Source organism: Streptomyces sp. SAI-135 (genome assembly GCF_029893805.1).
GTDB lineage: Bacteria > Actinomycetota > Actinomycetes > Streptomycetales > Streptomycetaceae > Streptomyces.
This window is the reverse complement of sequence record NZ_JARXYP010000002.1, coordinates 8,445,575-8,558,479: the sequence shown is the minus strand read 5'-3', so window position 1 is coordinate 8,558,479 and position 112,905 is coordinate 8,445,575. Positions and strand designations below refer to the sequence as shown.

The window sequence follows — 112,905 nt, the reverse complement described above, 5'->3', positions numbered from 1 at the left end:
CCTCAGCCGCGGCAGCCCGCGTGGACTCCGTCGACTCCGCCCAGTCCACCGTGGCGGCGGCGACGGGGCAGCCACCGGCGAAGCCGGCGCTCTCGTACTCGTCGGTCCACTGGCGCACCATCGCCGCGAACAGCCCGCTCGGTGTCGGTTCGGGCAGGGCCGCGAGGAAACGGGCCACCCGGTTGCCCGCGTATCGGCCCGCCCACCCCACCGCCTCGTTGACCAGTTGCTCCTTGCCGCCGGGGAAGTAGTGCTGAAGGGAACCGCGCGGCGCACCGGCGTGGGCGGCGACCTCGCGCATGCCGGTCGCGGCGACGCCGTCACGTCGGATGAGCTGGGCCGCGCTGAAGACCATCCGCTCCCGAGGGCCCCTCTCGGACACCGCCATCGCCGACCTCCAGGTGTGCTTCTGTGCGGCATTCACTCTATGACCGCCGTCATAGAGTCGCCTACTATGACCGCTGTCATAGTGCGCGCGACAGCTCGCTGAGAGCCGGACAGGCGGTGCCTTGTGTACGTGGGATTCATCGGCCTCGGAACCATGGGGCAGCCCATGGCCCTCAACCTCGCCCGGGCCGGAACACGCCTGGTGGTGTGGAACCGCACTCCCGGCCGCTGCGAGCCCCTGCGGGCCGCCGGAGCCGAGGTGGCCGCGAGCCCCGCTCAGGTCCTTGAGCGGGCGGGGACCGTCTTCCTCATGCTGGCCGACGAGGCCGCCGTGGACGCCGTGCTGGGGCGCGGCACCCCGGACTTCCCCGCCCTCGTGGCCGGACGCACCGTCGTCCACATGGGCACGACCTCGGCCGAGTACTCGGCCGGGCTGGAGGATGCCGTCCGGGCGGCGGGCGGACGGTACGTCGAGGCGCCCGTCTCCGGCTCCCGCATTCCCGCCGAGCAGGGTGAGCTGGTGGGGATGACGGCGGGCGAGGACGATGCCGTCGCAGCGGTACGTCCCCTGCTGGCCACGATGTGCCGGGAGACGTTCGACTGCGGCCCGGTGCCCGGCGCGCTGCTGATGAAGTTCTCGGTGAACCTGTTCCTGATCACCCTCGTCACCGGGCTGGCCGAGGCGTTCCACTTCGCCGACCGCCACGGGCTCGACCAGCGCCTGCTGCGGGACGTCCTGGACGCGGGCCCGATGGCCAGTGCCGTCTCCCGGGTGAAGGGGCCCAAACTGCTGGCCCGTGACTTCAGCGTCCAGGCCGCCGCGACCAACGTCCTGGAGAACAACCGTCTCATCGCCGAGGCCGCCCGCAAGGCCGGCCTGTCCACTCCACTCCTCGACGCCTGCCACGCCCTGTACGGCGAGGCCGTCGTACAGGGCCACGGCGAGGAGGACATGGTGGCCGTCCTGCACGCCCTGGAGACCCGGACCGACGGCGCGGAGGCATCCGTCCAAGGGCGAGAGGAACCCGCGGGGCGACCGTGAGCGGCGCGGTCGCCAAGGCCCCGTCCGTCAGGTCAGGTCAGTCCGCTGAGGCCCCGGCGAGACCCTGCACCTGGCCCATTACGGCACCAGAGGCGCCCACTACTGCCGTACGCCTCCACCGCGGCACGACCCCCGGAGCCCTGAGCCAGGTCCACGGTCGGCACGACCGCGGCTGGGCATCGGCCGTACATGTGCAGCCCGGGAGCGAACCCACCCACGACTCACACCCGGCAACCCCAGCCTGAACGACCGACCGGGATCCGCCCCCGCCCCCGGAACACCCACCGAGACCCGACCCCCATCCGGGCGACTCGAAAACCCCGATGTGGGAACCGGTAGTGGAGTCCTGACGCACGAAGGGGGCCGGGGAGAGCGCGACGCTCCGGCGCCCTCCCCGGAGGAGAGGCCACGATGGCGCGTGAACACGACTCACAGCAGGCCGTCCCGAACACGCCGGAGATGCGCCCCGACGGTGACGGCGTCACGCGCCGCCGGCCGTTGCGCAGGCAGCACATCGCGGAGACGGTCGAGGTCGCGGTGCCCGTACGGACGGCGTACGACCAGTGGACGCAGTTCAAGACCTTCCCCCGCTTCTCCAGCGTGGTGCACGGCGTGGAGCAGGTCAGGCCCAGCGTGACCGCCTGGACCATCGGCTACGGGCCGCTGCGCCGGCGTTTCGCTGTGGAGATAGTGGAGCAGGACCCCGACGCCTACCTGGCCTGGCGCGGTCTTGAGCAGCGCCCTTCCCATCAGGGCGAGGTCGAGTTCAGGCCGACGGAGTCCGGCGGCACGGCCATCACCGTCCGGATGCTCCTGGAGCCGCGCGGAGCCACGAAACGCCTCACCGGCTCTTCCAAGGTCACCCAGGTGACCGCCCGGCTGGTGCGTCGCGAACTCCAGAACTTCAAGGTGTTCATCGAGGGGCTGGGACAGGCGGGCGGCGCCTGGCGCGGCACCATCCGCAACGGCCGAGTTCAGCACGACCACCCGGAACCGCCGAGGAGCCGAGTGGCCCAGTGGCCGGTCGGCTGACCCGCGGACCGTACGCGCAGTCACACAGCGGCGAGCCAGTCGCGGCAAGAGAAAGGCGATGCCATGCAGAACCCGCCCGGCGAGGAGCCGGAGACCACCCTCTCCGTGACACCGCCGAAGAAGTGGGCGGCCGGTGTCCCCGCGGTCGTGCACGCGCTGGAGTACTCCCTGGAGCAGACGTCCCCGCGCAAGGCCGGCGTGGACCTGCTGGCCATGAACCAGGTCGGCGGGATCGACTGTCCCGGCTGTGCCTGGGCGGACCCGGCACCGGGGCAGCGCCATCGCAACGAGTACTGCGAGAACGGCGCCAAGCACATCAACGACGAGGCCACGAAGCGCCGTATCACCGCCGACTTCTTCCGTGAGCACAGCGTCTCGGACCTCGCCGCCCGCTCCGACATGTGGCTCAACCAGCAGGGCAGGCTCACCGAGCCGATGATCAAACGGCCGGGCTCGGACCACTACGAACCCATCGGCTGGAACGAAGCCCTGGGCGTGCTCGCCGACGAGCTCACCTCGCTCTCCTCCCCCGACGAGGCCGTCTTCTACACCTCGGGCCGGGCCAGCAACGAGGCCGCCTTCGTCCTCCAGCTCTTCGCCCGCGCCTTCGGCACCAACAACCTGCCCGACTGCAGCAACATGTGCCACGAGTCCAGCGGCTTCGCCCTGAGCGAGACGCTCGGCACCGGCAAGGGCACCGTCAGCCTCGACGACCTCCACCACGCCGACCTGATCTTCCTGGTCGGGCAGAACCCCGGTACCAACCATCCGCGCCAGCTGACCGCCCTGGAGGAGGCCAAGCGCAACGGTGCCCGCATCGTGGCGGTCAACCCGCTGCCCGAGGCGGGGCTGCGGCGCTTCAAGAATCCACAGAAGCCGCGCGGGGTCGTCGGACGCGGCACCCAGATCGCCGACCGCTTCCTGCACATCAAGCCGGGCGGCGACCTCGCCCTGTTCCAGGCCCTCAACCGTCTGCTGCTGGAGGCCGAGGACGCCCGGCCCGGCACCGTCCTGGACCACGACTTCATCGACGCGCACACCGCCGGCTTCGAGGAGTTCGCCCAGCACGCCCGCTCCGTCGACTGGGACGACGTGCGCACGGCGACCGGACTGACCCGTGAGGAGATCGAGAAGGTCCGCGACGAGGTCCTGCGCAGCGAACGCGTCGTCGTCTGCTGGGCGATGGGCATCACCCAGCACAAGCACGGCGTGCCCACCATCCGGGAGATCGTCAACTTCATGATGCTGCGCGGCAACCTGGGGCGGGCGGGCACCGGCGTCTGCCCGGTGCGCGGCCACAGCAACGTCCAGGGCGACCGCACGATGGGTATCTGGGAGCAGATGCCGGACTCGTTCCTCGACGCGCTCCAGAAGGAGTTCGGCTTCGACCCGCCGCGCCCGCACGGGCTCGACTCGGTGAACTCGATCAAGGCGATGCGTGAGGGCCGCGTCAAGGTGTTCCTCGCCCTGGCCGGCAACTTCGTGCGCGCGGCTCCCGACAGCGAGGTGACCGAGGAGGCGATGCGTTCGTGCCGGCTGACCGCCCACATCTCCACCAAGCTGAACCGGTCGCACACCGTGTGCGGTGACACGGCGCTGATCCTGCCGACGCTCGGCCGTACCGAACGTGATGTCCAGGCCGACGGCGAGCAGTTCGTCACCGTGGAGAACTCCATGAGCGAGGTGCACACCTCCCGGGGCCGTCTCGAACCGGCTTCGCACCTGCTGCTGAGCGAAGTCGCGATCCTGTGCCGGCTCGCCCGCCGCACCCTCGCCGGCAAGCCGGACATTCCCTGGGACCGGTTCGAGGGGGACTACAACACGATCCGCGACCACATCTCCCGCATCGTGCCGGGATTCCACGACTTCAACGCGCGGGTGACACGCCCCGGCGGCTTCCAGCTGCCCAACCCCGTCAACGAGGGCGTGTTCAACACCAAGGCCGGCAAGGCGCTGTTCACCCGCAACGAGCGGGTCGTCCCGCAGGCGCCCGAGGGCCATCTGCTGCTGCAGACCCTGCGCTCGCACGACCAGTGGAACACCATTCCCTACACGCTCAACGACCGCTACCGCGGCATCCACGGCAGCCGCCACGTCGTGCTCGTCAACCCGGCCGACCTCACCGGACTCGGCCTCGCCCAGGGCGACCGCGTCGACCTGGTGAGTGTGTGGGGGGACGGCACCGAGCGCCGCGCCCCGGGCTTCGAGGTGGTCCCCTACCCCACCGCGCAGGGCTCGGCCGCTGCCTACTACCCCGAGACCAACGTGCTGGTGCCGCTGGACAGCGTCGCCGACATCAGCAACCAGCCCACGTCGAAGGGCATCGTCGTACGCCTGGAACCGGTGTCGGACCGGACGGCCCCCACCTCGGTCTGAGCGCCGGGACCCACGTGTCCGGCGGACGGACGGCCCGAGCGGCGGCCTGATCGCCTGTGCCGCGATGGTGTCACCGGCCGCGGCGTGACGCCGGCCTCCGCTGTGACACCGGTCTGGTCGGCACTGTCGGTGCCGGCGGCGGCTCCTCCCGTCACCGTGTCCGACCTCGCCGCGCGCGGGCCGGCCGAGGCGTGGGCGACCGGGTACGAGCAGGCCGCCGACGGCCGCGCCCGATGCTGTACCGCTGGGACGGCATGGCGTGGAGCCGGGACACCACCTTCCCGGGCGCGGGTGAGCCGGGCCGGCTGGGCAAGGTGCCCGATTTCGGCTCGGTCAGCTCTCGCTGGCGGCCTCCCCGTCGGGTGAGCTTGCCTGGGTCGCTGTAGCCCGCTCGCAGAAGTGGGGCCCGCCCGGCAGCACTCCTCCGCTCGTCCCCGGACCGGACTTCCTCGCCTGGAACGGGCAGTCGCTCGTCGAGCACGGCGAACCGCCGGTGGCCGGCGAGGGCCACTCCCGAACGCTGCGGCTCGCACCGGTCCCGGGCAGGGGGCGGTGTGGTCGGTCGGCCGGGCCGACGGCCCCTAGGGCACCTTCGGGCCGCGCATTCTCCGCTTCGGCTGAGCGGCGCAAAAACAAATCACATTCCCCGACCCGCTCCGCGCATGCGCGGCTTCCCCCGATCGAGAGACATACGGCACACCCCAGGCACAACTCGCCGCGACGGGGTAACCGAGTTCAGGTAAGGGCGTCAGACGCACTGTTGCCGTTTGACAACAAAAGCCGGGAAGCAACACAGTAACCGTGTCGGACGTACGGGGAAGGACCTGGAATGCTCCGGTGGGCGGAGAGGACTCCGTGTGCTGGTCACCCGTGTCGAAAGGTGACGAGGACGCCGACGGTGCGATCGGCGGTTCAGGCGGTCCTGCTGTCGGAACCCGCCGCGTCGTCGTGCGTCTGCGCCGCCGCGGCGGCACAGAACGCCTCCAGCCCCTCCAGCAGCGCGACCCGCTTGGCGGCGGGCATGTCCGCCAGCACGGTCCGCAACTCCCTCTCCCTGCGCGCGCGCAGGTCGACGAGGAAGGCGCGACCCCGCCCACTGAGGTGCAGCCGAACCTCCCGCCTGTTCTCCTCGCTCACCACCCGCTCGACGAACCCTGCCGCCACCAGCCGGTCGCACAGCCGACTGGTGGACGGCGGGGTCGAGGCGAGGAACTCGGCGAGCGTGCGCAGGTTGATGCCGTCGTGGTGCTCGAGGATGTGCAGGACCCTGAGCTGCGACGCGGAGGTGGGCGCGGTCGAGGCCCGGCCCCACACGACCTCCAGCAGCTCGACGGCCGTGGTGGTCACGCGTGCGACCTCATCAGGCTCGGAGCGGCGGCGGAAGGCAGTCACGATCACACTCTCGCAGGCACTGGGGTGCCTGTCAGCGTACTAGGCGCGTGCGCCGACCACACAGGACCGGGACGGTCGAAGCGAGCCCGCCTCGTGAGTGACCCCGTACGTCGTCCCGCGAAGGACAGGTGTTTTTCCAGCATGAAGAGATTTCTGGCCGTTGAACGCGCACTGCGCACAGCGGCCCCACACGAGTTGCTCGACGCCATCCGCGCCGTACTGATCGAGCAGTACGGCGCGGAGGACGTCGAGCTGTTCATGGCCGACTACAGCCTGAGCGTGCTCCAGCCGGTGTCGGTGCTGCCGCACACGCTGGAGCCGGTGTCGGTGCACAACAGTCCGGCGGGCCGGGCCTTCGGCTCGCAGAAGCCGTACCGGGAGCAGGGGCGCGACGGGCGCACGCGTCTGCATCTGCCGGTCAGTGTGCGCGGCGACCGGCTCGGTGTGCTGTCCGTGGCCCTGTCCGACGAGGCCGCGCGGCGGTGGGAGTCCGAACTGACCGATGTCGCCGACGTGCTGGGGCACGAGGTGGTCGTGGCGGAGCGCGACACCGACGTGTACCTCCAGGCGCGGCGCAAGGACCGGCTGACGTTGGCCGCGGAGATGCAGTGGCAGCTGCTGCCCGGCCGCGCCTGCGCCCGCCCCGAGTACGAGCTGGGGGCCCAGCTGGAGCCGGCCTACGCGATCTTCGGCGACAACTTCGACTGGTCCGCCACCGCGGACCATCTGATGCTGTACGTCACCAACGGCATGGGCGAGGGCATAGAGGCCTCCCTGCTGACGAACCTGGCCATCAACGCGCTGCGCAACGCCCGGCGCGCCGGGCTGTCCATCGCCGACCAGGCGGCCCTGGCCGACCAGGCCGTCTACGCCCACTACCGGGGACGCTGCTATCTGTCCGTCCTGATGTTCGACTTCGACCTGGCCACCGGCCGGGCGACCGTCGTCGATGCCGGCTCGCCGCAGTTGCTGCGGCTGCGCGACGGCTCCGTGGAGCGCGTCGCCTTCGACGCCCAGCTCCCGTTGGGCATGTTCGAGGAGACGGACTACATCGCGCAGGACTTCCACGTCGAGCCCGGTGACCGGCTCGTCTTCGTCAGCGACGGAGTCCACACGGTGGCCTCCCCCAAGGGTGAGGCATACGGGGAGGGCGCTCTGGCCCGGGCCATCCACGCCACCCGGCTGCTGCCCGCGGCCGAGGTGCCGCGTGCCGTCCTGCGGGAGCTGACCGGCCATCGCGGCGAGGCAATGCCGGACGACGACGCGCTGGTCGTGTGTCTGGACTGGCACGGCAGGCCGCGGTTCGACTGACGGGTGTCCGCCCGTTTCGGTGGGGGCATGTTGTTCCCCGGACGGGCTCACGTTAACGTTTGCCATGCGGCAATAATTGCCACATGGCCCTGACCGCCCGGTGGGCCGGAACGGCCTCGCAGGCAGGGAGACGATGCAGGTGGCGCAGCACGACACAGCCCTTGAGACGGCGAAGGAGCTGGGCGCCTTTCTGGAGCGACGCCGTGAGCAGATCGCTCAACGCTGGGCGGATGCCGCCCTGTTCCGTACGGTCTTCACCGTCTCCCGGGACGAGGCGGTCGAGGCGTGCAAGGCCGTGGTGGACGCCCTGGCCGACGTGGCCCGTTCCGGGCGGCTGGAGGACGTCGACGCTCCGGGCTTCGACACCGTGCGCGACCAGCTCGGCCGGATGGCCGCGGCCCGCGCCCGGGCCGGGTTCACCCCCGTACAGATCGCCGGCGAGGTCGCCGGGCTGCGCGAGCCTGCGGCCGCCCTGCTGCTGGCCGATTTCCAGGACACCGCCGACGAGGCGCGGGCCAACGCGTGCGCACAGGCGCTGGCGGTTCTGACCGCCACCCTCCGCCTGGTGATCATGGAGACGACCGTGAGCGCGGGCGAGGAGCTCATCGCCCGCCAGCGCCAACAGCTGCTGGAGGTGGCCACCCCGGTCATCAAGCTGTGGGACGGCATCGTCGCCGTGCCGCTGATCGGCACCCTGGACAGCGCCCGCAGCCAGGTCGTGATGGAGAGCCTCCTCGAAGCCATCGTGGACCAGCGGGCCGCGTACGCCATCCTCGACATCACCGGCGTCCCGACCGTCGACTCGCTCGTGGCCCAGCACCTGATGAAGACGGTCGCCGCGGCCCGGCTGATGGGCGCGGAGTGCATCGTCTCGGGCATCCGGCCCGCCATCGCGCAGACCATCGTCCACCTCGGCATCGATCTGGGGTCGATCATCACGCGGGCCGGGCTCGCCGACGCCCTGGCCTACGCGCTCGCCCAGCAGGGCATCGTCGTCTCCCCACGCCCGGTGACGGGGGCGGTCCCGCGGTGACCGACTCCCCCGCCATGCATCCCGGCCCGGTACCGGTGCTGGCGCTGGGAGACGTCCTGCTGGTCACCCTCCAGGGCGAGCTGCACGACGGGGCGGCCGAACAGCTCCAGCACGACATCTCCGAGCGCATCGCGTCCAGTGCGACGCCGGTGAACGGTGTCGTGATCGACATCTCCGGGGTGGAGATCGTCGACTCCTTCCTCGGCCGCGTCCTGGCCGAGATCGCCGCGAGCTCGCGCCTGCTGGCCGCGCGGACCGTGCTGGCCGGCATGCGTCCGGCCGTGGCCATCACCCTCGTCGAGATGGGTCTGACCCTGCCCGGCCTGGGGACGGCCCTGAACGTCGAGAAAGCCTTGTCCCTGCTGGGCCCCGCCGCCGCGGCAGCTCCGACCGCACACCCGGAAGAGGGTGCATGATGCATGCCCCCATCGCCTCGACCACGCGCCTGCCCATCGGCTCGGACGCGGACCTGGCCTGGGTCCGACAGCAAGTGCGCCAGACCGCGGCTGCCCTCGGCTTCAACCTGGTCCAGCAGACGAAGCTGGTGACCGCGGCCAGCGAACTGGCCCGCAACGCCCTCGTCCACGGTGGTGGCGGCCACATGGAGATGACGGTGCTGGCCGAAGGCGCCCACCACGGGCTGCGGCTGTCCTTCGTCGACGCGGGCCCCGGGATCCGGGACGTCGAACTCGCCATGACCGACGGGTACACCACCGGCAACGGGCTCGGCATGGGCCTGAGCGGAGCCAAGCGGCTCGTCAAGGAGTTCGCTCTCGACACCCGCCCCGGCGAGGGCACGACCGTCACCGTCACCGACTGGGTCTCCGGCCTGCCCGCGCCCCGCACAGGTGCCCCTTGAGCAGGGTGTGGGACATCCCCGTCCAGGACAGCACCCGCGTCCGGGACGTACGGGTCGCCGCCGAAGCCGCCTGCGCCCGGGCGGCGCTGGACGCCCATGCCACGGCGGTCGCGGCGCTGGTGGCCACCGAGTTGGCCACCAACCTCGTCAAGCACGCCGGCGGCGGCCGTGTCCTCATCAACCTGACCGCCCTCTCCGACACGCTCGCCGAGGACGTGCCCTGCGTGCAGATCGCCTCACTCGACCACGGTCCGGGCATCGACAACGTCCCTGCGGCCATGCGGGACGGCCACACCACCGCCTCTTCCTCACTCGGTGCGGGCCTGGGCACCTGCCGGCGCGTCTCCAGCGAGTTCGACCTGCACAGCAGACCGGGTCGGGGCACCGTCGCGGTGGCACGCATCACCCCGGCGCGCTCGCCCGGGGGCCCGCACCCGCGGGAGGTCCGCCCCCGTACCGGCACCCGCGCCGGGGGGATCACCACCTCCCTCGGCCATGCCGAGCACTCCGGCGACGCCTTCAGCCGTGTGCGCTCCGGTCCACGGCTCACCCTGATGCTGGTGGACGGTCTCGGCCACGGGGACAAGGCGGCCGACGCGTCCACGGCCGCCGTGGAGGAGCTGCGCAGGTGCGCGGATCTGCCGCCGGCCGAGATCCTCAGGCGGCTGCACACCGCACTGCGGGCCACGCGAGGCGCGGCGGTCGGTGTCGCACAGCTCGACGAGGACACCGGCCGGCTCTCGTTCGCCGGGGTCGGCAACATCGGCGCCAGACTGCGCGCCGACGGCGCATGGCATCCCCTCATCTCCCACCCTGGCATCGTCGGAGCCCACTTCCCCGCCGGCGTGCCCCTGCGCGAGAGCATCTGGACGCCGGACAGCCTGCTCGTCCTGCACAGCGACGGGCTCCCCAGCCGCTGGGTACCCCCCGGCGACCCCCGACTCGGCGCCCACGACCCGGCCGTGGTGGCCGCGGTCGTCCTCAGAGACGCCGGGAGCGCCGCCCGGCCCCTGCGCGACGACGCCAGTGTGGCCGTACTGGCTCCTGACCCCCGGACGGACCCGCATGACCGTATCCCCTGACGTCTGGAAGATCGCGTCGGTCGCCGACGCCGCCCGGGCCCGGGCCGCCGTCGGCCGCCTCGCCGCGGACGGCGGGGCGCCGACGCTGGAACGGGCCCGCTTCCTGACGGCGCTGACCGCGGGCCTGCGCCGCTGTGCCGACGAGGCCGGTGAGTGGGAACTCCGGCTCCATGTCCGCCAGTCCGCCCCCGGGCAGCCCGCCCTGCTGGAGGTGTCGCTGAGCCCGGCCGGTGACGGCGAGCCGGGCCCGCGGGACGAGACCACGGCCCTCACCTGCGCCCTGCCGCACCACCCGGCCCGCAGGAGCCGGCGGACCGCCTCCTCGTTGCCGCAGGCCCTGCTGCGCGCCGACGAGGACACCGCGGCGGTGCTGAGGCTGCTCGACGAACAGGAGAGCCTGGTCCGGCTGCACCGGGAGGAACTGCACCACACCAACCAGGGCGTCCTGGCGCTGCACGCCGACCTGGAGGCAGCGGCCCGCGCCCAGCGCGAGCTCCTGGAGGCCGAGCGGGCCGCACGCACCGCGGCGGAGCGGGCCCGGCGCCTGCTGACCTTCCTCGGTGACGCCAGCGCCGCCATCACCTCCTCCCTCAACCACACGGCCATCCTGCGCCGCCTCTCCGACATGCTGGTCCCGGAGTACGCGGAACAGCTCGACGTCTGGCTGTTCGACGAGGAGGAGTACGAGGAACCCGACGACGAGCGCGCACACCGCGTGCGGGAGCACTCGGCGGCCGCCGTGGCCGCCGCCCGCACGGGGCGCCCCCAGCACGCCGCCGCCCACCCCGGCGCCCTTCCCGGCGTCGACGACCTGCCGCCCTCCGCCCTGTCCCCCGGGCGGCCGCTGCTGGCCATCCCCCTCGTCGCCCAGCGTCTGCTCGGTGTCCTCACCCTCACCGCCCCCGGCCCCCGCTTCGACGAGGACACCTCCGTGATGCTGGTCGAGCTCGCCCGCCGTGTCGGCGTCGCGCTTGACCACGCCCACCGCTACCAGCAGTCCCGCAACACCGCCGAAGCCCTTCAGCGCGCCCAGCTCACCGACCTGCCCACCCTGCCGGGAGTGCTGCTGGCCGCGCGCTACCTCCCCGCCACCTGGGGCATGAACATCGGCGGCGACTGGTACGACGCCTTCCTCCAGCCCGACGGCAGCCTGCTGGCCGTCATAGGGGATGTCACCGGCCACGGGCTGCACGCCGCCGTCGTCATGGGCCAGTTGCGCACCGCCCTGCGCGCCTACGCCGTCGAGAACGCCACCCCCGGCGAGATCCTCACCCGACTGCACCGCATGCTCGGCCACCTCCAGCCGGAGCTGTACGCCACCGCGCTGATCGCCCGCTTCCGGCCCGGCGAACCGGAAGTGGTCTGGGCCTCGGCCGGCCACCCGCCCGCCGTCGTGCGCGCCGCCGACGGCACCGTACGGGTTTTGGACGCCAAGCCCGGGGTGATGCTGGGCATCCCGCTGCCCTACGTCTACACGGACCAGCGGGCCGACCTGCCCGCCGGTTCCTCGCTGGTGCTCTACACCGACGGGCTGGTCGAACGCCGGGGACAGGGCATCGACCCCGGTATCGGACGGCTCGGCCGCGCCCTGGAGTCGCTCGGCACCCCGGAGCTGGAGCAGGACCTGGACGCCGCCGCGGACGCCCTGCTCAAGCCCCTGCTGTACGACTCCGAACGGGACGACGACGTCTGCCTGCTGCTGTGTCACACCGTGGCCCCGACGGCACAGGAGCGGCCCCGGAAGACGAACCGGTCCCGCTCCGTCCCCCAGGGGTCTGACAGCCCACCTGCTCGCGGTAGCGTGAAGGACACAAGGCGAGAGGGTGGATTTCGTGAAAGCCTCTGAACCACAGCCGTCCGCGGAGGCCCAGCTCCGCGCGGCCCCACCGCACGCACTGGTCGCCACCGCCCGCCGTCTGCTCGCCGAACGGGTGGGCGCCCAGGAGGTGAGCCTGCTTCTCGCCGACTACGGTCTGGCCGTCCTGCAGCCGGTGACCCACCTTCCGCAGACCGGCCCCGCGGTCTCCGCGCACGAGGGGCCCGCGGGCAGCGCCTTCCTCACCCAGAAACCGGTGCTCGAAGTCCTCGACGTCCCGGCGGGCCAACTCGCGCACCTGCCCATCACCGTGCGCGGCGACCGGCTCGGCGTCCTGTCGGTGCGCCTGCCCGCGGGTGCCGTCGACCCGCACACCGTGCTCCAGCTCGGCGACTTCGCCACGGCACTGGGACACGAGGTCGCCACCGCCGGCCGCGACACCGACCTCTACCTCCAGGCCCGCCGCACACGTCGCCTCACCCTCGCCGCCGAGATGCAGTGGCAGCTGTTGCCCGGCCGGGGCTGCGCCCGCGAGGAGTACGTCATCGGCGCCCACCTCGAACCCGCCTACTCCATCGGCGGCGACACCTTCGACTGGTCCACCGGCGCCGACCACCTCTTCCTCACCGTCACCGACGGCATGGGACACGGCATCGACGCCTCCCTGCTCGCCGGGCTCACCACCGGCGCCCTGCGCAACGCCCGCCGCGCCGGCATAGGCCTCGCCGACCAGGCGTGCCTCGCCGACCAGGCCGTCTACGCCCAGTACGGCGGCAAGTCGTACGCGTCCACCCTGCTGCTGCGTTTCGAGCTGGCCACGGGGCTCGTGCACGCCGTCGACGCGGGCTCGCCCCAACTGTTCCAGCAGCGCGACGGCCGCACCGAGCGGATCGAGCTGGAGGCGCAGCTGCCGCTCGGCATGTTCGAGGAGACCCACTACACGGAGCAGTCGTTCCAGGTCGAGCCCGGTGACCGTCTCATCGTGGTCAGCAGCGGTGTGCACGGCACGCGCTCCGCGTCGGGCGACCTGTTCGGCGAGCGGGTCCTGCGCCAGGTCCTGGGCGCCACCCGTTCCGCGGCGCCGCACGAGACGGCACGCGCGGTCGTCGCCGGGCTGATCGAGCACTACGGCAGCAAGGAACTGATGTCCGACGCCGCCGTGGTCTGCCTCGACTGGCACGGCCGCCAGGGCTGACCGTCCGGTCAGCGCGCGGGGTCGTCGGTCTCCTTGCCGGAGTCGTCCTGAGCGGTCAGGAAGGCCCGCAGCCCCCCGCGCAACGCCGCCCGTTCGCCGGGTTCCATGGCCGCGAGAACCGCGGCGAGCGCCTGTGACCGCCGCGCGGCCACTTCCTCCAGCACGTGACGACCGCGTCCCGTGAGCACGAGCTGCACCTCGCGTCGCCGGTGCGGGTGCAGCAGACGCTCCAGCAGACCGGCCGCCTCCAGCCGGTCGCACAGCCGGCTGGCCGTCGGCGGCCCTATCTCCATGCTCTCCGCCAGGGTGGTGAGATTCAGTCCTGGTTCCGACTCCAGGATCCGCAGGGCTCTGAGCTGGTGCGGCGACAGCCTCAGGCTCGCTCCCTGGGCGGCCACCGACCACAGGTTCGCGAGACCGTCCACGGCGTCGGCGACCTCCAGCGCGACGGAGAGTGGGTCGTCACCCGGTCCGCTCGACTGGTCGTCCCCCGAGCCACTGAGACGAGTCACACACCCATCGCTTTCAGTAATCGCTTGGCCATACAGATACCGACCTCATTCAAACGCGGTACCCGATGACGCGTCGACCAAGCACCTGGCCCGCTCCGGAGGACGGCAAAAGGAAAAGGCAAGGAGATAACTCTCCCTGCCTCTCCTCAAGTTATAGCGCGACAGGGGGCTTGCGGCAAGCCCCCCGTCACCCCGCAGAATCATCGGCCGAGGCCACAACCTGCGGAAATGGGGAAACGACGTGTTGTTGTCGACGTATGGTGCGCAGCGCCCCGAAGGGCGGAGCGACCGACCGACTCGTCGAGGGGAAGGCAACCGCGGATGACGACGTGCTCGACCAATGGTTCGACAGACCTGCACATTCGATCGGGCACCGCAGTGCAGCACGGCGCGGCCGCCTCGGAGGTGGCGCGATGACCGGGCAGTACGTACTGGATCTTCAGGAGATCGACGAGAGCCGTCGCGCCCTCGTCGGCGGCAAGGGCGCGCACCTGGGCAGCCTGTCCCGGATCGGGGGGATCCGGGTGCCCACGGGCTTCTGTGTGACGACGGACGCCTACCGGCGGGTCGTGGCGCAGTCGCCGTCGCTCGACGCGCAGCTGGACCAGCTGTCCCGGGTGGACCCGGACGACCAGGAGGCGATCCGCACGCTCAGCGCGCGGATCCGCCGGACCGTCGAGGACATCGCCGTACCGGACGATCTCGCCGAGGCGATCACCCGGGCGCTCGGCCGGTCGGGTGAGGAGGTCCCGTACGCCGTCCGGTCCAGCGCGACGGCCGAGGACCTGCCCACGGCCTCCTTCGCGGGCCAGCAGGACACGTACCTGAACGTCAGGGGCCCCGCGGCCGTCCTGCGGCACGTGAGCCGGTGCTGGGCGTCGCTGTTCACCGAGCGGGCCGTGACCTACCGGCGGCGCAACGGCATCGACGACCGTACGGTCCTCATGGCCGTCGTCGTGCAGCGGATGGTCTTCCCGCACGCCTCCGGCATCCTGTTCACGGCCGACCCCGTGACCGGCAACCGGACGGTCGCCACCGTGGACGCCGGCTTCGGCCTCGGCGAGGCCCTGGTGTCCGGCCTGGTCAACCCGGACGTCTTCAAGGTGCGGCACGGCGAGGTCGTCGCCAGGACGATCTCCGCCAAGGAGCGTGAGGTGCGCGCCCTGCCCACCGGTGGCACGCAGGAAGTGCGGGTCGACTCGCCGCGCCAGGAGCAGCCGGCGCTGACGGACGCGCAGGCGGTCCGGCTCGTGGAGCTGGGGCGACGGATCGAAGCGCACTTCGGCCGGCCGCAGGACATCGAATGGTGCCTGGTCGACGACGACTTCCACATCGTGCAGAGCCGGCCGATCACGACACTGTTCCCGGTCCCCGAGAGCGGTGACCAGGAGAACCACGTCTACGTCTCCGTCGGACACCAGCAGATGATGACCGACCCCATGAAGCCCCTGGGCGTGTCGATGTGGCAGCTGACGGCCATGGCGCGGATGCACGAGGCCGGCGGGAGGCTGTTCGTCGACGTCACCGGGCGCCTGGCCGCGCCCGCGAGCCGTACCGCTCTGCTGGACCTCATGGGGCGGGGCGACCCGCTGGTCAGGGACGCGCTGGAGACCGTCCTCGAACGTGACGACTTCGTCCCCACGCTCCCGGACGCGCCGCCCGCCGGACCGCGCCCCGGCGCGGCCCCCGAGCCGGTCGCCACCGACCCGGCCGTCGTGACCGGGCTGATCGAGCGCAGCCAGGCGTCCCTCGCCGCCCTGCGGCGCGACGCCCTGACGAAGACCGGCCCTGAGGTGTTCGACTTCCTGTCGGTGGCCTTCGAGGAGCACAAACGCGTCCTCACGGATCCGCTGAACTTCCAGGCGATCATGGCGGGCATGGAGGCCACCTGGTGGCTCAACGACCACCTGGAGGAGTGGCTCGGCGAGAAGAACGCGGCCGACACGCTGACCCTGTCGGCCCCCGGAAACGTCACGTCGGAGATGGGGCTCGCCCTGCTCGACGTCGCGGATGTCGTCCGCCCGCATCCGGAGGTGGTCGCCTTCCTGGAGGGTGTCGAGGACGACGGCTTCCTCGACGAGCTGGCGAAGCTCCCGGGCGGGGCCGAGGCACGCGACGCCATCGACGCCTACCTCGACCGGTACGGCATGCGCTGCGTCGGTGAGATCGACATCACGAGGCCGCGCTGGCGCGAGCGCCCGAGCACGCTCGTCCCCGTGATCCTCGACAACGTCAGGAACTTCGGACCGGGCGCGGCCCGACGGCGTTTCGAGCGGGGGCGCCAGGCGGCGCTGGAGAAGGAACGGGAGGTGCTGTCGCGCCTGCGGGACCTGCCGGACGGGGAGCGCAAGGCCGAGGAGACCAAGGGCATGATCGACCGGGTCCGCACCTTCATCGGATACCGGGAGTACCCGAAGTACGACATCATCAGCCGCTACTTCGTCTACAAGCAGGCCCTGATGGCGGAGGCCGACCGCCTCGTGGAGGCGGGTGTGTTGGCCGACCGGGAGGACGTCTTCTACCTCACCTTCGAGGAGTTCCACGACGTCGTGCGCTCCGGGCAGGTCGACGAACGGCTCGTCCGGCAGCGCAAGGACGCGTTCCGCTCGTACCAGGCACTCACCCCCGCCCCGGGTCCTCACCTCGGACGGCGAGGCCCTCTCAGGGGCGTACCGGCGCGACGACGTCCCGGCCGGCGCCCTGATCGGCCTGCCGGTCTCCACCGGGACCGTCGAAGGGCGCGCCCGCGTCATCCTCGACATGGCGGAGGCCGACCTGGAGGCGGGCGACATCCTGGTCACGACCTTCACGGACCCCAGCTGGTCACCGCTGTTCGTCGGCATCGCGGGCCTGGTCACGGAGGTGGGCGGCCAGATGACCCATGGCGCGGTGATCGCCCGGGAGTACGGCCTGCCGGCCGTCGTGGGCGTGGCGCAGGCCACCCGGCGGATCCGGGACGGACAGCGGATCCGCGTGCACGGAACCGACGGCTACGTCGAGATCCTGTCCTGAGAGTCCGGGGCGGAGCCGGACCCCGGCTCCGCCCCGGCACACCCGGGGCCCGGCTCAGGGACGCGTCGCGGTCTCGCTGTCCGGGTGGATGGTGAAGATCTGGTCCAGTCCGACGATGCGCAGGACCCGCAGGGTGTTCGGCGGTACGGCCGCCAGGGCCACGTCCGCCTCGACGGCCTGTGCGTTGCCGCGCGCGGCGATCAGGGCCGTGATGCCACTGGAGTCGCAGAACTCCAGCCCACTCATGTCCAGGACCAGGCACTGGCCCTTCCGGAGGGACAGGCTGGCGAGCACCGAGCGCAGTTCGGAGACGTTGGCGTAGTCGAGTTCCCCGGCCATCTCCAGAACGGGACCGGTCGCGGTGTCTCGAGTAGTGATCTTCAGCGGGCTCATCGTTCGTTTCTCGTCCGGGGGTCGGAGGCGGGGACACCGATGGCGAGCAGGGCGGTGTCGTCGTCGAGACCGTCACCGAAGCTGTCCAGCAGCCCGGTCAGGGCCTGGACGACGGCATGCGGTGGTCTTCCCGCGTAGTCGGTGACGAAAGCGAGCAACGCCTCGTCGCCGTAGAGACCGGTGCGGTCCTTGCCGGTGCGGGCTTCGGTGAGGCCGTCCGTGTACAGGAGGAGCGTGTCGCCGGGGCCGAGCACGGTCTTGGCGTCGGTGAAGGGCGCGGAGGGCAGGATGCCGACGAGGAGGCCGCCCGGAGTGGGCAGGAAGTCGGCGGTGCCGTCCGCGCGCAGGACGATGGCCGGGGGATGGCCGCCCGCCGCGAGGTGGACAGACAGCTGCCCGGTCGCGGGGTCGGGTTCGAGGGTGCCGTAGACCGCGGTGCAGTAGCGCGGGTCGCCGCCGGCCGCGTAGCGCTCGTGGAGCACCGTGTTGAGGATGGTGAGGGCGGAGACGGGGTCGGGGTCGTGCAGGGCGGCGGCGCGCAGGGTGTAGCGGGTCAGCGAGGTGAGGGCGGCGGCCTGGGGTCCCTTGCCGCACACGTCCCCGAGGAAGAACCCGAAGCGTCTGCCGTCGAGGGCGAAGACGTCGTAGAAGTCGCCGCCCAGCCGGTCCGGTGAGGCGGTGTGGTAGTGGGTGGCCGTCTGTACGCCGGGGACCGGCGGCAGGGTGTCCGGGAGCAGTGACTGCTGGAGCACGGCGAGCGCCTCCTGCAGCCGGGCGCGGTCGGCCTCCGCCTGGCGGCGTGCCTCCTCGGCCGCCTCCCGGCGACGCAGGAGTTCCTCCTCGTAGGCGCGCCGGTCCCGGGCGTCGAAGACGGTGGTGCGGATCAGCAGGGGCTGGCCGGTGGTGCCGTGTTTGATGACGGACGACGCCAGCACGGGCATCCGGCCACCGCCGGTCCGCTTCATGTCCAGGGCTATCCCGCTGATCTCGCCCTGCATCCGCAGCAGCGGCGCCATGTGCGTCTCGTGATACAGCCTGCCGCCGACGGTCAGCAGGTCGGTGAACCGCATCCGGCCCACCACGGCCTCCCGTTCCAGACCGAGCCAGCCCAGCAGGGTGCCGTTGATCTTCGCGACGGTGCCGTCCATCAGCGTGGAGAGATAGCCGCAAGGGGCGTTGTCGTACAGGTCCTCGGCTCCGTCCTCCAGCAGTGCTGCGAACGCCGCGTCCGCGGCCTGGTCGCTGTCCGGGTCGGCGTCGGCGTCCTGCGGGTCGGGCTGCTGACCGGCTCGGGACATCATCACAGGCTCGCGAGGAAGTCGACGATCGCCCCGTTGGTGGCCTCGGGCGCGGACAGGTGCGGGCAGTGGCCGGTCGCGTCGAGTGTGACCAGGGTCGAGCCGGAGATCGCCCGGTGGACGAAGGCCCCGACCTCCCGGGGGGCGATCGCGTCCTGGGTGCACTCCAGCACCAGTGTCGGCACGCTCACGTTCTTCAGGTCGTCCCTGGAATCCGACAGGAACGTGGTCCGGGCGAAGACGCGTGCCATGTCCGGGTCGGTGGCGCAGAAGCTGTTCCTGAGCTCGTCGCCCAGTTCGGGCCGGTCCGCGTTGCCCATGATCACCGGGGCCATCGCCGCCGACCAGCCGAGATAGTTCGCCTCGAGCGACGCCAGCAGTTCGTCGATGTCCTCGGCGCTGAACCCGCCCCGGTAGTCCCCGTCGTCGATGTACCGGGGGGACGGGGCGACCATCACCAGGGCGCCGATGCGCTCGGGAGCCCTGGCGGCCGCCAGCACGCCGATCATCGCGCTGACCGAGTGGCCCACGAACACCGCGTCGCGCAGGTCGAGCGCCTCACACACCTCGACCACGTCGAGGGCGTACCCGTCCAGGGTGGAGTACCGGTCCTCCGAGAACGCGGACGCGTCCGAGCGGCCGGATCCGACGTAGTCGAACAGCACCACGCGGTAGTCGTCGACCAGGGCGGGCACGGTCAGCCGCCACATGTTCTGGTCGCAGCCGAAGCCGTGCGCAAGCAGCACAGTGGGCCCCTCGGCGTTGCCGGTGACGGTCACGTGGTTCCTGCCCGCGATGTCCATACCGACAGTCTCTCAAGCCCCGCACCTGCGCCGTGACGCCGGGCCCATGGGCCGCTCAGTGCAGGTCGAGGACCTCGGTCAGGGGTCGTCGAGGCGTGACCGTGCCGGGTGGGCCGTAGCCGAGGCGCAGCACCATGTGCACATGTCCCATGTCGGAAGCCGGGTCCCGGGCCAGCTCGCGCAGGTCGGGACGTTCCAGGGCGTGTGAGCTGAGGGCGGTGGCCAGTCCGTTCAGTGTGGCCAGCAGCAGGATCCGCTCCAGTGCCTGTCCCGCACGCAGCCAGTCGGCGGGGCCGTCGCGGGTGGTGCCCAGGAGGGCGAGGTGCGGGCTGGTCTCGAAGTCGGCCGTGGGGCGGCCGGGTACGTGCCGGCGGCCGGCGAAGTCACGCACCGGCGCCCGGCCGGAACGTGCGCGCGGTCCCAGGGCGTGGTCCGGTATCCCGTCGGTGGCCTCGGGGCCCCTGCCCGTCCACCGCAGTACGTCCTCCAGGCTCTCGGGTTCCAGGGTGTCGCGTCCCTCGGCGTCCCGGACGTGGTCGAGCAGGGCCTCCGTGTGCCAGGCGCCAGGGAGGACGAGCTGCGCGCCCTCCCGGCCGGCGGCGTCCCGCAGGGCCTTCTCCACGTCGGCCGGGATCGCCCGGTCCGTGAAGGGATGGCGGCTGGTGTGGCGCCGGTCGATCGCCGGGAACAGCTCTGCCAGGTCGTGGTCGGCCGGGCCGGCCTCCCCTATGCGGACGGTGGCCAGCAGGACGGGGTCGGACGGATCGGGCAGCAGGAGGGTCTCGGTGTGCAGGCCCTCGTGAGCCGCGGCTACCCGCAGGTTGAACAGGGCCGCACCGCAGCCGAGGTGCAGGGCGCGGTGGTCGGGGTCGGTGCGGGGCATCGCCCGGCCGAGGTCGGCTCTCAGGACGAGGGTGCGGTCGGCCGAGCGCCAGGAGAAGTGCCACGGCTGCGCGTTGTGGAGCGAGGGAGCGGCCGTCGCGGCGGTGACCAGTGCCGTGACGGTCCGCTCGTCGAGTGGACGCGCCTTCATACGGCGCACCTCCTCAGGGTTTGGTCAGGCCGACGTCGTCGGAGCGCAGCACCGACCGTCGGCGCCAGTACTCGTCCTCGTCGATCTCGCCACGGGCGAAGCGCTCGGCGAGCAGCTGCTCGGGCGAGGCCGGGGCGATGGGCGGGTACGGCTGCTGCGGGGCGCGGGTGAGCGCCCGGTACAGCAGCACGGCCACGGTGATGAGCAGGGCCCAGAACAGGACCGTGCCGACCGACATGACGAACCAGTCCCAGCCGTTCATGTCGTGGTTGTTCCCGTACACAGCGGTCACTCCCTCTCCGTCGCAGGCGGGCGTCGGCCGCGGTGCACGACCGCGGCGCTCGGCTTCGCGGGGCGGCCCGTTCCGTTCTTCATGGTCAGCGTTGCGCCCCGCCGGGCGGCCGGGGAGGGGCCACCAGGGCTTTTCGCGGGGCCGTCCGGCCCCATTGGTCAGCCGGCCGGCCAAATTTTCTGACTTCGGGTGCATGGAGCGAGTGATGCCGGGCAGACGGGGTGCAGGGCCTTGCAGCACTGTTCCCCCGTGGTGCTGCAAGGCCCTTTCTCGTGCGTTGCGGCACGTTGCCGGAAAAGGGTTGGACGGCGGTATGGCCGGGCTTGTAGCTTGCCGTCGTCCGTGACACGGCTCGAGGAGGTGGGACCCATGAACGCAGCAGCGATGTGGGTGCTCCCCCTTGTCCGTCACGGCCGGCGGCAGACGTAGGTGTCGCCGGGAGCGCCTCGACCACAAGGCACTCCCGAAAGGCAACACCGATGGACTCTCCGCCCTTCGACTTCGACGTGATCATCGCCGGGTGCGGGCCGACCGGCGCGATGCTGGCCGCCGAACTGCGGCTGCACGACGTGCGGGTACTGGTTCTGGAGAAGGACTCCGAGCCCGGGTCGTTCGTCCGCATCGTCGGTCTGCACATGCGCAGTCTCGAACTGATGGCCATGCGCGGACTGCTGGACCGCGTTCGCGCACACGGCAGGCAGCGTCCGGCCGGCGGATTCTTCGCGGCCATCGACAAACCCGTGCCCCAGGGCCTGGATTCGGCACATCCCTATCTGCTGGGCATCCCGCAGCACGTCCTCGTCGACCTGCTGGAAGAGCACGCGGTCCGACTCGGCGCTCAGGTCCGGCGCGGGTGCGCGGTCGCCGGATTCCGGCAGGACGACGAAGGCGTGTCCGTCGGGCTGCTCGACGGAGAAGAGCTGCGTACGCGCTACTTCGTAGGCTGCGACGGCGGGCGCAGTACGGTGCGCAAACTGCTCGGAGTCGGTTTCCCCGGGGAGCCCGCTCGGAACGACACGCTGATGGGCGAGATGGAACTGGGCGTGCCGCAGCAGGAGATCGCCGCCAGGATGGCCGAGGTCCGCGAGGCCAACCCCCGTTTCTGGCTGCGGCCCTTCGGTGCGGGGGTCTACAGCGTCGTCGTCCCCGCCGCGGAGGTCGGCGACCGCGCGACACCGCCCACCCTGGAGGAATTCCGACAGCGGTTGCGTGCCGTCGCCGGGACGGACTTCGGCGCGCACTCCCCGCGCCGGCTCTCCCGCTTCGGGGATGCCACGCGGCTGGCGGAACGCTATCGGGTGGGGCGGGTGCTGCTGGCCGGCGACGCGGCACACATCCATCCGCCCATCGGTGGACAGGGCCTCAACCTGGGCCTCCAGGACGCGTTCAACCTCGGCTGGAAACTGGCCGCTCAGGTCCGGGGGTGGGCGCCGGACACCCTGCTGGACACCTACGAGGCCGAGCGGCATCCGGTCGCCGCGGACGTGCTCGACAACACCCGCGCCCAGACGGAACTCATGTCCGACGAGCCGGGCGCGCGGGCGGTGCGCAGGCTGCTCTCGGAGTTGATGGACTTCAACGAGGTGAACCGTCATCTGGTCGAGAAGATCACCGCGATCGGCATCCGCTACGACTTCGCCGCGGGCCCCGAACCCGACCTGCTCGGCCGCCGTCTCGGGGACATCGAAGTGAAACAGGGTCACCTGTACGGTCTGCTGCACCGCGGCCGCGGTCTGCTGCTGGACCGCACCGGACGCCTGACCGTGGGCGGCTGGGCGGACCGGGTCGACCATCTCGCGGATCCCACTGCGGCACTGGACGTCCCCTGCCTCCTGCTACGGCCCGACGGCCACGTGGCCTGGATCGGCGACGATCAGCAGGACCTGGACGCCCACCTCTCGCGCTGGTTCGGCGGGCCGACCGAGGTCTGACCTGTTCCCACGGGAGCCGTGACCCGGCCGTGCTCGGCCGGGTCACGGTGAGCACCGTCGACGCGTGGCCGGGGTGCAGCAGTACGTGCTCGTGACAGGCCCCGCTCCGGACGCCGGGTCGTGTGACCGATCTGTCATCATGGCCGAAACGGAACCCCGTTCCATGAACGACGCGACCCGGATCCGTTCCGCGTGATCCGCCGAGAGGAGACTCGCCGTGAGCGACAGCCGCCAGGGCACGGAGAAGACCGCCGCGCCCCAGCGCAAGGACGTCCGGCGCAACAAGCAGATCCTGCTGGACGCGGCTGCCGCCGTCTTCGTCACCTCGGGCGTGGAAGCGCCCGTACGTGACATCGCGGCCCGGGCAGGCGTCGGGATCGGCACGATCTACCGGCACTTCCCCACCCGGGCGGATTTGATCGTCGCGGTCTTCCGCCATCAGGTCGAGACCTGCGTCGAAGCCGGGCCCGCCCTGCTGGCGAGCTGCCCCACCGCCTACGAGGCGCTGGAGCGGTGGATCGACCTGTTCGTCGACTTCCTGGTGACGAAACACGGACTCGCCGCCGCCCTGCAGCACGACAACGCCGGTTTCGAGACCCTGCACGCCTACTTCATCGACCACCTCGTCCCCGTGTGCACGCAGCTCCTCGACGCCGCCGTGGCCGCCGGGGAGATCCGCCCCGGCATCGGGGGGCTCCAGCTGATGCGGGGCGTGGGCAACCTCTGCGTCGGCGCGGAGAACGACCCCGGCTACGACGCTCGCGCCCTGGTCGCACTCCTGGTCGCGGGACTGCGCCGGCCACACCCCTCCGAGGCGGAGGCGGCTCACTGACCTCGCCCCGAGGAGTTCCTCACGGCCCTACGGCCGGCTGTGGGACACCTCGGCCGCTTCGGCGACTTCCGCGACTTCGGAGCCTTCTCGGCGTATCCGCTCAACACCCCAGGCGCCGAGCGGTTCAAGCGCTCGGTTCAGCGTGTGCCCGTGCTCGGTGAGGGTGTACTCCACGCGGGGCGGCACCTCGGCGTACACCTTCCGGTGCACGAGACCGTCCTCCTCCATCTCCCGCAGGTGCTGCGTCAGCATCTTCTCGCTCACTCCCGGTAAGCCACGACGGAGTTCGGCGAAGCGGCGCACGCCATGGGCTTCGAGTTCCCAGAGGATCAGCCCCTTCCACTTCCCGCTCACCACGTCGAGCCCGGCGTCAATACCGCAGATGTACGGCCCGCGTCTCGGCGCCTTGGCCATCACTGAACCCCTTACTAAAAGGTAAGTACCGCAGAAATTAGTGGGTACTTCCGACACTAGCGGCGCTCTCCGAGCATGGAGGGGTGAACGCACAACGGAACGCCACCACCAGCCAGAACACCGCCGTCACCGTGATCGGGCTCGGTCCGATGGGCCAGGCGATGACCCGCACCCTCCTCGCTCCCGGCCGCCCCGTCACCGTCTGGAACCGCACCGCCTCCCGGGCCGACGGCGTCGTCGCCGAGGGAGCGACCCTCGCCGCGACACCCGGCGCGGCTCTCGAGGCGAGCGACCTCGTCGTCCTCAGCCTCACCGACTACCGGGCGATGTACGACATCCTCGGCGGCGCCACCGCGTCGCTCGCCGGCCGCACACTGGTCAACCTCAGCTCCGACACACCCGACCGCACGCGCGAGGCGGCGAACTGGGCCGCGGGCCACGGCGCCGACTTCCTCACCGGCGGTGTCATGGTTCCCGCGCCGATGGTCGGCACGGAGGCGTCCTACGTCTACTACAGCGGTCCCGACCGGGTCATGGAGAAGCACCGGACGGCCTTGGCGCCCCTCGGAACACCCAGGTATCTGGGCGATGACCCCGGCCTCGCCCAGATGATGTACCAGGCCCAACTCACGGTGTTCCTCACCACGTTGTCGGCGCTGATGCACGCCACCGCGATGCTGGGCACCGCGGGCCTGAAGGCCTCGGAAGCGCTGCCGGAGCTGCTCTCCACCGCCGACTCGATCGGCGACATGCTCAGGGCCGGCGAGGAGCAGCTCGGTACCGCGCTGGACGCAGGAGAGCATCCCGGCGACCTCAGCACCGTGACCATGATGGGTGCGACGTCCGACCACATCGTCGAGACCAGCACCGCGCTCGGCCTCGACCTCGCCCTTCCACGGGCCGTACAGGCCCACTACCGGCACGCGATCGAGAACGGACACGGCGGCGACAACTGGACCCGCGTCATCGACAGCATCCGAAGGCGGCACTGACCGACCGCGCGGGCGGGGACAGCGGCAGGCGTCAGGGGTGAAGCCCGGCGCGGAAGGTGAACGAGACCAGCTGTGCCCGATCGCGTGCGCCGACCTTCGTCATGGCCCGCACCGCGTGCGTCTTCACGGTGAAGGGCGACACGGACAGCTGGGCGGCGATCTCGTCGTTGCCGAGGCCGCTCGCCACGAGAAGGACCACGTCCCGTTCCCTGGGGGTCAACGCGTCGAAGCGTCGCAGCAGTTCCCGGTCGATCACCGGGGGTGGGCTGTCGGTCATGTGCCCGATGAGCGCGGCCGTCGCGGCGGCCGACAGCGCACCTCCGCCGCCGACGACCTCGTTGATTCCGGCGACGAGTTCGGCCGGGCTCACGGTCTTGCTCAGGAACCCGTTGGCACCTGCGCGCAGCGCGGCGAGGACGATGTCGTCCTGGTCGAAGGTGGTCAGCACGATCACCCGCGTCTGCTCGGGCGGGTGCTCGGCGCGGATCCGGCGCGTTGCTTCGACGCCGTCGATGCCGGGCATGCGAATGTCCATCAGCACGAGGTCGACGGGGTGGTCCCGCAGGAAGGGAACGACCTGGAGCCCGTCGGAGAGCTCCCCCGTGACCACGAGACCCGGGTCGAGCCGGAGCATGGCCCGGATTCCGGCCCTGATGTCCTCCTGGTCGTCGACGATCAGAATCCGGGTCATCGGACGACCGCTCCCAGCAGGCTGAACTCCGCACGGACCCGGAACAGCCCGTCGTGGCTGTCGATCGTCAGCCGCCCGTTGGAGGACTCGACGCGTTCACGCATCCCCACGAGCCCCAGTCCGCCGCCGGAACCGGAGTCATGTGAGGAGGGGGCGACGCGGTTCTCCACCGTGACGCGGATCCGGCCGTCGCACTCGCGCACCTCCACCGTCGCCGTCCCCTCCCCATGCCGGTAGGCGTTGGTCAGGGCCTCCTGGACGACCCGGTAGACCGTCACACCGACACTGGGCTCCACGAAACCGTCGGGAAGTTCGATGGCGGCCCGCACGTCCAGACCGACGCTCTCGAACGAGGCGATCAGTCCTTCCAGACCGCTGAGCGCCGGGGTCGGGCGCAACGCCTCGCCGTCACGGACCTCGTCCCCGAGGCGGAGGAGCGCGAGGATGCGTTGCGTCTCGACCACGACGGTGCGGGCACTGGACCTGGCGGACACGAGGGCCTGCCGGGAGTCCTCGGCGTCCTCGGGCAGTCCGATCTCCGCCGCGCCGAGGTGCATGCTCAGCATCGCGACCTGGTGGCCGATGACGTCGTGGAGGTCCCGGGCGATGCGCAGCCGCTCCTCGGTCACTCGCCGGGTGGCCTCGATCTCGCGGGTGGCGATGGCACTCTCGGCCCGTTCCTCCAGGATCCACCAGTGCTCGCGATGGATGCGGAGCGCGGCCCCGGTCGCACCTCCCGCCATGGCCGAGAAGAGGGCGGCGGCACCTACCACCGCCCCGCCCCGGAACCCTCCCACGGTCATGAACGCGCCGAGGAAGAACGCCGCCACGACGCCCGTTCCGACCAGCGGCTGCTTTCCCCTGAGGGTGACCGAGAACAGGACGAGCACCGCCATCATCCACACCGACAGCGGATCGTGCCCCACCGCCGTGACGGCGAAGGACGCCGCGCTCACCACGACCAGTCCTGCCCACGGCTGCTTCCACGAGAGGGCGACGCCGCTCCCGGCGAGGAGCACGGAGAGGACCGTCGGCCAGTCCGAACCCCGCAGGACCACTGCCGCGATCTGGACGGTGAACACCAGCGCGGCCACCGCGTAGGCGGCTCGGTGCAGCGCCTCGGGGCGGCGGACCCACAAGGGTGCCACCGGCCCGTCCTGTCTGTTGTGCGCCTTGGCCATGAGCCGATTCTCGTTCACGTGATCCGTGGCCGTGTACTTCGAACGTTGTAGACGGCGAAGCCGGCTCGCCCGCTGCGAGCGCCACCGACCCCGCCCCGTCGCGGAGGACGGCGGAAGTGGACGGCAGAACTACTTCGTTCGAAGTACACGGCCGGGTCCGAGGCCGCCGAGACTCCTCGTCGAGGCGCCCGCCTCCACCGACACGATCGCAACGGGACACCCGATGACACAGACCACCATCACTTCGCCGGCTTCGACCACGTCCACGACGAACCCCTCCGGGCTCCGGTCGCTTCACCTGATCCGGGTCGCCTTCTCCCTGATCTGGGTGGCGCTGGTCCTCACGACGTCCGCCTCGCTCGTGTCGGCGGACAGGCCCACGGTGATCGCGGCCGTGCTGCTCATCGTCTACCCCCTGTGGGACGTGATCGCCACGCTCCTGGAGCGTCGACTGGCCGGCACCGGATCCACGGACCGCGTCAGTGCCGTCAACCTGGCGCTCGGCCTCACCACCACCGCCGCCATGGTCGTCGCCGCCTTCTCCGTCGTCCGGACCTCGCTTCTCGTCTTCGGTGTGTGGGCCCTGCTGTCCGGAGCGGTCCAGCTCGTCGTGGCGGTCCGACGGCGGCGTTCCGTCGGCGCCCAGTGGCCCATGATGATCAGCGGTGCGCAGTCCGTCCTCGCGGGGGCCACGATCGCCGCCGGCTCCGCGTCGGAGACGAGCAGCCTGTCCACCGTCGCCGGGTACTCGGCCTTCGGTGCCTTCTGGTTCCTCGTCTCCGTCATCGCCCTGAGCGTCCGCGGCCGACGCGAACAGCGCTGACCACCGCCGTCGGTGCCGCCTCTCCCGGAGGCGTGCACCGGGGCACATTCGAGCGGCTCGATACCCGGCGGGCATATGCCACCAGTACCACCCCCACATCGGATGGCACCGCACTGCCGAATGTGACGTACAGGCGGTCGTCCCGGCACCCGGTCGGCGTCCGCCGACGCGGCCCACGGCGACTGACACTGGTGTACGACGTACGAACGACCGATTCCGGGAGATGGAGGCCGCAGAAAACCCCTGCGTCACTTCCGTCACACCCTCACCACGGGCACCCATCGAGGCCGGCTCGCCCGCGGGGCTTCCGTCAGGAAGTTCAACGGAACACACATCCGCCGCCCGGACACCCGCATAACGTGCGGTGACCCGAACCGCCTCCGCTCCCCCCACCTTCTTGCGGTCCGTGACTTCCGGGCCCACCGCGCTAGGAGTTTTGGGATGTCCTACGACCGCTCGGAATTATCCCTGCCGCACCGGCACAACGGACGGGTCCCCTCCTCCGCTCTCCGGCCGCCGTCCCTCGCGTCGGCAGGAGTACGCGCGGGCAGCGGGGCCCGTCCGCGTTCCTGGTCCGGTCACCACCGCGCGCTGCGTGTCCTGCGCCGCGCCTGCCGGTGGCAGCGGCGCGTGGCCACGCTCGTCGCCCTCGGCTACTTCGCCGTCTTCCTCACCCTGACCGTGAAGGCCCCCGCCTTCATGGCCCGCCCGGCCCCCGGCGGGCTCCCCACCGGCCTGCTGCTCGCCGTCGTCCAGATTCCCGTCACCTGGCTGGCCGTCCTGCTGTTCGAGTACTCGGCCCGGCGGTTCGTGGACCCCCTGGCCCGCAGGGTCAGCCGGTACGCACACCCGGACGACGGGGACGGACGGGCCCGGGCATGACCGACCTCGGCGGCTCCGCGCAGTCCTGGTCCCTGGTCGCCTTCTGCAGCGTCGTCACCCTCACCCTTCTGCTGTGCGTTCTGACCGGCCCCGACCGCGACGACCTGGAGGAGTTCTACACCGGCTACCGCACGCTCTCCCCGCTGCGCAACGGCCTGGCGGTCGCCGGCGACTACATCTCCGCCGCGACCGTCCTCACCATCGGCGGGGTCATCGCGCTGTGCGGCTTCGACGGCGTGGTCCTGGCGCTGAGCACACTGCTGTCGCTGCTGCTGCTGATGTTCCTGCTCGCCGAACCCCTGCACAACACCGGCCGGTTCACCATGGGCGACGCGCTGAGCCGCCGGGTCCCGGGGCGGGCCGTACGCATCACCGCGTGCGTGGTGACCCTGCTGTCGCTGATCCCGATGATGATCGTGCAACTGGCGGGCGTGGGACAACTGCTGGCGTTCATCCTCGGCTTCTCCGACCGTGCCATGCAGACCGGCTGCATCGTGGGCGCGGGCATCCTGATGATCAGCTACGCCGCACTGGGCGGGATGCGGGGGACCGCGCTGATCCAGATCATCAAGACGGTGATACTCCTCGGCTCCGGCCTCGTGGTCGCGGTGCTGATCCTCGCCTCCTTCGGCTGGCACCCGGGCACGATGGTCGACACCGCAGCGCAGCGCAGCGGCACCGGCCAGGCGTTCCTCCAGTACGGCCTCCAGTTCTCGGACGGGCCGCACCCCGGCCTCGACATGATCAGCACACAGGTCGCCATCGTGCTCGGCGGTGCCTGCCTGCCGCACGTCACCATGCGGATGTACACCGCGGGCAACGCCCGTCAGGTACGGCGCACGATGTCCTGGGCGGTGTCCTCGGTCGCCCTGTTCATGCTGGTGATCACGGTCATCGGCCTCGGCGCCACGGCACTGGTGGGCCGCGAGCGGATCACGGCCGCCGACCCGCACGGCAGCACCGCCTATCTGCTGGGCGCGCGCGCCGTGTTCGGGGCCGACGTCTCCCGCGCCGAGAGCCTGGTGTTCAGCACCGTCACCACGGCGATCTTCCTGACCCTCCTGGCGTCCGTCGCCGGGATGACGCTCGCCTGCGCCAACTCCCTGGCGCACGACGTCGTCGCCTCCCGGAACAACGGCATGTCCGCGCTGCGGGAGATGACCCTGGCGCGGGCCTGCGCGCTGATCGTCGGCCTGCCCGTGGTGCTGCTGGCCGCCCTCGCCCAGCACCGCAGCCTCCAGCCCCTGGCCACCCTCTCCTTCTGCATGGGCGCCTCCGCCATCGCGCCCGCGCTGGTCTACTCCCTGTTCTGGCGCCGCTTCAGCAAGGCCGGGCTGCTCGGCACGCTGATCGGCGGCTCGGTCGCCGTCCTGGTCCTGATGTCGGGAACCCGCCTCGTCTCCGGGTCACCCACGGCGGCCTTCCCTAAGGCCGACCTGAACTGGTTCCCGTTCACCACGACCGCCCTGGTCTCGGTACCGGTGGGCTTCGCGTGCGGCTGGCTGTGCACCTTCCTGAGCGGTCGCCGCAGCGCCCGTCGCGCACGCGAGCGGTACGCCGGCCTGGAGCGGCTCATCCTCGCCGGACCGCCGCGGCGCCGCCCGAGCTGGAGCCCGGACGGGCCGTGAGGGCGGAACTGGTCCGGCAGCGGGAGGAACGTCAGAGGGCATGTCCCGTTCGCGGATCCTCATTCGAAGCGCTTCGACAACCAGCCACCTCCTGACCTCTCCCACCAATCCCCCACCACAGAAAGTTTCTTGGCAGACAGGGCTCTTGTCTCTCGTGAAATCTGTCCATTACCTTTGCGCTCCGGTGAAGCGCTTCGACAGCACGAGAGGACCCCTCGGTGTCCCACCAGGACCAGGCGGACGTCACACTCGCCAACCCCGTGATCCCCGGCTTCCATCCCGACCCCAGCATCTGCCGTGTCGGCGACGACTACTACCTGGCCTGCTCCAGCTTCGAGTACTTCCCCGGCGTCCCCCTCTTCCACAGCCGTGACCTGGTGCACTGGACGCAGATCGGCAACGTCCTGGACCGGCCGGAGCAGCTGCGGCTGCCGGTCGGCATGCCGTCCTCCGGCGGTGTCTACGCACCCACCCTGCGCCACCACGACGGGCGCTTCTGGCTGATCGTCACCAACTGCAGCGAGGGCGGCGGGAATCTGATCGTCACGGCGACCGACCCGGCGGGACCGTGGTCGGATCCCGTCCTGGCGCCGGGGGTGCCCGGTATCGATCCCGACCTCGCCTGGGACGAGGACGGCACCTGCTGGTGCACGGTCGCCGGGGTCGCGCAGGTCCGTATCGACCCGTCCACCGGTCGGACGTACGGCACTCCGCACGGGCTCTGGTCGGGCGGGCCCGGCGCCAAGGCACCGGAGGCACCGCACCTGTACCGGATCGGCGAGTACTGGTACCTGCTCATCGCCGAGGGCGGCACCGAGCGCGGCCACGGAGTGTCGATCGCCCGCAGCCGCACGCCCAACGGGCCGTTCGAACCGTGCCCGGCCAACCCGGTCCTCACCCACCGCGGCACCGACCACCCGGTGCAGAACACCGGGCACGCCGACCTGGTCCGGGGCCCGGACGACTCCTGGTGGATGGTCCTGCTCGGCGTACGACCGCAAGGTGGCACGCCGGGCTGGCACGTCCTCGGCCGCGAGACCTTCCTGGCCCCCGTGACCTGGGTGGACGGCTGGCCGGTCGTCGGCGAGGTCGTGTTGGACCTGCCCGAGCCGCCCTGGCCGCTCTCCCCCGGCCGGGCCGAGCGGCCGCGCGACGACTTCGAGTCGGCCGAGCTGCGGCCGCACTGGATCTCCCTGCGCGACCGGCCCGCCGAACTCTGCTCCACCAAGGAGCGGCCCGGTTGGCTGACGCTCCGCGCGCGAGGCGCTTCCCTGGACGAGCCCGACGTGGTGTTCACCGGCCGGCGCCAGCAGCATCTGCGCTGCCGGGCGCGCACTCTGGTCGACGCCGCGGAAGGCAGCGGTGGGCTCGCCGTCCGGCTCGACGAGCGGCACCACTACGCGATCGAGGTGTCCGGCGCACAGGTGCGGGTGGTCGCGCGCGTCGGCTCCCTGCGCACGGTCGTGGCCGAGCAGGCCGTGCCCGCCGGTCCGGTGGTCCTCGCCGTCACCACGGCGGAACCGCCGACGTCCCACGGGCCGTGCACCGGCCCCGACGTCGTCTCCCTCGGCTTCGAGCAGTCCGACGGCACGTTCACCGAGCTCGCGGCCCTCGACGGCCGCTACCTCTCGACGGAGGTCGCCGGCGGCTTCACCGGCCGGGTCATCGGCATGTACGCCGCGGCGGGCACCGTCCACTTCGACTGGTTCGACTACGAGCCCCTCGAGGCGTGAAGCCCGAGCGGCCGACCGGCATGCCCCACGGCACGACCCGAGGAAGGGGAAGCACATGAGGGACATACGGCAACCCGCTCGCCACCGCGGCCGCGGCCCCGGACGCCTGGCCGGCCTGCTGACGGCGCTGCTCGTCGTCACAGGACTGTCCGCGGGCACCGCCGGGGCCGTGCCCGACCGCTCGGCGGAACCGACGTCGTCGACGGTCGTGGTGCCGGCCCGCGCCATGGACGCCGTCGCCGCGATGCAGCCCAGCTGGAACCTGGGCAACACCCTGGACGCCATCCCCGACGAGACGTCCTGGGGCAACCCGAAGGTCACCAAGGACCTGTTCGACACCATCCGCGCGCAGGGCTTCCGCAGCGTCCGGATCCCGGTGACCTGGACCGACCACCAGTCCGCCACCGCCCCTTACACCATTGACGCGACCTTCATGAGCCGCGTGAGGCAGGTGGTGGACTGGGCCCTGGCCGACGGCCTGTACGTCGTCCTCAACGTCCACCACGACTCGTGGCAGTGGATCAACAGGATGCCCGCCGACCACGACAACGTGCTTGCCCGCTTCGACGCCGTCTGGGCGCAGGTCTCCTCGGCGTTCCGCGACGAGCCGCGCGCCCTGCTCTTCGAGAGCGTCAACGAACCGGTCTTCGACAACGCCACGGACGCGCAGAAGACACAGCTCCTCGACGAGCTGAACACCTCCTTCCACAGAATCGTCCGCGCATCGGGCGGGGGGAACGCGAACCGGCTCCTCGTCCTGCCCACCCAGGGCTGCACGCCCTCGCAGGGCCTCATGGACGACCTGTCCGCCATGATGGGCGCCCTGCACGACAGCAACCTGGTCGCCACCGTGCACTACTACAGCTGGTATCCGTTCAGCGTGAACATCGCGGGCGGCACCCACTACGACGCCGCCGCCCAGAAGGACCTGAACGAGGCCTTCGCCCGTATGCACGACACGTTCGTCGCCAGGGACATCCCGGTCTACCTGGGCGAGTACGGCCTGCTGAGCTGGCCGGACTTCAACCACCCGGACCGTGTGGAGCGCGGTGAGGCGCTGAAGTACTTCGAGCACGTCGGTCACGCGGCGCGCGCCGCCGGGGTCACCACCGCCCTGTGGGACCCCTTCTCCCTCCTGAACCGGGCAACGCTCGAGTGGCGCGACCCGGCCCTGTTCGCCTGGATCAAGTCGAGCTGGACCACTCGCTCGGGAACCGCCTCCTTCGACAAGGTCTACGTGCCGAAGTCCAGCCCCGTCACGGCCAGGACGCTCACCCTCAACCTCAACGGCACGAGCTTCCGCGGCCTGTGGCAGGGCCCGAAGGCGCTCGTCGCGGGACGGGACTACACCCTCTCCGGCGACCAGGTCACCCTCACGCCCTCGGCGCTGACCCGGCTGACCGGCGACCGCGCCTACGGGGTCAACGCCACGCTCCAGGCCCGTTTCTCCCGCGGACTGCCCTGGCAGATCGACGTGGTCACCCACGACACTCCGGTGCTGTCGAACTCCACCGGGACGACCGACTCGTTCACCGTCCCCACGCAGTACCGCGGTGACACCCTGGCGACCATGGAGGCCAGGTACGCCGACGGCAGCAACGCCGGTCCGACCACCTGGACGCCGTACCAGGAGTTCAACCAGGCCTTCTCACCGGACTACCCGGGCAGCACGATCATTCTGACGCCCGCCTTCCTGAACGCCCTCCGTGACGGCGAAGCCGTGACGCTGACCTTCCACTTCTACAGCGGCGCCACCGTCACCTACCACGTCACCAAGTCGCAGGGCTCGGTCACCGGCACGGCATCCTGAAGGACGGTCGTCCTCCACGGCCTCACTCCACCGGGGTTCGCGACCTCGTCGGGGTCATGGCCCAGCGGATGGTGTGCGTCAGCAGCAGGCCGGCGGGCTGGACCGCGAGGCCCTCCACTACGGGGACCCGGGGAAGCCGCAGGACACTCCGCGCCCAGGATGGGAGCAGGTTGACGGCGTTGGCCGCCAGGACGCCGTAGAAGGGCCGCACCGCGAGCGGTACGGGTGGGTGCAGCAACAGGAACCGGGCGGCGGCGCGCGCTTCGGGAGTGGCCCGCAGTTCGGGCTGGTACACGGCCAGCTGGGCGGCCAGGGCCTGACGGTCACGGGGCGGATCGATCACGCCCAGCGCCTCGGCCACCCGCGCGGTGTCGGCTACGTAGCCGTCGTACCCGGCCGCGTCGAGCGGCCGGGCACCGTAGCGTTCGTGGGCGCGCAGGAAGCTGTCGGTCTCGGCCGCGTGCACCCAGCCCAGCAGATGCGGGTCCCCGGCGTGGTACGGCAGTCCCTCGGTCGTCGTCCCCCGCACCCGCTCGTGGATACCGCGCACCCGCGCCACGGCCTCCTCGGCGTCGGAAGCGGTGCCGTAGGTCGTGACGGCCAGGAAGGTGCTGGTGCGCTGCAAGCGCCCCCAGGGGTCACCGCGGAACCCGGAGTGCGCGGACACGGCGGCCATGGCGAGCGGATGCAGGGACTGCAGAAGGAGCGCGCTCAGCCCGCCGATGAACATCGACGCGTCGCCGTGGACGGTGCGGATGGGCCGTTCAGGACCGAACCAGCGGGGCCCCGGAGTGCCATGGATCCGGGCGCGGTTGGCGGGCCCGTCCGGGCCGGCCACGCGCCGGAAGACGGCCCTGCCCAGTCGGTCACGGAGGTCGGTCATCAGCTCCGCGCCTCCTTCCCCGGCCCCTGGTGAGCACGCTGCTCACCTTTCTTCGCCGCCGGCCGCGCCGACGGATGCGGGCGCCCCTGCGGATGTGCCCCGAGGTCGCTTCCGGGCGGTCCGCGCAGCGCCCGCGCGGACCGCCCGGAAACCTGGAGGCGTCACCTGCGCCCGCCTCAGTGGCTCCGCCCCCGGAGCTTGCCGAGCAGTTGGCGCGCCTGGGCCCGGCGACGCGGATCGGCCGAGGCACGGCGCACCTGCTCGGCGGCACGCCGGCCCTGCGGGCTCCTGCTGAACTGCTTGATCTTCTCCAACATGCCAGGCATGACGGTCCTCCCGAGTAGGTCGACGGCACCTTCTGTACGTCGGAGCCTTCGTACAGTCGCGGCTACCCCGGGCCGACCGTCCCACCCCTGCGGGCGAAGTGCTGGCCCCGGTCGGCCTGACAGCAGGGAGTCCGGGCAGCACTACCCCATGGACCCTCAACCGCGTTTCACACTGGCCGCGACCACCCTCGACGCACCGGATGCCCATGCGCTCGCGCTGTTCTACCGCGACCTCCTCGGATGGCGGACACGGAAGGAGGAACCGGGCTGGGTCGAGATCGTGTCGCCCGACGGCACTGCCGGGCTGTCCTTCCAGACGGAACCGCTCTTCGAACGTCCGCGGTGGCCGTCCCGCGGGTCCGAGCAGCAGATGATGATGCATCTGGACATCGAGGTGAACGACCTGCCGTCGGCCGTCGACCACGCCCTGGCGCTGGGCGCCACTGTGGCGGACCTCCAGCCTCAAGCCGATGTACGCGTCCTGCTCGACCCGGCGGGGCACCCGTTCTGCCTGTTCGTGCGTACGGTGCTTCCAGAGCGCCAGTTCAGCTCTTCCGTCGTCGGGTAGGTGGGCGCACGGAGCCCGCGGGGGTGTCGTGGTCGCCGAACTCCTGGACGCGGGCGAGGCGCACTGGCTCCAGGAGCAGGCCGGCAGCGTCCGGCACGGTGAGGCCCTCGGCGAGCGGTGAGGCGTGAGTCCGGGATCTCTCAGCCCTGACGCGGGGGACGGCTCGTCCGGCGCAGGTGCTCGTCGATGAGGGCGAAGGTGGCGTCGGGCTGCTCGATCTGCGGGAGGTGGCCGGCCTCGGGGATGACCTCGAGCCGGCCGTCGCCGAACGCGTCGGCGTACGCGGCGCCGTAGGCCGGGGTGACGATGCGGTCGCTCTCGCCCCAGAGCAGGAGGGCGGGCACCTGTATCCGCCCGAGCCGGGACAGCAGCGTGGGGTCATGCATGTAGGGGTCGCCGGCGAGGATGCGCATGGTGGCCATGTTGGCCTGTCGGCGCGCGAGCTCTTCGGCGGGGGCGTCGGACGGATCGAGGTAGTAGCGGTCGGAGTCGTGCCAGGAGTGCTCCGCGACACCGCGGGCGTCGAGGGCGAAGAAGTCGGTGATCGGTTCCGTCTCGACCCGTACGCCGACGGCGTCGATCAGGACGAGGCCGGTGATGGTTCCCCCGGTGTCGCGGGCGGCCATCTCGGCGGCCGCCCAGCCGCCGAGGGAGGATCCGACGACGAGAACGTCGCTCAGTCGGCGTTCGCGCAGGATGTGCAGGTAGGCGAGGGCCAGGTCGGCCATGCCGGTGAGCCACGCGGGGCGGTCGGTGCCGTCCCAGCCGGGGTGCACGGGCGTAATGGCGTGCGCGGTACGGGAGAGGTGCTGGGCCAGGCCGGCAACGGTGGCGGGTCCTCCGCCACCGTGCAGGACGAGGACCGGCCTTCCCGCTCCGGCCTCGGACAGCGTGAGGGACAGGTCGGCGTATGCGGCTGATGCGTCGGTGGACATGCCACCACCTTAACTAAACATCTTTATATAAGCTAGCTTGGTCATGAAGTAGACTCGACGCATGCACGGTGAGCTGCAAGAACTCGGCAGGGCGGTCAAGCAGGCCCAGTACCGACAGCACAGGGCCCTCGACAGCGCCCTCCTGTCCGTCGGCACGACACTGGCCCAGTGGGACGCCCTGCGCGCGATCAGCCGCTCCCCCGGAGCCTCCGCACGCGAGTTGGCCGCGGCGACCTTCCAGACCGAGCAGGCCTTCGGCACGCTCGCCGGGCGCCTCACCGCCCAGGATCTCGTGGAGCGCCGGCCGGGACACGGGCGGCGCATCGAACACCACCTCACACCCAACGGCGAGCGGGTCCTTGCGGCCGGTCACAAGGTGGCCGACGAGGTGCTCGCCGACTGCTTCTCCCCCTTGCCGGACGAGGACCGCGCCACCCTGCTCGACCTGCTTCGACGCCTGACCGCATGACGTAACACTTGCCGGCTTGCCAAGGCTTATCGATATTCGATAGATTTCCATCGTAACTCGATGGAAGGCTGGGTCATGGGAAAACTGGCTGTCAACGCCCTGCGTGCGGTGCTCACGGGGGTATTCACCGGCACCCTGCTCGTACAGGCGCTGATGGTGTGGACGTTGGTCAGCGGGAAGGACCCGGAGGACGGTTCGCTCCCGCTGACGGCACTGCGCGTGATCACCGTCCTGGGCATGGTGTCGGTACAGGTCGCCGTGGTGTGCGTAGGGCGTCTGGTGACGATGGTGCGCCGCGGAACCGTGTTCTCCCACGCCGCCTTCCGGTACGTGGACGGCGTGATCGGCGCGATCGTGGCGGCCGCCCTCCTATGGTTCGCGGTCACCGTCGTCAACGCGCCGGGCCAGCGGGAGGATCCGGGTGTCAGCGTCATCATGGGCGGCATCGGTGTGGCCATCCTGGGGGTCGCGCTGATCGTGTACGTGCTGCGGATGCTGCTCGCCCAGGCCGTCGCGCGCGATGCCGAGGCCTCGCAGATGCAGGCCGAACTGTCCGAGGTGATCTGATGCCGATCACCGTCGACATCGACGTCATGCTGGCCAAGCGGAAGATGTCGGTGGGCGAACTCGCCGACCGCGTCGGCATCACACCCGCCAACCTGGCGGTGCTCAAGAACGGCCGCGCCAAGGCGGTGCGTTTCACCACGCTCGCGGCGCTCTGCGAGGTACTCGAGTGCCAGCCGGGTGACCTGCTGCGCTGGGAAGCCGACGAGGCGGCGGGCGGATGACGTGTCCCGCGAGTGCGCCGAGCCGTAGGAAAGGCAGCCCTGGACATCTGCCCCGGGCGTGAGACCAGGGGCGCAGGCGGGCGTACCTCCGCGGGCGCACGGCGATCACGCGGGTGCCCCGAGCGGCGGAGCGATACGTCAACTCGGCGGGCGATGTGAGGCACCGTCAGCCCGCGGGACTCTGGGGTGGCGCCCACGGAGAGCGGGCGCCCACCCACGAGGAAGGACCAGCGATGAGCCGCACAGCGCCCACCTCCACCCGCACCCGCGTCCGTGTCGCCGCAGGCGCCGCCGCCCTGATCACCGTCGCGTGCACCGCGTCCGCCGCGGCCCTCGACCGCTCGACAGGGAGCGAGTCCCCACGCCCCGCGAAGGAGGCCGCAGCCTTGACGGGGTCCGCCAAGCTCTACCGGCCGCTCGGCGACGACATCACCTTCACCTTCGACGCGCACCTCGCGGCCGAGCACCGGATGGATCCCGCGAAGGCCACGGGGACGTTCCGCTTCAGCCACTACCTCGACGCCGAGGGCGCCTGGGCCGAGGGGAGGATCGACTGCCTGCTGACCGGCGGCAAGGTCGCGGTCGCAACCGGGGTCATCACCGACACCGACCTGCCGGGAGCGAAGGGCAACCGGGTCGGCTTCACCGTGCACGACGTGGGCAGGCACGATCGCCTGGGCTACAGCTGGGCCTCGGTGGGCAACCCGATCGAGACCAAGGACCTGCCCAAGTGCGTGAGTTCGGCGCCGTTCGAGAAGGTGAAGAACGGCACCGGCGACTTCCGGGTCCTGCCCTGGGAACCGGACTTCACGCAGTAGGGGTCACCGCACGGGGAAACCGAACGAGTAACCCTGCTCCTTGAGCCGGGGCAGGATCAGGCGAAGGGCCTCGACGGTCTGGGAACGGTCGCCACCCGCGTCATGGAAGAGGACGGTCGGGCCACCCGGCAGTTCTTGTTCGACCGTGGCGACGATGGCGGCCGTGCCCGGTCGCTCGAAGTCCTTGGAGTCCACGTTCCAGCCCAGCGGACGCATGCCCCGGGAAGCGGCGAGCTTACGGCTGTAGGGGGTGAAGGCACCGCCGGGGGCCCGGTAGTACATCGGTCGCACGCCGCCTGACGCCTGGGTGATCATGCGTTCGGCGTCGAGTATCTGCTGTGACTGGTACGCCTCGGACTTCTTGTCCATGGTGGTGTCGTGGGAGACCGAGTGGTCGCACAGCCGGTGCCCGGCGGCCACCACCCGCTTCACCAACTCCGGGTGGGCCTGCGCCTGGGTCCCCACCATGCAGAACGTGGCCTTGACTCCGTACTCCCGCAGCACGTCGAGCATTTGGGGAGTCCATACGGGGTCGGGTCCGTCGTCGATCGTGATGTTGACGCCGCGGGCGCCCTTGTCCGAGGCGTGCGCGATGGTCACCGCGACCGGCTTCACCGCACTGGCCGGCGTGGTCGAGGTGGCCGTCTTGGGCGACGTACCCACGGCACCGGCCTGCGCGGTCCACACGGAGGCACCGGTGGCGAGCAGCGTCACCCCGAGTGCCGCCCCGAGCACCTTGCCGTTCCAGCCCCGCCCACCGTGCCGTGCCATGTCCGCCCCGCTTCCGCGCAGTTCCTCGTCGATGCCCTGATCACTCCGTGACCACCTGGCTAGACGAGGAACGGCGGCTGGGGGATGCGTCCGTTACGGATCAAGGACAAATCCGGGAGGGTTCACGGACAACTCGGCCGCCGAAAGGTCGCGGCAGGGTCGCTATAGCGTTCACCTTCGATCTGTTGCAACGATCGTCCAGCTGACGTTGCGTTGTCTTTGAATCTGTTGCAATGAAATTGCCTCAACTGCCTGCGGTAATACGGATTTAGCGCAACAAGTATGTTGCCGGGATCGTGAATGCAACGTAGCTTTTCGTTCATCGGAAACAGCGACGAACGCAGGAGCACCTGATGCAGAAGTTCGACACCCCCGCCCCCCTGACCACCGTCATCGACCTGCCCACCGCACACGTCCAGGTCATCGCCGCCGACCGCACCGACACCACCGTCGAGATCCGCCCCGCCGACCCCGCACGGAACCGCGACACCAAGGCCGCCGAGCACATCGAGGTCGAGCACCGCGACGGCGTCCTGCGGATCACCGGCCCCGGCGATCAGCACCCAGCGCGGCCACATCACCATCCACGAGGCCGTCACCGGCACCCTCGAACTCACCACCCAGCAAGGCGACATCACCCTCGCCACCGCCACCTCCGCCGCCCTGGACGCCGGCACCTCCCACGGCGACATCACCGCCCGCAGCCTCTGACCCGCAACCGCTGGAAGGAACTCCGTCATGACGTCGCCGCTCGTACACAGGGCCGAGACGGCGACCTCGGCAGGCCCCGGCCCCGTCGCCTCCTTCCTACGGTTCGTCATCCTCGGAGGCAGCGTCGGGGCCCTCTCCGGTCTCGCGGTTCCGCTGCTGGCCACGCTGCTGCCCTGGGCGGTCGCCAACGCCCTCGTCACCGCCGCCTCCACCCTGCTGTGCACCGAGCTCCACGCCCGTTTCACCTTCGGCACCGGGCGCCGCGCCAGGTGGCGGGAGCACTGGCAGTCCGCCGGCTCGGCGACCGTCGCCTACTTGGTCACCACCGCCGCCGTGTACGTCCTGCACCTGATCCAGCCGGCCCCCGGCATCCTGACCGAGCAGACCGTCTACCTCAGCGCCTCCGCCCTCGCGGGCCTGGGCCGCTTCGCCGTCCTGCGCCTGTACGTCTTCGCCGTCCGCCGCGGCCAAGAGCCCCCGGCACGGTCTCCGGGACAGCGGCAGAGGGGGGTCGCGCCGGTCCGCAGGTGGGCTGGCCGCTCCCCGGCCCCTCTGCCATGGTGTTCTCAACATGTGTTGGCGACAACACAGTTGACTCTAGGGGGACACATGCGAAGCACCGCCCCATGCAAGACCGAGCGGGTTGACGCGACCCGACACCGCGCCCTGGCCGCGTGACCGGCGCGGTCGGCGCGCCCGGCACGGCGGGCTCGGTCTTCCCGACGTTCTGTCACATCAGCGAGTACGGCGAGCCGGGGTACCAGAGCCTCCACAGCCTGCTCGCGCTGAGCCAACCCCTCAATCTGTGGGCCCCTTCCAGCGTGCTCATCCGCCACGCGACCCAGATCCCGGCGAAATCCTTCGTTCGTTACGTCGAGCAGGGGTTCATCCGTATCCAGGCCCGCGAACCCTGGCTGACCGACCGTGCACACCGGGACGGGCACCCTTGGGACTACGCCCGCTGGGACGACGAGATCGACGGGGCGTTGCTGTCGATCCTCCGCAACGACGAGGGGCTGCCGGAGAGCGAACGCAGGGTTCTCGCGGCGCCGCCCGAACGCGGTGCGGACTTGGCGGCGGAGCGGCTGGCCCGCGATCCCGGGCAAGTCGCGTACTGGTACGGCGCCTACCGCGGTGCGGGCGCGGCTCGTCGTATCCCCGAAGGAACGCTCGACACGGCGAGATGGTCCACCGACGGCATGCCCTTCAACGTCGCCAAACTGATCCTGCGCGATGCCTACAACCACGGCGCCGCTTTCGAACTCTCGGGCGCCAAAGTCCCCTTGCTGCTCAGCCAGGCGGACCGTCGTTTCGTCCGGCTGATCACCCGGGCTCGGACAGCTGACGGTGTTCCGGTACCGGCCCCTACGGCACCTTCCCGGAATCTGGCTTCCGAGCTGGCGGTACAACTGCTCGACGTTCTGCGCCTCCTGGACGTCCATGCCGGCCCGCGCGACCTCGACACGTTCCTGCGGGGACGGGGCCGTCAGGAACTGGTCCAGTGGATCGCCGACGTGTGCGAGCGGTACCGGCACCATCCCCGGCGGGAACTCGACGGCCTGATCATCCGCGAACTGCGCCACACGGTGAGCCGAGACCGTTTCCGCAGCCCTCTGAGCGAGCTGCGTGAGCGCCCCATGGCCACGGCTGTCGGCAGCATCGCGCTGGCAGCCGGGGCGGTGGACTTCGTGCTGGCCCCCGGGAACGCCATGGGCATCGCCGGAATGGCAGCGGGGGCCTACCAGTTGGTGTCGGGGCTCGCCCGGCAGATGGGATGGGCGCCCACGGCTTTCGACGGGCCGCAGTGGCCCTTTCTCTATGCCTACTCCTCCAAGGCGAAAAGGTCCCAAGTGGCAAAGATGGCGTACGCCTTGAGCAGGCACCCCGGCTGACCGAGTCGCTCAGGCATGCTGCATCGACGTGTGCCGACAGAATTCACGTTCGCATCGAGCGTCGAGACCGCCGTCGTCGTCAGGTGCGACGAAGCTGCTGCATGTGCAGACGTAGCAGTACAGAGGACCGCCGGGGTCGTAGTCCGCGTGACGCAGGCGGGCTTCGGCGGCCTCGCGTACGGAACGGCTGCGATTCTCCAACTCGGCGAAGTCGGACTCGTTCTGCTGGAACGCCTCGCGCTGAGCCGGCGTAAGGTGCGGCGGCGGATCCTCGGGGCCGGGCGTGTGCTTCCGTGCCACGGCCGAGTGCCGCGGGGTGAACTGCGCGTTGTGCTCGGCTGCGGCGTGCCCGGCGGCCTGCTTGCTCGGGAACCCCGGGAGGACGGCGAGGTCCTCCTCCGGACAGTACACATCCCACGTCGTGGGGGAGCCGAGGGCGGTCGGGGCTTGCTGTTCGGTGGGTTTCGTCATCACGGAAACACCTCCATGCGGGGCTGTGCATGCGCCCGGAGTGAAGGGTGAGTCGCCCAAGTCAGTGATGGGCAACCGGGCGTGGCCGCGTGCCTTCATCCGTGCTGAGCGCCATTCCATTGTCCGACTGGTGACACGGGCGCGCCACTTGTACAGTCCCGCCACCTCACCACCACCGCGGCTCACGGCCGGACGGCAGTCCTGACCGACTCGTGCAGCTCGTCCGCCGTGAAGCCGAGGGTGTGCAGGATCTGCGCGGCGGGGCTCTCCTCGACGCGGATCAGACCCAGCAGCGTGTGTTCCGTGCCGACCCAGTCGTGGCCGAGCTCGGTCGAAGCGCGGCGTGCCTGCTCGATGGCCTCCTTGCTCTCCGGACGGAACGCGATGTGCCCCCGGAGTGCCTTCTCCCCGGCCGGCGGCATCGCTTCCTCGATCGCGTCGCGGATGCGCTGCTCCGGTCCCGCTTTCGCCACCAGCACCTCGTACGCGAGGCCCTGCGGTTCGCCGAGGAGGCCGAGCAGCATGTGCTCGGTGCCGATGAAGTCGTGCTTGTGCGTCCGGGCTGCCTCCTGCGCCAGGACGATGCCGTGCCGGTTCAGACGGGTGAACCGCTCGAACGGGCCCGGTGCGTGCCGTTGTTGGGCGGCTTGTTTGGTCACTCCGATGGCATCGCCGATCTCGGTCCACGACGCACCGTTCCGCTTCGCCTTGCTGACGTAGTGGTCGATGAGCTGGTCACCGAGGTCGGACAGCGTCTGGGCGCGAAGTCGCGCCTCACTGATGCGGGCAAGTACGTCGGCGTCGGGGAGTTCCTCGTCGAGCCTGGCGATCAGGTCGGCGAGGCTGATGTCGAGTGGGCTCATGCGTCAATCTTAAGTTGACGACAGTCGATCGTCAATCTGCAATTGACGCTCACTCTCCAGCGTCGGATGGCGATGACTCAGCAGCCGGGGCAGTGTCACACCCGCGTGGCACCGTGAAGGGATGGACGAACGGCGTGCGGAGGGTGGGAGCCGGCCGCGACGGTCACCGCACGCCCCGAGCCGGGGAAGGCCGCGTCATGACCGACATCGACACACAGTTCCTGCGCAGCCTGTTCGACGAGGAAGGCAGCCTGCACACCGCCGGTCGCACCGCCCTGTACCGCCTCTACGGGCTCGAAGGCCTGCTGTACGTCGGCATCTCCACGTGCCCGCTCACCCGTATCCGCACACACCTGCAACAACAGCCCTGGGGCTCCCGCGTCATCGGCATACGGATCGACTACCCCGACGACGCACACACGGCCGAACGCGAAGTCGTCCACACCGAACGCCCCCTGCACAACATCGTCTTCAACGGCGCGGCCCCTCCCCCACCGCCCGACCGGGCCGCCCGGCTCAGGGCCGAACTCGCCGCACAGCAGCGGCGCCTCGAAGAACTCCAGGCCGCCGTACCGCAGTCCACCACCCACCTGCGTCTCATCCTGCGCGGCATCACCGCAGCGCAGACGAGGATCGCCAAACTCGCCAGGGACGCCCAGCAGGCCGCGGACGCGGCGAACGCGCAGAGCCCGTCCGGACGGCCCTCCGGACGGGCCGAACCATGAGCAGTTGTCAGTCGAGACAGAACTCGTTGTCCTCGACGTCCCGCATCACGATGCACGACTCGTTCGCGTCATCGGCCGGCAGCAGTCGCTCGCGGACCGCGCCGAGCGCGACCAGCCGTGCGCACTCGGCCTCCAGCGTGGCCAGGCGCTCCTCACCCACGAGCCCGGTGCCGACCCGAACGTCGAGATGCACCCGGTTCTTGACGACCTTGCCCTCGGGAACACGCTGGAAGAACAGCCGCGGGCCCACACCCGAGGGATCGAGGCAGGCGGCCCACGCCCCCTGATCCGCAGGAGGGAGTGACCCGTTGTACTCCTCCCACGTGGCGAACCCCGCGGGCGGCGGCGGCATGACATACCCCAGCACCTCGCACCAGAAGCGGGCGACGCGCTCGGGCTCCGCGCAGTCGAAGGTGACCTGGAACTGCTTGATCGTGGACATCGGCGCACGGTAGCAGTAGCGCCTGCGCCACCCGACGCCAGGCAGCGTACGGGTTGGTGACACACCTTGTGCACACGGAAGTCTGAAGCCATGACGCGACACAAGGCAGTAGTCCTCTCCTCGGTCCTGCTCTCCCTCGGCACGCTGGCGGTCGCCACTCCGGCCGTCGGCGACACCGGGCACGAACCGCCCGCTTCGGCCCCGGTGTCGAGGGCATCGGCATCCGCTTCCGCGCAGTACGAGGAGCGTGTGGTCACCGCCGTCGAGCGCGGTGCTCACACGCTGCAGGGCACCGATCCCGAGGGCGGTCTGCGGGACCTGCGCGCGCTGGGCCGTATGGTCCGGGACTCCCAGGTGGTGGGGCTGGGCGAGGCCACCCACGGTTCGCGGGACTTCTTCCGCATGAAGCACCGGGTCTTCCGCTACCTGGTCGAGGAGAAGGGGTTTCGGTCCTTCTCCCTGGAGCTTCCCTGGAGCAGCGGAGTGCGGCTCAACGAGTACGTGCTGGGCGGGAAGGGCGAGTTGAGGGACATCGCGCGTGAGGAGTTCCAGGGGTCGTACCGGATCTGGAACAACCAGGACTACCTCGACCTGGTCGAGTGGATGCGCGGCTACAACCTTCGCCATCCGGACGACCCGGTGCAGTTCATGGGCGACGACATGGGCTATGCCGGGCCCGAGCTGTACGAGCGTGTGACCGCCTATGTGGCCCGCAGGTACCCGCGGTTGCTGGGCCGCGTCACCGAGCTGTACCGCGGTCTGGCACCGGCCACCGATGCCGGCACCTACAGCGAGGAGTACTTCGAACTGCCGCTCGCCGAGCGCGAGGAGCGGGCTGAGCGGACCGGGAAAGTGTACGACCTCCTGCGCGCACAGCGTCCTGCCCCCGGCACCGACGAGCAGGAACACGGGTGGACGGTGCAGCACGCCAGGGCCATCCACCAGATGGCCAGGGGCATGGCCTTCGACTTCGCGGACGAGGACCAGGTGGCGGCGATGATGAAGCTGCGTGACCAGGTCATGGCCGAGAACGTGGCCTGGTGGCACCGGCACACCGGCGACCGGATCCTGCTGTCGGCGCACAACACACATGTGTCCTACGACTCGTTCGACGCGCGGTATCCCAAGACCCAGGGCGCCTTCCTGCGCGACGCGTTGGGCAAGGACTACGTGAGCATCGGCTTCAGCTTCTACAAGGGCGCCTTCAAGGCCTTCGGCACCGAGGACAACGTGATGCGCACCTACCGGGTGGGCGCCGCGAAGCCGGGCTCCAACGAACACACCCTGGACAAGGCACACCAGGACGACTACATCCTCGACCTGCGTACGGCCCCTCAGCCCGCGCGTGCCTGGCTGGACCAGGAGCGCGGCACCTGGAACATCGGCGCCGGATGGCCGGACCCGACGAAGTACACGACCGCCCTCGGCCGGGCCCACGACATCCTCGTCCACCTGCACGACGTCGAGGCGACAACGTACCTGGGCGCACCGTGATCCCCTTCCTCGCACCACCGCTGGGTCAGGCCGGCGGTGGCGCGCCGGTCCCAGCCCTGGACGCCGGGATACGACATCGTCGTAGGGTCTGCGGCGGATGGGGAGGCGTGCTCCTCGACGGCCCTGCGGCTTGAGGAGGGGTTGCCCGTGTTCGACTACGACGTGGAGCTCGCTCGCCATCACGAGCGACTGCTGGAGGCACTCGGCGTCCGCCCCGGTGACCGTGTCCTCGACATCGGCTGCGGCGCCGGCCTCACCACCCGGGACGCGGCCCGGGCGGCGTCACCGGGTACCGCCCTCGGCATCGACGTCTCGGGCCCGATGCTGGCGCGGGCCCGCCGCAAGGCCGGGGTGGAAGGGCTGCGGAACATCGATTTCGTGCAGGGCGACGCCCAGGAGTACGCCTTTGCGCCGGAGCACTTCGCTTCGGCCGTCAGTCGGTTCGGCACGATGTTCTTCTCCGACCCGGTCGCCGCGTTCGCCAACATCGGGCGGGCCCTGCGCCCTGGTGCGCGCTTCGTGCAGCTGGTCTGGCAGGCCGCCGAGCGTCAGGAGTGGCACACCGCGATCCGGGCGGCGCTCTCTCCCGGGGCAGCTCGGCCGGCGTCCTCATCAACGGCCGACGGCCCCTTCTCGCTGGCCGAGCCGCACGTCGTGACCGATGTCCTGGCCCGGTCCGGCTTCACGGCGGTGGAGGTCACCGACGTACGCGAGCCCGTCTGCTACGGCCCGGACGCCGAGCGCGCGCTGGCTGCCGTACGCCAGTTGCGGATGGTGAAGGACCGGGTCACCGACCTGGACGCCGTCTCCGCGGAGCGTGCCCTGGACCGGTTGCGCGGGACTCTACAGGCGCACGACACCGGTGAGGGCGTGTGGTTCGACTCCCGTGCCTGGTTGGTCGTCGCTCACCGAAATCCGGGGCACGGCAGCGGGGTGACGACATGGCACGGGTGATCGCCCGGCCCCTATCCGGCGGCGAGCTCGCCGGGAGCGGTGTCGTCACTCTCGGTGAGGCGCAGGTGGGCGGTGATCTCCTTGCCTCTGCCGCGGGGGGTGACGACGACTCTGTCGCTGACCGAGTGCACCAGGCGCAGGCCGTGCCCGCCGACACGGCCGCGGTCGGGCGGCTGGACCACCGGCGCGTCGGGCGAGGAGTCGTACATGCTGATCGACAGTTCCTCGCCGGTCAGCCGCAGCGTCAGGGCGCAGGGGCCGGGGGCGTGCCGCAGCACGTTCGTGACGAGCTCGCTGACGACGAGTTCGGCGTCCGTGAGCCGGGAGTCGGGGACGGCCGGGCGGTCGCTGCCCGGAGCGTGGGCGAGGACGGCGCGCACATCCCGCCGCGCTTCCACGGCGCGGGGAGTGCTCGGACCCCAGGCCGCGGCATAGCGCAGCCTGGCATGATCGTCCCTGCCCACCTCATCCGCCGCCTGCTGCATAAGCGGGATGATCATGTGGAGCTCTTTCGTCGCGTTCAACCACTTCTGGCCGGTTGCCGCTCTTGCGGCTACCCGGTCGCCGGGCGCGTACGCAGGCCGTGTGCGGTCGCACGGCAGCCGGGCGACGAGCGGCCGGTCAGGCCTGGCCGGGGCGGTCGGAGCGGACCCGCTGGGCGACGTCGCGCAGCTTGATGTTGTGCTGTTGCGAGATGCGGCGCAGCACGCTGAAGGCGTCGTCCTCGCTCAGCTTGTGCCGTTCCATCAGGATGCCCATGGCCTCACCGATGGCATGCCGGGTCTTCATGGCGTCCTCGAGCTGGTCGATCGTACGGGCGTCGGCCAGGGCGACGGCGGCGTGCGAGGCCAGCATCCAGCCGGCGGTCTCGATGTCCTTGTCGAAGGCGCCGGGGCGGCGGGAGTAGAGGTTCAGCGCGCCGAAGTCCTCGTCATGGGTGTAGAGCAGCACCCCGGTCATGCTGCCGATGCCCAGGTCGCGGGCCGCTTCCGCGAAGCGCGGCCAGGCCGGCTGCGGCCGGGTGATGTCCGCGATGCGGAACACGCGCTCCCCCTTGCCGCCGTCGGCGCGGGCGGCGAGATCGAAGCACGGGCCCTCGGCCAGCTCGCCCTGCAAACGGTCGGACGCCTCCACCACGTCGCCGCAGGCGGACAGGGTGACCGCCCGGCCCTTGCGGACCGCCAGGATCCCCGCCGCGTCGCAGCCCTCGACCAGACGCACCGCCGACGCCGCGATCTCGTCCAGCGTGCCCTGGACGGACTCCTGCGCCAGCAGGTTCCGCGCAAGCTGGGCCATCGCCTCGGCGAACTCCCGCCACTCCACCGCCACCACCCACCTCCACCGGTGCGGCCACCCTACCGCCGACCCGGTCCCGGCCGCCGCGCCACCGTGGGCTGCGGCCGGGGGTGCCCGGTCCCGGGGGCACCCGGCACCCGCTCGACGGCGGCGCGGTGCGGCTCCCGCCGCGACGGGCCAGGTCATCGGTGGTCGCCGGCTCCGGCAGCAGCCGGTCGAGGGCTTCTGCAAGCGGGCCGTCGCCCCCCGGCGTGCGGGCGGGGAGGCGACGGGCATGGCCGGGAGGCCGCACCTTGACACGGCCTCCCCGGCTCGTGTCTGAACCGGAGAAGCCTGGCCGGCGCGGCCCCCATGGGGTACGCCACCGCGCCCGGCCTGCCCTTCAAGTCCCCACCTCCGCCGGTGCTACTCCTGCGCAACCAGTGCCGGCCGGGACCGAACCGCGGCCCCTGCGTGAGCCGCGGTCCGCGGTGGACGACGGTTCAACGGTCCGCGTGCCGGACGCGGACGACCAGCTTGCCGGTGGCCCGGTCGTGCTCCATGTCGTCGTGGGCCTGCGGCACCTGGTCGAGGCCGTCGTAGACGCGGTCCACGGGGAAGGTGAGCCGGCCGGCGGCGACGGCGTCCAGGATCTCCTGGAAGGTCGCCCGGGGCAGGTCGGCCGCGTCGCCGAAGTAGCCGGCGAGGCGTACGCCCCTCGGCAGGTACTCGTTCGGGGAGAAGTCCCGCACCGTCCACTGGTTGGAGAGGCTGCCGCCGAAGCAGGCCGTGCCGTGGACGCGGACCGTGCGCAGGGTGTCGGGCAGGGTGGGTGTGCCGACCAGGTCGAGGGCGGCGTCGACGCCGTGCGGGTAGAGCTCGCGCACGGCGGGTGCGATCTCGCCGGTGTCCAGGACCGGGTGGTCGACGCCGTGCCCGGCCAGCAGGGCGAGGCGGTCGGCCCGCCGGGTGGTGGACAGCACGGTGGCACCGCGCCAGGCGGCGAGCGCGACGGCGGCCAGACCGACCGACGAGGTGCCGCCGCGGATCAGGACGGACTGGCCGGGCCTGAGGTCCAGGCCGACGGTGAGCGAGCCGTAGGCGGTCTGCACCATCTCCGGCAGCGCGCCCAGCACCTCCCAGGGCAGGTCCGTGTCGACGGGGATGACCTGGGACAGCGGCACGGAGGTGTACTCGGCGTAGCCGCCGTCGTAGGTGCGCCCCATGTCCCCCATCATCGCGACGACCTTCTGTCCGGTGACGAGCCCGCTGTCGGCCGGGGACGCGTCGACGGTGCCTGCGGCCTCGATGCCCGGCACCCGGGGGAAGCTCACGCCCTCGCTGAGGCCCAGCCGGAGCTTCAGCTCGGAGCGGTTGAGGCCGAACGCCTCCACGCGGATGCGCACCCAGCCGTCCCTCTCGGCCGGGAGCGGGAGTGTGGCCGGCCGCAGGTTGTGCACCGGGCCGGGAGCGGAGAGCCGGATCGCGCGCATCGTGCTCGGCGAGGACGTCATGAGCCTGCTTTCCACCCGGGGACAGGAGAGGCGGTCGGCGGTGGACAACGTGCAGACACCACGGGTTCATTCCCGACTCGTCCCGACGGACGGCCTGTTGAGACCACCGTCGAGATCCACCGGCACGGCACCGGCCGCGCGCTCGATCCGGCCCGCAGACGCATGGTCGGTGTCATCGCCGTCACCTTCGATGACTCCGGGCACCGGGGCGGGAAGTGCCGACCCGAGGTGGCGGGCGACGGAGGTGAGCGATTTCCTGAACACCTGCGCGAGCTGAGCTACGCTCGTCTCCCGCTGCGGGCGAACTGGCGTGCATCGAATGTGACTTCGGGGGATTTCTTGTCGGGACAGCGGCCGGAGTCGGCGGACGACGCGGCTGCCGCGCTGCGGCAGACCGGTGCCTCACCCCTGCGGCTCGGTGACCCGAGGCGCGTCGGACCGTACGCGCCGGTGGCGCTGCTCGGCAGTGGCGGGATGGGACGGGTCTATCTGGCGCGTCCCGCGGACGACAGCCCGGGTCTGGTCGCGGTCAAGGTGATCAGGCCGGAGTACGCGGAGGACCCCAGGTTCCGGCGCCGCTTCGAGCGTGAGGCGGCCGTGCACGCCCGCCTGCGGACACCGCACGCACCGCGCCTGTGCGGCACGGGCTTCGAGGACGAGCTGCTGTGGATGGCCACGGAGTACCTCCCGGGTTTCGATCTCGCGGAGGCGGTGAAGGAGTACGGCGCCCTGGGCGCGGACGCGGTGTGGCGGCTGGTGGCGGAGCTGGGGCAGGCGCTCGCCGGTCTGGCCGTCGAGGAGATCGTGCACCGCGATCTCAAGCCGTCCAACGTCCTGCTGTCCCTGCGCGGCGCGCACGTGATCGACTTCGGGATCTCGAAGGCCGCGGACGCGAGCGCGATCACCGGCACCGGGAACCGGGTGGGGACTCCGGCCTACATGTCGCCCGAGCATCTGCGGGAAGGCCGCTCCGACACGGCGTCCGACGTGTTCTCGCTGGCCGGGACGCTGGTGTACGCCGCTTCGGGCCGCGCGCCGTTCGGTGACGGCACCGGGGTCGACGTGATGCACCGGGTGGCGTACGAGGACCCCAACCCCGGGGTGATCGGGGGGATCTCGGCGGCGGACGAGGAGCTCGGCGCCCTGCTGACCGCCTGTCTCGACAAGGAGCCCGCGCGGCGGCCGACCCCGCAGGAGCTGGTCGACGCCGCCCGGGCGCACCCCGTGGCCGCCGCCTGGCCGGAGCCGCTGGGCGGCAAGGTGCTCGCCCGGCAGCAGGCGTACGAGGCGCTGCACGGTCTGCCGGTCGCGGATCTGGGCTGTCTGCGGTCGCCGGGTGCGCCGCCGCCGCTGTCCGCGCGTCCGCCGCGGCCTGCTCCCCTGTCCGCCGCCCTGCCCGCGTCTTCGGATGCGCCGCCGTCCGCGCAGGCCGCGAGCACTCCCGTGCCGGGCCCTGCGGAGGAGTCCGCCCACAGGCGCAGAAGGGCGTTACTGGTCGCCGCCGCGGCCCTCACGATCTGTGTCGTGGCCGCGGTGGCGTTGCTGCTCGTCCGCCAGAACCCGCCCGTCACCGCCGCTCCCGGACCCGGGGTCGGCACATCGGAAGGCTCCAGCTCCCGTGACCCCTCCGACGGGCCGGTGTCACCGGGCAAGGGCGGACTGAGCCGACCGGAGGCCGACGGCGCCGTGGCCGAGGGCGCAGCCGCGACGGCCGGGGCGGCCACCTCGGCCGAGGCCCGGACCTCGAACCCCACCGACGACCGGGACGACGCCGCTCTGCCCCCGGGTGGCGATCCGTCCGCCACGCCGTCCCCCACCCCGTCCTCCGGCAGTCCGTCCGCCGGGACCGACACCGCTCCCTGGCTCTCGGAGTGCACCTACTACGACGGCTACGGACGCACCCGCCCCGGGGACAGCGGCCGACGCGTCCAGCAGGTGCAGTGCATGCTGACCGAGCGCGGCTACAGCGTGGGAAGCACCGGCGTGGACGGTGAGTTCGGGTCCGGCACCGAGTCCGCGGTCCGCGCCTTCCAGGACGAGCGGGGCCTGAACGCCGACGGTGTCGTGGCGCACGACACCTGGGTCGCGCTGCGCAGCTCCGACTGACGCACGGTTCAGCGGACCGGCTCACCGATGCCCAGCAGGTTGCCCTCGCTGTCGCGGAACCAGGCCGCGCGTTCCCCCCGGGCGTTCTTGCTCGGGTAGTTGCCGTCGACGTCGGCAATGCCGTTGACGGTACGCAGACCGGGAACGTCGACCTCCTCGAACACCACTCCGCGCTGCCTCAGTTCGGACACGGCCGTCTCGATGTCGTCGACCTCCCATCCCATCTGGGTGAAGGTGCCGGGTGAGGCACCCGTCGACTGGAAGAGGGCGAAGTCCGCGCCCCCGCAGCGGTACAGCAGTCCGCCGGGGCGTTCGTCGACGGGTTCGAGCCCCAGCTTCTCGGCATAGAAGCGCCGGGCCCGTTCCAGGTCCTGGGCGGGCAGCCGGGTCGCCACGCGCCCCCGGGCCAGAATGTTCCTGTCATCCGCGGTCATGCCTCCACTGTGTGCCCTGACACGGGCGTGGCATCGGCGGCTCGGGCCCGGCGTGGCGCACGGCCGGATCCGTGTGGTGGGGTCAGCGGTAGCAGGTGGTGACGCCCGGCCGCCACGGGCAGGCGAGGCCCGCGAAGCCGCCGTTCGCCACGACGTCGACGGTCAGCGGGTCGCCGCCGCGCAGCACCCGCCGGTCCTGGACGAGTCCGTCGGCCCCGTCCCGGATCGTCTCCACCAGCCACCGGCCCGGCCCCAGGGACAGCGGGACCTCGGCGGTGCGGGCGGCACCGGCGTAGAGCCCGCCCAGGAACCAGCGGTCCCCACTGCGGCGGGCCAGGACGGCCTCCTGCCCGGGTCCGCCGACGAGCAGACGGGTGTCGTCCCAGGCCGCCGGGACCTGGTCGAAGTAGGCGCGGGCCAGCGGTCGGTCCTCGTACGACTGCGGGGTGCCCGCGAACATCTGCAGACCCGACTCGTAGGCGACGGTGAGGCCGACCTCGGCCGCGTCGGAGTTGGGGCGCAGGCCGACGCGCTGGAAGGCACCCGGGGTGAAGTCCATGGAGCCGATGACGTTGCGGGTGAAGGGCAGGGTGGTGAGGTGGACGGCGGTGTTGGTGCGCTTCTCCTCGCCCGCGACGCCCTCCAGGGTCATGACCTGCGGCCAGGTCCGCTGGATGCCCTTGGGGACCGTGGAGCCGTGGAAGTCGACCATGAGGTGGTGGGCGGCCGTCTCCGCGAGGACGGTGTCGTACCACCGGAGCATGGGCTGCGCCTCGGAGTTCATGAAGTCGATCTTGACGCCCTTCACGCCCCACGCCTCCAGGGTCGGCAGCCACCGGGCGCGTTCCTCGGCAGTGTCGAGGTCGCGCTGGTGGATCCACACGATGATGCCGACGCCCTTGGCGCGGGCGTACCGGACGAGTTCCGGCAGCCAGCTGTCGGTCTGCCAGTCGGGGTCGGTCACGTCCCACTCCCCCGGCCGGTAGTACCAGCCGGCGTCGACCGCCTCGTACGGCCAGTGGCGTTCGGCCGCGTAGTCGACGTACGCCTTCTGCGCGGCGAGGCTCTGGCCCGCCTCCCTGCCGCCCGCGAGCCACGTCCACAGGACCGTGCCGGGCCGGATCCAGGAGGTGTCGCGGACCTTCGACGCGGGGGCCAGGTCGTCGGTGAAGGTGGAGCGGGTGACGGTGGCGAGGTCGCCGGTGACCATGGCCCGCCAGGGGGTGGCGAGGGGCCCGTCGCTCGTCACCCGCGCGTCGGCGAGCTCGACGCGGTAGCCGCCGGAGCCCTGGGTGTGGGCGAGGCGGGCGCCGGAGTAGGAGCCGTCGAGGCCGGACTCGGCGAGCAGGGTGTAGCCGCCGTCGGTCGAGAACAGGGCCTGGGGGGAGTACTCGCCGCTGGGGGCGGTCGCCGCGGTGTACTGGGCGAACTGCCCCTCGTTGTCCGCCCGGTAGGTGCCGAGCCAGGCCTTCGCGTCCGCCGGGGGGTTGAAGGCGGACGCCTCGCCGAGGACGTCACCGGTTGTGGCGGGCAGTACGTACCGGTAGGCGACACCGTCCGCGGAGGCACGGACGACGAGGTCGAGACGGGCGCCCGCGGCAGTGGTGAAGGACAGCCGGGTCTCGTTCATGCGGACCCGCCGGTCCAGCCGTTTGCCGGACTTGGTGCGGTAACGCTCCTGAACGGTAGGGCTCTTGCGGTGCAGGAAGCGCAAGTCCGCGGAAAGGTCGGCCTGTTCGGTGACGAGGCCGACGGGTGACGGCTCGATGACCGTACGGCCGTCCCGGGTGACGGCCAGGCTCAGCGTGCCCCTGCTGTCGTCGAGGGTGACCTCGGCGCGCGGGGCGTGTGCTCCCGCGGACAGGGACCAGGACCGGTCGTGCCGGTCGTGTTGTTCGGCTCGGGCGGGTGCTGTGGTGAGGAGTGCGGCCGCCAGCGAGGCGCAGAGCGCGGTGACCGCGGTTCTGATCGGAACTGCCATCGAAAGCCTCCGAGTTGTGTTGCCTTTGTCGGCCTTTACGGCAGTCCCCACGCCGGTCCCGGCTCGCTGACGGCGACGGGCGCGATGCTCAGGTCGGGTCGGGAACCGGTGTGGACGAGCACCTCGCGGCCGCGGGGCAGGTCGATGGCGAGGGTGCCGTCACCGAGGTCGTGGGTGCGGGCCGCGGTTCCGTCCTCCAGAACAGCGGTGAGCCGGCCGGTGAGGCCGTGCCGCAGCTTGAGGGGTTCGCCCGCCAGGCTCCTGACCCGGACGAAGCGGGTGGTCCCCGCTTTGCGGACGGCGCTGACCAGGAAGGCGCCCTGGGTGCGGAAGTTGTGCAGCGTGAGGTCCGCCCAGGCGGTGGGGACGGCCGGGAAGACGCGGATGGTCCCGCCCCAGCTCTGGCAGAACATGTCGTGCAGGGACTGCGAGGCGGACAACGGGGTCTCGATGACCGGGCCGGCCTCGGTGTAGTGGGTGTTGGCCCGGCAGGGGTAACGGGTGGTCGGGTCGAAGAACTTGCGGAGGTAGGTGATCGCGGTGTCGCCGTCGCCGGTCATGGCGTACAGGGAGGCGGCACCGGTGTAGCTGTAGCCGCGGTGGGCGCCGGTCAGCGCGTGCCAGCGGGTCACCGACCTGGAGATCAGGTCGCGGTTCTCGGGCTGGTCCCAGTTGACGAGGTACAGCGGGTACACCATCAGCAGGTGTGAGTAGTGCCGGTGGGACTGCGCGTACGGGGTCTCGGCGCCGATCATGAAACCGTCGTCGTCGACCGGGTACGGCGTGAGCCGGGCGAGCACGTCCTGCCAGCGTGGCTTCAACTCATCGTCCACGCCGAGCAGTTCGGCGGACTCGATGAGGGTCTGGCAGCCCCAGCGGATGAGGGCGAGGTCGTAGTTGGTGTCCTGCGGCGGCACTACGGGGTACTCGGGCGAGAGGGTGCTGGGCAGGTGGAGCTTGCCGTCGCTGCCCGGGGTGAGGAAGTGCAGGTAGTAGTTGATCGCCCGGCGCAGGATGGGGTAGATCGTGTCGCGCAGCAGGGAGCGGTCCATGGAGTGGCGGTAGGACAGCCACACGTTGTGCAGGGCCCAGGTGAGGTCGCCGGTCTCGGCTCCGGAACCCGGCCGGCCCACGCCCCGGTTGGCGAACATGTCGGAGCTGCGGCCGATGCCCGCGCTGTCGGCGCGGTAGGCGGCGGGCACGTTGGCGATGAGCTGTTCCTGGTTCTGGCGCAGGGTGGTGGCCAGGGAGTCGAGCTCCGGGTGGTTGAAGCCGTGGATGAGCCAGTACTCCAGTTGGACGTTGAGGTTCCACCAGACCGCGGGCCAGGGTGTGGGCTCCAGCCAGGGCCCGCAGGTGGCCATGACGGGACCGCCGGCGCGGCTGGCGGAGGCGACCTTGTAGAGCTGGATCCAGTGGAAGCTCTGAAGGCGCTGGTCGGGGAACGAGACGAAGCTCTTGCGGTAGAACGCGTGCCACCAGCTGGTGTGCCGTTGCCTCAGCGCGCTGTACGACTTCGCGCGGCGGAGGTTGCGCAGTGAGTCGGCCTCCGCGGCGGTGTCGGACGGGTGGCTGTGGCCGACGCTGAGGAGCAGGTCGTCGCCGGTGCGGCGGTGGGCGGTGGCGGTCCGGCCGCCGCCGGTGAGCGGCTGGAGGACCTGTTCGGTGCCGTCCGGAGCGGTGCGGGTGGTCCAGGGCGGGTTGGCGGTGTAGCCGGCGGGCGGAGCCTCACTGATCTTGCGGGGGCTGACGGCTTCCTCGGGGTGGAAGGTCCAGGTGACCCGTTCGCCGCCGTCGGCCGTGACGCGGACGGCGAGAACCTCGTCGTGGACGAGGGCGGCGAGGGTGAGGGTGCCGGCCGTGGTGGTGACGGTGCCGGTGAGTTCGGCGTTCCACAGGCTCAGCCGCCAGTCGACGGCGGTGATGGTGCCGGCCGGTTCGAGGGTGAGGTGGCCGACGGGCAGGCGGCAGGTGCCCCAGCCGCTGCCGAACTCGGGGCGGTGGTCCTGTACCCGTCCGTGCTGGACGGTGAAGCGGATCCGGTCGGTGCCGGGCTCCTGGTAGATCATGCTGCCGAGCAGACCGTCGCCGAGGAACGGGCCCTCGTGCCAGAGGGTGGGCAGCCTGGTCCACAGCAGGTCCTGAGCACGCAGGAATGCCGCCCAGGCACCGTCGGTGGTCATCGTGTCGCGGAGCTTCCAGGGGCGCGCGGTGCTCCGCCGCGTGGACGCCGGAGCTTCGGCGTGAGCCGTACCGGGTAACGCGGCCGCCGCGGCTCCGCCGAGCGCGGTGCCGAGTACGGCTCTGCGCGGCGGCTGCGGGTGGCTCTCCGGCTGTGAGGTCATCGGCGTCCTCCAGAGCGGGTCCTGATACATCGGGTGTATCGGGGAACCTAAGAGGGGCTCGTGTACCTGTCAATGACGACAACGCACCGGTAATTGCAGCAAAGTTCAGCCACATGGAGGTCATTGGGCCGAGATTCGCACGTCAGCAGGCCCAGACCTTCTCCCGCCATCCATCCGATGTATCGGGGAAGCGAGACGGTATCGACAGGACGGCCTGAAGGGGGCGTTGACACCCACCGCGTTCGGCGTCACGGTGAGGGTTTCCCCCGCGCGCATCGGGCTCGGAGGTCTTGCCTTGGCTGGTTCATCCGCACCGCACTCGGACACCGAACTCGTCGAACGGGTACGGAAACTTCAGCCCCTCATCCGTGCGCACGCCCTGCGCACGGAGCGGGAACGCCGGGTGGTCGGCGAGGTCGTCACCGCCCTGACGGAGGCGGGGGTCCACCGCATGAACATCCCCCGCCGCTACGGCGGTTACCAGTCCTCGGCCCGCACCCAGGTCGACGTGCTGAGCGAGATCTCCGCCGCCTGCGGGTCCACGGGTTTCACCACGCTGATCCAGGCCGGGTGCGCGTTCATCGCGGCGCTCTTCCCGGACGAGGCGCAGGACGAGATCTTCGCCGACCCCGGCGTCCGGGTCAGCGGCACCCTCGTCCCGAAGGCGAAGGCCCGTCCGGTGGAAGGGGGTTACGTCGTCGAGGGCACCTCCCCGTTCGCCACCGGCTGCCAGGACTCCGACTGGCACCTGCTGACCGCGGTGGCGGACTCCGGGGACGGCCGGCCGCCGGAGCTGCTGTGGACGGCCGTTCCGATGGCCGAGCTCGACGTGCTCGACGACTGGCACGTGTCCGGTCTGGCCGGGAGCGGCAGCAACAGCGTGGTGGCCCGTGACGTCCGTGTCCCGGCCCACCGGGCACTGCCCCTCGGGCCGTTGCTGGCCGGCTCCTTCCCGTCCCGGCTCAACAGCGCCGACCCCTTCTACGGCATGCCCGTCCTCCTGCTGTTCTGCGTCTGGACGGCGGCCGGCGCCCTCGGGCCGGCCAGGGCTTCGCTGGAGGAGTTCGGCGAACGCGTCCACCAGCGGGGCATCACCTACACGGTGTACGAGCATCAGCACGAAGCCCCTCTGACTCATCTGCAGTTCGCCGAGGCCGCGATGAAGATCTCCTGCGCCGAACTGCTCACCGACGACTTCGTCTCGCTGATCGACACCCGGGCAGCCGGAGGCAACCAGTACACGACACGGGAACGGGCGCGCATCCGCGCCCAGAGCGGCCATGTGGCGCGGCTGTGCAAGGAGGCCGTGGATCTGATCGGTTCCGCGTCCGGCGCGTCGTCACTGCGCCTGGACGTCCCCCTCCAGCGTGCCGTGCGGGACCTCAACGCCCTGAACCTGCATTCCTTCGTCAACCCCGCGGCCAGTCTGGAGCTGTACGGCAGGGTGCTGTCGGGGCTGGACGCCGGCACGCCGTTCCTCTAGGTGAACCACCGCTCGCTTTACTCAGGCGGGAGTTGAGTACACGTGCTCATACCCGCTGCCCGCCGCGCGGCCAGGATGGGTGCACGGCGCCACCAGAGGTGCCGGTGTGATCCAACTGAACCGTCGGGGGAATCCTCATGTCGCGTCGTATCGTTGTGTCCGTGGTCGCCGGTGTCGTCGTGCTCGGTGGTGCGGGTGCTTTCGCCCTCGCCTACGCCGGGGACCGGTCGCCGGCGCTGGCGCACAGCACGGCCCGCTACACCGCGCCCGACGGGGACCGCGACGGTTCGCTGGCCTTCACCACCGACGTCACGGCGTCCTCCGGGCTCAAGAGCGTGAAGGTGCTGGCCTGGCCCGCGAACTCGTCCTTCGCGAAGAAGGGGCTGACCGCCAAGGACATGGCCGCCGTGGAGTCGGCCGTCTGCAAGCCCTCGGGTGGGGACACCGAGCGGTGCAGCTACCGGGTCGCCGTCACCCGGGCCGACGCCGACGCGTCCCCGCGGGGCCTGTGGCACGTGGCCGTCCTGGCCACCGCCGAGAACGGCGACACGACACTGGACACCGAGGCGGCCGCCTTCAAGGTGGGCTGACCCGGACAAGCGCGTGAGCGTCCGCTCGTCACTTGTGCACTGTCGTCCCGAACGGAAGGGGTTCACCCGAGCGCAGGTGCTCCCTCAGCCACTGCTCGGTGTTGCTGACATGCAGCAGGGCTGCGGCCTGGCTGAGGGCGGAGTCACGGGTGGACAGCGCCTTGAAGATCGCCTCGTGCTCGGCGAGTGTGCGGCCCGCGGCCTTGTCGTCGATCAGACCGCGCCAGATGCGGGCGCGCAGGGTGCGGCCCGAGATCCCTTCCAGGAGGGTGAGGAGGGTCTCGTTGCCCGTGGCCGAGACGACGGCGCGGTGGAAGGCGGCGTCGTGGGCGTTGAGCTGTGCGACGTCGTCGCTGGCCTCGCGCATGGCGTCCAGGTGCCGCTTCACCTCGTCCAGTTGGGCGTCGGAGATCCGGGTGGCGGCGAGAGCCGTGGCCATCGGTTCGAGCAGCCGCCGTACCTCCATGAGGTCCTGCAGCGCGACCGAGTCGCCCTGGAGCAGTTCCACCGCGCCACCGAGCCCCTCCAGGAGCAGGCTCGGCTGGAGGCTGGTCACATACGTGCCGTCGCCCCTGCGGACCTCCAGGACCCGGGCCACGGCCAGGGCCTTGACCGCCTCACGGGCGAGGTTGCGGGACAGGCCCAGTTGGGCGGCCAGGTCGGGCTCCGGCGGGAGCTTCGAACCCGGGGGCAGCGCACCGGTCCGGATCAGCTCACGGATGTCCTCGATGGCCTTGTCCGTCAGAGACACCGCTCATCCCTCCCCCCACCGTGCGCAGCGGGCGCCTCCGGCCTGATCGGGCCCCGAGGCCGGAAAGCGCCCGGGAGGCCGCCGGAGAGGTGCTGATCACGGTGTTCCACGTTCCGTCCGACCTGTTCGGGAGTCCGCACGCCTAGGGCGACGTTGATGATACTGGGACGCGTCGGCGGGAAGACGATCGCGTCGTCGGGTGGGCTCGGCCCGCCTCAGCGCCTGACGTGGGCCGATCCGCCCGCGATGAGCGCCTCGACCTCCTGGAGCGAGGCCATGGACACGTCCCCGGGGGTGGTCATGGTGAGCGCGCCGTGAGCGGTGCCGTACGCCAGGGCCCGCTCCAGTCCGGTGCCGCCGAGCAGTCCGTGGATCAGACCGGCGGCGAAGGCGTCGCCGGAGCCGATGCGGTCCAGGACCTGCAGAGCGGGCATCCGGGGACCGGTGACGAAGCCCGTTTCGGCGGACCAGGCGGCCGACGACCAGTCGTTGACCCCGGCCGAGGGAACCTCGCGCAGGGTGGTCGCCAGCACCTTCGCCCGGGGCAGCAGACCGGACACCGCGGCCAGCGCGTCCGCCACCTCGTCGACACCGACGCGGGCCTGCCCCGGGTACGTCCCGGCCAGGCCCAGAGCGCCCACCACGACGTCGGCCTGCCGGGCGAGTCGCAGGTCGACCTCGCGGGCCCGCTCGGCGCCGCCGCGGCCTGCCCAGAGGCTGGGGCGGTGGTTGGGGTCGTAGGAGACCGTGACGCCATGGCGGCGCGCCGCGGCCATCGCCTCGTCGGCGGACGTCGACCGTGGTGTCCGACAGGCCGGCGAAGATGCCGCCGGTGTGGAACCAGCGCACCCCGGCCGAGAACATGGCGTCCCAGTCGACGTCTCCTTTGCGGAGTTGGGACACGGCGGTGTGGGCGCGGTCGCTGACTCCGAGCGCGCCGCGGATGCCGTAGCCGCGTTCGACGAAGTTGAGGCCGTTGCGGGCGGTCCGCCCGATGCCGTCGTCGCAGACCCATCGGATCAGTGAGGTGTCCACACCGCCCTGGAGGATCAGGTCCTCGACGAGCCGGCCCACCGCGTTGTCGGCGAGCGCGGTCACGACGGCGGTGCGCAGCCCGAAACAGCGGCGCAGTCCGCGTACGACGTTGTACTCGCCGCCTCCCTCCCACACCTGGAAGCTGCGGGCGGTCCGGATACGGCCCTCACCGGGGTCGAAACGCAGCATCACCTCGCCGAGGGCGACCGCGTCGATCACGACATGCTCCTCTCCGTCACCGGCCCAGCCATCCGCCGTCGACGGGGAGGATGGTGCCGTGGATGTAGTTGGCGGCGTCGGAGGCGAGGAAGACGGTGGCGCCGGCGAGGTCGTCGGCGTTGCCCCAGCGGGCGGCGGGGATGCGGTCCAGGATCGCTTTGCTGCGGGCCGGGTCGTCCTGGAGGGCCTGGGTGTTGTCGGTGGCGATGTAGCCGGGTGCGAGGGCGTTGACGTTGACGCCGTGCGGTGCCCATTCGTTGGCCAGCGCCTTGGTGAGCCCGGCGATGCCGTGCTTGGCGGCGGTGTAGCCGGGCACGGTGATGCCGCCCTGGAAGCTGAGGAGGGAGGCCGTGAAGATGATCTTCCCTTGGCCGCGGGCCACCATGGATGCGCCGAGGGCGCGGGCCAGGGTGAACTGGGCGCTCAGGTTGACTTGGAGGACGAGGTCCCAGTCGGTGTCGGTGTGTTGGGCCGCGGGGGCGCGGCGGATGGTGCCTGCGTTGTTGACCAGGATGTCCACCGCACGCTTGCGCCCGGCGAGGTCCGCGCCCAGCGCCCGCACGGCCTGGGGGTCGGCGAAGTCGGTGCGGATCGCCTCGAACGAGCGGCCCGCGGCGGTCACCTCCTTCTCGACCGCGCTGCCGGACGGCTCCAGGTTGGCGCTCACGCCGATGACATCCGCGCCGGCCTCGGCGAGGGCGCGGGCCATGGCCCTCCCGATGCCGCGCCGGGCGCCGGTGACCACGGCGAGCCGTCCGGTGAGGTCGAAGGCGTTCATACGGCAGCCCCCTGGGTCTCGTCGGTGTCGGTGGTGCAGTCCACCAGGATCTTCATCACGTCGCCGCCGCCCTCCAGGGCTTCGAAGGCGGCCGGTGCCTGGGTGAGCGGCACGACCTTGCTGATCAGCCGGTCAGCCGGGATGGTCCCGTCGGCCACCAAGGTCACGGCCTTCTCGAAGTCACTGCGCTCGTACAACCGGGCCCCGACCAGGGTGAGTTCGCGCCAGAAGAAGCGGTGCAGGTTCACCTCGCGCGGGCCGCGAGTGGATCGCGACGAGACACAGCCGGCCGCGCACCCCGAGCACCTCGACCGCGCTGTCCACACCTGCCGCCGCCCCCGACACCTCGAAAGCGACGTCCGCGCCCGCCTCGCCGGTCCAGTCCCGGACGAGTGCGGGAAGGTCCTCGGCGGCCGGGTCCCACACCGCAAGCCCCAACTCCTGGGCCAGCAGACGCCGGTGGGCGCTCAGCTCCACCACCCGCACATCCGCCCCCGCCGCCCGGGCGACCAGGGCGATCAGGACGCCGACCGGTCCGCCGCCGACCACAACGACGTGCTCGCCCTCGCGCACCCCGGCCCGGCCCACATCGTGCACCGCCACCGCGGTGGGCTCCACGAGCGCGGCCCGCTCCAGCGGGAGCGAGGCGGGCAGCCGTATCAGGGTGGCGGCGGGCACGGTCCAGCGCTGCTGCATCGCGCCGGGGGAGTCGATGCCGATGAAGTCCAGGTGCTGGCAGATGTGCTGGTGTCCGTTGCGGCAGGCCGGGCAGGTGTCGTCCCAGCGCAGCGGCATCACGGTGACCGCGTCACCCGCCTGCCAGTCCAAGACGCCCGGCCCAACCCGGACCACACGCCCGGACATCTCGTGCCCCAGGACCGCCGGCGCGGACACCCGGGCGTCCATGTCACCGTGGAAGATGTGCAGATCGGTGCCGCAGATACCGACATAGGCGGGAGCCAGCTCCACCTCACCAGGTCCCGGCGGTGCGCTGGAGGCCGGTGCGGTGTCGAGGGTGCGGGCGGACAGATAGCGGACGGCGAGTGTCACGGGGCAGAGTCCTTTCGGCGCAGACCGGGGGCGGACACCGAGGGCTCGGCATCCGTGGCGATGTGTGCTGCGCGGTTCGGCACGATGTTCGGTGGGGTGTGATCAGCTCGTTCCGGCCGTCGTGTCTCCCTGTGCGGCGACGGGCGCAAGGCCGTAGAACGCGGTGGCGGCACCATCACGTGGGCTGCCTCGACGGGCAGGGCGCGCAGGACGCGGGCGCCGTGACCCGGCTCGGCCAGGGATTCGAGGATGCCCGGATGCAGCAGTCCGGTCAGGAGCACGGGAGTGTCCTCTCCTTCTTGTCGGGCGGCGGGCGGACGGCTCCCGGCGTACGGCGGCCGTCAGACACGGGCGGACCAGACGGGGCCGTCGGGGTAGGCGTACTCCTTGAGGGAGTCCGTGTGCATCTGCGCGCTGAGTCCCGGCGCGGTCGGTGCGAGGTAGTGGCCGTCGGCGATGCGCACCGGGTCGACGAAGTGCTCGTGCAGGTGGTCGACGTACTCGATGACGCGGTCCTCGATGGTGCCGGAGACGGCGACGTAGTCGAACATCGACAGGTGCTGGACCATCTCGCACAGGCCCACCCCTCCGGCGTGCGGGCAGACCGGCACGCCGAACTTGGCGGCGAGCAGCAGGATCGCGATGTTCTCGTTGACGCCGCCAACCCGGGCGGAGTCGATCTGCACGATGTCGACCGCGCCGGCCTGGAGGAGCTGCTTGAAGACGACCCGGTTGGCGATGTGCTCGCCCGTGGCGACCTTGATGGGGCTGACGGCGCTGCGTATCGCGGCGTGGCCGAGGATGTCGTCGGGGGAGGTGGGTTCCTCGATCCAGTACGGGTCGTAGGGGGCCAGGGCGCGCATCCAGTCGATGGCGGGCCGGACGTCCCATCTCTGGTTGGCGTCCACGGCGATGCGGACCTGGTGGCCGACCGTCTCGCGTGCGGTGCGCATGCGCCGTACGTCGTCCTCCAGGGAGGCGCCGACTTTCAGCTTGATCTGGGTGAAGCCGTCCGCGACGGCTTCACGGGCCAGGCGGGCCAGTTTCTCGTCGGAGTAGCCGAGCCAGCCGGGGGTGGTGGTGTAGGCCGGGTAGCCGCGTTCGAGCAGCCGGTCGATGCGCCGGTCACGGCCGGGTTCGGCGCGGCGCAGGATCTCCAGGGCCTCCTCGGGGGTGAGGGCGTCGCTGAGCCAGCGGAAGTCGACCTGGGCGACCAGTTCCTCGGGGGTCATCTCGCCGAGGAAGCGCCACACCGGCTTGCCCGCGCGCTTGGCGGCCAGGTCCCAGGCGGCGTTGACCACGGCCCCGACGGCCATGTGGATGGCCCCCTTCTCCGGGCCCAGCCAGCGCAGTTGCGGGTCGTGGACCAGGGAGCGGGAGAACGCGCCGAGGTCTGCGCAGACCGTCTCGACCGGGAGGCCGACCACGTGCGGGGCGAGGGCCGCGACGGCGGCGGCCTGGACATCGTTGCCGCGGCCGGTGGTGAAGGCGAGGGCATGGCCCTCCAGTCCGTCGCCGGCGTCGGTGCGCAGGACGACGTATGCGGCGGAGTAGTCCGGTTCGGGGTTCATCGCGTCCGACCCGTCCAGGTGCTCGGACGTCGGGAAGCGCACGTCGAGGACGTCCAGGGCGATGATGCGGGCGGATGCGGGCACGGAGGAGGACATGGCGGCAACTCCTGTGGAGCAGGCGGGGCACACGGACCCACTGCGGCGGAAGGGTGGGGCGGCGGCGGAAGGCCAGGGGGCTTCGGCCGCGCGGGTCAGTCCTGGACCTTGCCGCCCGTGATGCGGGAGATGGCGAGGGCGACCAGGATGATCAGGCCGTTGAGGGCGCCGATCCACTGCGCGGGTACACCGCCCAGGGTGAGCACGTTCTGGATCAGGAAGAGCAGCAGGATGCCGCAGAACGCCCCGAACATGGTGCCCTTGCCGCCGTTGAGGCTGATCCCGCCGATGACGGCGGCGGCGAAGACGGTGAAGATGTAGCCGTTTCCCTGGGCCGAGGCGACGGAGGCCAGCCGTCCGGAGAGCATCAGTCCGGCGAGCGCGGCGAGCACGCTGCCGGTGACGAGGACGATCCACAGCACCCGGTCGGTCCGGATGCCGGCCGCCTTCGCCGCGTCGACATTGCCTCCGATGGCGTACAGGGAGCGGCCGAAGCTGGTCCAGCCGAGCACCACGATCGCGGCGGCGAACAGCACCAGGCAGATCCAGATGGAGGCGGGCATGCCGAGCCATTCGGCGGTGCCGAGGTAGAGCATCGACTCCGGCAGCTGGAAGAACGTCTGGCCGCCGGAGATGCCCGTGAGGACGCCGCGCAGCACGATCAGCATGCCGAGCGTGACGATGAAGCCGTTGAGGCCGAAGCGGATGATCAGCAGCGCGTTGAGTACGCCGACGACCGCGCCCACGGCGAGCGTGACGGGGATCGACCAGGCGCCGGGCAGCAGTCCCAGACCGTGTCCCGCGCCGGTCGGCACCACCAGCCAGGCCGCCACCCCGGGCGCGAGGCCCATCGTCGACTCCAGGGACAGGTCCATCTTCCTGACGATCAGGATCATCGTCTGGGCGAGGACCAGCAGGGCCATCTCGGACATGGTCTGCAGGACGTTGACGAGGTTGTCCGTCCGGAGGAAGACCGGGTTGACTATCTGGCCGACGATCGCGATGACCACGATGGCGGGGACGAGCGCGAGGTCGCGCAGCCGGGCCAGGGGTATCCGGCCACCGAGCAGCGTGGTCCGCCTCGCCTCGGGTTTCGTGGGGGCGGCGGTGTCCGCGAGGACGGTTTCAGGCATTGAGGTCCACTCCTTCCATCGCGGCCACGAGGTCGTGGTCGTGCCAGCCGCGGGCGATCTCGGAGGTCACCCGGCCCTGGAACATCACCAGGACCCGGTCGCACATGCGCAGGTCGTCGAGTTCGTCGGAGGCGATGAGCACTCCGGTGCCGGTCCGGGCGGTCTCCTCGACCTTGCCGAGGAGGAATTCCTTGGAGCGCACGTCCACCCCCGCGGTCGGGTTGATCAGGACCAGCAGACGCGGGTCGTTGGCCAGGGCGCGGGCCATGACGACCTTCTGCTGATTGCCTCCGGACAGGTCGGAGACGGGCAGTTCGGGGCCGGGGGTCTTGATCGCCAGGTACTCGATCATGCCCTTGGCGATCCGGTCGCGGCGGCTGCGGCTGAGGAACCCGTTCGGGCCGAGGCGCTCGGGCACGGACAGGGTGGCGTTGTCCGCGACGGACATGCCGGGGACGAAGCCCTGGTGGTGCCGGTCCTGGGGGACGAACCCGGCGCCGGCGGCGAGCGCGGCGGGCACGCTGCCCGGCCGGGGCCGGCGCCCGGCGATCTCCACCTGGCCCGCGGCTGCCGCCCGCAGCCCCACGACCGTCTCGGCGACCTCGGTGCGACCGCTGCCGGCGGCGCCCGCGAGGCCGACGATCTCACCGGCACCCACCTGGAAGCCGACGTCGTCGTAGACCTCGCCCCGCAGGCCACGCACACGCAGTGCGGGCCCGGCGCCGGGGACGAGGGTGGCGGCCCGTTCCCCTTGCCGGTCGGCCGCCGCCTCACCGGTCATGGCGGCGACGAGGTCGGAGCGGGGCAGTTCGGCGACCGGCGCCGTGACGATGTGCCGGGCGTCGCGGAAGACCGTCACCATGTCGCAGATCTCGTAGACCTCCTGGAGGTGGTGACTGATGAACAGGAACGTCACGCCCTGCCGTTGCAGGTCGCGGATGCGGTCGAAGAGCCGGTTGATCGCCGCCCCGTCGAGCTGGGCGGTCGGCTCGTCGAGGATGATGAAGCGCGCGCCGAAGGACAGTGCCCGGGCGATCTCCACGAACTGCCTTTGTTCGACGCTCAGTTCGCCCGCGAGGGTGTTCGGGTCGACGTCCACCGACCAGGTCGCCAGCAAGTCCCGGGCGCGGCGCCGGGTGGCCTGCCAGCTGATGAGCCGGCCCGGCCCGCGGTCGTGCCGGTGCAGGAAGAGGTTCTCGGCCACGGTCAGCGTCGGGATGATCGTCGACTTCTGGTAGACGCAGGCCACGCGCTGCCGCCAGGCGTTGCGGTCGGCGGGCCGGGGAGCGGGTCGGCCGCCGAAGGCGACGGTGCCCTCGTCGGGGGACTGCAGGCCGGTGAGGACCGACACCAGGGTCGACTTCCCGGCTCCGTTGCGGCCGACGAGCGCGTGTGTCTCCCCCGGCCTGATGACGATCCGGGCGCCGTCCAGGGCCACCGTCGGACCGAATCGTTTGACGATGCCCGTCGCCTCCACGACGGGCGGACCCGTCGGGATCCGTCCGTCGCCCGCCGGGGCGGGCGCGGGAGGAACTGCTCGCTGCCCGTCGCTCATCTCCACCGCCTTGTTCTCGTGAGCCGTTGCCCGCACGTGCGGCGATCAGCCGAGGTTGTTGCCCCAGAGCGACTTGTCGTCGCTCCTGACGCTGGGCACGCCGCCGTAGGTGCCGCCGTCGGCCGTGACCAGCGGGGCGGAGAGCTGGTCCTCCAGCAGTCCGTCGCGGACCTGGATGATGGTGCTGCCGTGGTCGGTCCTGCCGGGCTTGAACGTCTTTCCGTCGATCGCGGCCTTGAGGTAGTACAGGGCGTACTTGGCGTAGAGGTCGGCGGGCTGGGAGACCGTGGCGTCGATCTTCCCCGCCGCGATGTCCTTGAGTTCCTCGGGGATGCCGTCGTTGGACACGACGAAGACGTGCTTGCTGTCCTCGGGCCCGACCAGCAGGCCCTTCTGCTTGAGGACCTGGAGCGTGCCGGACAGGGCGAAGCTGGACTGCATGTAGACGCCCCTGATGTCCGGGTGGGCGGTCAGGTCGGTCTGCAGCTTCTGCGCGGCGACGGCCCCGTCCCAGTTGGTGGCCTCGCCGAGCACCTTGATGCCGGGGTAGTGCTTCTTCATGCAGTCGTTGAACGCCTCGGTGCGGTCACGGCCGTTGATGGAGTCGAGACCGCCCTCCAGCATCACGACCTTGCCCTTGCCGCCGAGCTTGGTACCGAGGTACTGGCACGCCTTCTCGCCGTAGGCGCGGTTGTCGGCGCGCACCACCATGAAGACCTTGCCGCTGTCCGGGCGGGTGTCCACGGTGACGACCGGGATCTTCTTCGCCTCCAGCTGCGCCAGGGTCGGCGCGACGGCGGCGGTGTCCTGCGGGGCCATCGCGATGCCCTTGACGCCCTGGCTGATGAACGTCTGGGCGTTGGCGGTGAGTTTGGCGACGTCGTTCTGCGAGTTGGTGGTCTTGAGGGAGAGGCCGAGCTGCTTGCCGTACTCGGGCGTGTACTTGATGTAGGAGTTCCAGAAGTCCGTGTCGGAGCGCGGGTAGTCGACGCCGACCAGCGGCGCGCCACCCGACGACGCCGACGTGGTGGAGCCGCTGTCGCACGCGCTGAGCAGCGCCAGTGCGGACAGGGCGGCGACGGCGGAACAGAAGGCGGTGCTCAGTCTCATCGGTCTCATCGGTGCTTCCTCGCGCCGGTCCCGTAGCGGGAGATGTTGCGCCTGGACGACATCCGTGTATCGCCGCGCAGTAGAGATGGGATGTTTATAGAGGCGTTCGAAGATCACGTCCAGACCTCGGCGCAACATCGCGGAACAAGGACCGTTTTACGATTGTTTGTCCTCTAGAGGTCACACCTTGAGAGCAAGATCCATCCCATCAATCAGCAACTTTCATCTCTGTACCTGGTTGACACGCCAGGGCGGTATGGCCGACCTTCATGCCTGGCCCTGCATTCCCCCCAGTCCCCTCCGCCCCCAGGGATGTGTCATGTCGAGCTCCACGTTCGGTACCGGTGTCGCCCAAGCCGCGCCCACCGTGTACACACCCGACTGGAGCTCGGTGGACCAGCACCCGCCGGCTCCGGAGTGGTTCCAGGACGCCAAGTTCGGGATCTACTTCCACTGGGGCGTCTTCAGCGTCCCCGCCCACGGCAACGAGTGGTACCCACGCACCATGTACGAGAGCGGGGACAGCGCCAACCAGCACCACCTCGCGACCTACGGCTCGCCCTCGGCATGGCCGTACCACAACTTCATCGACGGGGCGCGTAACCTGGCGGGCGACTTCGTGCAGTTCGCGCCGAGACTGAAGTCGGCGGGCGGGAACTTCGACCCCGACGAGTGGGCGCAGCTGTTCGTCGACGCGGGCGCCAGGTTCGCCGGCCCCGTCGCCGAGCACCATGACGGCTTCTCCATGTGGGACAGCCAGGTCAACGAGTGGAACTCGGTGGACAAGGGGCCGGGGCTGAACCTGCTGCGGCTGTTCTCCACGGCGATCCGCGCCAAGGGCCTGAAGCTGCTGGTCGCCATGCACCACGCCTACCACTACAACGGCTTCTACGAGTTCGCCCCCGCCCAGACCGACCCCAGCCTCAAGAAGCTCTACGGCCAGCTGGACAGGACGCAGCAGGACCAGCTCTGGTACGACAAGCTGAAGGAGGTCATCGACCGGGCGCAGCCCGACATCCTGTGGCAGGACTTCAAGTTGGACGCGGTCGACGAGCGGCAGCGCCTCGACTTCCTTTCCTACTACTACAACCAGGCCGGCGCCTGGGGCCGCGAGGTCGTCGCCACGTACAAGGACGGCATGAACGGCAAGGGCGAGGTCTTCGACTACGAGCGCGGCGGCCCGGCCGACCTCACCAGCCCGTACTGGCTCACCGACGACAGCATCTCCAGCTCCAGCTGGTGCTACACGCAGGGCATCGGCTACTACACCGTCCAGCAGATGCTGCACTCGTTCCTCGACCGGGTCAGCAAGAACGGCACCGTGCTGCTGAACATCGCGCCGATGGCCGACGGCACCATTCCCCAGGCGCAGAAGGACATTCTCCTCGGCATGGGCGACCACCTCAGGCGCTTCGGCGAGTCGGTGTACTCGACCCGCGCCTGGACGGTGTACGGCGAGGGCCCCACGAAGATGGGCGGCGGCGCCTTCACCAACCCGACGGCCGGCACCGCGCAGGACATCCGCTTCACCCGCAACAAGGCCGGCAACGTCCTGTACGCCACCGTCCTGGGCTGGCCCGGCAGCTCACTGACGATCAAGACGCTCGGCTCGGACCGGATCGACCTCTCCTCGCTGACCACCGTGCAGCTCCTCGGCTCCACCGCCGGCACCTACATCGACCTGCCCACGCCGGCCCAGAACTCCTCCGGTCTCACGGTCGCCCTGCCGTCCTCGGCGCCGTACAGCGCGGACGCCTACGCGTTGAAGCTCACCTTCTCCGGCGCCATCCCCTGAATACGGCCCCTCGTCGGCGCCGTCGCCTTCACGAACGTCGGCTGCACCGGAACCTCCGCCCTGTACGGCACCCGGAACACCTCCTCCCTTCGCCCGGCCCCCGGCTACCAGGTGATCGGCCACTCCGGCGACAACTGCACCGGCACCTCCTCAAGGCGGGGGGCGGCCGCCTGGAACGGCGGCACCAATCGGCGCCGTACCGGTCGAGGCGCCGTCGGGCGGAAGGGGATCTACGCTGGAAGCAGCCGCTGGAAACCAGCCCTGAGGGGCACGGCTGTCCGGACGGAGGCGTCGGGATGGACATGGCCGACGAGAAGGATGCCCCTGCTGCCGCGCTCGTGGTGGGTGCGGACGGCCTGGTGAGCGGCTGGAGCGAGAGCGGTCGGCTGCTGCTGGGCTGGACGGCGGAGGACACCGTCGGCCGCCCGGTGACCGATCTGCTGGCCGCTCCCCCGCCACCGGGCTTCCCCGACAGCTTCGCCGCCGCTCCGGATCACACGAGTCCCGTCCCCCTGCGCCACCGGGACGGTTCCACGGTGGACGCCGTGGTGACGGCTCACCCGCTGGGCGGCACGCAGGGCCGGGCGCTGGGTCATGTGGTGACGCTCCAGCGCTGGGAACGTCGCCCGGTGATCGCCGACCAAGCCTTCGAGCAGAGTCCCTTCGCTCTGGGGGTCTACGACCCCGAGCTGCGGTTCCTGTGGATCAACGCCTCCTCGGGCCGGGTGATCGCGCACTCCGAGGAGCAGGTGCTCGGCAGGAAGTACCGCGAGGTGCTTCCCGAGTTCGACCGCTCACTGTTTCCCGAACGGGACGACAAGCCCTACACCGACGCCCTCGCCGAGGTGGCGAGGACGGGCGAGCCCACACGTCTGATCACCGTCTTCCGCCCGCGCGGCAGCGACTACGCCAACGCCTGGGCCACCAGCATCTGGCCCGTACGGGATGCCGAGGGCAGGGTCCGCGCGGTCGCCAACTGGGGATTCGACATGAGCGCCGAGTACTGGGCCCGGCAACGCCTGCTCATCCTCAACGAGGCCAGCAGCGGTATCGGACGGACACTCGACGTGGTCGGCACCGCCCAGGAACTGGCGGGCACCTCGGTGGCGGGATTCACCGACGTCGTCACCGTGGACCTCTTCGACGAGGTGCTGCGCGGGGAGGAACCGCCCTCCCCGGCGACGTTCGCTCCCGGCGACACCCTCACGCTCCGCCGGGCCGCCCGGCACAGTGCGCGGGAGGGCATCGACCGGCGTGCGGGGCCGGCGATGCCGGTCAGCCATGCTCCGGAGTCCGTCGCCGCCCGCTGCATGATCACCGGCCGGTCCGCGGTCCAGCTCGCCGCCGAACCCAGCCAGGGCGGGGAATGGGCCTTCGGGCCCGGACTCGCCGCCGACCCGGCCCACTGGCCGCCGGGGAACCCGTTGATCGACGGGTCCCTCGCCGCGGACGGGCTGACCGGCCGGATCACCGTGCCCCTCCGGGCCCGCGGCGCGCTGCTCGGCGTCGTCGTGTTCTCCCGCAGCGACCGCCCTGAGGCCTTCACCGCCGACGACCTGATGCTCGCCGAGGAGCTGACCGCCAAGGCGGCCATCGCCATCGACAACGCCCGCCGGTACTCACGCGAGCGTGCGACGGCCCTGACCCTGCAACGCAGCCTGCTGCCGCAGCGACTGCCGAACCAGGAGGCGCTCGAGGTGGCGTCCCGCTATCTGCCCACCGGGGCCGCCGCGGAGGTGGGCGGTGACTGGTTCGATGTCATTCCGCTCTCCGGCGCCCGGGTCGGCCTGGTCGTCGGCGATGTGGTCGGCCACGGGCTGCACGCCTCGGCCAGCATGGGCCGGCTGCGCACGGCGGTCCGCACACTGGCCGACGTCGACCTGCCGCCGGACGAACTGCTCACCCACCTGGACGACCTGGTCCTCCACCTTGCCAGCGACCTCCAGCCCGCCGGGCCCTTCCAGCCGACCGGTGAGTTCGGGGCCACCTGCCTGTACACCGTCTACGACCCGGTCTCCCGCCGCTTCACGCTGGCGAGCGCCGGCCATCCGCTGCCGCTGGTCATCTCCCCGGACGGCACCCAGACCCCGGTGCCCGCCCAACCGGGGCCCCCGCTCGGCGTCGGTGGGCTGCCGTTCGAGGCGACGGAGATCGAGCTGGCCGAGGGCAGCCTGCTCGCCCTCTACACCGACGGGCTGGTGGAGAGCCGCGAGCGTGACGTCAACCAGGGGGTCACCGAACTGCTACGGGTGCTGAACCAGTCCGCCACCTCACTGGAGGACCTCTGCGACACGGTGACGAACGCCGTGCTCCCCGAGCGCCGTACCGACGACGCCGCCCTGCTGCTCGCACGCACGCACGCGCTGAATCCCCGGCACGTGGCCGACTGGGAGATCGAGCCCGACCCCGCGCAGGTGCCGCGCGCCAGGAAGTTCACCCTCGACCAACTGGACGCCTGGGGCCTGGAGGAGGCCGCGTTCGTCACCGAACTCGTCGTCAGCGAGCTGGTCACCAACGCCATCCGGTACGGGGCGCCCCCGATCAGGCTGCGGCTGATCCGTGACACCTCCCTGATCTGCGAGGTCTCCGACGCCAGCAACACCGCCCCGCACCTGCGCCGGGCGCGCGCCTTCGACGAGGGCGGCCGGGGTCTGCTCCTCGTCGCCCAGCTCACCCAGGGGTGGGGCACCCGGCACACCACGTACGGAAAAACGATCTGGTGCGCACAGTCCCTCCCCTGATCCCTGGCCGCGACGGGACACCACGACCTGACCGCCCCCGCCTCATCGCATCGGTCAACCCCCCGTGACCGCACACGCGGTGCCGTTGAGAGTGAAGGAACCCGGCGCGGCCGTGTTGCCGGTGTGCACGGCCTGGAAGCCGATGCCCACGGACGCGCCGGGTGCGATGGTGGCGTTGTGGGCGAGGTTCCTGGCCGTCACCTGGCCCGAGGCGGGCGAGTAGTCCGCGTTCCAGCCGGAGGTGATGGCCTGGCCGGCGGGCAGGGTGAAGACCAGGGACCAGCCGTCGATCGCGGTGGTGCCGGTGTTGGTGAGTGTGATGTTGGAGGTCAGACCGTTGTTCCAGGCGCTGACGGTGTCGGTGACCCGGCAGGTGGCCGTTCCCGGCGGCGGGTCTGAGGTCTGGAACTGCGTGAAGAACTTCCACACCTCTGCGGGCAGCCAGGTCCGGCCGCTGTCGCCGGGCGCCCCGTCCTGCGGAGCGGCGATGTGCCCTTCGTCGAACGCGGCCCAGGCGACCGGATGTCCCGCGGAGCAGCCCGCGTAGGTGGTGATCCGGTGCGTGAGGCTGCCCTGTGCGGGCTCGGGCGGGTTCTGGGCGGTGCAGCCGTTGTTCCTGACGAACCTGTCCCGCATCGCCCGTCCGCCGGAGATGCCGAGGACGTTGTCCCGCAGGCCGTGCACTCCGAGGTAGGCGATGGGCTGGGTGCCGCCGTCGCATCCGCTGAGCTGCCCGCCGCTCTGGACCGCGACCGCACGGAAGACCGTTGCCCGCGAGCACGCGAGGGCGTACGACATGGCGGCGCCGTAGCTGAATCCCAGGGCGAAGCGCTGGGTCGTGTCGACGCACAGGTCCGTCTCGATGCGCCGGAGCATGTCGTCGACGAAGGTGACGTCCTCGCCGCCGGAGTTGGCCCAGCCGTTGTCGAGGCCTTGGGGCGCCACGAAGACGGTGCTGTTGTTCGCCAGCCGCTGGAGCCCGTAGTAGGCCCAGGTGCCCGTTTCCACGGTGCGGCCCGTGGCGACGTCGGTCGAGGTGCCGCCCCACCAGTGGAATCCGAGGACCAGCCGGTAGGCGCGGGTACGGTCGTAGCCGTCCGGGACCCGCAGAATGAAGCTCCGGTTCTTGCCTCCGCTCTGGATGGTGTACGTACCGCTCGTCAGGCCGGGTGCCTTGCCGCAGCCGGGGCTGGCGGCAGCGGTGCGCAGGGGTGCGGCTGCCGTGCCGGAGGCCGTGGCCCGGCTGCCGGCGCCCTGGCCGGCGGCCAGCGCCGTGCCGCCCATGCTGAGCACGAGCAGCACCGCGACCATCGCGGGCCATAAGAGGGACCTGGTCCTTGTCATCGTGCAACTCCCTTCTGCGGGGCGGGCGTGAACTGCCACCAGTTCATGTTGAGGAGGTAGCCGCTGCCTCCGGTGAACCGCAGGTAGAGGTCCTGGGTTCCGGTCGCCCCGTTCACCGGGCAGGTCACCGTCGTCCAGGTCTGCCAGCCCCCGGTGCCCGGCACCCCGCACCGGCCAACGACGGTCCCGCTCGGCGAGCCGAGGCGCAGTTCGACGGTGCCGCCGCCGCTGCCGGAGGCCACGCGCCCGGTGAAGGAGGAAGCGCCCGCCCCGAAGGCCACGCCCTTGACCTTGATGTAGTCGCCGTTCTCGATCCAGCCGACGTTCATCCCGCCCTCGGTGGACGGTTCGGTCTCGATCCCGGAGCCCCAGGCGATGGTCTCGGCCTCCTGGCGTACGTACGGGTTGAGCGTGCCGGCCTGGGGGGCGCCCGAGTTCGTCATGTTGATCGTCGGGATCGTGCCGTCGGCGTTGTAGGAGAACCTCTCCACCGCGACCGAGCGGGTGAAGCCGCCGCCGCCCGGGAGCGCGCCGTTGTGGTAGAAGAAGTACGAACTGCCCTTGAAGTCCACGATTCCGGGGTGGTTGGTGAAGCTGCTGCCCTGGGTGGGCATGACCGTCCCGCGGTAGGTCCAGGGCCCGGTCGGGCCGGGCGCCGTGGAGTAGGCGATGAACTCCGAGCAGCACTTGGCCGCGAACACCAGGTAGTACAGACCGTTCCGTTTGTAGACCCAGGGGCCCTCCTCGTACAGCGTGGGGCGGTTGGGGTCACCGGTGCGGGTGCCGAACCCCGCGGTGGTGAGCGGGATCCTGGTGGGGCTGCCCGCGTAGGAGGTCATGTCGGCGTTGAGCCTGACGTACGTCAGGTTCGGGTTGCCCCAGTAGAGGTAGGCCTGACCGTCGTCGTCGATGAAGACGGTCGGGTCGATCTCGCCGTTCTCCACCAGCGGACGGCCCAGGGCGTCCCGGAACGGTCCGGTGGGGCTGTCCGACACCGCGACGCCGATGGCCATCCGGCCGGTCGCCCGGTTCTTCACGGGCACGTACCAGTAGAACCGGCCGTTGCGTTCGACGGTCTGTCCCGCCCACGCGTCGGCGGACGCCCAGCTGAAGGTGGTCAGGCCGAGCGGGGAGCCGTGGTCGGTCCAGTTGACCATGTCGGCGGAGGACCAGACCCGCCAGTCCTTCATGGTGAAGTAGGTGGAGCCGTCCTCGTCGTGCCCGGTGTAGAGGTAGACGCGGCCGTCATGGACCAGCGGGGCCGGGTCGGCGGTGTAGACGTGCTGGACGATGGGGTTGTCGGCCCGGGCCGTGGTGGGCTGCACCGCGGCGGGGACGACGGTGAGCACGAGGAGCAGACCCACCACCCAGGCCGCTGCCCGGGTGAGCCTCGTGCCGGCGGGGGGTGACGGTCGAGCCGTCGTCATCGTGGCCTCCGGGGGACGCTGGCTGGTGGACGGGCTGCCGGCCGGTGCTCGGTGCCCCTCATGTGCGGGTCCACTTCTGGTTGGCCTGGCCGTTGCAGGTCCACAGGACCAGCGGGGTTCCGTTGGCGGTGGCGGCCCCGTTGACGTCGAGGCACAGCCCGGCGCGGGTGTTGCGGATCGTCCCGTCGGAGCCGACGGTCCACTTCTGGTTGTCCTGGCCGTTGCAGGGCCAGGTGATGACCCGGGTGCCGTTGGTGGTGCCCTGGTTGTAGGCGTCCAGGCACTTGTCGCCGTAGACGCGGATCTCCCCGCCGGCCCACGTGGTCCACAGCTGGTTGGCGGCCGTGTGGCAGTCCCAGATCAGTGCCGTGGCCCCGGCGGCGGTGGAGGCGTTGTCCACGTCCACGCAGCGGCCGGAGCCGTTGCCGCGCAGTCGTGAGGTGGTGGCGGCCAGCGGGCTGCCACCGCTCACCCGGAACACGGCCACGCCGTGCGCGGGCACGCTCGCCGAGATCTGCCCGGACGTGCTCGACGTGCCACCGGTCCACAGGTCGGTGAGGGTGAACGGCCCCCCGGACAGGCCGACTTGCGCGGCCGTGGTGCTGACCGTCGCGGTGCCTCCGCCCCGGTTGAACAGACCGACCGCGACCGAGCCGTCGGACAGCGGCTTGGCGAACACCTCGGTGTCGCCGTCGTCGCGCACCCTGCGCCCGCCCGCGCCCAGCGCGTCCTGGTTCACCGCGAGCAGCCGCGGGTTGCGCAGGATCGCGCTCACGTCGGCGGACATGGTGCGGATGTCGTTGCCGGCCATGAGCGGTGCGCTCAGCAAAGACCACAGGGCGAAGTGCGAGCGGGACTCGGTCAGGGACAGCCCCGGGCGGCCGACGACCAGCATGTCGGGGTCGTTCCAGTGGCCCGGGCCGGACTGTGCCGCCAGCGGCGCGGTGATGTCCAGGACGTTGCCGACGCCCATCGGATAGCTGTTGGTGTTGCCGTTCTGCCAGATGTCGAGCAGGTCCTCGGTGGTCCGCCACAGGTCGGCGACCTCGCCCCAGTTGTACGTGGCGCCGGTGATGGCGTGGAAGCTGTTGGGGTTGATGCTGTACACGATCGGCCGCCCGGTGGCACGCAGGGCGTCTCGCATCAGCGTGAACCGCGCGACCTGTTCGTCGCGGGTACCGCTCGACGAACACCAGTCGTACTTGAGGTAGTCGACGCCCCACGAGGCGAACGTGGCGGCGTCCTGGGCCTCGTGTCCTCTGCTGCCGGTCGAACCCGGATAGGCACCGCTGGTCTGCGCGCAGGTGCGGTCGCCCGGCACCTGGTAGATGCCGAACTTCAGGCCCTTGCCGTGGATGTAGTCCCCCAGGGCCTTCATCCCGCTCGGGAACTTGGTCGGACTGGCCCGCAGGTTGCCCGCCCCGTCACGCTGCGGGTCGAACCAGCAGTCGTCGACCACGACGTACCGGTAGCCGGCGTCCCGCATGCCCGAGGACACCATCGCGTCGGCGGCCTGCCGGACCTGCGTCTCGGTCACCCCGCATCCGAAGCTGTTCCAGCTGTTCCAGCCGAGCGGTGGAGTGAGCGCCGGGCTGCCGGGCGCGGCCGTGGCGGTGGTCTGGGCCGCGGCCGTGACGGACGCGGCGACCGTCAGGACGGTGGCCGCCAGGACACGAAGCAGTTGTCTGCCCGTTCGTCTGGGCACGGTGGATTCCTTTCGGTGCGGGTGCTGCGGTGGTCGGCATGCCGACGTCAGACAGTGGATGACTGGAGCGCACTCATCGATCTATGGCAGGTACATGACAGTTCGCTGTATTCGAAATTTCGACTCCTTTCCGGACGTTCGCCGCCACGGATACTAGGGAGGTTGCTGAGGTTGTCAACCGCCCCAGTCGTGCCGAATTTCCCCCGATGCGGCTTCATCAGGTCGCCAGATGGCGAAACATTTCGGTGCTCGCGACGAATCATGCGAGACATATTGACGGGAGCTCTCCACCACCTACGATCCAGGGTGTCCCCCGCTCGACCATCGTTCGCAATTTCGAACAGGGGTTTGATATGTCATGCTCTCATCAATCCATGGGCCGCCGACAGGCGCTGGCCGCCGGCGCCGGCCTGGTCACCGGCGCCTTCCTGCCCCTGACCGGATCCCCCAGGACCGCCGCGGCCGCCACAGCCGCCGCGACCTACACGAACCCGGTCATCTGGCAGGACTTCGCGGACATCGACGTCATCCGCGTCGGCGACACCTACTACGCCTCGGCCTCGACGATGCACTACTCGCCCGGAGCGCCCGTCCTGCGCTCCTACGACCTGGTGAACTGGGAGATCGCCGGCCACTCGGTGCCCGTCCTCGACTTCGGCGCCAAGTACGACCTGAACGGCGCACGCGGCTACGTCCGGGGCATCTGGGCCTCGTCGCTGGCCTACCGCCCGAGCAACAGGACCTTCTACTGGCTCGGCCAGATCGACTTCGCCAGGACGTACGTGTACACCGCCGCCGCCGTCGAGGGGCCGTGGAACCGGCTCACCACGATCAGCACCCCGTACTACGACGCGGGACTGCTCGTCGACACCGACGACACGCTGTACGTGGCGTACGGGAACACCACCATCAGCGTGGCCCAGCTCTCGCCCGACGGGCGCACCCAGGTCCGCACCCAGCAGGTCTTCACCACACCGTCGAGCGTCGGGACCCTGGAGGGCTCCCGCTTCTACAAGATCAACGGGCAGTACTACATCTTCCTGACCCGCCCCGCGAACGGCCAGTACATCCTGAAGTCGTCGAGCGGCCCCTTCGGCCCCTACACCATGCGGCAGGTCCTCCTCGACCTGCGCGGGCCGATCCCCGGCGGCGGGGTCCCGCACCAGGGCGGACTCGTCCAGACCCAGGGCGGCGCCTGGTACTACATGGCCTTCGTCGACGCCTACCCCGGCGGCCGGATGCCCGCCCTGGCACCGGTCACGTGGACCGCGGACGGCTGGCCCGTCGTCCAACTCGTGAACGGCGCGTGGGGCACGTCCTATCCCAGCCCCGCAGTGCCCACCCCACCACGCCAGGTCACCCCGATGACCGGCGTCGACACCTTCGACGGTACGAGCCTCAAGCCGAGGTGGGAGTGGAACCACAACCCGGACAACACCAAGTGGTCCGTCGACAACGGACTGACCCTGCGGACCGCGACCGTCACCAACGACCTGTACTGGGCCCGCAACACCCTCACGCACCGCATCCAGGGGCCCACCTCCACCGCAACCGTCCAGCTCGACTTCTCGGCGATGCGGGACGGCGACCGGGCCGGACTCGCGCTGCTGCGTGACTCCTCCGCATGGATCGGCGTCAAGCGCGAGGGCGGCGCGACCCGGGTGGCCATGGTCAACGGCCTGACCATGGACGGCAACTGGAACACCACCGGCACCGGCACCGAGGCCGCGAGCGCACCCGTCTCCGGCGGCCGCCTCTGGCTGCGCGCGAACGCGGACATCCGCCCCGGCTCGGCACGCCCCGGCACCTTTTCCTACAGCACCGACGGCACGAACTTCACCCGCCTCGGCCCCACCTTCTCGATGGGCAACGACTGGCGGTTCTTCATGGGCTACCGCTTCGCCCTCTTCAACCACGCCACCCAGGCGCTCGGCGGCTCGGTCCGCGTCCTGCGCTTCGAGCTGTCGACACCCTGACCCGATCCCTTCGACCGCACCACCCAACCCCCCGCACACCGTAGAGGAGAACCATGAACCCGCTCACGCGGCTCGGCCGTCGCCGAGCCTCGGCGTTAGCCCTGCTGGCCGTCGGCGCCCTGGTGACGCCGACGGCCGCGACCGCCGCCCCCGACGCACCGGACGCGGTCCTGGCCTCCACGCTGGGAGCCCAAGCGGCCCAGTCCGGACGGTACTTCGGCACCGCGGTGGCCGCCGGAAGGCTGGGTGACGGCACGTACACCGGCATCCTGGACCGGGAGTTCAACTCGGTCACCCCGGAGAACGAGATGAAGTGGGACACCGTCGAGCGCTCCCGTGGCTCGTTCAACTTCGGTCCCGGCGACCAGATCGTCAACCGCGCGGCGTCCCACGGCCAGCGCATGCGCGGCCACACGCTCGTGTGGCACAGCCAACTGCCCGGCTGGGTCAGCTCCATCAGGGACGCGGGCACCCTGCGCAGCGTCATGAACAACCACATCACCCAGGTGATGAACCACTACAAGGGCAGGATCTACGCCTGGGACGTGGTCAACGAGGCCTTCGCCGACGGCGGCAGCGGCCAGATGCGCAGCTCCGTCTTCCGGGACGTGCTGGGCACCGGATTCATCGAGGAGGCCTTCCGCACTGCGCGGGCGGCCGACCCGTCGGCCAAGCTCTGCTACAACGACTACAACATCGAGAACTGGAACGACGCCAAGACCCAGGGCGTCTACCGCATGGTCCGCGACTTCAGGTCCCGGGGCGTCCCCATCGACTGCGTCGGCCTCCAGTCCCACTTCGGCACCGGCGGGCCGCCGTCGAGCTTCCAGACGACGCTGTCGAGCTTCGCCGCGCTCGGCGTGGACGTCCAGATCACCGAGCTCGACATCGCGCAGGCGCCGCCGACCGCGTACGCGAACACGGTGCGGGCCTGCATGAACGTGGCACGCTGCACCGGCATCACCGTCTGGGGCATCCGCGACAGCGACTCCTGGCGCAGCGGGGAGAACCCGCTGCTGTTCGACCGGAACGGGAACAAGAAGGCCGCCTACCAGTCGACGCTCACGGCGTTGGGCGGAAGTGCGGCGGCCCAGCGCACGGCCCTCTCCTCGCCCCGGTCCGCCGCGGCGCTCCCCTCCTCCTTCCGCTGGAGTTCGAGCGGCGCCCTGATCGCGCCGAAGCCGGACTCGACGCACAACATCGCGGGGATCAAGGACCCGTCGGTCGTCTACTACAACGGCAAGTACCACGTGTTCGCGAGCACCGCGAACTCCGCCGGGTACAACCTGGTGTACCTGAGCTTCTCCGACTGGTCCCAGGCCGGCTCGGCCACCCACCACTACCTGGACCGCACCGCCATCGGCACCGGCTACCGGGCCGCGCCCCAGGTCTTCTACAACGCGCCGCAACGCCTGTGGTACCTCGTCTACCAGACCGGCAACGCGTCGTACTCGACCAATCCCGACATCAGCAACCCCAACGGGTGGAGCGCCCCGAAGAACTTCTACTCGTCGATGCCGGACATCATCCGGCAGAACATCGGCAACGGTTACTGGGTCGACATGTGGGTGATCTGCGACAGCGCCAACTGCTATCTGTTCTCCTCCGACGACAACGGACACCTGTACCGCTCCCGGACGAGCGTCGGCCAGTTCCCCAACGGGTTCACCGACACCGTCATCGCGGCCCAGGACTCCAAGTACGCGATGTTCGAGGCGAGCAACGTCTACAAGGTGCAGGGCAGCAACCAGTACCTGCTCCTCGTCGAGGCCATCGGCTCGGACGGCCGGCGCTACTTCCGCTCCTGGACCTCCAGCAGCCTCGCCGGCTCCTGGTCACCTCTGGCCGCGTCCGAGAGCAACCCGTTCGCCAAGTCGGGCAACGTGACGTTCCCCTCCGGTGCCTGGACCCGCGACATCAGTCACGGCGAGATGATCCGCGCGGGCTACGACCAGACACTCACGATCCCCGCCTGCCGGCTCCAGTACCTGTACCAGGGCAAGGACCCCAACGCCGGCGGTGACTACAACAGCCTCCCGTGGCGGCTGGGCCTGCTCACCCAGACCAACTCGACCTGCTGACCGCGTACCGGTGATGATCCCTCCCGTCGGGGTCATCACCGGCACGGGTCCGGTCAGCCGTTGGCCAGGAGCTCAAGCGTGTCGATCACACGGTTGGAGAAGCCCCACTCGTTGTCGTACCAGGCGACGACCTTCACATGGCGGCCCTCCACCCGGGTGAGCGCCGAGTCGAAGATCGACGAGGCGGGGTTGCCCGTGATGTCCGAGGAGACCAGCGGGTCCTCCGAGTACTCGAGGACGCCCTTGAGGCGTCCCTCGGCGGCGGTGCGGTAGGCGGCGAGCACGTCCTCGCGGGTCACGTCGCGGGCGACGGTCGTGTTGAGCTCGACGATGGAGCCGACCGGCACCGGGACGCGGATCGAGTCGCCGGACAGCTTGCCGTCCAGGTTCGGCAGCACGAGGCCGATCGCCTTGGCGGCACCGGTCGTGGTCGGCACGATGTTGACCCCGGCGGCCCGGGCGCGGCGGGCGTCGCGGTGCGGGCCGTCCTGGAGGTTCTGCTCCTGGGTGTAGGCGTGCACCGTGGTCATGAAGCCGTGCTCGATCCCTGCGAGTTCGTCGAGGACCGACGCCAGCGGGGCGAGCGCGTTGGTGGTGCACGACGCGTTGGAGACGACCGTGTGCACGTCCGCGTCGTAGGCCTCGGTGTTGACCCCGTACGCGAGCGTGACGTCGGCGCCGTCCGAGGGCGCGCTGACGAGGACCTTCTTCGCGCCCGCGTCGAGATGGGCGCGGGCGGCCTTGGCCGAGGTGAACCGGCCCGTGGCCTCCAGCACGATGTCGACGCCGAGTTCGGCCCAGGGCAGCTGCGCCGGCTCGCGCTCGGCGAGCACGGCGATGCGACGGCCGTCGACGACCAAGGTGTTCCCGTCGACGGTCACCGGGCGGCCGAGGCGGCCGGCCGTGCTGTCGAAGGCGAGCAGCCTGGCGAGGGTGGCGGGCTCGGTGAGGTCGTTGACGGCGACGACCTCCAGGGCGCTGTCGCGTTCGAGGAGCGCGCGCAGCACATTGCGTCCGATACGGCCGAATCCGTTGATGGCGATGCGAGTCATGAATGGTGTCCCTTCCCTGTGCCCACCAGGCTCGCGCGCGGCCTTGCCCGCTGACAGTGGCGCGATCGCCACGGTTCAAAAGGATCGCGCCAAGCGACCTCTTCGGAGCGGGGCGGGGAGGGACTACTCGCCCCGGGTGAAGGTGCGCCGGTACTCGCTCGGCGTCGTCCCCAGGATCCGCTGGAAGTGTGTCCGCAGATTCGCGCCGGTCCCGAGCCCGACGTCGGTGGCGATCTGCTCGACGCTCCGCTCGGAGCGCTCCAGCAGCTCGCGGGCCATGTCGATGCGGGCGCGCATGACCCACTGCATCGGCGTGTACCCGGTCTCCTCGACGAAACGGCGTGAGAACGTGCGCGGCGAGACCGCGGCCTGCCGCGCGAGGACGTCGAGGGTGAGGGGTTCGTCGAGTCGGCGCAGGGCCCATTCCCGGGTGGCCGCGAAGCGCTCGCCGAGGGGTTCGGGCACGCTGCGCGGCACGTACTGCGCCTGACCGCCACTGCGGTAGGGGGCCGCGACCAGGCGCCGGGCGGCGTGGTTGGAGGCGGCGACCCCGAGGTCGCCGCGCAGGACGTGCAGGCACAGGTCGATGCCGGAGGCGGCGCCGGCCGAGGTCAGCACGGTGCCCTCGTCGACGAACAGGACGTTCTCGTCGACCCGGACCAGAGGATGCTTCGCCGCGAGCGCCCTCGTGTAGTGCCAGTGGGTCGTGGCGCGCCGCCCGTCGAGCAGGCCGGTCGCGGCCAGCGCGAAGGCGCCCGTCGAGATGGCGGCCAGCCGCGCGCCCCTGCCGTGCGCGGCGAGCAGTGCCTCGACGACGGCCGACGGCGGATCCTCCCGATCCGGGAACCGGTAGCCGGGGATGAAGACGAGATCCGCCCACGCCAGCGCCTCCAGACCGTGGGCGACGTGGTACGACAGCCCGTCCCCGCCGCTCACCAGCCCGGGTGCCGCGCCGCACAGCCGTACCTCGTACGGCATGCTCGCGCGCGTGGTGAACACCTGCGCGGGGATGCCCACGTCCAGGGGTTTCGCGCCTTCGAGGATGAGCACGGCGACACGGCGGAGGCGGGAGGCTGACACGGGGACAGGCTACGCAGAGGTCAGGCGTCCTCGACCCGCGCGGTGACCGGCGTGCCGATCTCGACCGTGCGGCTGACCGTGCACAGGCGGTCGTGGGAGGTCTTCACCGCCCGGGTCAGGATCGTGCGGGCCCGGTCCGCGCCCTCGCCGTCCGGGAAGGTGACGGTGAAGGTGACCGCGAGGTCGGTCAGCCGGTTGCCGAGCTCGTCGGCGACCTTGTTGCCGCTCACCTCGACCGTGAACGCGTCGGGCTCGGCGTGACGGGTGGTGGCGAGGTCCACGTCCACCGCCGTGCAGCCGCCGAGGGCGGCGAGGAACAGTTCGACCGGGGTGAACTCGCTGTCGGAACCGGTGCCGAAGCTGATCGTGCCGCCCCGGATGTTGGTGGCGACGAAGTGGCCGGTGCTGGTGCGCTCGACGGTGACGGACCGCGCGGAGTTTTCGCTCATGACGAGGACATTAGTGCGGGGCGCCGAACGGCGCCCACGGGCCCCGGACCCTGTCGGCACGCCCGGGTTCAGGACGCCCCGCCTCACCCGTGCAGCGACCGGTACGCCTCGACCGCCCCGGGGTGCAGGGGGATGCTGCCCGTGCCGATCAGGCTGCGGACGTCGAGGAACTGGGCGCCGACGGCACCCTCGGGCACGAAGGCCGGGGCCCGCAGGACGAGGAGGCGGGTGAGGGCCTCGGCGGTCTCGGGGGCGAGGTCGGGGCGGCAGACGAGGAGGTTGGACACGCCGATGGTGGCGACACCGGCGGAGGCCCGGTAGGCGTCCTGCGGGAGTTCCACTTCCTCGAGTCCGGAAGCGGCGAGACCCCCGGGACCCGCGACGCCGGGCAGCTGACCGGCCAGGGGGAGGAACCGCAGCCCGGGGTCCGCGTCGAGGTCCGTCAGGGTGGGCAACGGTACGCCGCCCGCGACGAGCAGTCCGGCGACGGATCCGGCGCGCAGCTGGCGGGCCGCGTCGGCCAGCCGCAGGTGGCGTACCGGTAGGTCGGTCCCCGGGGTGAGGCCGGCGGCGTTCAGGAGGCGTTCGCCGAGCAGGGCGGCGCCCGACCCGGGAGCACCGAGCGAGACGGGATGACCTGCGAGGTCGGCCACCGAGCGCACCGGGGCGTCGGCACGGACGGCGAACTGGAGGTAGGTCTCGTAGACCCGTCCGATCGCGCGCAGGGGCACCGGACGGGGGAAGAGCGCGGTGTCCTGGGCCGCGCGGGCCGTGTCGGTGAGGACCAGGGCGAGGTCCGCCCGGCCGTCACGGATGAGCTCGATGTTGGTGATGCTGCCCGCGGTGGTGCGGATGCGGCAGCTCAGGCCCGGGTAAGAGAATTCCAGTTCGGCGGCGAGGAGGCGGCCGAAGGCGGCGTAGAACGCGGTGGGTTCACCGGTGGCCAGCCGCAGGACACCGTGTGGGCCGGGGCGCCGGGAGGAGGTGTCGCCGGTCAGGGCGCCGCCGAGGGCCGCGGCGGCGGTGAGGCCGAGGGCGGCACGCAGTGCGGTGCGGCGGTTCACCGGGATCCTCCGCCCGGCAGAACCGCTCTGGCCGTCAGGCCGCGCGGGTGTGCCGGGGTCAGTTCGAGGCGGCCGCCCCTTCCGGCCAGGAGCTGTTCGGCGATGGCGAGGCCCAGTCCGGTGCCGGAGGTGCCGTTCTGGCGGGCCGAGCGCCAGAAGCGGGTGGTGGCCTGCCGGAGCTCGTCGGGGGTGAGGCCGGGGCCGTCGTCGGTGACGGTCATGACGGTGTGCGGGCCCTCGGTGGTGCAGCGCAGTTCGACGTGGGCGCCGGGTCCCGCGTACTTGATGGCGTTGTCGACGAGGACGTCCGTGATCTGGGCCAGTTCGCGGTCGGTGCAGGCCGCTGAGGCGGGAGTGCCGGCCGTGACGGTCAGGTCGACGCCTGCCCGGTGGGCCACCGGGTGCCACAACCGGTGCTGGGTGAGGGCGACCTCGGCGGCGTCGCAGCGGGCGTCGAGGGGGTCGGTGACCGTGAGTTCCCCGGCGCGGTGCTCGGCGGTGGCGAGGGTGAGCATGTCGTCGAGAAGGGTCTCGAGCCGTTCGAGTTCCGTGGTGACGCCCTGATAGGTGCGGTCCGCCGAGGCGGGCAGGTGGGCGGAGAGGGCGTCCACCCGCAGCCGGAGGGCGGCCATGGGGTTGCGCATCTGGTGGGAGGTGTCGGCGACGAGCCGTCGCTGCTGTTCCAGGGCGGCGGTGACCGCGCTCGCCATCCGGTTGAAGCCGGTCGCCAGCAGACGCAGTTCCGGCGGCCCGCCGGCCCGGGTCTGGTCGGGCGGCAGGCCCGCGGCCAGTTGACCGACGGCGCGGTCGAGGCGGCGCAGGGGGCTGACCACCCAGCGGGTCGCGGCCCGGGCGAGGACCGTGCAGGCCAGCGCGACCAGGGCGGTGCCGGCCAGCACGGCGCTCCACCGCCAGGTGATGTCGTCCGCCGCCGTGCCGACCGAGGCACGCAGCACGACCGCTCCGGAGACCTGGGTGCCGGTGCCTGCGGGTTCGGCGAACATCCGGTGGCCCCGTGACCAGGGATGCAGCGAGCCGGTCGGGTGCGCGGTCTGGTTGCGCAGGGCCGCGGCGACCAGCCGCGCCACCCCGGGGTCCGAAGCCCGCATGCCACCGGTCTCGACGACCGGGCGGCGGCGGGTGTCGGTGACCACGAGGGGTTCGCCGTAGAGCTGGGTGTAGCGGCGGGCCTCCGCGGTGAGCGCGGAGGTGTCTCCGGTACGGGCGGCCTGGTCCATGAGGGAGGCGAAGCGGTCGAGGTCGGAACTGCGGGCGAGGACGAGCTGCTGGGTGCGGTCGGAGGCGGTGAACAGCAGCAGCGGGACGGCGAACGCGGCCACCGCGAGCACCCCGAACATCAGCAGCACGGCCTGGACCCTGGTACGCACGTGCGGTTCCTCAGTCGCCGAAGCGGTAGCCGAAGCCGCGGATCGTGGTGAGCAGGTCGGGGCGCCCCAGCTTGGTCCTCAGCTGAGTGAGGTGCACGTCGAGCGAGCGGGAGACGGACTGGTAGGCGTCACCCCACACCTCGTCCAGCAGCTGCTCGCGGCTGACGGCGGTGCCCGCCCTGGCGGCGAGGACGGCGAGGACGTCGAACTCCTTGGTGGTCAGCTGGATCCCCGACCCGGCCACCCGGACCCGGCGGGCGTCCAGGTCGACCTCCACGTCACCGACCCGGACCGTGGGCAGGGACGGCGGGCCGCCACGGGCCACGCTGCGGCGGGTGACGGCCTCCATACGGGCGAGGAGCTCCTTGAGGCGGACCGGCTTGACGAGGTAGTCGTCGGCGCCGAGCCGCAGCCCGCGCACGACGGAGCGCTCGTCGCCGCGTGCGGTGAGCACGACCACGGACATGTCGCTCACCGTCCGCAGCCGGCGCAGCACGTCCAGGCCGTCGGTGTCCGGCAGGCCCAGGTCGAGGAGGAGCAGATCTGCGCTGCGGTGATAGGTCAGGACGTCCCGGCCGTACCGCACCCGCCGGGTGACGTGCCCGTGGTCGTAGAGCACCTCCACCAGGGCGGCGGCCACTCCGTCGTCGTCCTCGGCCAGGAGTATGTCCACGCCGCCCGCCTCCTCTCCTGCATCCGCCGCGGCCTCGCCCATGTCCGGAAGGCATGGGTCCGGGTCCGAATGTAGACCACCTTCCGGTGCGCTCCGCCGCTCTGTTAAGGAGACGTTAGTTCTGCGCCGGGCGGTCTCCCGACGCCTCCGACCTGGTCCGACGCTGCTCCCGTCGACGACGACACCGTATGACGGAGGTAGCAGCACATGATCATCGACTGTCACGGCCACTACACGACCGCGCCCCCGGCGCTGGAGGCGTGGCGGGCCCGGCAGATCGCCGCGCTGGGCGAGCGGACCGCCGCCCCGGCCCCGTCCGACCTGCGGATCGGCGACGACGAGCTGCGGGAGAGCGTCGAGCCGAACCAGCTGCGGCTGATGGACGAACGCGGCATCGACCTCACGGTTTTCTCGCCCCGCGCGTCCTTCATGGCCCACCACATCGGCGGCTTGGAAACCTCCGCCGCGTGGGCCGCCGTCTGCAACGAGCTCTGCCACCGCATAGCCGCCCTGTACCCGCAGCGGTTCGCGCCCGCCGCGATGCTCCCGCAGTCCCCCGGCGTCGACCCCGCCACCTGCGTCCCTGAGCTGATCCGCTGCGTCGAGGAGTACGGCGCCGTCGCGGTGAACCTCAATCCCGACCCCTCCGGCGGCCACTGGACCGCTCCCCCGCTCACCGACCGCTCCTGGTACCCGGTGTACGAGAAGATGGTCGAGTACGACATCCCGGCGATGGTGCACGTCAGCACGAGCGTCAACCCCGCCTTCCACACCACGGGCGCCCACTACCTGAACGCCGACACCACGGTGTTCATGCAGCTCGTCCAGGGCGACCTCTTCACCGACTTCCCGACCCTGCGGCTGGTCATCCCGCACGGCGGCGGAGCGGTCCCCTACCACTGGGGGCGCTTCCGGGGCCTGGCGATGGCACTGGGGAAACCCCCGCTGGAGGAGCACGTCCTGGGCAACGTCTTCTTCGACACCTGCGTGTACCACCAGCCCGGCATCGACCTGCTCTTCGACGTGGTCCCCGCGAAGAACATCCTGTTCGCGTCGGAGATGATCGGCGCCGTCCGGGACGTCGACCCGTGCACCGGCCACCACTTCGACGACACCGGCCGCTACGCCGAGGCCGCGAAGCTGCCCGCCGACGACCTGGCCGCCGTCCAGGAGCACAACGCGCGTGCCGTGTACCCGCGGCTGGACGCCCTGCTGCGGCGACAGGGGCGCTGATCCGGATGCACCTGCTCTCCCCCAAGTCCCCCGGCTGGCTCGACTGGCACCCGGACCCGACCGTCCCCTCCTTCCGGCTCCCGGCCGGCACCGTCGACACCCACTGCCATGTCTTCGGCCCGCAGGCGCGGTTCCCGTTCGCGCCGGAACGCAAGTACACGCCCTGCGACGGCGGCAAGGAGCAACTCTTCGCGCTGCGCGACCACTTGGGCATCAGGCGCAACGTGGTCGTGCAGGCCACCTGTCACGGTGCCGACAACAGCGCCATGGTCGACGCCGTCCGCGCTGCCGGGGACCGCGCACGGGGCGTCGCGACGGTACGGCCCGACGTCGACGCGGCCGAACTCCAAGCCCTCCACTCGGCGGGCGTACGCGGTGTGCGGTTCAACTTCGTCCGGCGGCTGGTGGACGCCTCACCCGAGGACGACCTGCGCGCGATCGCCGAGAGGATCGCCCCGCTCGGCTGGCACGTCGTCCTGTACTTCGAGAGCGCCGACCTGCCCGCACTCGAAGGGTTCTTCGCCTCGTTGCCCACACCGCTCGTGGTGGACCACATGGGCCGGCCGGACGTCACCCAGCCCGTGGACGGCCCGGAGTTCAGCCGCTTCCTGCGTTTCGTCGACGCCAACGACGTGTGGGTGAAGGTCACCTGCCCCGAGCGCCTCAGCGTCACCGGTCCCGCCGCCCTCGACGGTCAGCGCAACGCCTACACCGACGTCGTGCCCTTCGGCCGACGGGTCGTCGAGGAGTTCGGCGACCGGGTGCTGTGGGGCACCGACTGGCCGCACCCCAACCTCACCGACCACATGCCCGACGACGGGCTCCTCGTCGACCACATCCCGCACCTCGCGCCCACCGAGGAGCAGCAGCGGCGGCTGCTGGTCGACAACCCGACGCGCCTGTACTGGCCCGACGAGGCCTGAGGACGTCCCCGCCTTCCCCTCCCACTCCGACAAGGGCCGCACATGCAACGAGCCAACGCGCTGAACCGGCTGGACCGGCTGCCGGTCTCCCGCTTCCACAAAGTCACCCTGCTCGCCGTGTCGTTCGCGTACTTCTTCGAGTTCGCCGACATCAACACCTTCGCCACCACCGCCCCGAAGCTGATCGACCTGTGGGGCCTCACCGTCGACCGGATCGCCTACGTCACGTCCCTGTCGTTCGTCGGCATGTTCATCGGTTCCGTCGTCGCCGGGACCATGGCCGACCGGTGGGGCCGCAAGCGGACCCTGCTGCTGACCACCCTGTTCTTCGGGGTGTTCTCGTTCGCCTCGGCGTTCTCCTGGGACCTCGCCTCGCTGGGCGTGTTCCGCGTCCTGACCTCCGCGGGGCTGGCGGCGATGACCGTCGTGGCGGTGATCTACGTCAACGAGATGTACCCGTCGGCCGTCCGCGGGAAGTTCCAGGCGTACGCCATCGTCATCGGGATCTGCGGCACCCCGGCCACCAACCTCATCGCGAGCGCGGTCGTGCCGCTGAGCGACTGGTCGTGGCGGCTGGTCTACCTGTGGGGCTCGCTGGGTCTGCTGCTCGTCCTGTTCACGCGGCACCTCAAGGAGTCGCCGCGCTGGCTGGAGAGCCGCGGCGACCACGACGCCGCGGACGCGGTCCTGCGGGAGATCGAGACACGCGTCGCCGCCGAGAAGGGCCCGCTGCCCGAGCCGGCGCCGCCCGTCGAGGAGGCCCCGGCGGCCAAGGCCTCGCTGCGGGTGCTGCTCCAGCGGAAGTACCTGATGCCGACCCTGCTGCTCACCGTGCTGTGGGTGACCCAGACCATCGGCTTCTTCGGCTACTCCAGCTGGGCTCCCACCCTGCTGGCCAAGGAGGGCTTCAGCGTGGAGAAGTCCGTCTTCTACGTCGCCCTCACCACCGTCGGCGCCCCGCTGGGCTCCTGTCTCGCCGCCCTGGTCACCGACCGGTTCGAACGCAAGTGGTGCCTGGTCGCCTTCGGCACGGTCATCGCGCTGTGCGGTCTGCTGTACGGACTGACCTTCAACCCGCTGCTCATCGTGGTGTTCGGCTTCCTGGTGAACCTCTTCGAGCGCGGCTACACGGCCCTCGGCTACGCCTACTCCCCCGAGTTGTTCGACACCCGGGGCCGTTCCCTGGGCACCAGCGTGTCCTACGGCCTGGGACGCCTGTCGAACGCCGCCGGACCCCTGATCGTCGCGGCCCTCTACAACGGCCACGGCTACCAGAGCGTCTTCTACTTCATCGCGGGCACCTGGCTGGCGGGCGCGATCGTCCTGGCCGCCTTCGGCCCGCGCACCCGGCCGAAGCGCGTGCCGTCGGATCAGCCCCTGCGGGAGCGCGTGGCCGGCTGAGGCCACGGGGGGGGCGGACGGGATCACCACTCCGCATCCACCGCCTCCGTCAGCCGGAGCACGGTGGCCGCGTCCGGCCGGCAGCCGAGCAGATGCGCGGTCTCGCGGCTCGCGAACGCGCGCTGCTCGTCGATGACCGCCGGATCGACCGCGCAGCCGGCCTGCACGTACACGTAGTTGAGGAAGGTCGCGAACAGCATCGAGAAGGCGTCCACGCCTTTCACGACCGCCCGGCCTCCCGCCGCCCGGTAGGCCCGTACGATGCGCCGCGCCGCCTCGGTGTCCAGGTCCTCGCCGCCCGACCACACGTACAGGGCACGGGCGAGTTCCCGCTCGGCCGAGACGGGTCCGGCGTTGTCCCAGTCGAGGAGGACCGGCCCGTCGGCGCCGACCAGGACGTTGTGCGGCCGCATGTCGAGATGGGAGGTCACCACGTCGCCGGGGGCCGACGGCGACACGTGCCGTCCCAGTTCCGCCGCGGTCGTGGCGACGAAGGCTCCCAGCTCCCGCACCCACGGCAGGCCCGCACGCTCGGCCTTCTCCAGGAGTTCGGCCCATGCGACGTCCCGGGGGCACTCCTCGTACCAGCCGCTCGGAGTCCCGCTCGCGCCCTCGCCCGCCCGGTGCAGGAGGGCGAGCGTGCGGCCGCACCAGCTCAGGAGCTCCGGGTCCGACGGGTCGGCAGGGGTGCCGTCGACCCAGTCGTACAGCTTCGTCCAGGAGCCTTCGGGAAGCCGTACGACACGGGCGCCGGTGCGGTCGGGCAGCAGACGGGGCGCGGACACGCCCAGCGTCCCGGCCGCGTCCCGCAGGGCGGACTCGGCGCCGACGTCCGGCTCGTCCTTCTCGAAGAGCAGTTCTTTCACCGCCCACGCGGTGCCGTTCCCGGACAGCTTCCAGATCTGTCCCAGGGCGCCGCGGGCGACGGGCGTCATCGTCCAGGTTCCCGCACCCAGTCCGTAGGCGTCCGCGATGAACGCGCCCGTGTTCCGCATGCACGTCCCCGTCCTCGTCGGCCAGTTGACGAAGCCTATTCGCAGCAGTCCGGCGCGCCGGTGTCCAGGCGGCAGAAGCAGGAGGCCTCGACCGGTACGTCGGCCAGCGCGGCGGCGATCCGCAACTGCTGGGCGACGATCCGGGCCTCCCCGTGCTTGTTCCCGCGGACCAGGCATTCGTGGAGGCCGTGCAGCGCCCACACGTTGCCCGGGTGCTGGAGCGGGCGCGGGAGGCTGTCGTCGAGGCCGAGGTCGGCGCGGTAGACGGCCTCCGCCTCGGCGATGCGCCCCTGTGCGAGCAGGAGGGCACCGTAGGCGTGGCGGGTGGGCTGCATCCAGCCCCACGGTTCGTCGTAGGGGAGGTTGTCGTCCAGTGCGACCGACCGTTCCAGCGCCGCGAAGGCGAGGTCGAACTCGCCCTTGCGGTAGGCGAGTTCGCCGTCCAGCATCGCGGAGGCGATCGCCAGGATGTCGGCGCACGTGTTGTTGAAGAGCATCCGGGTCCCGGGGACCTCGCCGGCCGCGCGGTGGAACAGGGCGCGCTCGCGCTCGGCGTCGGTGATGCGGCCGAGGGCGGCGCAGGCCACGCCCCGGGCGTAGTGGAGCATCGCGGTCGTCACGCAGTACAGGCGCGGGTCGGCGGGCAGCGGGAGGTCCAGGATGTCCGCCCAGCGGCCGAAGCGGATCAGGACGTGGACGCGCATCGCGAGGAAGGCCTCCAGCCAGTCGGCCATGGGCGGGCTCTCCACCCGCAGCAGCTCCTCCGGGATGGACGCCTCCAGCTGCGCGGCGGCCTCCAGGGCGGTCTGCGACTGGCCCAGGAACATCGCCCCGTAGATCTTGAAGTGGTGGTTGTGCGAGCGGTAGAGCGTGTAGAAGTTCATCGCTCCGCCCCGCTCCAGGGCCTTCTCGTCGGCGGCGATCGCGGCGCTGTTGTCCGCCACCACCCGCCGGTAGTCGCCGCACAGCACCTCCAGGTGCGAGGGCATGTGCAGGAGGTGCCCGGCGTCCGGGACCAGGCCGCGCAGCCGGTCCGCGACGGGAAGGGCCAGTTCCGGCGTGGGTGACATCTCCATGAGGTGGACGTAGAGGTGGAGCACGCCCGGGTGGGTGCGGCCGGTGACGCCGGCGAGCGATCGTTCCAGGACGGCCCGGGCCTCGCGGGTGCGGGCGCCGGCGGCGGGCTCGCCGGTGCGCAGGTCCCACAGCTGCCAGGGCGTGAGGTTCATCAGCGCGTCCGCGTACAGGGCGGCCACGTCCGCGTCGTCCGGGGCGAGTTCGTGGACGGCCCGCATGCTGTCGGCGTACGGCGGGTTCCACACCGCGCAGTCCTCGGCGGGCTCGGCCTGCGGGTAACGGGCGCGCAGGGCGCCGATCAGGGCCCGCTCCACCACGGTGGCCCGGACGGCAGCCTTCTCGTGCGCCGACTCGACGGCCGCGTGGGTGCGCTCGACGGTCCGGGCCAGGTCACGGTCGTCGAAGAACTCCCAGGGCTTGTTGTAGTTGGGGCCCAGCGCGTAGGCGATGCCCCAGTGGGCCATCGCACAGTCCGGGTCGGCGGCGGCCGCCTTCTCGAAGCAGGCCACGGCCTCCTCGTGGTGGAAGGCGTACGTCCACACCAGGCCGCGGTCGAACCAGAGCTGGGCCTCGGCGGAGTCGGTGCTGACGGGCCGGCCGTGGGAGCCGAGGTCGTAGTACTCCATGAGCCGCTCCTCGCACTGCGCGCTGTGCTGTCGGGGAGTCGATTCTGCCCCGAAGGAGGGCCTTTCGGGCGCGTGGGAGGCGTTACGTCCCCCGAACGAACGCAGGTGCCGGAGAGGAGACTTGTGCGGTCGTGAGTCCCCTCTCCGGCACCGGTCGGGCGGTGCTAAGCCGTCACACACGGAAGATCTCGAGGAAGCTGCTCCAGAAGCCCTTCTTGGCCGGCTTCTGCGCTGCGGGCGCGGGGACGCGCGCCGCCTGCTGGGGCTGCTGGACGACGGTCGGGCGGGGCGCGGTGGGCACGCCGTACGCCGAGGCCATCCGGGTGGCCGGGGTGGGGCTGAACTGCACGGGAAGGGTGGCCAGGGCGCGGTGGAACGGGCCGGGACGCCACTGCAGTTCCTGGGCCGGGACGCTCAGGACCAGGTCGGGCAGCGCGTTGAGGATCAGCTCGATGGCCGTGACCGCGATGACCTGGGCGGGGCTCTTGGCCGGGCAGGCGTGCGGTCCCGCACCCCAGGCCAGGTGGGCGCCGCGGCTGTGGGCCTGGCCCGAGGAGGCGAGCGCGGGGTCGCTGTTGGCCCCGGCGAAGCTGATGACCAGGGGGGAGTTCGCCTGAACCACCACTCCGCCGAGGTCGACGTCCTGGAGCGGGAAGTGTGTCGCGTAGTTGGCGATGGGCGGGTTGTTGAGCAGGACGTGGTCGAGGGCGTCCTCGATCTGCATGCTCGGGCCGTCCCCACCGTCCCGGTCCAGGAGCAGGAGCAGGGCGTTGGCGATGAGGTTGCGCTCGGGCTCCACGCCGGCCCCGATCAGCATCACCAGCTGGTCCTTGAGCTCCTCGTCGCTGAGGCCGGCGGGGTGCTGTACGAGCCAGGAGGTGATGTCGTCGCCGGGTTCGCGGCGCTTGAGGGAGACCAGCTCCATGAAGCAGGCGGTGAGTTCGTCGCTGGCCTTGAGCGCGTCCTTGCCGTCGAACATGTCGGCCATGGCGCTGGTGACCCGGTCGCCGATGGCCGCGGGGCAGCCGAACAGCTTGTTGATCATCAGCAGCGGCAGCAGCTTGGCGTAGTCGTTGATCAGGTCCGCCCGGCCCCGCTCGCTGAACTGGTCGATGAGGTAGGCGGCGATCGGCTCGACGTCGCGGCGGATGCGGGTGACGTTGAGGCGGTCGAGGCTCTCGGTGACCGCCTTGCGCAGCCTGAGGTGCTGGGCGCCGTCGGTGAACAGGCAGTTGGGCCGGTAGGCCATCATCGGCAGGACGGGGCTGTCGAGGGGCACCCGGCCGTCGTTGAGGGCGGTCCAGCGGCGGCCGTCGCGCGCGAACAGGTTGGGGTTCTGGAGCACGCGCAGGGCGGTCTCGTGGTCGACGACCAGGGTGGCGTCGACGCCGGGGGCCAGTTCGACCGGTCCGGCGGGGCCGTGCGCCCGGAGGTAGTCGTAGACCTTCTGCGGGTCGGCGGCGAAGGAGCCGTCGTACATGGGGCATCTGGCCGCACCGGTGGCGGCCGTGTCGTGAACGTCCATGTCTGTGTCCTTTGGTGGCCCGGACCGTGCGGTCCGGGCGGGGGGTGGTGGTTCAGGCGGCGCGGTCGAGCAGGTGGCGCACCAGGGCGATCAGGGCGCGGGCGGAGGAGCGCTGGTCGCGGGCGTCGCAGTAGATGACCGGGGTGTCCGGGAGCAGGTCGAGGGCTTCGCGGATCTCCTCCTCCTCGAAGTGGCTGGTCTGCGAGAAGGTGTTGACGGCGATCGCGTACTCGAGGCCGTACTCGTCGATCAGGTCGATGACCGGGAACGTCTCCTCCAGCCGGGAGGGGTCGACCAGGAGCAGGGCGCCGAGCGCGCCGCGGGCCATGTCCTCCCACAGCTGCATGAAGCGCTGCTGTCCGGGGGTGCCGAACAGGTACAGCACCAGCTCGTCGCTGAGGGTCAGCCGGCCGAAGTCCAGCGCCACGGTGGTGGTCGCCTTCTCCGGTGCCCCGCGCAGGTCGTCGACGTGCATGGACGCCTGGGTCATCTTCTCCTCGGTGCGCAGAGGAGTGATCTCCGACAGGGACCCGATGAAGGTCGTCTTGCCCACGGCGAAGTGTCCGACGACCAGGATCTTCGCGGCGGTGGTCACCTCGGAGGAGACGTATATGGAGCCGTTCGCCCCGGGGTCAGCCGATGTTGAGGGTTTCGAGTCCATGCAGAACCTTCTCGAGTATCGCTCGGGGAACGTGCTGGGCGGGGGCCGGTTCAGCGCGGCGCAGGAGGTGCCCCTGCTCGAATAAATCGGACAGCAGCAGTCGGGCCACGCCGACGGGCAGTCCCAGATGCCCGGCGACCTCGGCGACCGACAGATAGCCGCCCGAACAGAGCTCCCAGATCGCCCGGACCTCGGGACCGGCCCCGAGCGGCAGGGTCCGGTCGGGGGCCAGGCACACCAGCGTGTGCAGGGCCAGGTCGTCGTCGGAGGGGAGACGACGGCCGCCCGTGATGACGTAGGAGCGGACGAAGTCGCTGGTTACCGGAGCGTCCTCGCCTGGCCAGGTCATGCGTCTGCGCCGGTGTGCTGGCGCGGCGTGGCGCTCATCGCCTTGGTCAGCGCGCCCACCGTCTTCTGCATCCGGATCGACATGGCCTCCATGTCCACGTCCAGGGCGGTCGACACGGCGAGGTAGGAGCCGCTGCCCCCGGCGATGAGGAAGATCCATCCGCCGTCGAACTCGATCAGTGTCTGCTTCCACAGGCCCTTGCCACCGCCCACGAAGGGGGCGACGCTGCGGCACAGGGACTGCAGGGAGCTCATCGCGGCGGCGTTCCGTTCCGCGTCGTCACGGACGATGCCGTCGGAGCGCTGCATCAGCAGGCCGTCCGCCGAGACGAGGATGGCGTGGCGGGCTCCGCGTACCTCGAGCACGTCGTTCAACACCCACGACAGGTCGGGATTCACTGGTTCTGAGGTCCTTCCGTGTTGTCTGAGTCCCGCCCGAGCAGGGTTCCGCGAGCGAATGCCTTGAGCCGTGAGGCGGTCTCCTCGCCGGCCGCGTCCAGGTCGGGCACCTCCGTGCTGGGGGTGGCGACCACGGAGACGGTGCCGTTGCGGCGGCGACGGCGCTTGGGCAGGCCTCCGGCGGTCTGCCCGACGACGAGGGAGGTGACCGGGGTCGGCTTGGCCGCGACGGGCTCGCTCGCGTGCTCGTCGAGTTCGACGGGGGCCGGTGCGGGCACGTCCGCCGTCAGGAGGTTCTCGGGCACCCGGATCACGGCCCGCACACCGCCGTAGGGGGAGACCGCGTCGACGGACACGTGGAAGCCGTAGTGGGCGGCGAGCTTCCCGGAGAGCGCGAAGCCGAACTTGGGCGGGTCGCCCAGGCTCGTGATGTCCACGGCTCCGCCGGAGGTCAGCAGGGACGCGGCCCGTGCCTTGGTCTCCTGGTCCATGCCGAGACCGGCGTCGTCGACGATCAGGCAGATCCCGGTGGGGACGGCCTGGATGTTGATCTCGACGGGGGTGCCGGGGGCGCTGTACTTGGTGGCGTTGTCCAGCAGTTCGGCCAGGACCATGGCGACCGGTTCGACCGCCCGGCTGGTGATCGCGACATTGGCCTGCGAGTGGACCTTGACCCGCTCGAAGTCGCGGATCCGACCCTGGGCGCTGCGGGCGACGTCGTACACCGAGGCGTCCCGGTCACGCCGGCCGAGCCAGCCGCCGCAGAGCACCGAGATGCCCTTGGTACGGCGGCTGAACTGGCTGCCGGTGTGGTCGACGAGCATCAGGTCGGCGAGGACCGCGTTGTCGTCGCCGTACTTCTGCTGGAGTCCGTCGAGCAGGGCCAGCTGCTCCTCGGCGAGGGTCGCCAGGGTGCCGACGGCCGACTTCAGGGTCGCCTTGGTCGCCGACTCGGCGTCCTTGCGCACCTCTTCCAGGTCCGCGGTGTGCCGTGCGCTCACCGACGAGTAGGTCGTCTGGAGCTCGGCGAGCTGACCTCGCACGCTCGCCATGTCGCCGTGCAGTTTGTTGTTGTTCGCGCGGAGCTGGATGTTGGTTCTCCGTGCGCGCATCACTGCGAATATCGCAGCGATGAGTACCACGAGCAGGATCCACAGGAGTGGATCTTCGAACAATGACGTCATGAGACTCTCTTCAAGTCGCCTCGCGTCGGGAGACTGACCGTGCATGGGACCCCGGAAATGCCCGCCGCCGTGCGGCGCGGGCCCTACCGGCGGACCAACCGTCACTCCTTCACGATGGGGCCGATTTGGCTGTCCCCCGTACGCGCGTATGACGCGTCATCAGCCTACTGAAAAGTGTAATGATCTTATCAGCCATCACAGTGTCAACAGGCGTACCGCGCGCCACACTTGACGACCCTCCACAAAGATCCCGCAAACGCCTCATCGGCTGTCGGCCCAGGGCGGTGGCCGCCGCCCGGGCGGCCGCACGGATCCCCTGGTCGGACCCCTCTTCCATGATCAACTGCCGCAGCCTACCAAGGTCGTGAGAACGCCCCGCCCCGCTCACGGAAAACTCGTTTGCGGCCGGCGCGCCCGCCCCCGACCCTTGCCCCATGCCCTATCTCCTGCGCGCTGCCGCGCCCACCGACGCGTCAGCCGTCACCGACCTGCTCAACGAGATCGACCGGATCGAGATCGGGCGGCCCGAGACCGACCTGCACACGGTGGAGTCCGACCTGGCCCACCCCGAAGTCGACCTCGACCGTGACTCCTGGCTGGCCTTCGACGGACCACGCCTGGTGGCCTACGCCCTGGTCTGGGACGACTCGAAGGGCGAGCGCGTCGACGCCGACCACTACGTCCTTCCCGACCACCAGCAGGCCGGCGAGCTCCTCCTGGAGGCGGTCGAGACCCGGGCACTGGAGAAGGCCCGGGCGAACGGCGCCTCGAAGGCCGTGCTCCACCTGCACCTCAACTCGGCGCCCACGACCGACCTCGCACTGATACGGGCCCGCGGATGGTCGGCCGTACGCCGTTATCACGTGCTGGAGCGGGCGCTGCGGGCCGATGAGGACCTGCCGCCCGAGCTCCCCGCGGGCGTGCGGGTGCGGGCCTGCGCCGACGAGGCGGACCAGAAGCAGGTGTACGCCCTCTACCAGAGCGCCTTCGCCGAACACTTCGACTTCCAGCCGCGCTCGTACGCACAGTGGCTGGCCGACATCCACGCGGACCGGCTCGACTGGTCGCTGGTGTGGCTGGTCTCCACCGAGGACCTCGGGGACGTCGGTTTCCTCATCGCCCGCGACGACCGCGAGGCCATGGGCTGGATCCGCAGCCTCGGCGTCGTCCGCGAGGCCCGCGGCCGCAGCCTCGGCGGACTGCTGCTGCGGCAGGCCTTCGCGGCGTTCGCGGCCCGCGGGCGGGACACCGTGGGACTGGGCGTGGACACCGAGAACGCCACCGGAGCCCCCGCGTTGTACGCACGGAACGGAATGTCGGTCCATTACGCCGTCGACACCTGGGAAATCGTGCTGGACTGAAAAGTGAACGCCGCGGGAAAACCTTATCGATTCCTGTCGCGCAACAACGCGCAGACGAAGTTCTCCTGAAGTGCCCGCATTCTCTGCAGCCCCTGCGCGTCCGAGGATTGCGTGATCTGGGCGGTCACCGAGAAGGTCAGAGAACGGCGACCGTCGGGGGTGGCCGCGATCAACTGCGTATATCCGAGCGTGTTACCGGTGTGCCCCAGGACGACACCGCATCGCGTCTCGTACCGGAAGACGGCCAGGCCCGCCGAGTTGCGGCCCGGTCCGGCCGGTTCGGACGCGCCCTCGACCCACTGCCGCTGCTGCTCGACGGCCGTCCGGCCGTACAGCCGTCCGGCCGCGTAGCCCCGGATGAAGCGGGTCATGTCGGCCGGGGTGGAGACGATGCCTCCGGAGGCCCAGACGCCCGACATGCCGATGACCTCGCTGACGTCCTGCGGGGTGGCGGGTTGGCTGACGTCGTAGCCGTGCAGGTAGGGCTCCGGCATCCGGTTGCCCTGCGGAAGGCTGGTGGACTCCAGCCCCAGCGGCGCGTACACGAGGTCGCGCAGCAGTTCCTCGTACGGCTTGTGCGTCACCGCCTCCGCCATGAGCGCCACGGCGATGTTGTCCGAGTTCGAGTAGCGGTACTGCGTGCCCGGCTTGAAGAGCAGGGGGTCGTCGGCGATGTAGTCGAGCAGGTGCCGGGAGTCGAAGTGGTGCAGGGGGTCGGCCCGCAGCTCGTCCACGAACCCGTCGCTCTTGGAGTAGTCCGGCAGACCGCTGGTGTGGCCGAGGAGTTGACCGAGCGTCACTGACGCCCAGGCGTCGGGGAGTTGGGGCAGCCGCTCGCCCAGGGTGTCGTCCAGGCGCAGAGCACGGCGGTCGACCAGGGTGAGGGCCACCGCCCCGCTGAACGCCTTGGCCGTACTGGCGATGCGCATGTGGTCGTCGGGGCCGGGCCGGCGGTCCGTGCCGACGTCGGCGACCCCGGCGCGCACGACCCGCGTGCCGTTCTCGGTCCGCAGGACGGCGACGGCCCCGGGCGGCCCGCCCGTGCGGTTCACGAAGGCGTCGAGCTGACGCTGGAGCGACTGGTCACCCGGCGATTCGGTGGCACCAGCCGTCGCCGGGGCCAGCGCGGTGATGCAGGCCGCCAGGACGGTGGCCGCTCGCAGACGGGATCGACGTAGAGACATGGGGGCTCCCGGAAGTGGGGACGCAGAGCCACGGACTCGTGCCGTGAATTCACCCCGCCGGAGGTACGGTCCGAATTCGGTTTCCCACACCCACCATAACCACGTCGATTTCGAGCTGCCATGTGGGCCGCGTCAGGCGCTCGACGCATCCGGCGCCGGCGCCTTCTGCCCTTCTGCCCTCTGCCCTTCTGCCCGAATGGAAGAAGTGGCTGCCCGCCGCTGGAATCACACGGCGGACAGCCACTTCGCTAGGTGTTCGCGCCGGTCCCCGTCACATGGAGCGGCGGCTGGTGCGGCGCAGGAGAACGAACCCGGCGATCAGGAGGACCGCGCCGAGTGCGGCCGGCCACATCTGGGTGCCGGTCTCGGCGAGACTGCCCTGGTCGCCCTGGGCCGCGGGCTGCGCGGCGAGCGGGGGCTGGGCGACGGCACCGGCGGCCTCCGTGCTGGTGCCGTCCTGCGGAGCGGGCTGGGCCGCCTGATCATTGCCGGTTCCGGGCGAAGGGGCGGTCGTGCTGTGGGCGGTGGGTGAGCTGTAGGTCTTCGGCTCGTTGTCGGCCGGGGCGGTCGTCTGCTCGTCGCCCGCGGGGGCCTCGGCGGTCCGGGTCGGCTGCTGCTGCGGCTCGTCGCCGGTTCCGGGGGTGTCCTCGGAACCGTTGCCGTCGCCGTTGCCGCCGTTGCCGTCGCCGTTGCCGTCACCCGGGTTCTGGGTGGCGCCGGGGTCCGGGGCGGAGCCGCCACCGTCGCCGTTGTCCCCGTTGTCGCCGTTCCCGTTGTCCCCGTTGTCGCCGTTGTCGCCGTTCCCGTTGTCGCCGCCGTTGCCCGGGTCGTCCTGGCCCGTGCCCGCGCCGCACTCACGGCCGTCGTTGATGCAGCCGACCATCTCGTTCATCAGGTTCTCGTCGAAGACGTTGATGAAGTCGCCGTGATCGGTGACGGGCTTGTGCAGCTGCTCCGGGAAGGAGTCGACCGCGAACAGCGGGGTCGTGCGGCCGCCGTCGTTCAGGCTCGGCGCGTCGACGTCGTAGACGATCCGCTGGACCAGCTGCGGAATGGCCTGGAAGCCGTTCGGGCAGGTGCCGTCGTTCTGGGCGAACGCCACGTGGGTGCGGTGGTTGGCGCTGTCGATGTTACGGCCGTCCCAGCAGCTCTGGAACTTGAAGGTGCGCACCACGTCACTGCCCTGCGGGCACAGCGGGTACTTGTCCTTCAGCTGCCGGTCCTCGAACCCGGTGCAGCTCCAGGACGCGTTGGCGTTGGCGGTGCCGTTGACGAAGGCCTTGGCGTCACCGGTGATGATGCGCAGCAGACGGGGCATCGCGGTGACCTTGCTGCGGGGGTTGCCCACGAACGTCAGCGTCACCTCCTTCGGGGTGACGATCTCACCGGCGTTGCCCTCGATGCCGCCACCGGGCTTGTCGGCGTCCTGCTCCTGCGCGCCGTTCTGGAGCCGGATCACGGGCCAGTAGTACGTGGACTTGTCGCCCTGGTCGACACAGCTGGTCTCGGCGTTCGCCAGGTCCTGGTCGCTCGCGAAGGCGGTGTTGGACTGGTTGCCGATGTAGTCGTGGAAGTGGTGGGCGCCGTTGGAGACGCCCGGGGCCACGATGACGTTGTCCGAGTTGAACAGGCCGTTCGCGTTCACACCGCAGCTGGTGACGAAGGTGCCGCGGGAGGCGTCGCCCTGAGCCGGCGGCGCCTGTGCGGCGGGCGGGGCACTGTTGATGTCGGCGTAGTCCGCGGCGACGGGACCGTTGCCGGCCTGCCCGCCGTTCCCCTGCTGACCGCCCTGGTCCTGGCCGTCGCCGTTCTGGTCCCCCTGGTCCTGGCCGTCGCCCTGCTGGCCGTCCTGGTTCTGGCCTTCGCCCTGCTGGTCTCCCTGGTCCTGGCCGTCGCCGTTCTGGTTCTCGGTCTGGCGCAGGGTGCAGCCGGCCATGTCGCCGAGGCCGTCGGGCTGTCCTCCCGCGCGTTCGAGGGCGGCGGTGATGCGCTCGATCGTGTCGGCGCGGTTCTCCTGGAGCGGGTCGACGATCCGGCTCTGTGCGGAATCACGGTCCGTCACCGACGGATCCTGCAACTGCTGGTAGGCCTCGGCTATCTGCTGGTCGAGCAGGGCGAGTTCCTTGTCCACCTCCGCCCGTGACTCGTCCGGGACGCTGGTGAGCGTGTCCCCGACGTCCGGGCAGTCGATCGTCACGGCTCCCCACGATGTCTGCTGCGGCGTGCCGCTCTCGGTGGCGGAGGCGTACACGTTCGCCGCGACCAGGCCACCACCCCCGAGCATCAGGGCCACTGCGGCGAAGGTCGCACGTCGTGCGCCTGTCGGTCGTCTGCGATTGCTGCGTCCCACGGAACTACTCCTGCGCGTGTCGACTCTCCGGGCATGCAAATCCCCCGCCCCATACGGACGGCGGGCCCCCTGTGTTCAAGCGCCTCGGAAATTCACAGCACTCTCATACGGAACAACGGGTTCCGCCACCCCTCTCGAACCTCCGTACAGGGAAAACGAGATGACTCGCCCCCATCTGCGCCCTTACGGTTCTCGTCATGACCAGCCAGGACACCGGGCACCTCCTCAACGTGGTGGACGTCGAAGCCACCTGCTGGCCCGGCTCCCCTCCCCCGGGCGCGGTCAGCGAGATCATCGAGATCGGGCTGACGGTCGTGGACCTGTCCACCGCCGAGCGCGTCGGCCGGCACCGGATCCTGGTACGGCCCGCCCGTTCCCGTGTCAGCCCCTTCTGCACGGAGTTGACCGGCCTCACCCAGCAAGAGGTCGACCGGGGGCTGACGTTCGGTGACGCCTGCCGGCTGCTGGCCCGCGACCACGCCTGCGGTACGCGCCCGTGGGCGAGTTGGGGCGACTACGACCGTCACCAGTTCACCCGGCAGTGCGCGGCCACGGGAACGCCGTATCCCTTCGGGCGCCGCCACACCAACGCCAAGGCCGTCTTCACCGAGGTGCACGGCCTGCGCAAGCGCCCGGGCATGGCCCAGGCACTCACCCACGCCGGGCTCCCCCTGGAGGGCCGCCACCATCGCGGCGAGGACGACGCGTGGAACATCGCGGGCCTGGTACTGCACCTGGCGGAGCGGAACGGCTGGCCTTCGGAACAGCAGCCCCGCCCTCCCGCTCACGGCTGATCCGCGATCGCAGGGCGGCGCGTCCCGTCCCGGCCGGCCCCCGCACCACTGCCCCAGGGGCGCGGCGAACCGTGCGCTCGCCGCCAGCCGCCCGCAGACGACGATCGACCCACCGCAGCCCCTCCCCACGTCCCCGATGGACCACCGTGTCGAACCCCCGGCCCCGGGTACTCGGGGCTCGCCGTCACGGCCCCTCGGATGCGGGCCGGCCAGGAAGGGGGCACTGATGACGCAGCACGCCGACGAGGACGTCGACCGCCACGGGGGCGCCGCCGGACTCCGACTGGCGACGGGGAGCGCCGCCGACGCGCTCGCCGCGAGTCTGCCTGTCGACCGCAACCAGGCGATCCTGGAAGCGGCCAAACAGGTCGGCGCGATCCTGAAACGGGAAGGGCATCCGTTCGCGCTCGCGGGCAGCGTCGCCGTGTACGCGCACGGCGGCGCCCAGAATCTCCAGCACGACGTCGACTTCGCCATCCTCCCCGAGGACGCGCAGTCCGTGGCCGAGACCCTGCGCGAGGCGGGTCTGGAGGTCCGGACCCCTCCGGAGGACTGGCTGCTCAAGGCCGACTGCATGGGCCAGCAGGTCGACCTGATCTTCGAACTGGCCCACCAGCCGGTCACCGCGGAACTGCTGGCACGCGCCGACGAACTGTCGGTGGACTCGGTGTTCATGCCGGTGCTCTCCCCGACGGACCTGCTGCACAGCCTGCTGTCCGCGTTCTCCGAGCACCACTGCGACTTCGGTGCCGTCCTGCCGATCGCCCGCGCGCTGCGGGAGAAGGTCGACTGGGACGCCGTACGCCGGGGCTGCGGGGACGCGCCGATGCCGGACGCGTTCTTCTACTTCCTGGAACGGCTGGGGGTCATCGAGCCGAGGAGCGAGGTGGAACGCTCATGAGCGGGACCGCCCCGGAGTCCGGGGAGAACATCGAGTACCGCGTCGCCCACCTGCGCGACCGGCTCGCCGCGGAGGAACTCGGCGAGCTGGGGGTCCGCGCCGAGGTGCGGGCCGGAGCGGTCGTGGTCACCGGCACCGTGCCCTCGGCCCAGTGCCGGGAGACCGTCCTGCGCACCGTCCGCGAGGAGTTGGCCGGGCTGTCCGTGCACACCGACGTGGTGGTGGCCGAGACCGCCACGCCCGATCATGCGGAGGAGCTGCCGTGATCCGCGTCGCCGCCGTGGGGGACATCCACATGGGGCTCGAGAGCCAGGGCGTGCTGCGTCCCGCCTTCGACACCCTGTCCGACTGCGCCGACCTGCTCCTGCTGGCCGGGGACCTCACCCGGCACGGCACACCGGAGGAGGCCCGGGTGGTGGCCCAGGAGGTGCGGGACCTCCCGGTGCCGGTCGTGGCGGTCCTCGGCAACCACGACCACCACGACGAGCAGCCCGAGAAGGTCACGGCCCTCCTGGAGGACGCCGGTGTCCGGGTCCTGGAGGGCGAGGGCACGGTCGTCGAGTGCGGCGGCACCCGCGTGGGCGTCGCCGGCACCAAGGGGTTCGGCGGCGGGTTCGTGGGCCGCAGCGCGGGCGAGTTCGGCGAGCCGCTGATGAAGGAGTTCGTACGGTACTCACGGCGCTGCGCGGACGGACTGCGTACGGCGCTGGAGGAACTGGGGCGGCAGGGTTGCGAGACGCGGGTCGCACTCACGCACTTCTCCCCCGTCGCCGACACGCTCGCCGGTGAGCCGCCGGAGATCTACCCGTTCCTCGGCAGCTACCTGCTGGCCGAGGCGATCGACACCGCGGGGGCCGACCTGTGCGTGCACGGACACGCCCACGCGGGCACGGAGCACGGGATGACGGCCGGCGGCGTGCGGGTGCGGAACGTGGCCCAGCCCGTGATCCGGCGGGCGTTCAACGTCTACCACCTGCACGCCGGCTGAGGACCACGACCGGGCCCCGTCCGCGGCTGAGCGCCCCCTCAGCCGCGGACGGACGCCCGGTCGTGGTCCTCCCACGCCTGGTCCCGCAGCTCCGGGCGCAACAGCACCTCCACGGCCGTGCGGGCGAGCGCCTCCGCCGCCGCGAGCATCACCTGGCGGCCACGCTCGGAGCCGGCCGCGACGGCGAACTCGGGCGTGTGGTCCGAGCCGTCCTCCTCCATGATCGCCACGAAGGGGTGGATGGCGGGCACCCGTCCGCTGACGTTGCCGACGTCGGAGGAGCCCAGGTAGACGCCCGGCGCGGGGGGTGTCATCGCGATGCCGGTCCCCGCCAGGTGCCGGGCGAACCGGTCCGACAGCACCGCGCTGTCCCGGAAGTGCTCGTATCGGGGCGTGGCCCGTTCCACCGTGACGGTCGTGCCCGTAGCCCGCGCCACCCCCTGGGCGCAGGTCAGCAGTTCCCCGGCCAGGTCCTCCAGGGCGGCCGTCGTCACCGCGCGCAGCCCGAAGAGGCCCTCCGCGTACTCGGGGACGATGTTGGTCGCCTTGCCGCCGTCCGTGACGATGCCCTGCACGTGCGAGCCCTCGGGCAGCCTGCGCCCGATCACGGCCAGCGTGTTGAACAGCTGGACGAGCGCGGCGAGCGCGTCGATGCCCTCGGTGGGGTTCCCGGTCGGGTGGGCGGCGCGTCCGCGGAACCCGACCCGGTACTGGGCCTGCGCGGTCAGCGGCGCCCACTGCCAGTTGTGCACCCCGGGGTGGAACATCAGCGCCGCGTCGACGTCGTCGAACAATCCCGCCTCGGTCTCGGCGACCTTGCCCCCGCCGCCCTCCTCCGCGGGTGTGCCGATGGCCCACACGGTGCCCGCGTCCCGGTCGAGGACGGCACGGGCGGCCAGCGCCGCGCCCAGGCCCGCCCCGGCGATCAGGTTGTGGCCGCAGGCGTGGCCGAGACCGGGCAGCGCGTCGTACTCCAGCAGCAGGGCCACCGCGGGGCGGGCCCTGGTGCCGGAGCGGGCGGTGAAGGCGGTGGAAAGTCCGGCGACATCCCGCTGCACCGTGAATCCCGCCCACTCGAGTTCGCCGCACAGCAGTGCGGCCGCCCGGTGCTCCTCGAAGGCGTACTCCGGGTCGGAGTGCAGCATCCGCGCCATGTCCCACAGCCGATCCGCCCGTGCGGCCACCTCTCCGCGCACTCGCGCGAGCACCTCGTCCACGGCGTCGGTCACATCGGCCTCCCAGGAACGTCGTACGCCTGTGTCCTGGTGCGGGTTCCTTCCAGCGGGCCGCCTTACACCCTGGTCGCCGTTACCGGTCACGGGCCACGGGTACTCAGGAGCGGACAACAGGAGTTCGCAGGGAGGCCTTCATGAAGGCGGACCGGATTGCGGAGCCATGGGGCGACCGGACGCCGTACCGGCGCCACGGGGACTGGCCCTCCAGGGTGGACGCACACCTCGCCGAGGGCGTGGAGCCCGGCGCGGTGCAGAAGTGGGTGGCGGCGGCCTCGCTGCTGCACTCCGGTGGTGACGCCATGGACATCGCCGTCGTCGACGGCCGTATGGCGGGCGTACGGGGGCGTGCGGCGGACCGCGTCAGCCGCGGCAGGCTCGGGCCCAAGGACCTGTTCGGCTGGCAGGCGAACGCCTCCCCCGACCGGTTGACCAGGCCGCTCGTACGGCGCGACGGACACCTCGTGGAGACGGACTGGGACACCGCGATGGAGCTGGTGACCGCCCGCACCCGGGAACTGCTCGCCGAGCGCGGCCCCGGCTCGGTCGGCTTCTACACCAGCGGACAGCTGTTCCTGGAGGAGTACTACACCCTCGCCGTGCTCGCCCGGGCGGGCATCGGCACCAACCATCTCGACGGCAACACCCGTCTGTGCACCGCGACCGCCGCCGAAGCCCTGAAGGAGTCCTTCGGCTGCGACGGCCAGCCGGGCAGCTTCGACGATCTCGACCACGCCGACGTGATCGCACTGTTCGGCCACAACATGGCCGAGACGCAGACCGTGCAGTGGACACGCGTCCTCGACCGGCTGGCCGGCGGCGATCCGCCGCGGTTGCTGTGCGTGGACCCCCGCCCGACCCAGGTGGCCCGGCACGCGACCGTGCACCTGGCGCCGCGCGTCGGCACCAACGTGGCGCTGATGGACGCCCTGCTGCACGAGACGATCCGGCACGACCGCGTCGACCACGACTTCGTCGAGGCGCACACGGTGGGTTTCGAGGAGCTCTCCGAGCGGGTCGCGTCCTGCACGCCCGAGTGGGCCGCGGACATCTGTGACGTGCCGGCCGCCCGGATCAGTGAGGCGGCCGAACTCGTCGGCACGGCGGACGCCCTGCTGTCCACGGTCCTCCAGGGCTTCTACCAGGCACACCAGGCCACCGCCGCGGCCGTTCAGGTCAACAACCTGCATCTGATCCGCGGCATGCTGGGCCGCCCGGGCGCGGGAGTGCTCCAGATGAACGGCCAGCCCAGTGCGGAGAACACGCGCGAGTGCGGTGCCGACGGCGATCTGCCCGGCTTCCGCAACTGGCAGAACGACGCCCATGTGGCCGATCTGGCGAGGGTGTGGAACGTGGAGCCGTCCACGATCCCGCACTTCGCGCCGCCCACGCACGCGATGCAGATGTTCCGCTACGCCGAGCAAGGCTCGATCGGGATGCTCTGGATCAGCGGCACCAACCCGGCCGTCTCCCTGCCCGAACTGGCCCGCATCCGCGCCCTGCTGGCGCAGGAACGGCTCTTCACCGTCGTACAGGACCTGTTCCTGACGGAGACCGCACGGCTCGCCGACGTCGTCCTGCCCGCCGCCACCTGGGGCGAGAAGACCGGCACGATCACGAACGCCGACCGGACGGTACACCTGTGCGACAAGGCGGTCGAGCCGCCCGGCGAGGCCAGGCCCGACCTGGACATCTTCCTCGACTTCGCGCGCCGCATGGACTTCCGCGACAAGGACGGCGGCCCGCTGATCGGCTGGCGGGAGCCCGAGGAGGCGTTCGAGGCCTGGAAGCGGTGCAGCGCGGGCCGCCCCTGCGACTACACCGGCATGACCTACGACCGCCTGCGCGGCGCCGGTGGCATCCAGTGGCCCTGCACCGAGGCGAACCCGCGGGGCACCGAGCGGCTCTACACGGACGGCATCACCTGGGCCCACCCCGACGACTGCGAGAGCTACGGCAAGGACCTGGAGACCGGGGCCGCCGTGGACCCGGTGGAGTACCGCTCGCTCAACCCGGACGGCAAGGCCGTGCTCAAAGCGGCCGCGTACGTCGAGCCGCACGAGATGCCCGACGAGCGGTACCCGTTCCAGCTCTCGACGGGCCGGACGCTCTACCACTTCCACACCCGGACCAAGACCGGCCGGGTGGCACAGCTCGACGAGGCCGCGCCCGAGGTGTGGGTGGAGGCCTGCGCGGCGGATGCGGCCCGCCTGGGACTGGGCGAGGGCGACCTCGTCCGGGTGGCCACCCCGCGCGGCGCCCTGGAGGCGCGGCTGCGGGTGACGGACATCCGCCCGGGCCTGCTCTTCGTGCCCTTCCACTACGGCTACTGGGACACCAAGGAGGGCGACGGCCCGGACCGCGGCGGTCCCGGACGCGCCGCGAACGAGACGACGATCACCGACTGGGACCCCGCCTCCAAGCAGCCCCTGTTCAAGACCGCGGCCGCCGCGCTCACCCTCGTCGCCCACGCGGACGGACGGTACGCGCCCGCCCCGACCACCACGGCCTCGGCCCCGTCGGCCCCCGGCTCCGTGCCGGCCACGGCCGGCGGGCGGCAGGCGTACGCGACACAGGACAGCGGCCCGGGAGGCACGTCATGAAGGACGGCATCGCCCACACCCTGCGCGCCCTGCATCACGGGGAGCGGCGCCTGGCACGGGACCTGGTGGCCGTGTCCGAACGGCATGCCGGGGAACACGAGGTCCACCACGTCGCCACCGACCTCGCCGCGTGGTCGCGCGAGCACGCCGGGCGGCTGGCCGAGTTCGCGGCGGCCGACGGCCTGCGCCTCGACGACGACAGGCCCGAACCCCTCGCCGGCGAGGCCCCCGAGGGGCTGCTGCTCCTGTACGACCTGCGTGCCCTGCACCTGGCCGCGACGGAGAACTCGCTGCACTGGGAGATGCTCGCTCAGGCCGCCCAGGCGACCCGGGACGAACGCCTGCTGGAGCTGGCGTCCGCCTGCCACCCGCAGACGCTGCGCCAGATGCGCTGGACCGACACGTTGATCAAACAACTGTCCCCACAGGTCCTGGCAAGCCTGTGACCAGGCATAGAGCGTGTGGGGCAGGGCACCCGGGCGGCGGAGGTGAAGGAACATGGGACACGGAGGAAACGTCATCGACGAGCTGGTGACCGATCACCACGAGGTCGAGGAACTGTTCGGGAAGATCGAGGCGCTGGCACCCGGCGAGAAGAACCGGAAGGTGTACGCCGACCAGGTCACCATGGAGCTGATCCGGCACTCGGTGGCGGAGGAGGAGTACCTCTACCCGGCGGTGCGGGAGCACCTGGTCAACGGGAACACCATGGCCGACCGGGAGATCGAGGACCACTCCAAGGCCGAGCAGCTCATGAAGGACCTGGAGCGCTGCGGGGCGGACGATCCGGAGTTCGACCGGCTCGTCGGCGAGCTGATGGCCGAGGTCCGCTCGCACATCGCCGAGGAGGAGGAGACCCTCTTCCCGCAGCTGCGTGTCGCGTGCTCGGAGAAGGAGCTGAACGAACTGGGCGAGAAGGTGCGCCGTGCCAAGAAGATGGCGCCCACCCGACCGCACCCGTCGGCCCCCGACACTCCTCCGGCCAACAAGCTCCTCGCGCCGGGGACCGGTCTGGTCGACCGGCTCCGGGACGCGCTCTCGGGCCGCGGCAAGGAGGACTGAGGTCCGGGGAGCCGGTCGGGCGTCGCGGGCACGGTCGGCGTCGGACAGCGACGACGACGGGGCCCGGCCGGCAGCTCGACCGGGCGGCGTCGGCACCGCGCGGGGACGGCCCCGGGTGCCCGCCGCCCGTCCTCAGGCCGCCAGCGCCTCGTCCGGCCCCAGCCGGTCCAGCAGCCCGCCGCGGTGCAGACCGGCCACGTCCGCGAGCAGGTCCGGGTGGCGGAGCAGCGCGGCGGCGGCCCGGTCCGCGGAGTCCGGGGCGAGCAGACGGCGGAACGCGGCCGGTGAGCCCGTCGTGTGCTCGCCCTGCGCGATGTCGGCCACCGCTCGTTCGGCCAGCTCCGGGTCGCTGAGCAGACAGGCGGCCCAGCTGGCCACGACCTCGTCCACCCAGGTGCGCCAGGCATGCTCCTCGGCGTGCCGGTCGGTGTCGGCGTCCGCGCCGGTGACCCAGTCGAGGCGGGCGGAGCCGCCCGGTCCCGCCACGCCGACGAGCGCCGCGTCCATCGCCGTCGGATAGCGCAGCCACGCGGCGACCGTCACGGCCTGCCGCGCCTGTACCTCGCACAGCGCGGCGGCCAGAGCACCGCCCGCGGGCGGGTAGGCGCGCGTCAGCCAGTGGGCGGTCGCCGCGATGACCGGGGAGAGATCTGCTTGCACTGCCGGGCCGTCCGAGGTGCTGGTGGGAGAGGGGACTGCGCGAAACGGTAGCCCGCGCCCCGGTGAGGACGACATGGCTCCGGCCTCACCCGGCACGTGGCCTCGGCCACACCGGCAGCTGCGCTCCCTACGCCTCCAGCCAGAACCGGGTGCGCTTCAGCCACAGCTCCAGCAGCTCCGAGTCCCCACGTGTCCCGACACCCGGCGCCGGGCGTGCGTAGAGGAACAGGAGCAGGTCCGTCACCGGCCCGCGCACGTTCACGGCGGCCGCGCCGGTCCCGCGCCGCCACACCGGCCGCTCCGCGCCGAGGTCGAGCAGCCACCGCCCCGCAGTCCCCGCGTCGAAGCCGAGGGCCCGTCCCGGTCCGAGCAGCTCCGGTACGCCCGGCAGGGGCTCGTACGCCTCGGGAACGGTGGAGAACTCCAGCCACTCCTCGACGGCGTCCACCGCGAGGGCCTCCCCGACCGTGAAGTCCGCGCCGGTCACGAGTGCCGCGTCGGCCCGGTGCAGGAGAGTTTCGTACGTCATGCGCCGGGCCCAGAACATGGCGGTCTGCCGGACGAGTTGCTCGTCGGCCGGGGTCCACACCGGAACGTCGGGCCCGGCCGCGCGCAGGGTGCCGGCCAGCTTCGTGGCGCCGTCGACGAGCCAGTCGCCGAGCGCGGTGTCGTCGAGGTGGGCGTAGGCGGCGGGGTCGTTGACCATGCCGTCGTCGACCGGTGCGGTGGCGCGGGTCCGGACGATGTCCTCGGCCCACCGGTGGTCACCGCCCACGTGCCGCAGCAGCCGGCCGAGGTTCCAGCCGGGGCAGGTCGGCACCATAGCGGTCGAATCGGCCCCCTTGACGTGTCGGGCGAGCAGGTCGGTCTGGGCGACGATCGCGTCGCAGTACTCCTCGAAGGTCAACAACGCTTCCCCCTCCGCTGCACGATGCCTCATCCCTGCCACCTAACCTGACTTCCTCCGGTACCACCACCGAACAGAGGGAGACAGGGCCATGCCGGTCAGGGCGGGGAACACATGGCTGCGGATGGCCCATGCGGCGTTGCTTGCGGGTGTGCTGACGGGCTGTTCGGAGGCCGCGGGGGACGACTCCAAGGCGTCCGCGGGCTCGTCGGCGACGGCGGAGACGTCGGGTGCGGTCGACTCGGCCGCGGTCCGCGGCGGCACGATCGGCGCCGCGGGCTCGGCGTGCGAGCTGCCCGTCGCCTTCGACACGGCGAAGAGCTGGAGGGCCGAGGCCGTGGAGGCGCCGCTGAGCCAGGGGCCCGTCACCCTGGCGTGCGAGATCGACGCGAAGCCGGCGGGCAGCATCGGCTTCCTGCGGGTCTGGGCCGGGAAGGCCGGTGACGCCGACGCCCGGACCGTGCTGGAGGCCTTCGTCGCGGCCGAGGACGGGGTGAGCGGCGAGAAGTACGGCGCCTTCACATCCGGCGGTCTCTCCGGCGTGGAGGTCGAGTACCTGTACGCCAGTGAGCTCCTGGAGGAGACGAAGAAGGAGAGCGCCTTCGCCGTCACCACCGCGGACGGGCCGGTGGTGGTGCACCTCGGCGGGCTCGACACCGACGAGCACGAGAAGATGCTCCCCGGCTACGAGCTCGCGCGGCGCACCCTCCACACGACCTGAGCCGAAGCCCCGGCGTCAGGCCTCCGCGCCCGTGTAGAACGCGATCGTCGCGGCCGCCGTCCTCGTCGCCGTCTCCCGGTCCGCCCCGGAGACGGCGTACGCCTCGCCCCATCCCTCGCCCGAGCCGGTGATGAACGCGCTGCCCTCGGGCGTGGTGTGCCAGGTCGCGGCCTCCTCCTTGCTGAGACCGCCGCCCGCGAGGTGCAGGGCGAGTCCGTACAGGCCCAGGTCCCAGCCGACTCCGACGGCACCGGGCCCGAACTGGTCCCAGAAGTCGTCCGGTACGACGGCCACGTGCTCGAGTTCGAGGACCGTGCGCTCGCCTTCCTCGGGCGTGAGACGCACCTCGACCTCGCTGAAGCCCGGGTCGGGGCCGTACAGCCAGCTCACCCGCAGCCGCTCGGGTTCCACGCACTCGAGGATCTCGCCGCCGGCGTTGCCCTCCAGCTGGTAGCGGCCGCCCACCTTGAGCTCACCGCTCACCGGCAGGAACCAGCGTGCGATCCGCTCCGGCGAGGTCACCGCGTCCCACACGTCGGCGATCTCGGCGTCGTACGCACGGCGCAGCAGGACCGTCCGGGCCTGACCGGCCTCGACCTGCCGGGTGCCGACCCTCCGGTGCGTACGGTTGATCGCGTCGGCGATCTCACTCATGCTCGCTCACCTCTCCTTGCAGCCTGCGCTCGCGCTTTCCCCGCGCGAGCTCCGTACCGAGCGCGTCGAGCCGTTGGTCCCAGAAACCGCGGAAGCGCTCCAGCCAGGTGTCCACCTCCCTGAGCGGGGCGGTCTCGACGGCGTACAGCCGCCGGGTGCCGTCGGCGCGCACGGAGGCGAAGCCGCTCTCCCGCAGCACTTTCAGATGCTGCGACACGGCCGGCTGGGAGATCCCGAACTCGTCCCGGATCACGGCACTGACCTCGCCCGACGCCTGCTCCCCTGCGGCGAGCAGTTCCAATATCCGGCGTCTGACCGGATCCCCGAGTACGTCGAACGCGTGCACGTGACCCACTATGACACTCACCGCTTATATAAGCCAAGCCTTAAACAAGACGAGGGGCCGCGGAGTTCTCCGCG

Annotated in this window: 98 protein-coding genes and 6 pseudogenes (1 of these 104 running past the window's edge); 49 read left to right on the top strand and 55 right to left on the bottom strand. The window is 71.1% G+C overall.

The features are described 5' to 3' along the window. Nucleotides 1-388 carry the 5' portion of a TetR/AcrR family transcriptional regulator gene (locus tag M2163_RS43185; RefSeq protein WP_280847397.1) on the bottom strand. Its footprint begins 209 nt before the window's first position, so 388 of the gene's 597 nt are visible here — the first part of the coding sequence; its start codon is at nucleotides 386-388; its stop codon lies beyond the left edge, outside the window. A 123-nt stretch (nucleotides 389-511) separates the two neighbouring features. Between M2163_RS43185 and M2163_RS43180 the strand changes: the two genes are divergently transcribed. The 3 genes from M2163_RS43180 (at nucleotide 512) to M2163_RS43170 (ending at nucleotide 4,837) form a co-directional block, all read left to right on the top strand. After that, nucleotides 512-1,429, top strand: coding sequence for an NAD(P)-dependent oxidoreductase (locus M2163_RS43180; RefSeq protein WP_280896775.1), 918 nt, complete (start codon nucleotides 512-514; stop codon nucleotides 1,427-1,429). 411 nt (nucleotides 1,430-1,840) lie between these two features. Next, nucleotides 1,841-2,461 carry an SRPBCC family protein gene (locus M2163_RS43175; protein ID WP_280847399.1) on the top strand — a complete coding sequence of 207 codons (621 nt, stop codon included), beginning with the start codon at nucleotides 1,841-1,843 and terminating at the stop codon, nucleotides 2,459-2,461. Nucleotides 2,462-2,524: 63 nt separating this feature from the next. After that, on the top strand, nucleotides 2,525-4,837 hold the full coding sequence (locus M2163_RS43170) for an FdhF/YdeP family oxidoreductase (RefSeq protein ID WP_280896774.1): 2,313 nt from the start codon (nucleotides 2,525-2,527) through the stop codon (nucleotides 4,835-4,837). A 912-nt stretch (nucleotides 4,838-5,749) separates the two neighbouring features. Here the strand turns inward: M2163_RS43170 and M2163_RS43165 are convergent. Continuing rightward, nucleotides 5,750-6,184, bottom strand: coding sequence for a MarR family transcriptional regulator (locus tag M2163_RS43165; RefSeq protein ID WP_280847401.1), 435 nt, complete (start codon nucleotides 6,182-6,184; stop codon nucleotides 5,750-5,752). Nucleotides 6,185-6,370: 186 nt separating this feature from the next. On the opposite strand from M2163_RS43165, the gene M2163_RS43160 reads away from it, so the two are divergent. The 7 genes from M2163_RS43160 (at nucleotide 6,371) to M2163_RS43130 (ending at nucleotide 13,525) form a co-directional block, all read left to right on the top strand. Beyond that, complete coding sequence (locus tag M2163_RS43160) at nucleotides 6,371-7,540, top strand: PP2C family protein-serine/threonine phosphatase (RefSeq protein WP_280847402.1); 1,170 nt, start codon at nucleotides 6,371-6,373, stop codon at nucleotides 7,538-7,540. A gap of 133 nt (nucleotides 7,541-7,673) precedes the next feature. After that, the gene (locus tag M2163_RS43155; RefSeq protein ID WP_280847403.1) at nucleotides 7,674-8,573 is read left to right on the top strand and encodes an STAS domain-containing protein; all 900 of its coding nucleotides are present in this window, start codon (nucleotides 7,674-7,676) and stop codon (nucleotides 8,571-8,573) included. Between the two features lie 14 nt (nucleotides 8,574-8,587). Beyond that, complete coding sequence (locus tag M2163_RS43150; RefSeq protein ID WP_280897407.1) at nucleotides 8,588-8,989, top strand: STAS domain-containing protein; 402 nt, start codon at nucleotides 8,588-8,590, stop codon at nucleotides 8,987-8,989. Further along, on the top strand, nucleotides 8,989-9,432 hold the full coding sequence (locus M2163_RS43145) for an anti-sigma regulatory factor (protein WP_280853997.1): 444 nt from the start codon (nucleotides 8,989-8,991) through the stop codon (nucleotides 9,430-9,432). The genes M2163_RS43150 and M2163_RS43145 overlap by 1 nt, the downstream gene beginning before the upstream one ends. After that, a complete protein-coding gene (locus M2163_RS43140; RefSeq protein WP_280896773.1) occupies nucleotides 9,429-10,514 on the top strand; it encodes a SpoIIE family protein phosphatase in 1,086 nt (361 codons plus the stop codon). The genes M2163_RS43145 and M2163_RS43140 overlap by 4 nt, the downstream gene beginning before the upstream one ends. Then, nucleotides 10,498-12,360: a SpoIIE family protein phosphatase gene (locus tag M2163_RS43135; protein ID WP_280896772.1), complete on the top strand. Its 1,863-nt coding sequence runs from the start codon at nucleotides 10,498-10,500 to the stop codon at nucleotides 12,358-12,360. The genes M2163_RS43140 and M2163_RS43135 overlap by 17 nt, the downstream gene beginning before the upstream one ends. Beyond that, nucleotides 12,338-13,525, top strand: coding sequence for a PP2C family protein-serine/threonine phosphatase (locus M2163_RS43130; protein WP_280896771.1), 1,188 nt, complete (start codon nucleotides 12,338-12,340; stop codon nucleotides 13,523-13,525). Before M2163_RS43135 ends, M2163_RS43130 begins: the two co-directional genes overlap by 23 nt. A gap of 8 nt (nucleotides 13,526-13,533) precedes the next feature. Here the strand turns inward: M2163_RS43130 and M2163_RS43125 are convergent, their stop codons facing one another. Further along, nucleotides 13,534-14,037 carry a MarR family transcriptional regulator gene (locus tag M2163_RS43125; protein WP_280847407.1) on the bottom strand — a complete coding sequence of 168 codons (504 nt, stop codon included), beginning with the start codon at nucleotides 14,035-14,037 and terminating at the stop codon, nucleotides 13,534-13,536. A 413-nt stretch (nucleotides 14,038-14,450) separates the two neighbouring features. Here M2163_RS43125 and rph point away from each other — a divergent pair. Beyond that, nucleotides 14,451-17,049, top strand: a pseudogene (rph, locus tag M2163_RS43120) (rifamycin-inactivating phosphotransferase). Between the two features lie 54 nt (nucleotides 17,050-17,103). On the opposite strand, the gene M2163_RS43115 reads toward rph, so the two are convergent. Genes M2163_RS43115 through M2163_RS43095 form a run of 5 tightly spaced genes read right to left on the bottom strand, consistent with a single transcriptional unit; the run spans nucleotide 17,104 to nucleotide 20,868 of the window. Next, nucleotides 17,104-17,442: an STAS domain-containing protein gene (locus M2163_RS43115; protein ID WP_280847409.1), complete on the bottom strand. Its 339-nt coding sequence runs from the start codon at nucleotides 17,440-17,442 to the stop codon at nucleotides 17,104-17,106. Continuing rightward, on the bottom strand, nucleotides 17,439-18,740 hold the full coding sequence (locus M2163_RS43110) for a SpoIIE family protein phosphatase (protein ID WP_280896770.1): 1,302 nt from the start codon (nucleotides 18,738-18,740) through the stop codon (nucleotides 17,439-17,441). Before M2163_RS43110 ends, M2163_RS43115 begins: the two co-directional genes overlap by 4 nt. Nucleotides 18,741-18,742: 2 nt before the next feature. Beyond that, complete coding sequence (locus M2163_RS43105; protein ID WP_280847411.1) at nucleotides 18,743-19,543, bottom strand: alpha/beta hydrolase; 801 nt, start codon at nucleotides 19,541-19,543, stop codon at nucleotides 18,743-18,745. 55 nt (nucleotides 19,544-19,598) lie between these two features. Continuing rightward, nucleotides 19,599-20,576, bottom strand: a complete 978-nt coding sequence (locus M2163_RS43100) for a nitroreductase (protein WP_280847412.1) — start codon at nucleotides 20,574-20,576, stop codon at nucleotides 19,599-19,601. Nucleotides 20,577-20,589: 13 nt separating this feature from the next. Further along, on the bottom strand, nucleotides 20,590-20,868 hold the full coding sequence (locus tag M2163_RS43095; protein ID WP_280847413.1) for an SHOCT domain-containing protein: 279 nt from the start codon (nucleotides 20,866-20,868) through the stop codon (nucleotides 20,590-20,592). A 479-nt stretch (nucleotides 20,869-21,347) separates the two neighbouring features. Between M2163_RS43095 and rox the strand changes: the two genes are divergently transcribed. Continuing rightward, nucleotides 21,348-22,799, top strand: a complete 1,452-nt coding sequence (gene rox, locus M2163_RS43090; RefSeq protein ID WP_280896769.1) for a rifampin monooxygenase — start codon at nucleotides 21,348-21,350, stop codon at nucleotides 22,797-22,799. A 217-nt stretch (nucleotides 22,800-23,016) separates the two neighbouring features. Further along, nucleotides 23,017-23,631 carry a TetR/AcrR family transcriptional regulator gene (locus M2163_RS43085; protein WP_280847415.1) on the top strand — a complete coding sequence of 205 codons (615 nt, stop codon included), beginning with the start codon at nucleotides 23,017-23,019 and terminating at the stop codon, nucleotides 23,629-23,631. Nucleotides 23,632-23,658: 27 nt separating this feature from the next. On the opposite strand, the gene M2163_RS43080 is transcribed toward M2163_RS43085, so the two are convergent. Then, nucleotides 23,659-24,045, bottom strand: coding sequence for a helix-turn-helix domain-containing protein (locus tag M2163_RS43080; RefSeq protein WP_280847416.1), 387 nt, complete (start codon nucleotides 24,043-24,045; stop codon nucleotides 23,659-23,661). Nucleotides 24,046-24,128: 83 nt separating this feature from the next. Here M2163_RS43080 and M2163_RS43075 point away from each other — a divergent pair, with 83 nt between their 5' ends. Beyond that, nucleotides 24,129-25,037, top strand: coding sequence for an NAD(P)-binding domain-containing protein (locus M2163_RS43075; RefSeq protein WP_280896768.1), 909 nt, complete (start codon nucleotides 24,129-24,131; stop codon nucleotides 25,035-25,037). 31 nt (nucleotides 25,038-25,068) lie between these two features. Here M2163_RS43075 and M2163_RS43070 read toward each other — a convergent pair whose 3' ends face one another. Both M2163_RS43070 and M2163_RS43065 read right to left on the bottom strand, forming a co-directional pair. Next, nucleotides 25,069-25,728 (bottom strand): response regulator transcription factor, encoded by a 660-nt coding sequence (locus M2163_RS43070; protein ID WP_280847418.1) that lies wholly within the window; start codon nucleotides 25,726-25,728, stop codon nucleotides 25,069-25,071. Next, a complete protein-coding gene (locus tag M2163_RS43065; protein ID WP_280896767.1) occupies nucleotides 25,725-26,909 on the bottom strand; it encodes a histidine kinase in 1,185 nt (394 codons plus the stop codon). Before M2163_RS43065 ends, M2163_RS43070 begins: the two co-directional genes overlap by 4 nt. A 223-nt stretch (nucleotides 26,910-27,132) precedes the next feature. On the opposite strand from M2163_RS43065, the gene M2163_RS43060 reads away from it, so the two are divergent. The 5 genes from M2163_RS43060 (at nucleotide 27,133) to M2163_RS43040 (ending at nucleotide 33,785) form a co-directional block, all read left to right on the top strand. Next, complete coding sequence (locus tag M2163_RS43060) at nucleotides 27,133-27,732, top strand: DUF308 domain-containing protein (RefSeq protein WP_280847420.1); 600 nt, start codon at nucleotides 27,133-27,135, stop codon at nucleotides 27,730-27,732. A gap of 441 nt (nucleotides 27,733-28,173) precedes the next feature. Continuing rightward, complete coding sequence (locus M2163_RS43055) at nucleotides 28,174-28,614, top strand: DUF485 domain-containing protein (protein WP_280847421.1); 441 nt, start codon at nucleotides 28,174-28,176, stop codon at nucleotides 28,612-28,614. Continuing rightward, nucleotides 28,611-30,242, top strand: coding sequence for a cation acetate symporter (locus tag M2163_RS43050; protein ID WP_280896766.1), 1,632 nt, complete (start codon nucleotides 28,611-28,613; stop codon nucleotides 30,240-30,242). The genes M2163_RS43055 and M2163_RS43050 overlap by 4 nt, the downstream gene beginning before the upstream one ends. 218 nt (nucleotides 30,243-30,460) lie before the next feature. Further along, nucleotides 30,461-31,975 (top strand): glycoside hydrolase family 43 protein, encoded by a 1,515-nt coding sequence (locus tag M2163_RS43045; RefSeq protein ID WP_280896765.1) that lies wholly within the window; start codon nucleotides 30,461-30,463, stop codon nucleotides 31,973-31,975. Nucleotides 31,976-32,030: 55 nt separating this feature from the next. Further along, complete coding sequence (locus tag M2163_RS43040; protein ID WP_280896764.1) at nucleotides 32,031-33,785, top strand: cellulase family glycosylhydrolase; 1,755 nt, start codon at nucleotides 32,031-32,033, stop codon at nucleotides 33,783-33,785. Between the two features lie 22 nt (nucleotides 33,786-33,807). Here M2163_RS43040 and M2163_RS43035 read toward each other — a convergent pair whose 3' ends face one another. Then, nucleotides 33,808-34,668 carry an oxygenase MpaB family protein gene (locus M2163_RS43035; RefSeq protein ID WP_280896763.1) on the bottom strand — a complete coding sequence of 287 codons (861 nt, stop codon included), beginning with the start codon at nucleotides 34,666-34,668 and terminating at the stop codon, nucleotides 33,808-33,810. A gap of 176 nt (nucleotides 34,669-34,844) precedes the next feature. Further along, complete coding sequence (locus tag M2163_RS43030) at nucleotides 34,845-34,994, bottom strand: hypothetical protein (protein WP_185806283.1); 150 nt, start codon at nucleotides 34,992-34,994, stop codon at nucleotides 34,845-34,847. A gap of 148 nt (nucleotides 34,995-35,142) precedes the next feature. Between M2163_RS43030 and M2163_RS43025 the strand changes: the two genes are divergently transcribed. Further along, the gene (locus M2163_RS43025) at nucleotides 35,143-35,562 is read left to right on the top strand and encodes a VOC family protein (RefSeq protein ID WP_280896762.1); all 420 of its coding nucleotides are present in this window, start codon (nucleotides 35,143-35,145) and stop codon (nucleotides 35,560-35,562) included. Nucleotides 35,563-35,702: 140 nt separating this feature from the next. Here M2163_RS43025 and M2163_RS43020 read toward each other — a convergent pair whose 3' ends face one another. Next, on the bottom strand, nucleotides 35,703-36,497 hold the full coding sequence (locus tag M2163_RS43020) for an alpha/beta hydrolase (protein ID WP_280896761.1): 795 nt from the start codon (nucleotides 36,495-36,497) through the stop codon (nucleotides 35,703-35,705). A gap of 61 nt (nucleotides 36,498-36,558) precedes the next feature. Here M2163_RS43020 and M2163_RS43015 point away from each other — a divergent pair, with 61 nt between their 5' ends. The 4 genes from M2163_RS43015 to M2163_RS43000 all read left to right on the top strand — a co-directional run bounded on the left by M2163_RS43015 (nucleotide 36,559) and on the right by M2163_RS43000 (nucleotide 38,572). Continuing rightward, complete coding sequence (locus M2163_RS43015) at nucleotides 36,559-36,966, top strand: MarR family winged helix-turn-helix transcriptional regulator (RefSeq protein WP_280896760.1); 408 nt, start codon at nucleotides 36,559-36,561, stop codon at nucleotides 36,964-36,966. A gap of 75 nt (nucleotides 36,967-37,041) precedes the next feature. After that, nucleotides 37,042-37,533 (top strand): DUF2975 domain-containing protein, encoded by a 492-nt coding sequence (locus M2163_RS43010; RefSeq protein ID WP_280896759.1) that lies wholly within the window; start codon nucleotides 37,042-37,044, stop codon nucleotides 37,531-37,533. Next, complete coding sequence (locus tag M2163_RS43005; protein ID WP_280847430.1) at nucleotides 37,533-37,754, top strand: helix-turn-helix transcriptional regulator; 222 nt, start codon at nucleotides 37,533-37,535, stop codon at nucleotides 37,752-37,754. Before M2163_RS43010 ends, M2163_RS43005 begins: the two co-directional genes overlap by 1 nt. 233 nt (nucleotides 37,755-37,987) lie before the next feature. Then, nucleotides 37,988-38,572 (top strand): hypothetical protein, encoded by a 585-nt coding sequence (locus M2163_RS43000; protein ID WP_280847431.1) that lies wholly within the window; start codon nucleotides 37,988-37,990, stop codon nucleotides 38,570-38,572. A gap of 3 nt (nucleotides 38,573-38,575) precedes the next feature. Here M2163_RS43000 and M2163_RS42995 read toward each other — a convergent pair whose 3' ends face one another. After that, the gene (locus tag M2163_RS42995; protein ID WP_280847432.1) at nucleotides 38,576-39,343 is read right to left on the bottom strand and encodes a polysaccharide deacetylase family protein; all 768 of its coding nucleotides are present in this window, start codon (nucleotides 39,341-39,343) and stop codon (nucleotides 38,576-38,578) included. 353 nt (nucleotides 39,344-39,696) lie between these two features. Between M2163_RS42995 and M2163_RS42990 the strand changes: the two are divergent. The 3 genes and pseudogenes from M2163_RS42990 to M2163_RS42980 form a co-directional block, all read left to right on the top strand. Further along, nucleotides 39,697-40,024 (top strand): annotated as a pseudogene (locus M2163_RS42990) (hypothetical protein); the annotation flags it as partial. 57 nt (nucleotides 40,025-40,081) lie between these two features. Next, nucleotides 40,082-40,510: pseudogene (locus M2163_RS42985) on the top strand (GtrA family protein); the annotation flags it as partial. A gap of 218 nt (nucleotides 40,511-40,728) precedes the next feature. Then, nucleotides 40,729-41,946: a hypothetical protein gene (locus M2163_RS42980; RefSeq protein WP_280896758.1), complete on the top strand. Its 1,218-nt coding sequence runs from the start codon at nucleotides 40,729-40,731 to the stop codon at nucleotides 41,944-41,946. 9 nt (nucleotides 41,947-41,955) lie between these two features. Here the strand turns inward: M2163_RS42980 and M2163_RS42975 are convergent, their stop codons facing one another. After that, a complete protein-coding gene (locus M2163_RS42975; protein ID WP_280847436.1) occupies nucleotides 41,956-42,417 on the bottom strand; it encodes a hypothetical protein in 462 nt (153 codons plus the stop codon). 182 nt (nucleotides 42,418-42,599) lie between these two features. Continuing rightward, a complete protein-coding gene (locus tag M2163_RS42970; RefSeq protein WP_280847437.1) occupies nucleotides 42,600-43,280 on the bottom strand; it encodes a Clp protease N-terminal domain-containing protein in 681 nt (226 codons plus the stop codon). A 197-nt stretch (nucleotides 43,281-43,477) separates the two neighbouring features. On the opposite strand from M2163_RS42970, the gene M2163_RS42965 reads away from it, so the two are divergent. Then, entirely contained in the window at nucleotides 43,478-44,005 is a 528-nt protein-coding gene (locus M2163_RS42965; protein WP_280847438.1) for a GIY-YIG nuclease family protein, read from the top strand. Nucleotides 44,006-44,012: 7 nt separating this feature from the next. Here M2163_RS42965 and M2163_RS42960 read toward each other — a convergent pair whose 3' ends face one another. Next, on the bottom strand, nucleotides 44,013-44,447 hold the full coding sequence (locus M2163_RS42960) for a VOC family protein (RefSeq protein ID WP_280896757.1): 435 nt from the start codon (nucleotides 44,445-44,447) through the stop codon (nucleotides 44,013-44,015). Between the two features lie 90 nt (nucleotides 44,448-44,537). Between M2163_RS42960 and M2163_RS42955 the strand changes: the two genes are divergently transcribed. Together M2163_RS42955 and M2163_RS42950 are read left to right on the top strand one after the other, a co-directional pair. Beyond that, entirely contained in the window at nucleotides 44,538-45,941 is a 1,404-nt protein-coding gene (locus M2163_RS42955) for an erythromycin esterase family protein (RefSeq protein ID WP_280896756.1), read from the top strand. 147 nt (nucleotides 45,942-46,088) lie between these two features. Continuing rightward, the gene (locus M2163_RS42950) at nucleotides 46,089-46,895 is read left to right on the top strand and encodes a class I SAM-dependent methyltransferase (RefSeq protein WP_280896755.1); all 807 of its coding nucleotides are present in this window, start codon (nucleotides 46,089-46,091) and stop codon (nucleotides 46,893-46,895) included. An 11-nt stretch (nucleotides 46,896-46,906) separates the two neighbouring features. Here M2163_RS42950 and M2163_RS42945 read toward each other — a convergent pair whose 3' ends face one another. The 3 genes from M2163_RS42945 to M2163_RS42935 all read right to left on the bottom strand — a co-directional run bounded on the left by M2163_RS42945 (nucleotide 46,907) and on the right by M2163_RS42935 (nucleotide 49,684). Then, nucleotides 46,907-47,395, bottom strand: coding sequence for an ATP-binding protein (locus M2163_RS42945; RefSeq protein ID WP_280847442.1), 489 nt, complete (start codon nucleotides 47,393-47,395; stop codon nucleotides 46,907-46,909). A gap of 121 nt (nucleotides 47,396-47,516) precedes the next feature. Then, on the bottom strand, nucleotides 47,517-48,218 hold the full coding sequence (locus M2163_RS42940) for a GAF and ANTAR domain-containing protein (protein ID WP_280853998.1): 702 nt from the start codon (nucleotides 48,216-48,218) through the stop codon (nucleotides 47,517-47,519). Nucleotides 48,219-48,673: 455 nt separating this feature from the next. Beyond that, nucleotides 48,674-49,684 (bottom strand): zinc-binding dehydrogenase, encoded by a 1,011-nt coding sequence (locus M2163_RS42935; RefSeq protein ID WP_280896754.1) that lies wholly within the window; start codon nucleotides 49,682-49,684, stop codon nucleotides 48,674-48,676. A gap of 339 nt (nucleotides 49,685-50,023) precedes the next feature. On the opposite strand from M2163_RS42935, the gene M2163_RS42930 reads away from it, so the two are divergent. Further along, nucleotides 50,024-51,790, top strand: a complete 1,767-nt coding sequence (locus M2163_RS42930; RefSeq protein ID WP_280896753.1) for a protein kinase — start codon at nucleotides 50,024-50,026, stop codon at nucleotides 51,788-51,790. Nucleotides 51,791-51,798: 8 nt separating this feature from the next. Here M2163_RS42930 and M2163_RS42925 read toward each other — a convergent pair whose 3' ends face one another. The 3 genes from M2163_RS42925 to M2163_RS42915 form a co-directional block, all read right to left on the bottom strand. After that, nucleotides 51,799-52,224, bottom strand: coding sequence for a VOC family protein (locus M2163_RS42925; RefSeq protein ID WP_280896752.1), 426 nt, complete (start codon nucleotides 52,222-52,224; stop codon nucleotides 51,799-51,801). Nucleotides 52,225-52,306: 82 nt separating this feature from the next. After that, complete coding sequence (locus M2163_RS42920) at nucleotides 52,307-54,205, bottom strand: glycoside hydrolase family 97 protein (protein WP_280896751.1); 1,899 nt, start codon at nucleotides 54,203-54,205, stop codon at nucleotides 52,307-52,309. A gap of 35 nt (nucleotides 54,206-54,240) precedes the next feature. Further along, complete coding sequence (locus M2163_RS42915) at nucleotides 54,241-56,550, bottom strand: Tat pathway signal sequence domain protein (protein WP_280896750.1); 2,310 nt, start codon at nucleotides 56,548-56,550, stop codon at nucleotides 54,241-54,243. Nucleotides 56,551-56,845: 295 nt separating this feature from the next. On the opposite strand from M2163_RS42915, the gene M2163_RS42910 reads away from it, so the two are divergent. Next, nucleotides 56,846-58,033, top strand: a complete 1,188-nt coding sequence (locus tag M2163_RS42910; RefSeq protein WP_280896749.1) for an acyl-CoA dehydrogenase family protein — start codon at nucleotides 56,846-56,848, stop codon at nucleotides 58,031-58,033. Nucleotides 58,034-58,170: 137 nt separating this feature from the next. Continuing rightward, a complete protein-coding gene (locus M2163_RS42905; RefSeq protein WP_280896748.1) occupies nucleotides 58,171-58,623 on the top strand; it encodes a DUF5707 domain-containing protein in 453 nt (150 codons plus the stop codon). Nucleotides 58,624-58,651: 28 nt separating this feature from the next. On the opposite strand, the gene M2163_RS42900 is transcribed toward M2163_RS42905, so the two are convergent. The 8 genes and pseudogenes from M2163_RS42900 to M2163_RS42865 form a co-directional block, all read right to left on the bottom strand. Further along, nucleotides 58,652-59,374 carry a FadR/GntR family transcriptional regulator gene (locus M2163_RS42900; protein ID WP_280847450.1) on the bottom strand — a complete coding sequence of 241 codons (723 nt, stop codon included), beginning with the start codon at nucleotides 59,372-59,374 and terminating at the stop codon, nucleotides 58,652-58,654. A 215-nt stretch (nucleotides 59,375-59,589) separates the two neighbouring features. Further along, nucleotides 59,590-60,628 (bottom strand): annotated as a pseudogene (locus M2163_RS42895) (sugar kinase). A gap of 16 nt (nucleotides 60,629-60,644) precedes the next feature. Further along, nucleotides 60,645-61,406 carry an SDR family oxidoreductase gene (locus M2163_RS42890; RefSeq protein ID WP_280847452.1) on the bottom strand — a complete coding sequence of 254 codons (762 nt, stop codon included), beginning with the start codon at nucleotides 61,404-61,406 and terminating at the stop codon, nucleotides 60,645-60,647. Further along, a pseudogene (locus M2163_RS42885) lies at nucleotides 61,403-62,456 on the bottom strand (alcohol dehydrogenase catalytic domain-containing protein). The gene M2163_RS42890 and the pseudogene M2163_RS42885 overlap by 4 nt, the downstream one beginning before the upstream one ends. A 341-nt stretch (nucleotides 62,457-62,797) precedes the next feature. After that, nucleotides 62,798-64,123 (bottom strand): enolase C-terminal domain-like protein, encoded by a 1,326-nt coding sequence (locus M2163_RS42880; protein ID WP_280896747.1) that lies wholly within the window; start codon nucleotides 64,121-64,123, stop codon nucleotides 62,798-62,800. Nucleotides 64,124-64,218: 95 nt separating this feature from the next. Further along, on the bottom strand, nucleotides 64,219-65,256 hold the full coding sequence (locus M2163_RS42875; protein ID WP_280847455.1) for an ABC transporter permease: 1,038 nt from the start codon (nucleotides 65,254-65,256) through the stop codon (nucleotides 64,219-64,221). Continuing rightward, nucleotides 65,249-66,811, bottom strand: coding sequence for a sugar ABC transporter ATP-binding protein (locus tag M2163_RS42870; RefSeq protein ID WP_280896746.1), 1,563 nt, complete (start codon nucleotides 66,809-66,811; stop codon nucleotides 65,249-65,251). Before M2163_RS42870 ends, M2163_RS42875 begins: the two co-directional genes overlap by 8 nt. 45 nt (nucleotides 66,812-66,856) lie before the next feature. Further along, complete coding sequence (locus tag M2163_RS42865; RefSeq protein WP_280853999.1) at nucleotides 66,857-67,921, bottom strand: sugar ABC transporter substrate-binding protein; 1,065 nt, start codon at nucleotides 67,919-67,921, stop codon at nucleotides 66,857-66,859. A 319-nt stretch (nucleotides 67,922-68,240) separates the two neighbouring features. Between M2163_RS42865 and M2163_RS42860 the strand changes: the two are divergent. After that, nucleotides 68,241-69,866 (top strand): annotated as a pseudogene (locus tag M2163_RS42860) (alpha-L-fucosidase); the annotation flags it as partial. Nucleotides 69,867-70,012: 146 nt separating this feature from the next. Next, on the top strand, nucleotides 70,013-72,457 hold the full coding sequence (locus M2163_RS42855; RefSeq protein ID WP_280896745.1) for a SpoIIE family protein phosphatase: 2,445 nt from the start codon (nucleotides 70,013-70,015) through the stop codon (nucleotides 72,455-72,457). A 54-nt stretch (nucleotides 72,458-72,511) separates the two neighbouring features. Here M2163_RS42855 and M2163_RS42850 read toward each other — a convergent pair whose 3' ends face one another. Genes M2163_RS42850 through M2163_RS42840 form a run of 3 tightly spaced genes read right to left on the bottom strand, consistent with a single transcriptional unit; the run spans nucleotide 72,512 to nucleotide 76,933 of the window. Continuing rightward, a complete protein-coding gene (locus M2163_RS42850) occupies nucleotides 72,512-73,768 on the bottom strand; it encodes a cellulose binding domain-containing protein (protein ID WP_280896744.1) in 1,257 nt (418 codons plus the stop codon). 29 nt (nucleotides 73,769-73,797) lie between these two features. Then, nucleotides 73,798-75,228 carry a glycoside hydrolase family 43 protein gene (locus M2163_RS42845; RefSeq protein ID WP_280896743.1) on the bottom strand — a complete coding sequence of 477 codons (1,431 nt, stop codon included), beginning with the start codon at nucleotides 75,226-75,228 and terminating at the stop codon, nucleotides 73,798-73,800. A gap of 58 nt (nucleotides 75,229-75,286) precedes the next feature. Beyond that, nucleotides 75,287-76,933: an RICIN domain-containing protein gene (locus M2163_RS42840; protein ID WP_280896742.1), complete on the bottom strand. Its 1,647-nt coding sequence runs from the start codon at nucleotides 76,931-76,933 to the stop codon at nucleotides 75,287-75,289. 374 nt (nucleotides 76,934-77,307) lie between these two features. Here M2163_RS42840 and M2163_RS42835 point away from each other — a divergent pair, with 374 nt between their 5' ends. Both M2163_RS42835 and M2163_RS42830 read left to right on the top strand, forming a co-directional pair. Further along, the gene (locus tag M2163_RS42835; RefSeq protein ID WP_280896741.1) at nucleotides 77,308-78,909 is read left to right on the top strand and encodes a glycoside hydrolase 43 family protein; all 1,602 of its coding nucleotides are present in this window, start codon (nucleotides 77,308-77,310) and stop codon (nucleotides 78,907-78,909) included. A gap of 53 nt (nucleotides 78,910-78,962) precedes the next feature. Next, complete coding sequence (locus M2163_RS42830) at nucleotides 78,963-80,990, top strand: non-reducing end alpha-L-arabinofuranosidase family hydrolase (protein ID WP_280896740.1); 2,028 nt, start codon at nucleotides 78,963-78,965, stop codon at nucleotides 80,988-80,990. Nucleotides 80,991-81,043: 53 nt separating this feature from the next. Here the strand turns inward: M2163_RS42830 and gap are convergent, their stop codons facing one another. From gap to M2163_RS42800, 6 genes are all read right to left on the bottom strand, one after another. Continuing rightward, entirely contained in the window at nucleotides 81,044-82,042 is a 999-nt protein-coding gene (gene gap / locus M2163_RS42825) for a type I glyceraldehyde-3-phosphate dehydrogenase (RefSeq protein ID WP_280847463.1), read from the bottom strand. Nucleotides 82,043-82,165: 123 nt separating this feature from the next. Beyond that, the gene (locus M2163_RS42820; RefSeq protein ID WP_280896739.1) at nucleotides 82,166-83,122 is read right to left on the bottom strand and encodes a helix-turn-helix domain-containing protein; all 957 of its coding nucleotides are present in this window, start codon (nucleotides 83,120-83,122) and stop codon (nucleotides 82,166-82,168) included. 20 nt (nucleotides 83,123-83,142) lie between these two features. Further along, complete coding sequence (locus M2163_RS42815; protein WP_280896738.1) at nucleotides 83,143-83,571, bottom strand: OsmC family protein; 429 nt, start codon at nucleotides 83,569-83,571, stop codon at nucleotides 83,143-83,145. A gap of 83 nt (nucleotides 83,572-83,654) precedes the next feature. Continuing rightward, the gene (locus tag M2163_RS42810; protein ID WP_280896737.1) at nucleotides 83,655-84,635 is read right to left on the bottom strand and encodes a TAXI family TRAP transporter solute-binding subunit; all 981 of its coding nucleotides are present in this window, start codon (nucleotides 84,633-84,635) and stop codon (nucleotides 83,655-83,657) included. Continuing rightward, nucleotides 84,632-86,023, bottom strand: coding sequence for a HAMP domain-containing sensor histidine kinase (locus M2163_RS42805; RefSeq protein ID WP_280896736.1), 1,392 nt, complete (start codon nucleotides 86,021-86,023; stop codon nucleotides 84,632-84,634). Before M2163_RS42805 ends, M2163_RS42810 begins: the two co-directional genes overlap by 4 nt. 10 nt (nucleotides 86,024-86,033) lie before the next feature. After that, nucleotides 86,034-86,696 carry a response regulator transcription factor gene (locus M2163_RS42800; RefSeq protein ID WP_280896735.1) on the bottom strand — a complete coding sequence of 221 codons (663 nt, stop codon included), beginning with the start codon at nucleotides 86,694-86,696 and terminating at the stop codon, nucleotides 86,034-86,036. A 207-nt stretch (nucleotides 86,697-86,903) separates the two neighbouring features. On the opposite strand from M2163_RS42800, the gene M2163_RS42795 reads away from it, so the two are divergent. From M2163_RS42795 to M2163_RS42785, 3 genes are read left to right on the top strand one after another with little or no spacing between them, the layout of a single operon-like run. Beyond that, nucleotides 86,904-87,929: an amidohydrolase family protein gene (locus M2163_RS42795; protein ID WP_280896734.1), complete on the top strand. Its 1,026-nt coding sequence runs from the start codon at nucleotides 86,904-86,906 to the stop codon at nucleotides 87,927-87,929. Nucleotides 87,930-87,934: 5 nt separating this feature from the next. Continuing rightward, on the top strand, nucleotides 87,935-88,852 hold the full coding sequence (locus tag M2163_RS42790; RefSeq protein ID WP_280896733.1) for an amidohydrolase family protein: 918 nt from the start codon (nucleotides 87,935-87,937) through the stop codon (nucleotides 88,850-88,852). Nucleotides 88,853-88,894: 42 nt separating this feature from the next. Next, nucleotides 88,895-90,253 (top strand): MFS transporter, encoded by a 1,359-nt coding sequence (locus tag M2163_RS42785; protein ID WP_280896732.1) that lies wholly within the window; start codon nucleotides 88,895-88,897, stop codon nucleotides 90,251-90,253. Between the two features lie 23 nt (nucleotides 90,254-90,276). Here M2163_RS42785 and M2163_RS42780 read toward each other — a convergent pair whose 3' ends face one another. The 7 genes from M2163_RS42780 to M2163_RS42750 all read right to left on the bottom strand — a co-directional run bounded on the left by M2163_RS42780 (nucleotide 90,277) and on the right by M2163_RS42750 (nucleotide 97,068). Beyond that, on the bottom strand, nucleotides 90,277-91,248 hold the full coding sequence (locus tag M2163_RS42780; protein WP_280896731.1) for a phosphotransferase: 972 nt from the start codon (nucleotides 91,246-91,248) through the stop codon (nucleotides 90,277-90,279). A gap of 35 nt (nucleotides 91,249-91,283) precedes the next feature. Beyond that, nucleotides 91,284-92,951 carry a hypothetical protein gene (locus M2163_RS42775; RefSeq protein ID WP_280896730.1) on the bottom strand — a complete coding sequence of 556 codons (1,668 nt, stop codon included), beginning with the start codon at nucleotides 92,949-92,951 and terminating at the stop codon, nucleotides 91,284-91,286. 172 nt (nucleotides 92,952-93,123) lie between these two features. Continuing rightward, nucleotides 93,124-94,476: a cytochrome P450 gene (locus M2163_RS42770; protein WP_280847476.1), complete on the bottom strand. Its 1,353-nt coding sequence runs from the start codon at nucleotides 94,474-94,476 to the stop codon at nucleotides 93,124-93,126. 52 nt (nucleotides 94,477-94,528) lie between these two features. After that, complete coding sequence (locus M2163_RS42765) at nucleotides 94,529-95,137, bottom strand: ATP/GTP-binding protein (RefSeq protein ID WP_280847477.1); 609 nt, start codon at nucleotides 95,135-95,137, stop codon at nucleotides 94,529-94,531. Further along, complete coding sequence (locus tag M2163_RS42760) at nucleotides 95,109-95,486, bottom strand: DUF742 domain-containing protein (protein ID WP_007386762.1); 378 nt, start codon at nucleotides 95,484-95,486, stop codon at nucleotides 95,109-95,111. Before M2163_RS42760 ends, M2163_RS42765 begins: the two co-directional genes overlap by 29 nt. Then, nucleotides 95,483-95,884 (bottom strand): roadblock/LC7 domain-containing protein, encoded by a 402-nt coding sequence (locus M2163_RS42755; RefSeq protein WP_037713893.1) that lies wholly within the window; start codon nucleotides 95,882-95,884, stop codon nucleotides 95,483-95,485. The genes M2163_RS42760 and M2163_RS42755 overlap by 4 nt, the downstream gene beginning before the upstream one ends. After that, on the bottom strand, nucleotides 95,881-97,068 hold the full coding sequence (locus M2163_RS42750) for an ATP-binding protein (protein ID WP_280847479.1): 1,188 nt from the start codon (nucleotides 97,066-97,068) through the stop codon (nucleotides 95,881-95,883). The genes M2163_RS42755 and M2163_RS42750 overlap by 4 nt, the downstream gene beginning before the upstream one ends. 434 nt (nucleotides 97,069-97,502) lie before the next feature. On the opposite strand from M2163_RS42750, the gene M2163_RS42745 reads away from it, so the two are divergent. Then, on the top strand, nucleotides 97,503-98,429 hold the full coding sequence (locus M2163_RS42745) for a GNAT family N-acetyltransferase (RefSeq protein ID WP_280896729.1): 927 nt from the start codon (nucleotides 97,503-97,505) through the stop codon (nucleotides 98,427-98,429). Nucleotides 98,430-98,452: 23 nt separating this feature from the next. Here the strand turns inward: M2163_RS42745 and M2163_RS42740 are convergent, their stop codons facing one another. Beyond that, the gene (locus M2163_RS42740) at nucleotides 98,453-99,613 is read right to left on the bottom strand and encodes a serine hydrolase domain-containing protein (RefSeq protein WP_280896728.1); all 1,161 of its coding nucleotides are present in this window, start codon (nucleotides 99,611-99,613) and stop codon (nucleotides 98,453-98,455) included. A gap of 271 nt (nucleotides 99,614-99,884) precedes the next feature. After that, nucleotides 99,885-101,897, bottom strand: a complete 2,013-nt coding sequence (locus tag M2163_RS42735; RefSeq protein WP_280897406.1) for a DUF1996 domain-containing protein — start codon at nucleotides 101,895-101,897, stop codon at nucleotides 99,885-99,887. Nucleotides 101,898-102,160: 263 nt separating this feature from the next. Here M2163_RS42735 and M2163_RS42730 point away from each other — a divergent pair, with 263 nt between their 5' ends. The 4 genes from M2163_RS42730 (at nucleotide 102,161) to M2163_RS42715 (ending at nucleotide 104,646) form a co-directional block, all read left to right on the top strand. Further along, the gene (locus M2163_RS42730) at nucleotides 102,161-102,757 is read left to right on the top strand and encodes a 3'-5' exonuclease (RefSeq protein WP_280847482.1); all 597 of its coding nucleotides are present in this window, start codon (nucleotides 102,161-102,163) and stop codon (nucleotides 102,755-102,757) included. A gap of 226 nt (nucleotides 102,758-102,983) precedes the next feature. After that, nucleotides 102,984-103,658 carry a nucleotidyltransferase family protein gene (locus M2163_RS42725; RefSeq protein WP_280847483.1) on the top strand — a complete coding sequence of 225 codons (675 nt, stop codon included), beginning with the start codon at nucleotides 102,984-102,986 and terminating at the stop codon, nucleotides 103,656-103,658. Continuing rightward, nucleotides 103,655-103,924, top strand: coding sequence for a BON domain-containing protein (locus tag M2163_RS42720; protein ID WP_280847484.1), 270 nt, complete (start codon nucleotides 103,655-103,657; stop codon nucleotides 103,922-103,924). The genes M2163_RS42725 and M2163_RS42720 overlap by 4 nt, the downstream gene beginning before the upstream one ends. Beyond that, the gene (locus tag M2163_RS42715) at nucleotides 103,921-104,646 is read left to right on the top strand and encodes a metallophosphoesterase (protein ID WP_280847485.1); all 726 of its coding nucleotides are present in this window, start codon (nucleotides 103,921-103,923) and stop codon (nucleotides 104,644-104,646) included. Before M2163_RS42720 ends, M2163_RS42715 begins: the two co-directional genes overlap by 4 nt. Before the next feature lie 38 nt (nucleotides 104,647-104,684). On the opposite strand, the gene M2163_RS42710 is transcribed toward M2163_RS42715, so the two are convergent. After that, on the bottom strand, nucleotides 104,685-105,875 hold the full coding sequence (locus M2163_RS42710) for an amidohydrolase (RefSeq protein WP_280896727.1): 1,191 nt from the start codon (nucleotides 105,873-105,875) through the stop codon (nucleotides 104,685-104,687). A 140-nt stretch (nucleotides 105,876-106,015) separates the two neighbouring features. Between M2163_RS42710 and M2163_RS42705 the strand changes: the two genes are divergently transcribed. The 3 genes from M2163_RS42705 to M2163_RS42695 are packed head-to-tail and all read left to right on the top strand — an operon-like array spanning nucleotide 106,016 to nucleotide 109,543. Further along, nucleotides 106,016-108,481, top strand: a complete 2,466-nt coding sequence (locus M2163_RS42705; RefSeq protein WP_280896726.1) for a nitrate reductase — start codon at nucleotides 106,016-106,018, stop codon at nucleotides 108,479-108,481. Further along, nucleotides 108,478-108,927 (top strand): hypothetical protein, encoded by a 450-nt coding sequence (locus M2163_RS42700; RefSeq protein ID WP_280896725.1) that lies wholly within the window; start codon nucleotides 108,478-108,480, stop codon nucleotides 108,925-108,927. The genes M2163_RS42705 and M2163_RS42700 overlap by 4 nt, the downstream gene beginning before the upstream one ends. 52 nt (nucleotides 108,928-108,979) lie before the next feature. After that, nucleotides 108,980-109,543 carry a hemerythrin domain-containing protein gene (locus M2163_RS42695; RefSeq protein WP_280896724.1) on the top strand — a complete coding sequence of 188 codons (564 nt, stop codon included), beginning with the start codon at nucleotides 108,980-108,982 and terminating at the stop codon, nucleotides 109,541-109,543. A 132-nt stretch (nucleotides 109,544-109,675) separates the two neighbouring features. On the opposite strand, the gene M2163_RS42690 is transcribed toward M2163_RS42695, so the two are convergent. Together M2163_RS42690 and M2163_RS42685 are read right to left on the bottom strand one after the other, a co-directional pair. Then, entirely contained in the window at nucleotides 109,676-110,203 is a 528-nt protein-coding gene (locus M2163_RS42690) for a hypothetical protein (protein WP_280896723.1), read from the bottom strand. 127 nt (nucleotides 110,204-110,330) lie between these two features. After that, complete coding sequence (locus M2163_RS42685) at nucleotides 110,331-111,143, bottom strand: maleylpyruvate isomerase family mycothiol-dependent enzyme (protein WP_280896722.1); 813 nt, start codon at nucleotides 111,141-111,143, stop codon at nucleotides 110,331-110,333. A gap of 58 nt (nucleotides 111,144-111,201) precedes the next feature. On the opposite strand from M2163_RS42685, the gene M2163_RS42680 reads away from it, so the two are divergent. Next, nucleotides 111,202-111,831, top strand: a complete 630-nt coding sequence (locus M2163_RS42680; RefSeq protein ID WP_280896721.1) for a lipoprotein — start codon at nucleotides 111,202-111,204, stop codon at nucleotides 111,829-111,831. Between the two features lie 15 nt (nucleotides 111,832-111,846). Here M2163_RS42680 and M2163_RS42675 read toward each other — a convergent pair whose 3' ends face one another. After that, nucleotides 111,847-112,485: an SRPBCC family protein gene (locus M2163_RS42675; protein WP_280847493.1), complete on the bottom strand. Its 639-nt coding sequence runs from the start codon at nucleotides 112,483-112,485 to the stop codon at nucleotides 111,847-111,849. After that, nucleotides 112,478-112,840, bottom strand: a complete 363-nt coding sequence (locus M2163_RS42670) for a metalloregulator ArsR/SmtB family transcription factor (protein WP_280897405.1) — start codon at nucleotides 112,838-112,840, stop codon at nucleotides 112,478-112,480. Before M2163_RS42670 ends, M2163_RS42675 begins: the two co-directional genes overlap by 8 nt. Nucleotides 112,841-112,905: the final 65 nt, after the last annotated feature.

What these genes read in the sequence shown, in the direction of transcription:
- M2163_RS43175 (WP_280847399.1), top strand. Translation starts at nt 1,841, where the DNA reads ATGGCGCGTGAACACGACTCACAGCAGGCCGTCCCGAACACGCCGGAG.
- M2163_RS43170 (WP_280896774.1), top strand. Translation starts at nt 2,525, where the DNA reads ATGCAGAACCCGCCCGGCGAGGAGCCGGAGACCACCCTCTCCGTGACA.
- M2163_RS43160 (WP_280847402.1), top strand. Translation starts at nt 6,371, where the DNA reads ATGAAGAGATTTCTGGCCGTTGAACGCGCACTGCGCACAGCGGCCCCA.
- M2163_RS43155 (WP_280847403.1), top strand. Translation starts at nt 7,674, where the DNA reads ATGCAGGTGGCGCAGCACGACACAGCCCTTGAGACGGCGAAGGAGCTG.
- M2163_RS43150 (WP_280897407.1), top strand. Translation starts at nt 8,588, where the DNA reads ATGCATCCCGGCCCGGTACCGGTGCTGGCGCTGGGAGACGTCCTGCTG.
- M2163_RS43145 (WP_280853997.1), top strand. Translation starts at nt 8,989, where the DNA reads ATGCATGCCCCCATCGCCTCGACCACGCGCCTGCCCATCGGCTCGGAC.
- M2163_RS43135 (WP_280896772.1), top strand. Translation starts at nt 10,498, where the DNA reads ATGACCGTATCCCCTGACGTCTGGAAGATCGCGTCGGTCGCCGACGCC.
- M2163_RS43115 (WP_280847409.1), bottom strand. Translation starts at nt 17,442, where the DNA reads ATGAGCCCGCTGAAGATCACTACTCGAGACACCGCGACCGGTCCCGTT.
- M2163_RS43110 (WP_280896770.1), bottom strand. Translation starts at nt 18,740, where the DNA reads ATGTCCCGAGCCGGTCAGCAGCCCGACCCGCAGGACGCCGACGCCGAC.
- M2163_RS43105 (WP_280847411.1), bottom strand. Translation starts at nt 19,543, where the DNA reads ATGGACATCGCGGGCAGGAACCACGTGACCGTCACCGGCAACGCCGAG.
- M2163_RS43100 (WP_280847412.1), bottom strand. Translation starts at nt 20,576, where the DNA reads ATGAAGGCGCGTCCACTCGACGAGCGGACCGTCACGGCACTGGTCACC.
- rox (WP_280896769.1), top strand. Translation starts at nt 21,348, where the DNA reads ATGGACTCTCCGCCCTTCGACTTCGACGTGATCATCGCCGGGTGCGGG.
- M2163_RS43080 (WP_280847416.1), bottom strand. Translation starts at nt 24,045, where the DNA reads ATGGCCAAGGCGCCGAGACGCGGGCCGTACATCTGCGGTATTGACGCC.
- M2163_RS43070 (WP_280847418.1), bottom strand. Translation starts at nt 25,728, where the DNA reads ATGACCCGGATTCTGATCGTCGACGACCAGGAGGACATCAGGGCCGGA.
- M2163_RS43065 (WP_280896767.1), bottom strand. Translation starts at nt 26,909, where the DNA reads ATGGCCAAGGCGCACAACAGACAGGACGGGCCGGTGGCACCCTTGTGG.
- M2163_RS43060 (WP_280847420.1), top strand. Translation starts at nt 27,133, where the DNA reads ATGACACAGACCACCATCACTTCGCCGGCTTCGACCACGTCCACGACG.
- M2163_RS43055 (WP_280847421.1), top strand. Translation starts at nt 28,174, where the DNA reads ATGTCCTACGACCGCTCGGAATTATCCCTGCCGCACCGGCACAACGGA.
- M2163_RS43050 (WP_280896766.1), top strand. Translation starts at nt 28,611, where the DNA reads ATGACCGACCTCGGCGGCTCCGCGCAGTCCTGGTCCCTGGTCGCCTTC.
- M2163_RS43040 (WP_280896764.1), top strand. Translation starts at nt 32,031, where the DNA reads ATGAGGGACATACGGCAACCCGCTCGCCACCGCGGCCGCGGCCCCGGA.
- M2163_RS43035 (WP_280896763.1), bottom strand. Translation starts at nt 34,668, where the DNA reads ATGACCGACCTCCGTGACCGACTGGGCAGGGCCGTCTTCCGGCGCGTG.
- M2163_RS43030 (WP_185806283.1), bottom strand. Translation starts at nt 34,994, where the DNA reads ATGCCTGGCATGTTGGAGAAGATCAAGCAGTTCAGCAGGAGCCCGCAG.
- M2163_RS43025 (WP_280896762.1), top strand. Translation starts at nt 35,143, where the DNA reads ATGGACCCTCAACCGCGTTTCACACTGGCCGCGACCACCCTCGACGCA.
- M2163_RS43020 (WP_280896761.1), bottom strand. Translation starts at nt 36,497, where the DNA reads ATGTCCACCGACGCATCAGCCGCATACGCCGACCTGTCCCTCACGCTG.
- M2163_RS43015 (WP_280896760.1), top strand. Translation starts at nt 36,559, where the DNA reads ATGCACGGTGAGCTGCAAGAACTCGGCAGGGCGGTCAAGCAGGCCCAG.
- M2163_RS43010 (WP_280896759.1), top strand. Translation starts at nt 37,042, where the DNA reads ATGGGAAAACTGGCTGTCAACGCCCTGCGTGCGGTGCTCACGGGGGTA.
- M2163_RS43005 (WP_280847430.1), top strand. Translation starts at nt 37,533, where the DNA reads ATGCCGATCACCGTCGACATCGACGTCATGCTGGCCAAGCGGAAGATG.
- M2163_RS43000 (WP_280847431.1), top strand. Translation starts at nt 37,988, where the DNA reads ATGAGCCGCACAGCGCCCACCTCCACCCGCACCCGCGTCCGTGTCGCC.
- M2163_RS42995 (WP_280847432.1), bottom strand. Translation starts at nt 39,343, where the DNA reads ATGGCACGGCACGGTGGGCGGGGCTGGAACGGCAAGGTGCTCGGGGCG.
- M2163_RS42975 (WP_280847436.1), bottom strand. Translation starts at nt 42,417, where the DNA reads ATGACGAAACCCACCGAACAGCAAGCCCCGACCGCCCTCGGCTCCCCC.
- M2163_RS42970 (WP_280847437.1), bottom strand. Translation starts at nt 43,280, where the DNA reads ATGAGCCCACTCGACATCAGCCTCGCCGACCTGATCGCCAGGCTCGAC.
- M2163_RS42965 (WP_280847438.1), top strand. Translation starts at nt 43,478, where the DNA reads ATGACCGACATCGACACACAGTTCCTGCGCAGCCTGTTCGACGAGGAA.
- M2163_RS42960 (WP_280896757.1), bottom strand. Translation starts at nt 44,447, where the DNA reads ATGTCCACGATCAAGCAGTTCCAGGTCACCTTCGACTGCGCGGAGCCC.
- M2163_RS42955 (WP_280896756.1), top strand. Translation starts at nt 44,538, where the DNA reads ATGACGCGACACAAGGCAGTAGTCCTCTCCTCGGTCCTGCTCTCCCTC.
- M2163_RS42945 (WP_280847442.1), bottom strand. Translation starts at nt 47,395, where the DNA reads ATGATCATCCCGCTTATGCAGCAGGCGGCGGATGAGGTGGGCAGGGAC.
- M2163_RS42935 (WP_280896754.1), bottom strand. Translation starts at nt 49,684, where the DNA reads ATGACGTCCTCGCCGAGCACGATGCGCGCGATCCGGCTCTCCGCTCCC.
- M2163_RS42925 (WP_280896752.1), bottom strand. Translation starts at nt 52,224, where the DNA reads ATGACCGCGGATGACAGGAACATTCTGGCCCGGGGGCGCGTGGCGACC.
- M2163_RS42920 (WP_280896751.1), bottom strand. Translation starts at nt 54,205, where the DNA reads ATGGCAGTTCCGATCAGAACCGCGGTCACCGCGCTCTGCGCCTCGCTG.
- M2163_RS42915 (WP_280896750.1), bottom strand. Translation starts at nt 56,550, where the DNA reads ATGACCTCACAGCCGGAGAGCCACCCGCAGCCGCCGCGCAGAGCCGTA.
- M2163_RS42905 (WP_280896748.1), top strand. Translation starts at nt 58,171, where the DNA reads ATGTCGCGTCGTATCGTTGTGTCCGTGGTCGCCGGTGTCGTCGTGCTC.
- M2163_RS42890 (WP_280847452.1), bottom strand. Translation starts at nt 61,406, where the DNA reads ATGAACGCCTTCGACCTCACCGGACGGCTCGCCGTGGTCACCGGCGCC.
- M2163_RS42880 (WP_280896747.1), bottom strand. Translation starts at nt 64,123, where the DNA reads ATGTCCTCCTCCGTGCCCGCATCCGCCCGCATCATCGCCCTGGACGTC.
- M2163_RS42875 (WP_280847455.1), bottom strand. Translation starts at nt 65,256, where the DNA reads ATGCCTGAAACCGTCCTCGCGGACACCGCCGCCCCCACGAAACCCGAG.
- M2163_RS42870 (WP_280896746.1), bottom strand. Translation starts at nt 66,811, where the DNA reads ATGAGCGACGGGCAGCGAGCAGTTCCTCCCGCGCCCGCCCCGGCGGGC.
- M2163_RS42865 (WP_280853999.1), bottom strand. Translation starts at nt 67,921, where the DNA reads ATGAGACTGAGCACCGCCTTCTGTTCCGCCGTCGCCGCCCTGTCCGCA.
- M2163_RS42855 (WP_280896745.1), top strand. Translation starts at nt 70,013, where the DNA reads ATGGACATGGCCGACGAGAAGGATGCCCCTGCTGCCGCGCTCGTGGTG.
- M2163_RS42850 (WP_280896744.1), bottom strand. Translation starts at nt 73,768, where the DNA reads ATGGTCGCGGTGCTGCTCGTGCTCAGCATGGGCGGCACGGCGCTGGCC.
- M2163_RS42845 (WP_280896743.1), bottom strand. Translation starts at nt 75,228, where the DNA reads ATGACGACGGCTCGACCGTCACCCCCCGCCGGCACGAGGCTCACCCGG.
- M2163_RS42835 (WP_280896741.1), top strand. Translation starts at nt 77,308, where the DNA reads ATGGGCCGCCGACAGGCGCTGGCCGCCGGCGCCGGCCTGGTCACCGGC.
- M2163_RS42830 (WP_280896740.1), top strand. Translation starts at nt 78,963, where the DNA reads ATGAACCCGCTCACGCGGCTCGGCCGTCGCCGAGCCTCGGCGTTAGCC.
- gap (WP_280847463.1), bottom strand. Translation starts at nt 82,042, where the DNA reads ATGACTCGCATCGCCATCAACGGATTCGGCCGTATCGGACGCAATGTG.
- M2163_RS42815 (WP_280896738.1), bottom strand. Translation starts at nt 83,571, where the DNA reads ATGAGCGAAAACTCCGCGCGGTCCGTCACCGTCGAGCGCACCAGCACC.
- M2163_RS42795 (WP_280896734.1), top strand. Translation starts at nt 86,904, where the DNA reads ATGATCATCGACTGTCACGGCCACTACACGACCGCGCCCCCGGCGCTG.
- M2163_RS42790 (WP_280896733.1), top strand. Translation starts at nt 87,935, where the DNA reads ATGCACCTGCTCTCCCCCAAGTCCCCCGGCTGGCTCGACTGGCACCCG.
- M2163_RS42785 (WP_280896732.1), top strand. Translation starts at nt 88,895, where the DNA reads ATGCAACGAGCCAACGCGCTGAACCGGCTGGACCGGCTGCCGGTCTCC.
- M2163_RS42780 (WP_280896731.1), bottom strand. Translation starts at nt 91,248, where the DNA reads ATGCGGAACACGGGCGCGTTCATCGCGGACGCCTACGGACTGGGTGCG.
- M2163_RS42775 (WP_280896730.1), bottom strand. Translation starts at nt 92,951, where the DNA reads ATGGAGTACTACGACCTCGGCTCCCACGGCCGGCCCGTCAGCACCGAC.
- M2163_RS42770 (WP_280847476.1), bottom strand. Translation starts at nt 94,476, where the DNA reads ATGGACGTTCACGACACGGCCGCCACCGGTGCGGCCAGATGCCCCATG.
- M2163_RS42765 (WP_280847477.1), bottom strand. Translation starts at nt 95,137, where the DNA reads ATGGACTCGAAACCCTCAACATCGGCTGACCCCGGGGCGAACGGCTCC.
- M2163_RS42760 (WP_007386762.1), bottom strand. Translation starts at nt 95,486, where the DNA reads ATGACCTGGCCAGGCGAGGACGCTCCGGTAACCAGCGACTTCGTCCGC.
- M2163_RS42750 (WP_280847479.1), bottom strand. Translation starts at nt 97,068, where the DNA reads ATGACGTCATTGTTCGAAGATCCACTCCTGTGGATCCTGCTCGTGGTA.
- M2163_RS42745 (WP_280896729.1), top strand. Translation starts at nt 97,503, where the DNA reads ATGCCCTATCTCCTGCGCGCTGCCGCGCCCACCGACGCGTCAGCCGTC.
- M2163_RS42740 (WP_280896728.1), bottom strand. Translation starts at nt 99,613, where the DNA reads ATGTCTCTACGTCGATCCCGTCTGCGAGCGGCCACCGTCCTGGCGGCC.
- M2163_RS42735 (WP_280897406.1), bottom strand. Translation starts at nt 101,897, where the DNA reads ATGCTCGGGGGTGGTGGCCTGGTCGCGGCGAACGTGTACGCCTCCGCC.
- M2163_RS42730 (WP_280847482.1), top strand. Translation starts at nt 102,161, where the DNA reads ATGACCAGCCAGGACACCGGGCACCTCCTCAACGTGGTGGACGTCGAA.
- M2163_RS42725 (WP_280847483.1), top strand. Translation starts at nt 102,984, where the DNA reads ATGACGCAGCACGCCGACGAGGACGTCGACCGCCACGGGGGCGCCGCC.
- M2163_RS42720 (WP_280847484.1), top strand. Translation starts at nt 103,655, where the DNA reads ATGAGCGGGACCGCCCCGGAGTCCGGGGAGAACATCGAGTACCGCGTC.
- M2163_RS42705 (WP_280896726.1), top strand. Translation starts at nt 106,016, where the DNA reads ATGAAGGCGGACCGGATTGCGGAGCCATGGGGCGACCGGACGCCGTAC.
- M2163_RS42700 (WP_280896725.1), top strand. Translation starts at nt 108,478, where the DNA reads ATGAAGGACGGCATCGCCCACACCCTGCGCGCCCTGCATCACGGGGAG.
- M2163_RS42695 (WP_280896724.1), top strand. Translation starts at nt 108,980, where the DNA reads ATGGGACACGGAGGAAACGTCATCGACGAGCTGGTGACCGATCACCAC.
- M2163_RS42685 (WP_280896722.1), bottom strand. Translation starts at nt 111,143, where the DNA reads ATGAGGCATCGTGCAGCGGAGGGGGAAGCGTTGTTGACCTTCGAGGAG.
- M2163_RS42680 (WP_280896721.1), top strand. Translation starts at nt 111,202, where the DNA reads ATGCCGGTCAGGGCGGGGAACACATGGCTGCGGATGGCCCATGCGGCG.
- M2163_RS42675 (WP_280847493.1), bottom strand. Translation starts at nt 112,485, where the DNA reads ATGAGTGAGATCGCCGACGCGATCAACCGTACGCACCGGAGGGTCGGC.